Source organism: Streptomyces sp. NPDC021093, from assembly GCF_044333135.1.
In the GTDB taxonomy this organism is placed as follows: Bacteria; Actinomycetota; Actinomycetes; order Streptomycetales; family Streptomycetaceae; genus Streptomyces.
In genome coordinates this window covers 267,762-373,426 of record NZ_JBIRQJ010000002.1, presented here as the reverse complement: position 1 = coordinate 373,426, position 105,665 = coordinate 267,762, and the positions used below count along the sequence as shown (strand labels likewise).

Here is a 105,665-nt window from a genome sequence, read left to right as displayed (position 1 = left end):
GGGGCGTCGCGGGGGGGGCCCCCCCCCCCCGGGCCCCGGCCCCCGGGCCCGCCGGGGGGGGGGGGGGGGGCCCCCCACGGCGGATCCGGGCGCCCCCGGGGCCGTCACGGCCCCGGCCCGGCGCCTCCCGACTACTCGGCGCCCACCGCGTGCAGGAAGGTGCGGAACTTGGCGGCGGTCTCCGCGGTCTCCGACTCCGGCTCGGAAGCGGCGACCACGCCCGCGCCCGCGTACAGCCGCAGCGTGCGCTCCTGGGCCTCGGCGCAGCGGATGGTGACGACCCACTCGCCGTCGCCGTCCGCGTTGCCCCAGCCGATCATGCCGGTGAAGAAGCCGCGGTCGAACGGCTCGGTCTCCGCTATCACCTGACGTGCCGTCAGGGTCGGGGTGCCGCAGACGGCGGGCGTCGGGTGCAGCGCCGATGCGAGTTCGAGCGCGGAGGCCGCACTGCCCTCGGGGAGGGTGCCGGTGACCGTGGTGGAGAGGTGCCACATGGTGGCGGTACGGATCAGGGTCGGCTTGGCGGGCACGTCGAGCGTGGTGCAGTACGGCGCGAGCGCCCCGTGCACGGCGTCGACGACGACGGCGTGCTCGTGCAGGTCCTTGGCGGAGGCGAGCAGCGCGGCGGCCCTGCGGACGTCCTCGGCGAGGTCCTCGCTGCGCGGCGTGGACCCGGCGAGCGGGTTGGCGACGACCTTGTTCCCGCGCCGGGAGACGAGGAGTTCGGGGCTGGCGCCGATGAGGTTGCTGTCGGGGCCCGTGGGCAGCGCGAACGTATAGCCGGACGGGTCGCGGCGGGCGAGGCGCTGGAGCATCACCGGCAGGTCGAGCGGTGCGTCGGCGGTGAGTTCGAGGGTGCGCGCGAGGACGACCTTGCTGAACTCGCCGCGCCACATGCGCTCCACGACGGCGGCGACCCCGGCCCCGTACACCTCGGGCGAGGGCACCGGGCGCATCGCCCACTCGGTCTCGGCGGGCAGGTCGGCGGGCAGCGCGATCAGCGGGTCGTTGGCCAGCGGCGGCCCGTCCTGGACGAACTCGGGCACGGCGAGGGCCGCGGGCGCGCTCTGGTCGAACGGCACCGCGCCGATGACCACGGGGTTGCTCTGTCCGTCGCGCCTGGCAGCGGCCAGGGTCTCGGCGACGCGCTGCGCCAACGGGCTTTCACCGTGCGGGACTTCACGCGCGGGGCCGTCGGCCAGCAGGGTGCGGGTGGGCGTCGCGAGGAAGCGGGCGCCTTCGGTGTACGCGTCCAGCAGTCCGGTGGCCGCGCCGACGGCGGGGTGCGCCGCCTCGGCGGAGTGACCGCCGCGCGGGGCGGGGACGGCGGGGATTGCCGTGGGGATTGCGGGAGCCGTCGACACGGTGTCCACGGGGTCTCCAATGCTCGTGAGGGGTGTGGGGCGGAGCGAAAGAGGTGGGCAGGGCGGTCAGCGGAGGGTCGCGCCGCCGTCGACGTAGATGTCCTGCATGGTGATGTGGCGCGCGCGGTCGGACGCGAGGAAGAGGACGGCGTCCGCGATGTCCTCGGGCCTGGCGATGCGACCGAGCGGTATGCCCGTCTTGTACGAGGCCAGATCGCCCTCTATCACGCCTCGTTCGGCGTCCGGATTGCCCTCCCACATGCCGCGCTGCATGGGCGTGTCGGTGGATCCGGGGGCGACGACGTTGCAGCGGACCCCGCTGCGGGCGACCTCCAGGCCGAGGCACTTGGTGAACATGGCGGCGGCCGCCTTGGAGGCGGCGTACGCGGCCATGCCGGTGCGCGGAATCCCGGCCGCGTTGGAGCCGACGGTGACGATGCAGCCCTTGCGGCGCTCCGTCATCCGGGCGGCGGCGGCACGGGAGGTGTGGAAGACGCCGGTGGTGTTGACGGCGAAGGTGTCGGCCCAGTCCTGGTCGGTGAGCTCGGTGGCCGGGGCGGTGCGCAGGATTCCGGCGACGTTCACCAGCAGGTCCAGCGGGCCGAGTTCGGACTCGACACGGGCGATCGTCTCGTTCACGGCGGCGCCGTCGGTGACGTCGAGGGGGTACGCGGCGGCCTTGCCCGCGCCCTCCGTCCCGCCCGGTGCCCCGGCGAGGTCCTTCACGAGGGCCTCGATGCCGTCCGGCGTCCGGTCGGTCGCGGCGACGGTCGCACCCCGAACCACCAGTGCGCGTACGACCGCCTCACCGATGCCCTGGCCCGCACCGGTGACGAGTGCGACACGACCGGCGAATTCGCCTGTCGGACGGGGCTGTTCGGACGGCGTACGCGATGGTATGTGCTCAGGCATGCAGGACCCTCCCTCGACTTCTTAGGTGAGCCTAACCTAACGCATATCGAAGATCGAGAGGACCCCGGCCCCCTTGCCGTTCCGGCAACAAGCTTTGCCGCCGCGGCGGCCGCGTGCGGATGCTGTCCCCATGACAGAGACAACCGGCACACCCGGCCACGCCCACACCGCCGACCACACCGACGCCGCCCGGTCCACCCCCGCTCACACCACCCCTGCCGCCGCCACCGACGCGGAGTTCTGGGACAACCGGTACTCCGAGAGCGACCGCATCTGGAGCGGCAACCCCAACACCGTGCTGGTCCGCGAAGCCACCGGCCTCGCCCCCGGCCGGGCGCTCGACCTCGGCTGCGGCGAGGGCGCCGACACCGTCTGGCTGGCCCGGCAGGGCTGGCAGGTCACGGCCACGGACATCTCCCGGGTGGCACTCGGCCGGGCGGCGGAGCACGCCGCCGACGCGGGGGTCGCCGAGCGCGTCGACCTGCAGTGGCACCGGCTCGGCGACTCGTTCCCGGCAGGCACCTTCGACCTGGTCTCGGCCCAGTTCCTGCATTCCGAGGGCGACCTGCCGCGCCGGGAGATCCTGCGGACGGCCGCCGCCGCGGTCGCCCCCGGCGGCACGCTGCTGATCGTCGGGCACGCCGGCTGGGCGTCCTGGCAGCAGCAGGAACCGCCGCTCGCCGACGTCCACTTCGACACCCCGGACGAACTCGTGACCGCCCTCGAACTGGACGGCGGGGGATGGGAGTTGCTGATCGCGGGCGAACAGGAGCGGATCCAGAACGCCCCGGACGGCACCCCCGGAACCCGCACCGACAACACGGTCATGGCACGCCGCCTGCCGTAACGAGGCCGTCGGCGCCCGGTCCCCTCTACCCGGCCCACCGCCCCGCGTCAACCTGGAGGCGGTACCGCGCGCCCCCGGCGGCGTACATGAGCAAAGCTGGCCCCATGGAACTGCTGCCGCACGGATACACCAACCACACCACCCACCACGCCGGCGTCGTCACGAAGACGTACAGGGGCCGGGACGCCCAGCGCAGGATGTCGCGGGAGGCCGCCGCCCTGTGCGGTCTTGAGACCCTGGGGGCGATGCTCCCCGTGCCCCAGCTGATCGGCTGCACGGGCGAGAGTCTGAGCATGACCTTCCTGTCGGGCCTGCACGGCCAGGACATGATCGAGGCGGGGTGGGCCGAGGAGGTGCTGGCCGCCTGCGGCGGGGCGCTGCGGGCGGTGCACTCGGTGGACGTCACCGAGGTGTTCCCCCGGGCCAGGCGCGGTTCGGTGATCGTGCACGGGGACTTCGGGCCGAACAACATGCTGCTCACCGCCGACGCCTCCCGGGTCACCGCACTGCTCGACTGGGAGTGGTCGCACGCGGGTGACCCGATCGAGGACCTGGCGTGGTGCGAGTGGATCGTCCGTACGCACCACCCCGAACACCTCCCCGCGCTCGACGGGTTCTTCGACGCGTACGGGCACCGGCCCCACTGGCCCGCGCGGCACCGGGCGATGACCGACCGGTGCCGCGAGCTCGTCGACTTCCAGCCGCACCGGGTGGGGCTGCTGATCGCGACGGAGGGCTGGACGGAGTGAGTGGCGGAGAGCTGGAGGGAGTGAGTGACGGAGGTCTGGAGGGAGTGAGTTCCGCCGCGACGGCGAGGACGGGCGCCCGTCAGTCCCCGTCCCCCAGCGCGGCAAGCACCTTGCTCTCCACGTCCGGGTCGAGTCCCACCACGGGGCGGTCGCTGCGCTGCGGGGCGACTCCGCCCAGCGTGTTCAGCCACGCCCAGGTGTCCGCCACCGTGTCCGCCACCGGGCGGCATCTCAGGCCCGTCGCCAGGGCCTTGGAGACGTCGACGCGGTGGATCGTGTCGTGGTCCTCGCCCGGCGGGACCCACACCGGGAGGTGCAGCCAGGGCTCGATGTCGTGACGCAGGATCAACTCCGGCTCGGCCCAGCGCAGTTCGGCGGTCGTCGAACCGGTCGCCCGTACGCAGGACTCCAGCAGCTCCCCCATCGTGGCGTGCCCCTCGGGGGACACCAGGTGGTACGCACCGGACAGGCCCGCCTCCACCGCGTCGAGCATCCACACCGCCATGTCGCGCGCGTCGATGTACTGGAGGGGCAGGTCGTACGGTCCCGGGGCAAGGACGGGGCCGCCGCGGGCGATCCGGTTCAGCCACCACGGGAGACGGCCGATGTTCTCGCCGGGGCCGATGATCAGGCCCGCCCTGACCAGTACCGTGCGGTCCGCGCCGAAGGCCGCCTCGGCGGCCAGCTCACCGGCGCGCTTGACCTGCGCGTAGCCCTCGTCGCCCGGCTCGACCAGGGGGCCGTCCTCCGCCTGGTGCGGCGGGGAGGGGTAGGCGTACACCGACCGGGAGGACACGTAGACGTACCGTCCCGCGCGGTCGGCGAGCAGCTCGGCCGCCTGCCGTACGGCGCGGGGGTGGCCCGACCAGGTGTCGAGCACGGCGTCCCAGGCCGCCCCGTCGCGCACGGCGTCGGCGAGCGCGGACAGGTCGTCGAGGCGGTCGCCGTGCAGGGCGGTGACGCCGGGCGGCGGGGCGTGGTTGCCGCGGTGGAAGACGGTCACGTCCCAGCCACGGGCGAGGGCGTCCTCGGTGACCGCGCGTCCGACGAACTCGGTGCCGCCGAGTATCAGTAGCTTCATGGTGCCGATCATGCACGAGCGTGCGCCCCAAGTCCCGGGCCTCTTCTCCGCCCTGGGCGGAACACGCCCAGGGCGAAACGCACTCGGGCCGACCCGCCCGGCAGGCCCGCCCGTCCGGCAGGCCCGCCCGTCCGGCAGGCCCCAGCAGGCCCCGGCAGGCCCGCCCGTCCGGCTGGCCCCAGCAGGCCCCGGCGGGCCCACCCCGTCCGGCACGCCCGGTCCGGCACACCTCGTCCGGCACGCCCGGTCCGGCGCTCCCGGTCCGGCACACCCCGTCCGGCACACCCCGGCGGGCCCACCCCGTCCGGCACTCCCGGTCCGGCACACCCCGTCCAGCGCTCCCGGTCCGGCGCTCCCGGTCCGGCACACCCCGCCCGGCACACCCCGGCGGGCCCACCCCGCCCAGCACTCCCGGTCAGGCACACCCCGTCCGACACGACCCGTCCAGCACACCCCGTCCGGCACACCCCGTCCGACACACCCCGCCCAGCACTCCCGGTCAGGCACACCCGGTCCGGCACACCCCGTCCAGCACACCCCGCCCAGCACACCCCGCCCATCACGCCCGGTCCGGCACACCCCGCCCAGCACACCCCGCCCGGCACACCCGGTCCGGCACGCCCCGCCCAGCACACCCCGTCCAGCACACCCCGTCCAGCACACCCGGTCCGGCACACCCCGTCCAGCACACCCCGTCCGACACGACCCGCCCAGCACACCCCGTCCGACACGACCCGCCCAGCACACCCCGTCCAGCACACCCCGTCCAGCACACCCGGTCCGGCACACCCCGTCCAGCACACCCCGTCCGACACGACCCGTCCAGCACACCCCGGGAACCCGCTCCGGGAATCCGCTCCGGCGCCCGGCGCCCTGCGCCCAAGAGGTCCGTTTTCTTCAAGATCCTGGCGGGGCGGCCGGGCTACGTTTCCCCCATGACTCCTCGACCGACTCCCCGACTCGACGCCCTCAGCATCGTCACCGCCGACATGGCCGCCTCCCTCGACTTCTACCGCCGCCTCGGCGTCCCCGTGGCCGCCGACGCCGGCTCCGCACCGCACGTCGAAGCCGTCCTGCCGAGCGGGCTGCGCATCCTCTGGGACACGGAGGACGTGATCCGCTCCTTCGACCCCGACTGGCAGAAGCCGCAGGGCGGCGACCGGCTCGGCCTCGCGTTCCTCTGCGACAGTGCCGCCGAGGTGGACGCCACGTACGACGCGCTGGTCGCCGCCGGACACACCGGGCACCTCAAGCCGTGGGACGCCGTGTGGGGCCAGCGCTACGCCGTTGTGCTCGACCCCGACGGCTGCGGGGTGTCCCTCTTCGCCGCCAACGACGCGTAGGCACTCAGCGTCATCCCGGCCAGCTCCCTCGTCTCGCGGGCCAGGTGCGCCTGGTCCGCGCAGCCGGACGCGTGCGCCGCCTGCGCGAACGGGATTCCGTCCCGTACGAGCGCCAGGGCACGCTGCAGCCGCAGCACCCGGGCCAGAGTCTTGGGCCCGTACCCGAAGGCGTCGAGGGAGCGCCGGCGCAGCTGCCGCACCCCGATCCCGACGGCCTCCGCGGTCCCCGCGACCGTGCGTCCCGCGTCGAGCCCGGCGGCGACCGCGCGCATCAGCGGGTCGGGCGGCCCGGTGTCGGCGGCCCTGCGCAGCGCCAGCTCCTCCAGGGCGAGGGCCTGGTCGGGGGCCTCGGAGATCCGCCCTTCCAGTTCTCGTACGCCCGCCCACACGTCGGCCAGCGGAACCCGCCGGTCGCGCAGCTCGTACGCCGGTACGCCGAGGAGCGCGGCCCCCGTCCCGGGCGCGAACCGGACCCCGGCGAACCGGCTGCCGGGGCTGCCGCCCGCGTCGTGGGCACGGGTGTCGGGGCCCGCGACGATCAGCCGCCCGTCGATCCACAGCAGGTCCATGCAGCCGTCGGGCAGGACGGGATACGGCGGCACCGGGTCCGGGTGTGCGGGATCCGGGTGCACGGGATCCGGGTGCACGGGATCCGCCGGGGCCGGGTCCGCGTTCCGCCGCCAGACGACGGCGCCGTCCAGCCGCGAGGGCCGTTCCTGATATCCGCCGGGCATGTCTCCAGGCTACGGCGCGATTCCCCGGGCTGCTCGAACCCCACCCGTCCGTCCCTCATCGGCCGATTCGCTGGCACATGCCCCATCCCTCGTGAACAATGAGCGGTTCCACATGTGCCGGGCAAGTCGCTTGATCACGGGGGCTGTTGTGAGCGAACTGATGGAGTTCAAGACGGAGTACGGCGACCCCGTCGTGGTCGAGATCGACCATCACGCACCGGGCGCGCAGCTCGTCTCGCGCGGTGACAACCGCCTGGCCCAGGCGGGCCGCAGTTTCGACGAGGCGCTTCTGAGCATCCGCTCGGCCGCCGAGTCCGCGCTGCGGGTGTTCCGGGACGGGTCGCTGCGGCCGGACGGGGTGGAGCTGGAGTTCGGTGTGAAGCTGACCGCCGAGGCGGGGGCGGTGATCGCCAAGACCGCGGTCGAGGGGCACATCACGGTCAAGCTGTCCTGGTCCCCGGCCGGCACGTCACCTCCGGCACCTCCGACGAGCACCACAGGCACGACGGGCACGACGGGCACGACGGGCACGGCAGGCGCCACGGGCGCGGGGAGCACGGGAGCACCAGGTGCCGCAACCCCCGCCCCGTAACACCGCGAGAAGCTCCCGCCCCGGCACCGCCCCGGCGTCCCCCGTCTGGCATGCGCGCATCGATCACCAGGGCTCCGGGTTCCTCGTCTCCGACCGGCACGTGGTGACCTGCGCGCACGTGGTGCACCACGCCGAGCGCGTCACGATCGCCTTCCCCGGCAGTCCCGCCCGCCCCGTCCAGCAGGCGACGGTGGTCGAGCGCGGGTCCTGGGCGGGCGGCACCCTGGACCGCGGCGACGTCGCCGTGCTCGAACTCGACCGGCCCGTGGACCTGGCCCCCGCCGTGTTCGCCGACCTGGCGGCCCCGTACGCCAGCCCGCCGCCCAAGCTCGTCTCGTACGGCTTCCCGCGCGGCTACGACAAGGACGGCGTGCAGAGCGAACTGCGCGCCACCTCGCACCAGTTGATCGCGGGCGAGTGGACCCAGGTCGAGGCCTGGACGTCGTACGGACAGGAGCTGGCCCGCGGTTTCAGCGGTGCCGCCGCCTTCCTGGAGGGCAGCGGGGCCGTCGTCGGCATGATCTCGTCGGGCGAGTCCCCCGCCCGGAACGGCCGGATGATCCCGGCCCGTGTCCTGGCCCGCCATCTGCCCCGCCTCGCCGAGCACATCCCGACGCAGGGGTACGACGCGGAGACCAAGCGCCGGCTGTACGGGCTCGTCGTGCGCGCCACGGAATCGACCCCGTCGTGCGGCGAACCCCCGTACGACCTGGGGGAACTGCTGCGCGTCTGCACCGGTCGGCTCGGCGTCCCGGTACCGGCGGACGGGCCGCGCACGCTGTGGGAGGCGGTCTGGTACCTGCTGTCGGAGGCGCCGCCCCGGAGCGGCGCGCTGCCGCTCGCGGAACTGACCGTGCGGCTGGCGGACCGGATCGGCAGTGCGTCGGTCGGGCAGGAGCTGCGGCAGTGGGCGAGCGAGCACCGGGCGGAGTTCCAGACCCCCGTCCCTGTGGCCTCCCCCGCCCCGCCCCCGCCACCCGTCCCGCCCCCGTCCCCGCCGCCGTCACGGTCCGCGTCCCGGCGCTGGTCGCCCATCCTGGTGGAGATCGAGCGCAGCGGCGCCGGTCCGAACGCGCTGCTTGTGGAGGTGTCGGCCTACCGGGACGGCTGCCGGCGGCTGGTCGGCGAGAAGCGGCTCACGGCGCGGACCGTGCAGGACTGGGTGCTGGACCGGATCGACGAGGCGTTCGGCGAAATCGACACCGAGGGACAGGAGTTGATCGCCTTCGCGCTGCCCAGGCAGTGGCTGAACCGGCCGGTGGACCAGTGGGCGCGCCGCAAGGGCAGCCGCAAACCGCTGGGCTGCGAGTCACCGGTGGTGGTGATGGACCACGACCGGCGGAACAACAGCCGGCTCCAGTTCAAGCTGAAGAAGATCTGGGACGTCCTGGACGGACAGCAGGGCAGTGCCGTGCACCGGATCGGCTGCGGTAGCGGGAGCGCCCAGCGCCCGGACCGGCTCTCGGTGCGGTTGCAGGACGCGTACGCCCCGGTGGGGTTCGCCCGGCCGCCGCGCGCCGCCCGCGACAAGGAGCTGCACCGGGCGGCCCTGGAGGCACCGGCCCCGATCGTGCTGTGGCCCCGGGCGGCGGACTGCGCGGGCCCCGGCTGTGACGGCAGCGTCTGCTCGGGCGACGGCTTCCTGGACGCACTGGCCGCGCACCTGTCGACCCTGCCGCCCGGAGAACTCCCGCACCATGTCTTCGAGTTGCGCAAGAACGCCTTCCTGTACGAGGGTGCCGGGGCGCACTGGGCGGCCGAACTGTCCCTGCTCTGGGAGGACCCCCGCTGGTTCCCCGACGTGCGCCGCCTGAGCCACTCGCCCGTCGGATGAGCCACTCGTCCCGTCCCACCCGAAAGAAGGAGAGGCAGGACCGCATGTCCCTGTGGCCCGTATACACCGGCGCCGGTGAGCCGCACGACGGCATCGCCCGGCTGCCCCCGCCGCCACCGTGGCGCGCCTTCAACGGCGGTCCCGCGCTCGACATCCCGGCGGACGAGGAGGACAGTGCGGCGGCCTCCCCCGACCGGGTGCACCGGGCGCAGACCTACCGGGCGACCGACAAGAGCGTCCAACTGGTCAACGCCGCCCTGTACTTGAGGCGCCCGCTGCTCGTGACGGGACCGCCGGGCAGCGGCAAGTCGAGCCTCCCGTACGCGGTCGCCCGCGAGCTGCGCCTCGGCCCTGTGCTGCGCTGGAACATCACCAGCCGGGCCACGCTCGGCGACGGCCTCTACCAGTACGACCCGCTCTCCCGCCTCTACTCGGCGGGGCGCGGCCCCGAGGACGCCGATCTCCAGGACCATCTGCGGCTCGGCCCGCTGGGCAGCGCGCTGCTCCCGTACCGGCACCCCCGGGTGCTGCTCATCGACGAGATCGACAAGAGCGACCTGGACCTGCCGAACGACCTCCTCAACATCCTGGAGGAGGGCCAGTACGAGATCCCCGAGCTGGTCAGGGCCGCGCGCAAGCACCCGGACGCGGAGGTGATGGTCGCCGACTCGGACGCACGGGCCGCCGTCCGGCACGGGCGGGTGCGGTGCCGGGCGTTCCCGTTCGTCGTGCTGACCAGCAACGGCGAGCGGGAGTTCCCGCCCGCTTTCCTGCGCCGCTGCGTGACCCTCGAACTGAAGCAGCCGCTGCCCGGACATCTGGAGGACATCGTCCGCGCTCATCTGGGTGAACTCGACGACGACGCCCACGCGTTGCTGCGCGCCTTCCTCTCCCGGGGCAGCGGTGGCGAGCTGGCCACCGACCAGCTCCTCAACGCGATCTACCTGACCCGGGCATCGGGCCTGGCCGCGACGGAGCGCGACGAGCTGGCGGAGAGCCTGATGCCGTATCTGAGCCGGACGGGGGATGCGACGGGCCCGGATGACTTCTGACCGGGCGCTGGCGGCGCTGGCCGGCATCCTGGGCGAGGCCGGTGAAGTGCCGCCCACGGGCCGTGAGTTGGCCGAGCTGCTGTGGCTCGCGCGGTACGTCCGACCGGAGGGGACGGCGATTCCGGCGGACCCCGGCCCAGCACCGCCCGGCCCGGCGGGGCCCGCGCCCCGCGAGCCCCTCGCCCCGCACCCCTCGGCCGCTGCGGACAGTCCGGCCGGGCCGGCCGCGACCGTCCCGCCGAAGAAGCCGCAGAGCCGGGTGCCGCTGCGCACTCCGGCGTGCCTCCCCCACCCCGTACCGCGCCCTGCGCCCGCGCCTGCCGTACGCCTCGTCGAGCAGATGCCGTTGCTCGCCCCCGCGCCCGCGATGCTCGCTCACCCGCTGGCCGTCCAGCGGGCGCTGCGACCGCTGCGGCGGCCCGTTCCTTCGCTGTACGCACGGGAGTTGGACGAGGCGGCGACCGCCGACCGGATGGCCGCGCTGGCCGCACCGCCCGAACGCTGGCTGCCGGTGCTGCGCCCCAAGGCGGAGCGCTGGCTGCATCTGCGGCTCGTCCACGACTCCGGTCCGACGATGGCGATGTGGCGTCCGCTGCTGCGCGACCTGCGCACGGCGTTCGGCCAGACCGGTGCGTTCCGCACGGTGGACGTCGTACGGCTCGGGGCGGACGGGCGGGTGCCGTCGCGGCAGTGGGACCGGGGCCGCACCGCCGTCCTCGTCGTCAGCGATGCGATGGGGCCGCAGTGGCGGGAGGGGCAGGCGGGCCTGCGGTGGTACGGGACGCTGCGCGACTGGGCGGCGGCGATGCCGGTGGCCGTGGTCCAGCCGCTGCCGGAACGGCTGTGGCGGCACTCGGCGTTCGTACCGACGGCAGGGCTGCTGGCCGCCCCGGGACCCGGCGCGCCGAACTCCTCCCTCGCCTTCGCCCCGTACGACGCCGTGCCCGCACCCGGCATCCCGGTGCCCGTCCTCGAACCGTCGGCGGACTGGCTCGGCAACTGGGCGTCGCTCGTCGCCTCTCCCGGTGGCACGGAAGTGCCGTGTTCCGCCGCCCTGTTGGGACCGCGCCCGCCGACGACGCCGGACGACGGAGGTCCGGCGCTCGCACCCGAGGACGTACCGGCGGAGGAACTCGTCCTGCGGTTCCGGTCGTTGGCGTCGCCCGAGGCCTACCGGCTCGCCTCCTACCTGGCCGTCGGCGCCGCACACCTGCCGGTGATGCGGCTCGTGCAGGCGGCCGTCGAGGAGCGGCCCCGGCCGCAGCATCTGGCGGAGGTGGTGCTGAGCGGAATGCTGAAGGCGCTGCCGGGGGTGGCGGGCGGCTACGACTTCCGGCCGGGCGTCCGCGACGTACTCCTGCACACCCTGCCGTGCACGGCCCTGGCCCGGACGACGGGCCTGCTGCACCGGGTGAGCGCGGAGATCGAGGCGCGGGCGGGGGCGGTACCGGGAGAGTTCCGGGCGCTGGTGGCGGCGCGGGGCGGCACCGCGCGGGCGGCGGGGGACCCCTTCGCGCTGGTCAGCAGGGAGAGCGTGCGGCTGCTGCGGGGACCGGAGGCGGCGGAGGTCGCGCGGACGGCCGAGCCGTCGCGGTCGGCACGGCCGTCGCAGACAGAGAGACCGGCGGGGACGGCAGGGGGGACGGCAGGACCGTCGCAGGCGGGCGAGCCGTCGCCGCGGGAGGTGGCCGCGCGGGTACTGTCCGAGCGGTACGAACCGATCGAGCTGATGGGTCGGGGCTCGGGGGGTCACACATGGCGGGCGTACGACGCCTGGTCCCGCCGGGACGTGGCGGTCAAGCTGTACGGGCCCGCTCCCCGCACGTCCACGGCGACCGCGCTCCTGGTGGAGTCGGCCGAGCGCATCAGGCACCCCCGGGCGGACAGTGTGGTTCCCGTGCACGAAGCCTTCGTCTCCGACGGCTACTACGTCACGGTGTCGGAGTACCGGCCCGGTCCCACCCTGCGCGAGGCCGTTCCGCCGGGAGGCATCGGGACGCCCCAACTCTATTCCTGGGCCCGGACGTTGGCGCACGGACTGGCCGCCCTGCACCGGGACGGCATCATCCACGGCAACCTCAGGTCCACCAGCGTGATCGTCCAGCCCCACCACTCGGTGCCGTCGACGAGGCTCCCCGCCATGTACGACTGCGGAATCCGCTGGCCCGTCCCCGCCGAGCCCGCTCGGGCCGCCCCCTCCAAGGACGGCGACCACCTCGCGCTCGGACGTGTGCTGTACGAAGCGGCGACGGGCACCGTCTTCGGGCCCGACTGCCCGACGCCCGTCGCCCTCCGGTCCGATCTGCCACCTTCGCTGAACCGCATGATCCACGACCTGTGCTCACCGGACGCCGTACGGCGGGAGAGAGGATTCCGGGAGCTGTGCCGGATGGGCACGACCGTGGAGGAGCTGCCGTCCCGCACCCGCCGCTGGGAGTACCGGGTGCTCGGCCGCCCCCACGTGCGCGTGCACGGCCATGAACAGTCCGAAGTCGGTGTCGCGCACGACGACACCCTGCTGCTCCGCCTGCTCCTGGCCCGGGGCGCTCCGGTGTCGTACGGGGAGGTGGAGCAGGACCGACAGGGCGGGCTGGTCCAGGCACTGCAACTGAGGGACCTGGGGCACGACGTGGACCCCTTCCTCGATGCGGGGACCGCCTGCACCCTCGATCCCGACGCCGTCTGGTTCGACCTGCGGGAGGCCGAGCGGCTCGCCCACGAGGCCCGGTACGCGCGCACCCGGGGCAACTCCGCCCGCAGCCTCTCCCTCTACCGGGAGGCACTCGCCCTGTGGACCGGCGAGCCGCTGGCCGGGGTCGGCGGAAGCTGGGCTGCGGAGCAGCGCGCCGCGCTGGAGCGGCTGCGCTCCGTGCTCCAGGAGGAGTACGACCGGACGGAGAAGAGCCTTCCGCTCCGCCGCCACAACCGCGTCTTCATACAGGCGATGCCCCTGTCCCGTACCGATCCGGACGGCGCGGCGGCGGCTCTGCTCTCGGTGGCGCTGCAGCTCGTCCCCCGGTCGACCGGCGTCGTCACCACCTCGGTCCGGTCCCCTGCCGACTCCCTCTCGGCGGTGCTGGAGGCGCCGGGTTCCGACGTGACCCGGCTGACGCGCTGGCTGGCCCACACACTGCCGGGGCTGCTGGCCGAACGCTCCGTCCTGCACGCCGAGGGGAACGTGCGTCTGTGCGTCGTGGTGGACCAGGGCGAACTGGACCAGGGCGATCCGGACCGGGTCGCACCGGGCCACGGTGAACAGACCGTCGGCCTCCGTGTGCTGCGGGAAGTGGCAGCCGCGGTCACGAGCCTCGGCGTCGCCAATGTGCTCATCGCGCTGTCCCCCCGGGCGTTCACCGAGCTGCCCGCCGCCGACGCGCAGGCGTTCCGGAAGTTCAACCCGCCCGACGAGCGCTCCCCCGGCTGGTACCGGCCGGGTGCCACCGCACCGGAGGACGTTCCCGCCCCCCGCTCCACCTGGCTCGGCCGCCTCACCCGCTACTTCCGGGACCCGCCCGACACCGGCGGCATCGCCCCCAACAACCCTCCCGGCTAGCCCTTCGGCTCCCCGGGCTCCTTCTCCTTCGGCGCGTGCAGCCGCGCCTTCACGTCGTCCGGCGGCAGGAACCTCGACCACCGCTCCGGGAACTCCGACGGCATGTCCGGGTTCGCGCCCGTCCACTCCCCCTCGCCGTCGTCCTCCTCGTCGGCGTCCCACGCCGCACCCCGGTCCAGTTCCGCAGCCCTCGCGCGCGCCATCACCGCTGCCGCCTGCTCGGTCCGCAGCCGGTCGCTGTCGGCGCGGGCGGCGGCCGTCGCGACGGACGGCCAGACGCGGTCGATGGCGGCGTTCACCGCGGCGCCCACCAGTACCGCGAAGGCCGAGACGCCGATCCACAGCAGCACGGCGATGGGTGCGGCCAGGGACCCGTAGATGGTCCCGCCCTCAACCGTGCTCGTCACGTAGATGCGCAGCAGGAAGCTGCCCAGCACCCACATGCCCAGTGCGATCAGCGCGCCCGGTACGTCCTCCACCCACGGGGAGCGCACCGGCACGGACACGTGGTAGAGCGTCGTCAGGAAGACCACCGAAAGCACTATCACCACCGGCCAGTACAGGACGCTGATGACTTCCGTGCCGAACGGCACCAGCGCCACCACCCGGTCCGGGCCGACCACCATCAGCGGCAGCACCACCGCACCGATGAGGAGTGCCACCACGTACAACAGGAAGGCCAGCAGCCTGGTTTTGACGATGCCGCGGTGGCCGTCGAGTCCGTACATCACGGTGATGGTGTCGATGAAGACGTTCACGGCGCGCGAGCCGGACCACAGCGCGATGGCGAAGCCGATGGAGATGACGTCGGGGCGGCCCTCCCTGGTCACGTCCTCCAGGAGCGGCTTCGCGAATTCGTTGACGCCCCGGTCGGAGAGGACCGCCTGCGAGGCGTTGAGGATGTTCGCCTCGATGGACTTGACCGTCTCGGTCGCCGTCCAGTCGTCGATGTAGCCGAGCAGGCCGATCAGGCCCAGGAGCAGGGGCGGCAGCGACAGCAGGGTGAAGAACGCGGCCTCCGCCGCGAGACCGAGAATGCGGTACTCGACGCACGAGTTGACGGTGTCCTTGAGCAGCAGCCAGACCAGCTTGCGCTTGGATACGTTGCGATAGAGGACCCGGGCCCGGTGGAGCCGATTCTCCCGCGGTTTCTCCCTGCGGTGTTTCCGCGGCCGTCCGGGTGTTTCTTTTGCTGCCTGCACCTCCTTACCGTATCCGCATGGCAGCCACCACCCACACAGTGACCAACCAGGCCCCGCCCCTGGTGGAGTACGACGTGTTCGGCGCGGACAAGGCCCTCACCGAGGCCGTGACCCGGCACACCGACCCCGCCCTCCTGGCGGGAGTACAGGAGGAACTGACGGTGCTCGGACGGGCCGCGGGGTCCGCCCAGGCGCAGGAGTGGGGTGTGCAGGCGAACGAGAATCCGCCGAAGCTGCGCACCCACGACCGGTACGGGAACCGGATCGACGAGGTCGAATTCCATCCGTCCTGGCACCGGTTGCTCGGCCGCGCCGTCTCGTCAGGACTGACGAACGCCTGGGGCAGGCCGGCCGGGCACGTCCGCCGGGCCGCCGGTTTCCTGGTGTGGACGCAGGCGGAGGGCGGCCACGGCTGCCCGGTGTCGATGACGCACGCGGCCGTCCCGGCCCTGCGCGCCGACCCGTCGCTCGCCGCCGTCTGGGAGCCGCGGCTCACTTCGCCGGTGTACGGGCAGGAACTGCTGCCCGCGGCGCAGAAGTCCGGCGCCCTGTTCGGCATGGGCATGACGGAGAAGCAGGGCGGCAGCGACGTACGGGCCAATACGACCGAGGCCGTTCCGATCGACGGCGGCAGAGCCGGTGAGTACGCGCTCACCGGGCACAAGTGGTTCTGCTCGGCACCGATGTGCGACGGCTTCCTGGTCCTCGCGCAGGCGCCGGGCGGGCTGAGCTGCTTCCTCGTACCGCGGGTGCTTGATGACGGGACCCGCAACACCTTCCGCATCCAGCGCCTCAAGGACAAGCTCGGCAACCGGTCGAACGCCTCCAGCGAGGTCGAGTTCGAGGGCACCTGGGGCCGGCTGGTCGGCGAGGAGGGGCGCGGGGTGCGCACCATCATCGGGATGGTGGCCGCGACCCGCCTCGACTGCGTGATCGGCTCGGCCGCGCTGATGCGCCAGGCGGTCGCGCAGGCCACCCACCATGCCGCGCACCGCAGGGCGTTCGGCGGCGAGCTGATCGACAAGCCGCTGATGCGGAACGTACTGGCGGACCTGGCGCTGGAGTCGGAGGCCGCGACCACCCTCGCACTGCGCCTGGCGGCCGCGTACGACAGCGACACGGAGCAGGACCGGGCGCTGCTGCGCCTCGCGGTCCCGGCGGCCAAGTACTGGGTGACGAAGCGCTGCACGCCCGTCGCGGCGGAGGCCCTGGAGTGCCTGGGCGGCAACGGCTACGTCGAGGAGTCCGGCATGCCGCGGCTGCTGCGCGAGTCGCCGCTCAACTCGATCTGGGAGGGCTCGGGCAACGTCCAGGCCCTGGACGTACTGCGGGCGCTCCAGCGCGAGCCGATGGCGCTCAACGCGTTCCTGACGGAGGTCGGCCGGGCACGGGGCGCCGATCACCGCCTCGACGGTGCGATCAAGAACCTGCTGACCGAGCTCGCCGACCTGGACGGCATCGAGGGCCGGGCCAGGCGGCTGGTCGAGCGGATGGCCCTCGTCCTGCAGGGGTCGCTGCTGGTGCGATGGGCTCCGCCGGAGGTCGCCGACGCGTTCTGCGCCTCGCGGCTCGGCGGGGACTGGGGGTCGGCCTTCGGCACCCTGCCGAACAGTCTGGACCTGGGGGCGGTGGTGGACCGGGCACGGGTGCAGGCCTAGCCCCGCCTCAGGCGGTGGAGCGGGACAAGCGGGGGAGCGGGGCAAGCGGTGGCGCGGGGCAAGCGGGGCCCAGGTCGAGCGGAGGCCCGGCCCCCGCTTCTTCCCGGTGCCGGTCGCGTGATTCCCTGACCGGCATGAGCACCATCAACGTGACGATCTGGTCCCTCGAACAGACCTCCCCCGACGATCTCGCACCCGTCGCTCCCCCCGCGGGCGACGGACTGCGGATCGTACGGGCCGAGGTCCCGTCGCCCGAGTTCAGCCGCTTCCTCTACACCGCGGTGGGCGGCGACATCCGCTGGACGGACCGGCTGCCGTGGACGTACGAGCAGTGGCGGCAGGCGGTGGACCGGCCCGGGGTCGAGACGTGGGTGGCGTACGAGAACGGCACTCCGGCCGGGTACGTCGAGCTGGAGGCGCAGGACGGCGGCGTCGTCGAGATCGTCTATTTCGGGCTGATCCCCGCCTTCCGCGGCCGGCGCATCGGCGGTCACCTCCTCTCGTACGGAATCCAGCGCGCCTGGGACCTGGCGGAGCGGCACCCCGGCCGGGACGTGACGAAGCGGGTGTGGCTGCACACCTGCTCCAAGGACGGGCCGCACGCGATGGCCAACTACGAGCGGCGCGGCTTCCGGCTCTTCGACACCAAGGTGGAACAGGAGCCGGACGTCGCCAACCCGGGACCGTGGCCGGGAGCACACCCCGCACAGCCCTGATCCGCCGGTCCCTGAGCCGCCGAGCGCTGATCCACTGAGCGCTGGGCCGCCGACCCCTGGGCCCCCTAAAACCGGTCCCACAGCGTGACCCAGACCACATCGTCCCAGTATTCGGGACGATGTGGTCCACATTCTGGATAGTGGTGGACTGGCCCGAGACCCTCGTGCCACGCTTCCGTCATGTCTACAGCTGGAGTTGCCTTGATCAGTCGGCGTCACGTCGACCTCGGCCGCATGTCCAGCGCGATCTGTCCGGCCTGCTGACGGCCCCTGACGGCCCAGCACTGCCGCACATCTGATCTTCCTCCGCTTCGTACTGCCCGACCCGCATGTCTGCACGCCCCCGCGCCCTTTTTGCGCGAGTGTGCAGGTCAGAGCCGTCTGCCCGCAGTTCTCCGCAGTCCCGAAGGACGTACCGCCATGTCTGCCACCCCAGAGAAGCCCGCCGCGGGTGCTGCCGTCACTGCCCGCCGCAAGGCCGGACGCCACCGCGGCGAAGGCCAGTGGGCCGTAGGGCATCACACCCCCCTCAACGGCAATGAGCAGTTCAAGAAGGACGACGACGGTCTCAATGTGCGGACACGCATTGAGACGATCTACTCCAAGCGCGGTTTCGACTCGATCGACCCCAACGACCTTCGCGGGCGCATGCGTTGGTGGGGTCTCTACACCCAGCGCAAGCCCGGGATCGACGGCGGCAAGACCGCGATCCTGGAGCCGGAGGAGCTGGACGACGAGTACTTCATGCTGCGGGTACGGATCGACGGCGGGCGGCTGACCACCGAGCAGCTCCGCGTGATCGGCGAGATCTCGCAGGAGTTCGCCCGGGGCACGGCGGACCTCACCGACCGGCAGAACGTCCAGTACCACTGGATCCGCATCGAGGACGTCCCGGAGATCTGGCGCCGCCTTGAGGCCGTCGGGCTGTCCACGACCGAGGCGTGCGGCGACACCCCGCGCGTCATCCTCGGCTCACCGGTCGCCGGGATCGCCGTGGACGAGATCATCGACGGCACACCCGCCATCGAGGAGATCTACCGCCGCTTCATCGGCAACCCGGACTTCTCCAACCTGCCCCGCAAGTTCAAGTCGGCGGTCTCCGGGTCCCCGCAGCTGGACGTGGCGCACGAGATCAACGACATCGCGTTCGTCGGCGTGGAGCACCCCGAGCACGGTCCCGGCTTCGACCTGTGGGTCGGCGGCGGGCTCTCCACCAACCCCAAGCTGGGCGTACGGCTGGGCACTTGGGTCGCACTGGAGGACGTGCCGGACGTGTACGGCGGCGTCATCGGCATCTTCCGCGACTACGGCTACCGGCGGCTGCGCAACCGCGCCCGGCTGAAGTTCCTGGTCGCCGACTGGGGCCCTACGAGGTTCCGGCAGGTGCTTGAGGACGAGTACCTCAAGCGCAAGCTGACCGACGGTCCGGCGCCGCAGCAGCCGAAGGGCGTCTGGCGCGACCACCTCGGGGTGCACAAGCAGAAGGACGGGCGCTTCTACGTCGGCTTCGCGCCGCGCGTCGGCCGCGTCGACGGCTCCACCCTGACGAAGATCGCCGAGCTGGCGGACGCGCACGGCTCGGGCCGGCTGCGCACCACCGCCGAGCAGAAGATGATCGTGCTCGACGTCGCCGAGGAGCAGGTCGAGTCGCTGGTGTCCGGCCTTGAGTCGCTGGACCTGCGGGTCACGCCCTCCCCCTTCCGGCGCGGCACGATGGCCTGCACCGGCATCGAGTTCTGCAAGCTGGCGATCGTCGAGACGAAGGCCCGCGGCTCCGCCCTGATCGACGAACTGGAGCGCCGCATCCCAGAGTTCGACGAGCCGATCACCATCAACATCAACGGCTGCCCGAACGCCTGCGCCCGCATCCAGGTCGCCGACATCGGCCTCAAGGGCCAGCTGGTCCTCGACGACGAGGGCAACCAGGTGGAGGGCTTCCAGGTGCACCTGGGCGGTGCACTCGGCCTGGAGGCCGGCTTCGGCCGCAAGGTCCGCGGCCTGAAGGTCACCTCGGCGGAACTCCCCGACTACGTCGAGCGCGTACTGACCCGCTTCCAGGAGCAGCGCGAGGACGGCGAGCGCTTCGCGTCCTGGGCGACCCGCGCGGCGGACGGAGACCTGTCGTGAGCGAGCGGGCCGCCCCGTTCCACTGCCCGTACTGCGGCGACGAGGACCTGCGGCCCAACGAGACCGGGCACGGGGCCTGGGAGTGCCGCGCCTGCAACCGGGCCTTCCAGCTGAAGTACCTGGGGCTGCTGGCCCGGGGCGTCGCGAAGACCAATCCGACCGAGGAAGAGGGGATATGACAGTCGTTCAGGAAGATCTGCGGGCACTGGCCGAGCAGGCCGGGCGCGACCTCGAAGACGCGTCACCGCTCGACATCCTGAAGTGGGCGACCGCCACCTTCGGCAGCCGGTTCTGCGTCACGTCCTCCATGGAGGACGCGGTCGTCGCCCACCTCGCCTCCCGCGCCCTGCCCGGTGTCGACGTCGTCTTCCTCGACACCGGCTACCACTTCGAGGAGACCATCGGCACCCGCGACGCCGTGGACGCGGTGATGGACGTCAACGTCATCACGCTCACCCCCCGGCAGACCGTCGCCGAGCAGGACGCCGAGCACGGGCCGAAGCTGCACGACCGGAACCCGGACCTGTGCTGCGCCCTGCGCAAGGTCAAACCCCTTGAGGACGGCCTGAGTTCGTACGACGCGTGGGCCACGGGGCTGCGCCGCGACGAGTCACCGACCCGGGCGAACACCCCGGTCGTCGGCTGGGACGAGAAGCGCCGCAAGGTCAAGGTGTCGCCGATCGCCCGCTGGACGCAGGACGACGTCGAGGCGTACGTCGCCGAGCACGGCGTCCTCACCAACCCCCTCCTGACGGACGGCTACGCGTCCGTGGGCTGTGCACCCTGCACGCGCCGGGTCCTGGCGGGCGAGGACGCACGCGCCGGACGCTGGGCGGGGCGCAACAAGACCGAATGCGGGCTGCACGGATGACGAATCGTCAGAGAACTCAGCATCAGAGAGACGTGGAGGAATCAGTGACGGGCGCCACCGTCTGGCTCACCGGCCTGCCCAGCGCGGGCAAGACCACCATCGCGTACGCGCTCGCCGAGCGGCTGCGTGCCGAGGGCCGCAAGGTCCAGGTGCTCGACGGGGACGAGATCCGCGAGTTCCTCTCCGCCGGGCTCGGCTTCAGCCGCGAGGACCGGCACACCAACGTGGCGCGGATCGGTTACGTCGCCGAACTCCTCGCCCGTAACGGCGTGTTGGCCCTCGCCCCCGTCATCGCCCCGTACGCCGACAGCCGCGAGGCGGTCCGCAAGCGGCACCAGTCCGAGGGCACCGCCTACCTGGAGGTGCACGTGGCGACGCCGGTCGAGGTGTGCTCCGTACGCGATGTGAAGGGCCTGTACGCCAAGCAGGCGGCCGGGGAGCTGACCGGGCTGACCGGGGTCGACGACCCCTACGAGGCTCCGGCCGAGCCGGACCTGCGCATCGAGTCGCACACGCAGTCCGTGCAGGAGTCCGCAGCGGCGCTGCACGCGCTGCTCACCGAGAGGGGTCTGGCATGACGGCCACTGCCGCAACCACGGGCGAAGGCGTCGACAGCCCTTTCGCCCTCAGCCACCTGGACTCGCTGGAGTCCGAGGCGGTGCACATCTTCCGCGAGGTGGCGGGCGAGTTCGAGCGGCCGGTGATCCTCTTCTCCGGCGGCAAGGACTCCATCGTCATGCTGCACCTGGCGCTGAAGGCGTTCGCCCCGGCCGCAATTCCCTTCTCCCTGCTGCACGTTGACACCGGGCACAACTTCCCCGAGGTCCTGGAGTACCGGGACCGGGCCGTCGAGCGGCACGGGCTGCGGCTGCACGTCGCGTCCGTGCAGGACTACATCGACCGGGGGGTGCTGCGCGAGCGGCCCGACGGGACGCGCAACCCGCTGCAGACCCTCCCGCTGACCGAGAAGATCCAGGCCGAGCGGTTCGACGCGGTCTTCGGCGGCGGTCGCCGCGACGAGGAGAAGGCGCGCGCCAAGGAGCGGGTGTTCTCCCTGCGCGACGAGTTCTCGCAGTGGGACCCGCGCCGCCAGCGCCCCGAGCTGTGGCAGCTGTACAACGGGCGGCACGCGCCCGGCGAGCACGTCCGGGTCTTCCCGCTCTCCAACTGGACCGAGCTCGACGTGTGGCAGTACATCGCCCGCGAGAAGATCGAACTCCCGGAGATCTACTACGCGCACGAGCGCGAGGTGTTCGCCCGCAACGGCATGTGGCTGACCGCGGGCGAGTGGGGCGGGCCCAAGGAGTCCGAGACGACACAGACCCGGCTGATCCGCTACCGCACGGTCGGCGACATGTCCTGCACGGGGGCCGTCGACTCCGACGCGACGACCCTGGAGCAGGTGATCACCGAGATCGCCGCGTCCCGGCTCACCGAGCGGGGCGCCACCAGGGCCGACGACAAGATGTCCGAGGCCGCGATGGAAGACCGCAAGCGCGAGGGGTACTTCTAACCATGACCACCGTGAGCACCGCTTCCGCGGTCGATCAGTTGAGCACCACCACCCTCCTTCGCTTCGCGACCGCAGGTTCCGTCGACGACGGCAAGTCCACCCTGGTGGGGCGGCTGCTGCACGACTCCAAGTCGGTACTGACCGACCAGCTGGAGGCCGTCGAGCACGCCTCCCGCAACCGCGGCCAGGAGACCCCCGACCTGGCGCTGCTCACCGACGGCCTGCGGGCCGAGCGCGAGCAGGGCATCACCATCGACGTCGCGTACCGCTACTTCGCCACCACCCGGCGCCGGTTCATCCTGGCCGACACCCCCGGGCACGTGCAGTACACCCGCAACATGGTGACCGGCGCCTCCACCGCCGAGCTGGCCGTCGTCCTGGTCGACGCCCGCAACGGCGTCGTCGAACAGACCCGCCGGCACGCCGCCGTCGCCGCGCTGCTGCGCGTCCCGCACGTCGTGCTCGCCGTGAACAAGATGGACCTCGTCGACTACGCCGAGCCGGTCTTCGCAAAGATCGCGCGCGAATTCACCGCGTACGCAAGCGAGTTGGGCGTTCCGGAGATCACCGCGATCCCGATCTCGGCGCTCGCCGGGGACAATGTGGTCGAGCCGTCCGCGCACATGGACTGGTACGGCGGGCCGACCGTCCTGGAGCACCTGGAGACGGTCCCGGTCGCACACGACCTCACCGCCTGCCACGCCCGGTTCCCCGTCCAGTACGTGATCCGCCCGCAGTCGGCGGAACACCCCGACTACCGGGGCTACGCCGGACAGATCGCGGCCGGCGCGTTCCGGGTGGGCGAGCGGGTGACCGTACTGCCGTCGGGCCGCACCAGCACCATCGAGGCCATCGACGCACTCGGCGAGGCCGTCGACATCGCGTGGGCGCCGCAGTCGGTGACGCTGCGCCTCGCGGACGACATCGACATCTCGCGCGGCGACCTGATCGCCCCGGCCGGGGACGCCCCGGCGCCGACCCAGGACGTCGAGGCGACGGTCTGCCACGTCGCCGACCAGCCGCTCTCGGTCGGCCAGCGGGTGCTGCTCAAGCACACCACCCGTACGGTCAAGGCGATCGTGAAGGAGATTCCGTCCCGGCTCACCCTGGACGACCTCTCCCAGCACCCGGCCCCCGGGCAGCTGGTGGCCAACGACATCGGCCGGGTCGTCGTACGGACCTCGGAGCCGCTCGCGCTGGACGCGTACGCGGACTCGCGGCGCACCGGCTCGTTCCTCCTGATCGACCCGGCGGACGGTACGACGCTCGCCGCGGGCATGGCGGGCGAGTCCTTCGCGACCCACGGAAACACCAGCTCCGTCGCGGACGAAGAGGGTTGGGACTTCTGATGGTGATGGTCGACGTGTACGCGTCCTTCGCGAAGGAGGGCGGCCGGATCGGCAGCGGCACCCTCGGCAGCGGTCAGGGCGGGGTCGGGCGATGTGTGCGATGACGTACGCCTCCAGCCCCCGTACCGCCTTCCGCGCCCACAGCCGCGCCGATATGCGCGCCCACAGACGAAGACCCGAGGACTGCCTGCCATGTCTGTCTCCCGCACCACCCTGCGCCGCACCCTGGCCTCCGCCGCCGCGCTGCCCCTGCTGATCGCCGCGCTCGGCGCCTGCGGCTACGGCTCCCAGGCCAAGACCGACGACAAGGCCGTCCCCGTCGCCAAGGGCGCGAAGGTCGGCGGCCTCGACGAGGTGAAGATCGGCTACTTCGCCAACGTCACCCACGCCACCGCACTGGCGGGCCTCCAAGAGGGCCTGTTCCAGAAGGAGTTGGGCGGCACGCGGATCAAGTCACAGGTCTTCAACGCGGGCCCCTCCGAGATCGAGGCGCTCAACGCCAAGGCCATCGACATCGGCTGGATCGGCCCCTCCCCCTCCATCAACGGCTACACCAAGTCCAAGGGCCAGAACCTGCGCATCGTCGGCGGTTCGGCCTCCGGCGGAGTCTCCCTCGTCGTCAAGGCCGACAAGATCAAGTCGCTGGACGACCTCAAGGGCAAGCGCATCGCTACCCCGCAGCTCGGCAACACCCAGGACGTCGCACTCCTCAACTACCTGTCCGAGAAGGGCCACAAGGTCGACGCCGCCACCGGCAAGGGTGACGTGACGGTGGTCCGGCAGGACAACAAGGAAATCCCGAACTCCTTCAAGTCCGGTGCCATCGACGGCGCTTGGGTGCCGGAGCCGACGGCCGCACGGCTGGTCGAGGCGGGCGGCAAGGTGCTGCTCGACGAGAAGAAGCTGTGGAAGGACGAGAAGTTCGTCATCACGAACGTCATCGTCCGGCAGGACTTCCTGAAGGAGCACCCGGAGGTCGTCGAGGCGGTGCTGCGCGGCTCGTTCAAGACCAACGTCTGGATCAAGGCCAACCCGGACAAGGCCAAAGCGAGCATCAACGCGAAGCTGAAGACGGACTCCGGCAAGGAACTGCCCGCGAAGGTCCTGGACCAGGCGTTCAAGAACGTCGACGTGCTCGACGACCCGCTGGCCTCGACCCTGCGCGACGAGGCACAGCACGCGGTGAAGGCCGGTCTGCTGAAGGACCCGCTGCTGGAGGGCATCTACGACCTGCGCCCGCTGAACAAGGTCCTCAAGGCGGAGGGCAAGCCGGCCGTCGACGACGCCGGGCTCGGCGTCAAGTAGCCCTGCCGACCGCTTGGTTCGGTCACTCAGCTCAGCTCAGCCCGCACAGCCCAGCCCAGCCCCCAGGAGGTGAGACCCATGGCCACCGCACTCGCGAAGCAGGAACCGGCCACCGCGCCGGTCGCGGAGCAGGCGTCGTCGTACGCCGCGCGCATCGACCACGTCTCGAAGTCGTTCGGCCGACCCGGCTCGGGCCAGCAGCAGCTCGTACTGGACGACATCAGCATCGATGTCGCGCCGGGCGAGTTCGTGACCCTCCTGGGGGCTTCGGGCTGCGGCAAGTCGACGCTGCTCAATCTGGTCGCCGGACTCGACAGGCCGTCGGCCGGGAGCATCGACGTGCCGGGCGGGCGCCCGGCGCTGATGTTCCAGGAGCACGCGCTGTTCCCGTGGCTGACCGCGGGCAAGAACATCGAGCTGGCACTGAAGCTGCGCGGCGTCCCGAAGGCCGACCGCAGGTCCGAGGCGGAGCGCCTGCTCGAACTCGTACGCCTCAAGGGTGCGTACGGGAAGCGGGTGCACGAGCTCTCGGGGGGCATGCGCCAGCGCGTCGCGCTCGCCCGCGCGCTCGCCCAGGACAGTCAACTCCTGCTGATGGACGAGCCGTTCGCGGCACTGGACGCCATCACGAGGGACGTGCTGCACGAGGAGCTGACCCGGATCTGGGCGGAGACCTCGGTCTCGGTCCTGTTCGTCACGCACAACGTGCGCGAGGCGGTGCGGCTCGCGGAGCGCGTCGTCCTGCTGTCGTCGCGTCCGGGGCGGATCGCCCGCGAGTGGCAGGTCGGCATTCCGCAGCCGCGCCGGATCGAGGATTCCGCGGTGGCCGACCTGTCCGTAGAGATCACCGAACAGCTGCGTGGGGAGATCCGCCGACATGGCCAGCACTGACACCACTGACACCACTGACGCCACCGAGACCGCCGAGGCCACCGAAGGCGCCGAAGGCGAAGCCGTCGAAACCGCCAAGGCCGCTGGAACCGACGGCACCACTCCGGCCAGCGGCACCGCTCCGGCCACCGGCACCGGCCCGGAAGCCGGGGCCGTTCCGGAGGCCGGGGCCGTTCCGGAGGCCGGGGCCGTTCCGGAGGCCGGGGCCGACGGTGCCTCGAAGCCCGAGAAGGCCGGTGCCGTACGGGAGACCCAGCCCGCCACGAGCCTGGCCGGGCTCGAAGCGGGTCTCGACGCCCTGGAGGCGGGGCCCGTCCGCGAGCGCGTCGGCCTCGGCCGGATCCTCCTCGCCAAGGTGGTCCCGCCGCTCGTCGCCGTCGCCCTGGTCCTCACGGTCTGGCAGCTCGCCGCCGCCTCCGACCTCAAACCGGACTACGTACTGCCCGGCCCGCTCGACGTGGCGGCGTCCGTCCGGTCGATGTGGCTCGACGGAACCCTCCTCGGCTACATCTGGACGAGCATCTCGCGCGGCGCCCTCGGCTTCCTGGTCTCCGTCGCGATCGGCACTCCGCTGGGTCTGCTGGTGGCCCGGGTGAAGGTGGTCCGGGCGGCGATCGGCCCGATCCTCTCCGGCCTCCAGTCCCTGCCCTCGGTGGCCTGGGTACCGGCCGCGATCATCTGGTTCGGCCTGACCGACGCGACGATCTACGCGGTGGTGCTCCTCGGCGCCGTCCCGTCCATCGCCAACGGCCTGGTCTCCGGCGTCGACCAGATCCCGCCGCTGCACCTGCGGGCCGGCCGCACTCTCGGCGCACGCGGCCTCAACAGCGTCCGGCACATCCTGCTGCCCGCCGCGCTGCCCGGCTACCTCGCCGGTCTGAAGCAGGGCTGGGCGTTCTCGTGGCGCTCCCTCATGGCCGCCGAGCTGATCGCGAACTCCCCCGACCTCGGCACCGGGCTCGGCCAGCTGATGGAGAACTTCCGCATCAACTCCGACATGTCGGGCGTACTGGCTACGATCCTCCTGATCCTGATCGTCGGCATCGGCATCGACCTGCTGTTCTTCTCCCCCCTGGAGCGCCGCGTGCTGCGCAGCCGCGGCCTCCTCGTCAGGAGCTGATCCCCATGGCCTCCTTCGCGCCCCCCACCCTCCTGCTCGTCGCCCACGGCAGCCGCGACCCGCGCCACGCGGAAACGGTCAGGGCGCTGGCGGCGCGGGTGCGGGAGCTGCGGCCCTGGACCCGGGTAGAGGTGTCCTTCCTGGACTTCAACTCCCCGGCTGTTCCTGACCAGTTGGACCGCCTGGTGGCGGAGGGCGCCCGTGACGTGGTCGCCCTCCCCCTCCTCCTGACCCACGCCTTCCACGCCAAGGCGGACCTCCCCGCCGTACTGCACGCGGCGTCGGTGCTCCATCCCCGGCTGCGCCTCACCCAGGCGGCGGTACTGGGGCCCTCGCCGCTCCTCATCGCCGCTGTCGAGCGGCGGCTGTACGAGACCGGGCTGCGGCCCGGCGACAAGAGCTCGACCGGGGTCGTCCTGGCCTCGGCGGGCTCCTCGGACCCGGAGGCGATCGCAGTGATCGCTGAAATCGCGCGGGAGCTGCGGCACACCGGTTGGTGCGCCGTGCGGCCTGCGTTCGCCTCCGCTGCACTGCCCCGTACGGAGGACGCGGTGCGCGCCCTGCGCACGGACCCCGGCGTCACCCGGGTGGCCGTCGCCCCGTACGTCCTGGCCCCCGGCTTCCTGCCGGACAGGATCGTACGGGGGGCGGCACAAGCCGGCGCCGAAGTGGTGGCGGACGTACTGGGGGACTGCCCGGAGCTCGCGGAACTGGCAGTGGCCAGGTACGAGGAAGCGGGACGGCCCGCGCTGGTGGGAGCGGCGGCGTAACAACGCCCCCGCTCACCTCCCCATCCGCTCGAAGCTCGAAGCTGCCTGCGCGAACCTGCCTGCGCGAAGCTGCTTGGTCGAAGCTGCCTAGTCGAAGCTGAGCTTGCTCGTCCGGGTCCGCTTCAGCTCGAAGAAGTCACCGTGGCCGGCCAGTACCCGGAAGCTGTCGAAGAGCCGCCCCGCCTCCTCGCCCCGTGGGATCGAGCTCAGCACGGGCCCGAACCACACCGTCCCGTCCACGTGGATCGTCGGCGTGCCGACATACCCGCCCGCCTCCGGGTCCTGCCCCGCCGCATGGCTCCTTCGCACCGCCTCGTCGTACTCCGCCGAGTGCGCGGCCCCTGCCAGTTCGGCGGGCAGCCCCAGTTCGGCGAGGGCCTGGGTGATCACCTCGTCGAAGTCCTTGTTCCGCTCCTGATGGATCCGGGTACCGAGCGCGGTGTAGAGGTCGCGCAGCACCCGGTCCTCGTCCCCGCCCCCGTCGCGGTCGGCCTCCCGCTCGGCCGCCGCGACGACCACCCGTACCGGGCCGATCGACTTGTCGACCAGCTCCCGGTACCAAGCGGGCAGTTCGTTGCCCTCGTTGTGGAGGTACAGGCTCATCGGGCGGAACCGCAGCACGATGTCGCGCTGCTGCTCCACCTCCAGCATCCAGCGGGACGTGATCCAGGCGAAGGGGCAGGCGGGGTCGAAGTAGTAGTCCACGGTGGCGGGCGGTGTCGTCGTCATGAAGGAGACAGTAGCCAGCGAATGACCCTGATCCCTGGGTCATTCAGCCCGTTTCTCGGCGGGCCACTTCTCCTCCTCGCATGCCGCCTCCCATGCCTCCCCCTGCACCTCCTGCTACTCCTCGTCGCCCGTGCTCACCTGCGCGTCCAGTTCCGCCAGCGGCATCGACCCGGCGGCCCGCCGCTCCCGTGCGAAGGTGTTCGCCAGCCGCTGGAGCGTGTCGTTCACCGGCGTCGGCACGCCGTGCAGCCTGCCCAGGAGGGCGATCTCGCCGTTGAGGTAGTCCGCCTCGATACTGCCGGTGCCCCGGACCAGGCTCTGCCAGGACGAGCCGCCTTCGGGCTCCTTGCCGTCGAGTTCGGCCATGGTGATCCGGCCGTCCCTGGCCTCGGCCTGTTCCGCGTCGCCGGCGGCCGATATGCCTGCCGCTGCCAGGACCGCCCGGCCTTCCGCGACCGTACGCTCGGAGAGTGCGCGGCGCGCCGGGGAGCCGACGCCGTCCTTGCCGCAGAGCGCCATGACGGAGTTGGTGAGGTTGCCGAGCAGCTTGCCGTACTTCCACCGCATGGCGTCCGGCACGACCGGTACCAGGAAGTACGACTTCTCCAGGTCGGCGGCGATCGTCCGGGCCGTCTCGTCCACGCCCTCGGGGTAGCGGCCGAGGTGCAGGATGCCGGTGACGGGTTCGCCGGCCGCCGAGACCACGCCGGGCTCGACGAAGGTCGCGGGGAGGAAGACGCACATCGCGTACACGCGGTGGAAGCGGCGCAGCGCGAGGCGCTCGTTCTCCACGCCGTTCTGGGCGCAGACGAGGGGCAGCACCTCCCCCGCCGTACCGCCGCCCTGGACGGGGCGTCCGCTCCAGGCGTCGAGCGCGGCGACGCTGTCCTGCGTCTTCACGGCCAGGACGAGCACGTCGTCGGGGCGCAGGTCCACCTCCTCCGGGCCCTGTGCACAAGGGAGTCGGAGGGTGCGGGTGCCCTCGGGGGTGGTGAGCGTGAGTCCGGTCTCCCGCAGGGCCGCCGCGTGCGTGCCCCGCGCGACGAGCACCACCTCGTGCCCCGCCTCGGCCAGCCGGCCGCCGATCACTCCGCCGACCGCACCCGCTCCGATGATGACGTACCGCATGAGGCTCTCCCCGCTCTTGGCTTGCTGCCCGCTTCCTGGGTGTGCTGTCCGTCCCCGATCATGCCCCGGCCTCTCCGGGCACGGGCTGGCGGGTCGCTGACGTACGCCGCTTCGGCGGGGGGTGTCACGCGGTGAGTTCGACCAGTTTCACCACCGTGTTCCAGTTGCGGCTCGTGACGGTCAGGCCCTTGGTGAGGGCGGGCCTGGCCAGCGCCTCGCCCAGTCTGGAGCGGCCAAGGCCTTCGGGGGCGTAGAGGTAGAGCACCCGGTCGCCGAGCCGGAATTCCTCCGGGAGGTACGAAGCCCGGTCGAGCCCCTCGAACCGGGCTTCGTCGAGGGGTTCCGAGCAGAAGGTGGCGTGCAGCTGCTTGCCTTCCAGTGCGGCGGCCGGGAAGGGGCAGGCTGCGGCGACGGCCCGCAGATAGGCGCCGTCCCGGACCAGGCAGTCGACGGTGAAGCCGAAGTGCTGGGAGATCGCGGCTTCCAGGTCGCGGGCGAGCGCGTCATCGGAGTCGGCCGATTCGGTGCTGAAGACGGCGTTCCCGCTGTTGAGGTGGGTGCGGACCGCGTCGTGGCCCAACCCCTCGACCAGCGTGCGCAGTTCCGCCATGGGGACCTTCTTGTGGCCGCTCACGTTGATGCCCCGCAGGAGTGCGGCGTACGTCTTCGTCGTCATGATCCCGACGATAGGCGGCGGCACTGACAATCGGCCGGAACATCGGCCGGAGCAACGAGAATCGGCCGCCGTGCCCCGTGGGGGGAGAGCACGGCGGCCGACTGTTCGGGCGAAGGTCACGGTGTTGCCGGACGACCTTCGGGTGACTGCTCCGGATGGTTGCTCGACGTGGTTACTCGACGACCTTCAGGAGCTTGTTCGGGGTCCCCGCGGACGGGTTGGTGATCTTGTCCGGGGTGGCTCCGCCGGTCAGTGCCTCCGCGACCTGGGCCGGGGTGGCGTCCTGGTGTCCCGCCAGGTAGACCGCTGCCGCGCCGGCCACGTGCGGGGCCGCCATCGACGTGCCGGAGATGGTCTTCGTACCGTCGTCGCTGTCGTTCCAGGACGAGGTGATGTCCGAGCCGGGGGCGTAGACGTCCACGAGCGAACCGAAGTTGGAGAAGTCGGACTGGGCGTCCTCGTTCGTGGAGGAGGCGACCGTGATGGCCTCCTTGACGCGGGCCGGGGAGGAGTCCTTGGCGTCGCTGGCGTCGTTTCCGGCGGCGATCGCGAAGGTGACGCCGGAGGCGATGGCCTTCTGGACGGCCTCGTCGAGGGCCGGGTCGACGCCGCCGCCGAGGCTCATGTTGGCGACGGACGGGCCCTTGTGGTTCTTGGTGACCCAGTCGATGCCCGCGACGACCTGCTCGGTGGTGCCGGAGCCCGAGTCGTCCAGGACGCGGACGGCGACGATCTTCGCCTTCTTGGCGACGCCGTGCGCGGTGCCCGCGATGGTTCCGGCGACGTGCGTGCCGTGGCCGTTGCCGTCGTCCGCGTTGTCGTCGTTGTCGATGGCGTCGAAGCCGGAGACCGCGCGGCCGCCGAAGTCCTTGTGGGTGATGCGGACCCCGGTGTCGACGACGTAAGCGGTGACGCCCTCGCCCGCGTTGTCCGGGTAGGTGTACTTCTTGTCGCCTGCCGTGTCGGCCTGGTCGATGCGGTCGATGCCCCAGGACGGCGGGTTGTCCTGGGTGGCGTCGGCGTGGAACTTCTTGTTCTGCACGACCTTGGAGACCGCCGGGTCGGCGGCCAGCTGCTTGGCCTCGGTCTCGGTGAGACCACTGGCGGAGAACCCGTTGACGGCCGAGCTGTAGTTGCGCCCCAGCTTGCCGCCGTAGTTCTCGGCGAGAGCCTTCTTGTCGGCCTTCTGGTCGAGCAGCACGATGTAGCTGCCCGCCACCGCGCCTTGCGCGTTCGCACCGTAGATGGTGCCTTCGGCGGGAGCCGCGCCCGCCGTGGGGGCGGCGAGAGCGGTCAGGCCTGCCACGGCGGCCACGGTCGTTATCGCCGCGATCAGCTTGGTCTTGTGTATGGCCATGAAGAGGGGTCTCCTCGCCATTCTTATGTGGGGGGAATGTGGGGGTAGCCCCCAGCGACCGGAAGTCCTCCGGGGGTTGGGTCGAAACACTGACCGATTGACGGCGACAGATCAAGACCTCCATACGGCCGTAATCCATTAAACAAAAATCCGTAATCAAAAATAGGGACAGGGCAGGCCGAGTCGGGCACTTCGTCAACTGGACTTACTTATAAGTCAGTTCGCCCCTTCACAAAAAACCCGGCCCTTGCGAATATCGCAAGGGCCGGGCTCCTTCACTTCTTCTCTTCATCTCCCCAATTGCGGAGCAGTGAAGACCACGGGGATTCAGGCCCCCTTGGGGAGTTCGGCCTCGATCAGGTCGGCCGCCCGCCGGGTGCCGCCCTCCGCCGCCATCTCGCGCGCGATCCCGCCCAGCAGGTCCGCCACTTCGGGGTCCGTGGTGAGCAGCCGGGCGGTCTCCCTGAGGAGTTCGGCGGTGGCGTCCTCCGTGTCGATGCGCCGGGCCACTCCGAGCCCCTGGAGCATGTCGGCATTGCCGAACTGGTCGACGGCCTGCGGGACGGCGATCATCGGGGTGCCGGTGGCGAGCCCCTCCTGACTGCCGCCCGCACCCGCGTGCGTGATGAACAGGTCGGCCTGCTTGAGGACGCTCAACTGCGGTACCCAGCGCGTGACTTCGACATTGGCCGGGATCTCGCCGAGCTCCGACTCCTCGACGAACTTGCCGATCTGGAGCACCAGGTGCCAGCCGGGCAGATCACCGAAGGCCTTCAGGCACTCGCGGTAGAAGGCGGGCTGCTTGGTGAAGGACGAGCCGAGCGAGACCAGCACGACCTTCTCCGCGCCGGCCGGGCGGTGCCACTCCCCCTGGTCGGCGCGCTCGCCCTGGCAGGCGCCGACGAAGGTGTGGACGGACTCGTCGACGCGGTCGGCGTTCGGCTGGAGCGCCTTGGGAATGAGGACGAGGGAGCGGCTGGGCGCGATGAACTGGAAGAAGTCGTCGGCCGGCATGTCGTTCTCCCGCAGCCAGTCGCTGAAGCGGGTCATGTACGCCTGCCCCCGCTCGGTCTTCAGGAGTTCGGCGTACATCGGCCGGGTGACCTCCTCGTCGTACCCCTCCCAGGCGACCATGTTGGGCGACAGGGAGATGGCGGGGACGCCCCAGCGGTGGGCCAGGATCGGGGCCGGGTAGCCGGTGATGTCGTGGATGACGAGGTCGGGCTCGTCGCCCTCGAAGGCCTTGATCAGCTGCGGCAGCGCATGGATGCCGTTGTGCAGGAACGGCTCGATGTTGTCGATGAGTTCGGTGCCCCAGACCTCCGGGTCGGCGTTCTCGTCCGGCAGGGTCGAGGTGTAGATCACCGGCTGCGCGCCGGTCACGGCGACCTTGTCGGCGTACGACTCCGGGATCGCGTAACTCACCCGGTGGCCCCGGGCGACCAGCTCGCGGACGACTTCGAGGCTCGGGTTGACGTGGCCGGGAAAGGCGATGGAGAACATGGCGATGTGCGCGGGGGCGACGCGCCCGGAGGAGGCGTGCGCGGAGGCGGCGGTGTGCGCGGAGGCGGCGGACGTGGCGGCGCTGGGCGTGACGTTCATGCCCGTACCGTAAGCGAGACGAGACGTCTCGTGCAAGTCTTTTCCCGACGTGTGCACCCGACGCGTGCGCCCCGTCCTTCCGGTCAGCGCTGATAGCGGGCGAGCACCAAGTTGCCGTCCCTCTCCAGGCGTTGGCGCAGCTGCCCCTCGTCGATCGCACCGCTGTAGTACTCCTGGTACGCGGGCGTGGCGACCTTGTCCTTCCACTCCTGGTAGCCGCGCACCGACTGCGCGGGGGCCGGCCGCAGCTGCCCGGCGACGGCGGTGCCGGTGGCCCAGCCGTCCTTGGCGGTGCGCAGCGAGGGGTCCTTGAGGGCCTCGGTGCCGGTGGGCAGCATCCAGTCGCCCTTGGCGAGGCGCACCATGTTGTCCGGCCGGAGGAAGAAGTCGATGAACTCGACCGCCTCCTTCTTGTACGGGCTGTCCTCGGCCACCGACAGAGTCTGCGGACTGACGCCCTGGGTGAGCCCGTCCTTGCCCGCCGGGGCGGGCAGCACCGTCCACGGAAAGCCCTCGGGAGCCTGCTGCGAGATCTGCTGGCGGTACGAGAAGCCCAGCGGGACCATCGCGTACTTGCCGCCGAAGAAGCCCGGCAGGGTGTCCGCACCCCCCATGCCGAGGGTGGCGGCGGACGCGGAACCGTCGGTGTTGACCTGGTCGTGGACGGTGCCGGGGACCACCTCGTCGGAGTCGGTGAAGCGCACGGTGACCTTGCCGTCGCCGCCCTGGTGGAACAGCTCGCCGCCCGCCGACAGGCCGAGGTTGAGGGTGGCGGAGACCGGCTCCTTCAGGGGCCAGGCCACGCCGTACCTCTTGTCGCCGGTCTTCGTCATGTCCGCCGTCAGCTTCTTCGTCACCTGCCTGAACTCGTCCCAGGTCCACGGCTTCGCGGGGGTGGGGATGCGCACGCCCGAGGTCTTGAGCAGCTTCTCGTTGGCGATCAGGACGCGCGGCTCCTGGAGGAAGGGGACGCCGTAGACCTTCTTGTCGAAGGTGGCGGCGTCCCAGCTCCGCTGCGGGATCTCGGACTTGAGACGGGCCGGCAGGAGCTTCGTCAGGTCGGCGAGGTAGCCGCCGTACGAGAAGTCGGCGAGGTCGTCGGACGCGTCGTGGATGATGTCCGGTGCCTCACCGCCCTCGAAGGAGGTGAGGAGCTGGTCGTGGATGCTGTCCCAGCTGCCCTGGACGTACTGGATCCGGACCTTGGGGTGGGTCGCGTTCCACTCCTTCACGAGCTGTTTGTTGATGTCGACGGACTCCTTCTGCCAGGCCAGCGACTGGAAGCGGAGGGTGATCACGCCGTTCTCGTCAGGACCGCGCCCGGCGGCCGAACAGCCGGTGAGGAGCAGGGCCGTCGCGGCGGCCGCGGCCAGGAACCGGGACGTCCGCATCAGCTCTTCACCGCCCCGGCCAGCATGCCGCCCGTGATCCGCTTCTGGATGATCGCGAAGATCACCAGGGAGGGCAGGGTGGCGAGGAACGCGGCGGCGGCGAGCGGCCCGAGGTCGGCCGCGCCCTCGTCGCCGATGAAGTGGGTGAGGACGACCGGCAAGGTCTGCTTCTCCGGGGACTTGAGCAGGACGAGCGCGAAGAAGAACTCGTTCCATGCGGTGATGAAGGCGAACAGCGCGGTGGCGACGAGACCGGGCGCGAGCAGCGGTGCGGTGACCGAGACGAGGGTACGGAGCTTGCTCGCGCCGTCCACCGCCGCAGCCTCCTCCAGCTCGGGCGGGACCGCGCGCACGTACCCGACGAGCATCCAGAGCGCGAAGGGCAGCGACCAGACGACGTACACCATGATCAGGCCGGGCAGCGAGTTGATCAGATGCAGGTTCTTGAGGATCAGGAACAGCGGGATGATCACCAGGACGAACGGGAACGCCTGGCTGACCACGACCCAGCCGGTCGCCATGGTGGTGAGCCTGGAGCGGTGGCGGGCCATCACGAAGGCCATCGGGGTCGCGATGACGACGGCGATCAGGGCGGCGGCGACTGCGGCGACCAGGCTGTTCCCGGCGGCTTCCAGGAGCGGCTGCTCGTCGAAGGCCTGCCGGAAGTTGCCGAGGGTGGCGTCCTTGGGGATCCAGGACGGATGCAGGTCGCCCAGCTCGCGCGGGGACTTGAAGGCCGTGGAGATCAGCCAGAGGAACGGGAACGCGAGGAACACCAGGTACGCGAGCAGCGCGAGGTACTGACCGGCCCTGGCGGGCTTGCTGGTGCGCATGGGTCCCGACGTGAGGCTCACTTGTCGTCGCCTCCCTTGAGACGGCCCACCAGGAACAGGGCGAGGAGTACGGAGATGACCGCGACCATGACGCAGCCCATCGCCGCGGCGTAGCCGAACTGCCCGTAGCGGAAGGCCTCTTCGTACGCGAAGAGCATCGGGAGCCGGGTGCGGCCGCCGGGGCCGCCGTTGGTCAGGACGTAGACCAGGGCGAAGGAGTTGAAGTTCCAGATGAAGTTGAGCGCGGTGATCGACAGGGCGATCGGCTTGAGCGCCGGCCAGGTCACGGCGCGGAAGCGGCGCCAGGCTCCGGCGCCGTCCAGGGCGGCGGCCTCGTGCAGTTCGTGCGGGGTGTTCTGGAGGCCGGCGAGCAGGGCGACGGTGGTCTGTGGCATGCCCGCCCAGATGCCGACCAGGATCACGGCGGGCAGGGCGGTGGCGAGGCCGGTGAGCCAGTCGCGGCCGTCACCGAGGCCCAGGTTGCGAATCGTCTCGTTGAGGATGCCCGCGTCGGGGTTGTAGACGAGGCGCCACATGATGCCGACGACGACCTCGGGCATCGCCCACGGGACGATCGCCAGGGCTCTGGCCAGCCAGCGGAACCGGAGGTTCTGGTTGAGCAGCAGGGCCAGGCCCATGGCCAGCAGGAACTGCGGGACGGTGACGCCGACCGCCCAGAGCAGACCGATCCGGAACGAGTCCCAGAAGAGGGTGTCGTGCAGCAGGTCCCGGAAGTTGAGGGCGCCGACCCACTGGGTGGGGTCGGTACGGCCCGACTGGGAGTCGGTGAACGCGAGGGCGACGCCGTAGAGCAACGGGCCGACGCTGAGGATCAGGATCGGGATCAGGGCGGGGAGGACCAGGAACCAGGTCCCGAAATCCGTCTTCCTCCTCGGCTCCGGTCTGCCCGTGCGGACCGGTTCCGGTTTCCCGGGCCGCCCCTTTTCGGTGGCCAATGACACGGATGGGGCTCCTTCGGGCAGTTCGGGCGACTTATACCGGTCTGGCCGCCCCGGTGACCCCCGTCATCGTGCTGACGGTCCGTGAGTTCGTCAAGCCAACCTGCACGGATGCGAGACTTTGTCGGATTCACTGCGGGAAGAACACCCACCGGCCACACGGGAGAGCACGACGATGGACGAGACGCGCGCACGCGAGGTACTGGAGGCGACCGGCCTCGCGGCCGGGGCCGAGCTGGTGTCCCTGGGCGAGAACGCGGTTTTCGCGGTGGAGAGCGCGGACGGTTCGTTCGTGGCCAAGGTCGGCCGCAGCTCCCCGGACCTGGCCGCCCGCGCCGAGCGCGAGCTGGCCGTCGGCGAGTGGCTGGCGACCGCGGGAGTCCCTGCCGTACGTCCCGCCACCGACAAGCCGTGGCTGGTGGACGGGCACCCGGTGACGCTCTGGCACCGGCTGCCCGATGCCGTACGCCCCTCACAGCCGCGGGACGTCGCCGAGCTGCTGAACCTGGTGCATGCACTGCCCGCCCCGCCGTTCGCCCTGCCGCCGCGGGACCTGCTGGCCGGGGTCGAGCGGTGGCTGCGGCTGGCGGGCGACGCGATCGACGCCGAGGACGCGGTCTATCTGCGGGGCCGCCGTGACGGCTTCGCCACCGCCGCTGCCGCGCTGAACCCGCGTCTGACGCCCGGCCCGATCCACGGGGACGCGCTGCCCCGCAATGTCATGGTCGGTCCGGACGGGCCGGTCCTGGTCGACCTGGAGACCTTCGCAGACGACTTCCGCGAGCACGACCTCGTCGTCATGGCCCTGTCCCGGGACCGGTACGGCCTGCCGGACGACGCCTACGACGCTTTCGTCACCACCTACGGGTGGGACGTCCGCGAGTGGGACGGCTGCACGGTGCTGCGCGGCGCCCGGGAGACGGCGAGCTGTGCCTGGGTGGCCCAGCACGCGCCGACGAACCCGAAGGCCCTGGCGGAATTCCGGCGGCGGGTGGCCTCGCTGCGGGACAACGACCCCGAGGTGCGCTGGTACCCCTTCTGACACCCGCTCCGAGGAGTACGCCGGCGGCTGGTAGCCGTACCGAGGCACGCGTCGATTGCCGGTAGCCGTACCGACGCACGAGCCGGTGGCCGTGCGGTGGCTGTGCCGATGGCCGCCCCGTCAGCCCGACGCCGTCCTGCCCGACGCCGTCCTGCCCGCCCCCGTCAGCCCGTCGTGGTCGCCGGGCTCGGGGCGCGCAGCGGCCAGGCCGGGTCGATGACCGCGTCCGGAGTGCCCTTCTTGCGGAGGAACTCCTGGAAGCCGCCCGCCCAGTCCGCGTACCACCGCACCTGCTCCTGGTGCAGCTCGGGCAGGCCGAGGCTCGCGATCGTGGGGTGCCGCTCCGCTATCGCGATCGCGACCCGGACCGCTGCCAGTGCGTCCGCCGACGCCTCGTGCGCCCCGTCGAGCACCACCCCGTACTCGACGCAGACCGCTTCGAGGGTGCGCTTGCCGCGCCGGTAGCGGTCGACCGCCCGGTCGATGGTGAGCGGGTCGACGACGGGGCCGATGCCCGGCTCCCCCGTGAGCTCCGCGAGCCGGTCGCCGAGTGCGGGCAGTCCGTGTCTCGCGAGCTCGGCGGAGAGCAGCGTGAGATCGAACGCCGCGTTGTAGGCGACCACCGGAACCCCCCGTGCCCAGTGCTCGACGAGGACCTGTGCGACCTCGTCGGCCACCTCGCTCACCGGCCGCCCCTCCGCCGCCGCACGCTCATTGGTGATGCCGTGTATCGCCGAGGCCTGCTCCGGAATCCTGATTCCCGGGTCGGCCAGCCACAGCCGCTGTCCGGCCACCGCCCCGCCCCGCACCTCGACGACCGCCGCCGTCACGATGCGCGACTCCAACGGCTCCGTGCCCGTGGTCTCCAGGTCGAAGCCGATCAGCGATTCCCCGTGCCATCCCATTCCTGGGCCTCCTTGATTCTTCTCCCCCAACGGAGAACCACCCTCGCACGCAGCACTGACAATCGGCCTCGAAGATCTTCCGCGCAGGGCTACGAGACCGGCCGGGAGTCCGTCCACACCGATTCGAATTCCTCCCGGTACGTCTCGAAGAGGCCGTTCTCGGTGTCCTCGCCGTGCCGCACCACCCCGTCGCGCCCGCCCCGTCCGCCGCCGCGCAGCACCAGCACCGGTGCCTCCATGCCGCGCGCCCTGCGCAGGTACGACTGGACGACGGCGAGCCCGCCGGGGCCGTCGCCGTCGACGAGGTACGCGGTGAAGCGCGGCGTCTCGTCGAAGACCTGGATCTGGAAGGCGCCCGGGTCCCGGAGGCTGGCCCGCACCCGGCGCATGTGCAGGATGTTCATCTCCACGGAACGGCTCAACTCACCCTTGCGCAGGCCCAGTTCGCGTTCGCGCCGCTTCACGGAACTGCTGGCCGGATTGAGGAAGAGCAGCCGGACCCGGCAGCCGGCCTCGGCGAGGCGGACCAGTCGCCGGCCGGAGAAGTTCTGCACGAGGAGGTTCAGTCCTATCCCGATGGCGTCGACGCGGCGGGCGCCGCCGAAGAGGTCCTCGGCGGGCAGCTGCCGCTGCAGGCGCACCCGGTCCGGATGGACGGACACGACGTCCGCGTAGCGGTCGCCGACGAGGTCCTCGACGGCGTCGACCGGCAGCCGGTCGGCGGACGGCGCGCCCGAGCCCGCGCCGAGAATCTCCAGGAGGCGGGCGGACGCCCGCTCCGCCTGGGCCAGGACGGTCACGGACAGGGCGCGGTTGCGGGAGACGACGTTGCGGGTGACCTCCAGCTCGTCCAGCGCCAGCTCGACGTCGCGCCGGTCGTCGTAGTACGGCTCGAAGCACGGCCAGTGCTGCACCATCAGCTCGCGCAGCTGGGGCAGCGTCAGGAAGCTCAGCACGTTGTCGTCGGCGGGGTCGAGGAGGTACCCCTTGCGGCGGCTCACCTCGCGCACGGCGACGGCGCGCTGCACCCACTCCTGTCCGGCGGGCCCGGCTGCGGCCACCACCCATTCCTCGCCGTGCACCGGCTCGTAGACGGGGCGCAGCACCGCGGCGACGACGGCGCGCATCCGCTGCTCGACCAGGTTGAGCCAGATGTAGGCGCGGCCGGCCCGCTGGGCGCGCGTACGCACCTCGCTCCAGGCGTCCGTGTCCCAGTCCAGTTCCGCACCGATCTCCATCGGCCGTGCGAGGGAGACCGCACCGGGCGGGACGTCTCCCGGGCCGCCCCCGTGCCCCGTGTCTCCCGGGGGTAGCTCCAGCCCTCCCGAGCTCACCCACGCACCGCCTTCTGAACTCTTGTCCGCCCACCGCCAACGATCAAGGAAGGGTACTCCGCCCGGGGCGGCCGGTGCAGCCGTTCCCCGAGACGGCCGGAACCGCTGGGTCGTCGGCCCGCATTGGGGGATGATTCGGGGGAAGATCTGACGCTACGGCACCGTGTGGGTCCCCCGTTGTTCCGCACCACCCGGATCAGAAGTGGAAGAGTCGATTCGATGCAGGTCTGGCCGGGAGAGGCATATCCCCTGGGCGCCACGTACGACGGCGCCGGCACCAATTTCGCGGTCTTCTCGGAGGCCGCCGAGCGGGTCGAGCTGTGCCTGCTGCACGAGGACGGTTCGGAGACCGCCGTCGAGCTGCGGGAGAGCGACGCGTTCGTACGGCACGCCTACCTGCCCGGCATCATGCCGGGCCAGCGGTACGGCTACCGCGTCCACGGCCCGTACGAGCCCGCCCGGGGGCTGCGGTCCAATTCGGCGAAGCTGCTGCTCGACCCGTACGCGAAGGCGATCAGCGGGCAGATCGACTGGGGCGAGTCGGTGTACGGCTACCACTTCGGGAAGCCGGACTCGCGCAACGACCAGGACTCGGCGCCGCACACGATGACGTCCGTGGTGGTCAATCCGTACTTCGACTGGGGCGACGACCGCCCGCCCCGTACGGCGTACCACCGCACCATCCTCTATGAGGCGCACGTCAAGGGCCTCACGATGCTGCACCCGGACCTCCCCGACGAGCTGCGCGGTTCGTACGCGGCGCTGGCGCATCCGGCGATCATCGACCATCTGGTGGAACTGGGCGTCACGGCGCTGGAGTTGATGCCGGTGCACCAGTTCGTGAACGACCACCGGCTGGTCGACGCGGGGATGAGCAACTACTGGGGCTACAACACCATCGGCTTCTTCGCCCCGCACAACACCTTCGCCTCGTGGGGCGACCGGGGCGAGCAGGTGCTGGAGTTCAAGACGGCGGTGAAGGCGCTGCACGAGGCGGGCATCGAGGTCATCCTCGACGTGGTCTACAACCACACGGCGGAGGGCAACCACCTGGGGCCCACGCTGTCGTTCCGGGGCCTCGACAACCCCTCGTACTACCGCCTGGCGGACGACCCGAAGTACTACACGGACACGACCGGAACCGGCAATTCCCTGCTGATGCGGTCCCCGCACGTGCTCCAGCTGATCATGGACTCGCTGCGGTACTGGGTGACCGAGATGCGGGTGGACGGGTTCCGCTTCGACCTCGCGGCCACGCTCGCGCGGCAGTTCCACGAGGTGGACCGGCTGTCGTCGTTCTTCGACCTGGTGCAGCAGGACCCCGTCGTCAGCCAGGTGAAGCTGATCGCCGAGCCGTGGGACGTCGGCGAGGGCGGCTACCAGGTGGGCAACTTCCCACCGCTGTGGACGGAGTGGAACGGCAAGTACCGGGACACCGTGCGCGACATGTGGCGCGGTGAGCCGCAGACGATCGCGGAGTTCGCGGGGCGGCTGACGGGGTCGTCGGACCTCTACCAGGACGACGGACGGCGGCCACTCGCCTCGATCAACTTCGCCACCTGCCACGACGGTTTCACGCTGCACGACCTGGTCGCGTACAACGACAAGCACAACACCGCCAACGGCGAGGGCAACCGGGACGGCGAGAGCCACAACCGGTCGTGGAACTGCGGTACGGAGGGCCCCACCGACGACCCCGAGATCCTGGCCCTGCGGCAGCGGCAGATGCGCAACTTCGTGGCGACGCTGATGCTGTCGCAAGGAGTGCCGATGCTGAGCCACGGCGACGAGTTCGCCCGCACCCAGGGCGGGAACAACAACGCCTATTGTCAGGACAATGAGCTGGCCTGGGTCCCCTGGCCGGGACCGGACTCCGACGGCAACAAGGCGGAGGACGGCACGCTCCTGCTGTTCACGCGCGCGATGGTGGCGCTGCGCCGCGACCATCCGGTGTTCCGGCGGCGGCGCTTCTTCCACGGCCGGCCGGTGCGGGGCACGCAGGACGAGCTCTCGGACATCGCGTGGTTCACGCCGGAGGGCGAGCCGATGGCCCAGGAGGACTGGGAGGCCGCGCACGCCAAGGCGCTGACGGTGTTCCTCAACGGGGAGGCGATCTCGGAGCCGGGCACGCGCGGCGAGCGCATCGCGGACGACTCGTTCCTGCTGATGTTCAACGCGAGCGCCAGGACGCTGGAGTTCATGGTTCCGGAGGACCACGGGGAGCAGTGGGAGGTGGTCGTGGACACCGCCCGCGAGGACGGGGTCCCGCCGGGCACGGGAGGCAAGCACGACGCGGGCGAGCACCTCACGCTGATCGGCCGGAGCCTGACGGTCCTTCAGCGGCCCGCGTGAGCGGCTCAGCCGGCTCGGCCGCCGCCTCTTTCGCCTCTTTCTCCGCCGCCGCAGTACCTACTGCGGCGGTACGGGTCCTGCCCGCGCCGGGGCGCACCGCCCAGGACAGCCCGGCGCACAGCACCGCGGCGCCGGTCGCGACGGCGAAGGCGGCGGGCGGGCCGCTGCTCTCCGCGAGGCGGCCCGCGAGGGCGAGGGCGACGGCCTGGCCGCCGACGATGCCGCTCATCAGGAAGGCCATCGACTCGGCCAGCCTGCTCGCGGGGGCGATGCGTTCGGTGAGCCCGAAGAGCGTGATCATGTGCGGGGCGCAGGCGACACCGAGGACGATCACCACCACGTACAGCAGCCACAGTTGCGAGACGAACACCAGCGGCACCGACAGCACCACCAGGGCTGCGGTGGCCGCCCGCCAGCGGGTGCCCAGGCCGATGCGGGCGGGGACGGCGGCCATCGAAAACCCGGCGACGGCGCTCATCACGCCCATGGTGGCGTAGACGAGACCGGCCTGCTCCGGGCGGCCGAGGTGCTCGGTGAGGGCGGTGATGCCCGCCTGGGACGCCCCGAACACGGCGCCCTGGAGGGCCATCGCCACGCGCAGCCCGTACACCGCACCGGCCGGCCTCGTACGTTCGGCGGATGCGGTGCGCGCGGCCGGGCGTAGCAGGGCCGCCGTCGGATGCAGGGCGAACCAGGTACCGCACACGGCGAGGAGGCCGGCGGCGGCGAGCAGTGCGGCGGCCGGGTGCGCGACGGCGACGGCGAGGCCGACGAGGGCGGGGCCGAGGACGAACGTGACCTCATCCAGGGTGCCTTCGAAGGACAGCACAGTGCCGATGAGGCGTTCGTCGGCGTCCTTTCGGCGGGCCAGCGCCAGGGTGCGGGTGCGGGACATCGGGCCGATCTGCGGCACGGATCCACCGGCGACGACGGCGATCAGCGCGAGCGGCAGGGTGTCGGTGCGGGCGAGCGCGGCGAGGACCAGGGCGGTCACCGCGACGGCGTTGACGAGCGTGGCGCACAGCACCACGAGGCGTTGTCCGCGCCTGTCGGCGGCGCGGCCCAACAGCGGCCCGCCGACGGTCTGTCCGGCCGCCAGGGCGCCGCCCACGAGCCCTGCGGTGCCGAGGCTGCCGCTGGTCTCGGCGACCAGCAGCAGGGTGCCGAGCTGGCACATCGCGAGGGGGAGCCTGCCGAGGAAGGAGACGAGGGGCAGGACCGGTCCTGTCAGCGCGATCGCCTCTTGATAGCTCTGCCGGTACGCGCGCAGGGCGCCCTTTCCGTTCCCGTTGTCTCCGGTCATCAGGCGAAATTAACGCCACGCGCGCGAGACGGTGCATGGGCTGATGACACAGAAGCCCCGAATGCGGGTACGTACGTTCGCATGACGCCGACCTCCACCTACCGCCTCCAGCTGCAGCCCGACTTCCCGTTCTCGGCCGCCGAGGAAGCGGTGCCGTACCTGGCCGCTCTCGGGATCTCGCACCTGCATCTGTCGCCCGTGCTGGAAGCAGTGCCGGGCTCGACGCACGGGTACGACGTCGTGGACCACGCGCGCGTACGTGCGGAACTGGGCGGCGAGGAAGGGCTGCGGGCGCTCTCCCGCCGGGCCCGGGCGCACGGTCTGGGCCTGGTCCTGGACATCGTCCCCAACCACATGGCGGTCCCCGCGCCCGAGCACCTCAACCCGCCGCTGTGGGAGGTTCTGCGGGAGGGCCCCGCCTCGCCGTACGCCGGCTGGTTCGACCTGGACTGGGAGGCGGGCGGCGGCAGGGTGCTGCTGCCGGTGCTCGGCGGCCGGATCGGCGACGAGCTGGCGCACCTCTCCGTGGAGGACGGGGTGCTGCGCTACTTCGACCACGCCTTCCCGCTGCGCGAGGGCACCGAGAAGCTGCCGCTGCCGGAGCTGCTCGACGCGCAGTGGTACCGGCTCGGCTGGTGGCGGCTGGCCCGCACCGAGCTCAACTACCGCCGGTTCTTCACCATTTCGGAGCTGATCGGGGTGCGGGTGGAGGATCCGGAGGTGTTCGCCGCCTCGCACGCGAAGATCCTCCAGCTGGTGCGGGACGGGGTCGTCGAGGGGCTGCGGGTCGACCACCCGGACGGGCTGGCCGCGCCGGGCGACTACCTGCGGCAGCTGGCCGACGCCGCCACTGAGGCGGTGGACGGTTCGGGCCGCACGGTGTGGACCGTCGTGGAGAAGGTCCTCACCGGCGAGGAGCGGCTGCCCGCCGACTGGCCGGTCGCGGGCACGACGGGCTACGACGCGCTGCACCGGATCGACGGACTGTTCAACGACCCCACGGGGGCCGATGAACTCACCGAGCTGTACCGGACGTTCGCCGACCCGCCCGGCGACCGCGGCGGCTACTGGGCGGCGACCACGCGCCGGGCCGCGTACCGCGTCCTCACCCACGAGCTGGCCGCCGAGACGGGCTTCCTGGTGCGCACCGCCGAGCGGATCTGCGCCGCCGATCCGGCCCTGCGCGACCACGCCCCGTGGGCGCTGCGCACCGCGCTGCACGAGCTGCTCGTACGGATGCCGGTGTACCGGCCGTACGTGGCCGCCGGCGGCCCCACGCCGGAGGAGGCGGAGGCGACGCTGCCGCCGGAGGCCGTACGGGAGGCGAAGGCGGCGTTCTCCGTACCGGAGGAGGCCGCGGCGGTGGACGTGGTGCGGGATCTGGCGCTCGGGCGGCTGGGGGCGGGGCCCGACCGGGCGGCGTTCTGCACCCGGTTCGCGCAGACCTCGTCCGCGCTGCGGGCCAAGTCGGTGGAGGACACCGCGTTCTACCGGTACGTGCCGCTGCTGTCGGCGGCGGAGGTCGGCGGGGATCCGGGGCGGCCTGCCGTGTCGCCCGACGAGTTCCACGCGTTCTGCGCGCGCCTCGCCCGCGACTGGCCCGCCACCGGGACCGTGCTGTCCACGCACGACACCAAGCGCAGTGCGGACGTACGGGCGCGGCTGTCGGTGCTGACGGAGTGCCCGCAGCGGTGGGCGGGGCTGCTGCGGCGGTGGGCCCAGGCGGCGCCGGCCCCCGACCCGCACGCGGCGTGGACGGCGTGGCAGACCGCGGTCTCCCTCCCGGAGGCGGGGGCCGGACGGCTGGCCCCCGTGCTCCTCAAGACGGCGCGGGAGGCGGGGCTGTACACGAGCTGGACGGAGCAGGACGCGGCCTACGAGCAGGCCCTGGAGGACTTCGTACGGTCGGGTCCCGGCGGGCCCGCGCACTACGAGGTCTCGCTCTTCTCCCGGGAGTTGGCGCCGTACGTCCGGGCGAACACCCTGGGGGCCGCGCTGGTGCACCTGACGATGCCGGGGGTGCCGGAGCTGTACCAGGGGACGGAGCGCGAGTACCTGGCGCTGGTCGATCCGGACAACCGGCGGCCCGTCGCGTACGAGCGGGCCGCTCTCGTGCGCGTGCACGGCAGGACCGACCGGAGCTGTCTGTCGGACGAGAAGCTGGCCCTGACGACGACGGCCCTGCGGCTGCGCCGCGACCGCCCGGAGCTCTTCGGCGAGAGCGCGACGTACGCCCCGCTGGCCGCGCGCGGCCCGGCGGCGCGGCACTGCCTGGCGTTCAGCAGGGCCGGGGAGACGGTCACTGCGGTCACCCGGCTGTCGATGCGGCTGGCGGAGTCGGGCGGCTGGCAGGGGACGGAGCTGCAGCTGCCCGAGGGACTGTGGGCGGATCAGCTGGCGACGGGACGGGAGTTCACGGGAGCGGTGTCCCTGGCGGCACTCTTCGCGGACCGGCCGGTGGCACTGCTGGTGAGGGTGCACACGTCGGCCTCTTGAGGTGTGCTGTCCCCGGTTCCGGTTCCGTACGGTGAGGACCGGCGGAGCAGTTCCGCGAACCGGGCCGCCGCGCCGGTCAGTTCGACCCGCGAGTACACGGTGAGGGCGCGCCGCCACGGCGGGTCGACCGTCAGCACCACGCAGTCCTCGCCGACCGCCCCGCGCACCACATGGGCGGGTGACGTCGCCACGCCGACACCGGCGGCGGCCATCCGTACGGCCGTGGAGGTGTGCTCGGTACGGACCGCCGTGCGCGGTGCGAAACCGGCCCGGGCGCAGGCCCAGTCGAGGAAGGCCTGCCCCTCGATCACCACCTCCATCGCGCACCGCACCCACAGGTGCTCCGAAAGCTCCTCCAGCCTGACCGTGGTGCGGCCCGCGAGGGGGTCGTCGAAGGGGACGACGAGCACGATGTCCTCCTGTCCGAAGTGGACGACGGGGCCCGGCCAGTGCGCGGGCTCCGGGCCCACGGCCAGGTCGGCGACGCCGCGTTCGACGTGGTCCTCCAGGGCGTCGGTGGTGGCGTACTCGTGGAGGTGGAGCGCGACGCCGGGGTGTTCGCGGCGCCACTGGGCGAAGACGTCGGGGAGGATGCCGACGGCGACCGAGTGCAGGGCGGCGATGTGCAGTTCGCCGCCTTCGGCACCGGCTGCCGCACGGGCGGCCCGCTGGGCCTGTACGGCGCTGCGCACGGCCCGTTCGGCGTGCGGGAGGTAGGCGCGGCCCATGACGGTGAGGCCGACGCCGCGCGCTCTGCGCTCCAGGAGGGCGCCGCCCACCGACTTCTCCAGGGCCTTGATCTGGTGCGAGAGGGCGGGCTGGGTGACGTGCAGCAGCTCGGCGGCCCGGGTGAAGGACTCCTCCTCGACGACCGTGAGGAAGTACTCCATCTGCCGAAGACTCATAACTGTCCGCTCCCCCATGAACGTCGTGCATCGCTCCGACAAGATTATTGCCTTGGACGCATCACCGCTGGTGGGCGGAGGGTTGGCCCATGACGAACGAGACAGCGGATGCGGTTGATGTGGCAGATGTGATCGTGATCGGCGGTGGCACCGGCGGCTACAGCACCGCGCTGCGGGCCGCCGCCCTGGGCCTGACGGTGGTGCTCGCCGAGCGCGACAAGGTGGGCGGGACCTGCCTGCACCGGGGCTGCATCCCCTCCAAGGCGATGCTGCACGCGGCCGAGCTCATCGACGGCATCGCGGAGGCGCGGGAGCGCTGGGGAGTGAAGGCGACCCTCGACTCGGTGGACTGGCCGGCGCTGGTGGCGACGCGGGACGACATCGTGTCGCGCAACCACAGGGGCGTGGAGGGGCACCTGTCCCACGCGGGGGTGCGAGTGGTGCGTGGCAGCGCGGAGCTGACCGGGGCCCGTACGGTACGGGTCGACGGGCACGGGGAGTTCACCGCACGCCGTGGCATCGTCCTGGCCACCGGATCCCGCCCCCGTACGCTGCCGGGGCTCGACCCGGACGGACGGCGGGTCGTCACCAGTGACGACGCGCTCTTCGCACCCGGACTGCCCGCTTCCGTCCTCGTGCTCGGCGGGGGCGCGATCGGGGTCGAGTACGCCTCCTTCCACCGTTCCATGGGTGCCGACGTCACCCTCATAGAGGCGGCGGACCGGCTCGTGCCGCTCGAAGACGCCGAGGTGGGACGGCACTTGACGCGCGGACTGAAGAAGCGCGGCATCGACGTGCAGACCGGGGCGCGGCTGCTCGACGCGGAGGTCCTGCCGGACGGGGTGCGGGCGACGGTGCGCACCTCGCGCGGCGAGACCCGCACCGTGGCGGCGGACCGGCTCCTCGTGGCGGTCGGGCGGGTGCCGGTGACCGATGGGCTCGGCCTCGCCGCGGCCGGTCTTGCCACCGACGAGCGGGGGTTCGTGGCTCCGGCGGACTGGTCCCGGCTGGAGACCGCGGTGCCGGGCATCCATGTGGTCGGCGACCTGCTGCCGCCACCGTCGCTCGGCCTGGCGCACGCCTCGTTCGCTGAGGGACTGCTGGTCGCCGAGACCCTGGCCGGGGTCCCTTCGTCGCCCGTCGACTACGCGGCGGTGCCGAGGGTCACGTACTCCTCGCCGCAGACGGCCGCCGTCGGCCTGAGCGAGGGCGAGGCGCGCGCCCGCGATCTGGACGTGGTGGTGAACACGATGCCGCTGACCGCCGTGGCCAAGGGCATGGTGCACGGGCAGGGCGGCATGGTGAAGGTGGTCGCCGAGCGCACCGGCCGGGTGCTGGGCGTCCACCTGGTCGGGCCGAACGTCTCGGAGATGATCGCCGAGAGCCAGCTGATCGTCGGCTGGGACGCGGAACCCTCCGACGTCGCCCGGCACATCCACGCCCACCCGACGCTCTCGGAGGCGGTCGGCGAGACCTTCCTGACCCTCGCCGGGCGGGGGCTGCACCAGCAGTAGCCGCCGCAAGTCGGCACACCTCGAAAGAGGAGGCGGCGGGGCCGGGGGCACGCTCACCCCGACCCCGCCGCCCGTCCGTGGAGGGCCTGCGGTCAGCGCGGCCCTGCCCCCTCGTGCCCGGTGTGTTCGGCGTATCCGGCGTATCCGGCGGGAGCCGTGCTCGCGTACGGCGAACCCGCCTTGGAATCGAGCCGCTCGGCGGCCGCCCCCGGCATCCGCACCGGCCACCAGGTCCGCTCCCCCAGCAGCGCCAGCGCCGACGGCAGGATCAGGGCCCGCAGGACCACCGCGTCGAACAGCACGGCCACCGTGAGTCCGACGGCTATCTGCTTCATCTCGATACGGTCGATGAACAGGAAGCTGACGAACACCGACACCATGATCACGGCAGCGCTCGTGACCACTCCGGCGGAGCCCGCGATGCCGTCCACCACCGCCTGCCGGGTCGGCACCCCGCGCAGTACGGCCTCGCGGATCCGGCTGACCACAAAGATCTGGTAGTCCGTGGAGAGCCCCACCAGGATGGCGAAGACCATCAGCGGGGTGCGCGACCCGACGAACCCGAGCGACTCGAAGTCGAGCGGCCCCTGCGCCCAGGTGCCCTGGAAGACGAGCGTCAGCACGCCCCAGGAGACCATCACCGCCGCCAGGTTGAGGAGCACGCCCAGGACAGCGAGGACGACCGAGCGGAACGCGGCGTACATGACTGCCAGGCAGGCCAGCGAGACGAAGACGACCACCCAGGGGAGTCGGTCCGACTGGTGCGCGGCGTAGTCGAATCCGCCGGCGATCTCTCCGCTGACGGCGACCTCGGCCCCCGGCACCGCACCGACGGTCGCCGGTATCAGCCCGGCGCGCAGCCGCTCCAGCGAGCGGGTCGCCTCCGGAGAGTTCTGGGTGTGCGGAACGGGCAGTTCCAGCAGGGTGGTCCGGCCGTCCGCCGAGGTCCGCAGGGACGGAGCACCGTCGTTCGCCGCGAACAGGGGGTCGCCCTTCGTACGCTCGGAGAGCCTGTTCAGGGCGTCCGCCACCGCCCCGGTGTGTGCCGCGTCGGAGCGTACGAGGACGAGGTGCGAGGCGCCCTGGTCCGGGAAGGCGGCCGTCAGCCTGTCGTAGGCGGCGACGGCGGGCACGCTGTCGGGGAAGGTCTCCGTGCCCTCGGTGCCGAGCTTCATGTTCAGGGCGGGCAGGGCGAGTGCGGCGGTCGCCGCGAGGCCGACGAGCAGGGTGGCGAGGGGACGCCGCATCACGGGACGCAGCAGGGCGGTCCAGACCTTGCTGTTGCCGGAGCCGCTGCCGGAGCCCTTCTTGCCGAAGCCGCCACTGCCGGAACTCCCCCTGCCTGAACGGCGGTTCGCCTCGGTGCTGTTGCCGGAACGACTGCGGTTCGCGCGGCCCCGGCGGCCGTCCACCCTGGGGCCGAGCTTCGCGAGCAGCGCGGGCAGGATGGTCAGCGAGCCGCCGACGGCGACCAGCGTGACGAGGATGGCGCCGGTGGCGATGGACGAGAAGATCACGTCGTCCATCAGGTAGAGCCCTCCCAGTGAGAGGGCGACGGCGAGTCCGGACTCGACGATCGCGCGGCCCGAGGTAGCGGCGGCCAGTTCGACCGCGGCCGCGTGGCTGAGGGTGCCGCCCGAGCGCTCCCGCTCCTCCCGCACCCTCTTGAGGTAGAAGAGCGAGTAGTCGACACCGACGGCCATGCCCAGCATGAAGATCACGCTGAGGGCGGCACCGCCCGCGTCGGGGAAGAGCCAGGAGGCGGGGCCGTAGAGGCCGACCGCTCCCGCGAAGGCCAGCAGGGCGAGCAGTACGGGGATTCCGGCGGCGACGACCGCGCCGAAGACGACGAGCAGGATGAGGAAGGTGACCGGGAGACTGATCATCTCCGTCCGCTGGAGGTCCTTGCCCTGCTGGTCGTTGACGGCGTTGGAGATGGAGGCGCTGCCCGTTTCCTCGATGCGCAGCTCCGGGTGCGCCCGCTGGGTCTCCGCGGTTCTGGCGAGCAGCGCGTCGACGTCCTTCTTGGCGGTCTCCTTGTCGCCGCGCAGGGTGACGGTGACCAGGAGGGCGCCGCCGTCCCCGGACCGTATCGGTCCGTCGACGTCGGTGACGGACGGCAGGGTCCGCATCCGGCGTTCCAGATCGGCGGCGGCCGAGCGGGCCGCGGCCGGGTCGAACTTGCCCTTGCCGCCGGTGATCAGGAGCTTCTCGACCGGGGCCGGGGTCAGGTGCCCCTCGTCGGCGAGTGCTTCGGCGCGGCCGGCCTCGCCGACCCAGAAGTCGGCGAACGTGCCCTTGTTGGTGCCTGTTGCGACTCCGGCTCCTAGGCACAGCACGACCAGGAGGACCCAACCGACGATGGCGCGCCACGGGTGGGTGGCGCACCACCGTGCCGTCCTGACCGTGACCGGCTGTCTGCTGCTGCCCTTGCTGCCCCGCATGAGGGCTCCTCCCGTGGAAGCGTGCTGTCTGGGTGATCAGCTTCCTTCGGGGGGTGTACCTGCGTCACTGACACCAGCCGTACAGTCGCCCTGGGGTTTTCCCCAGGGCCGCACTGCGGTCAACCGCAGTCCGCAGTGCGGTCAACAGGCGTTCCGTCAGGCCGACTTGAAGACAGAGCCCGTCGACGCGTGCATCACACAGGCGTTGGGGTAGTTCTTCGCGAACACCATCCGGCGGCCGTCCCACATGCCGTACGACATGGCGGTGACCGGCTGGTAGATCATCGGGCAGGCGACGTCCGCACGCTTGATCTTCGCGATGTCGCCGTCGACCGCCTTGAGCTGCTTGCAGGCGACGGCGGCCGCCGGGTGGCCGCTGCCCTTGGGCGGCGGGCAGCGCAGCAGGTTGCCCTTCATGTCTCCGACGGCGTCGTCGCCCTCGATGACCACGGTGTACAGCCAGTTGCCCGGACGGGGCGCCTGGTCCGTGGCCGCTGCGGTCGCGCTGCCCGCCCCGGCGAAGAGTGCCGCCGCGGCGGCTGCCGCGACGAGTGCCTGACGTCCCGCTGTCCGTACTGCCGTCCGTACTGCCGACATGACTGTCACCGTTCCTTGCACGGGTGTGCGCGGGCGGGCGCCCGCGCCGGTGCGTGCATCGGCACGGAGTGGACCCGTGTTGACCGGTGTGGGGCCGAACGGCCCAACGATCCAAGCCCGGGGGCCCGCGGTCCAACCCCGGGGCCCGCCGGACCGGTCTCAGTTCGCCGACAGCCGGAAGGACATCCGGCCGAAGCTGACCTGGTCCCCGTCGTTGACCACGGCCACCCCGGTGACCCGGCGCCCGTTCACACAGGTGCCGTTGGTGGAGCCGAGGTCGCGGAGGATCCAGATGCCGCCCTGCAGGGCCAGTTCCGCGTGCCGGCGCGAGACGGTCTCGTGGCTGAGCCGCAGTCCGTTGCCGGAGTCGCGGCCGATGCGCAGCGGCGCGGGTCCAGGCTCGGGGAACAGCAGCTTGGGCAGCCGCTCGGCCGTCCACGCCCTGCGCAGCCGCACGGTGAACGCGGAGGCGCGGCTGACCGCGCCGAACATCCTGCGGGACCAGCGGCCGTCGGTGTCCAGGTCCGAGGTGAGGACGGCAAGGTCGGCGGACTGACGTGCGGCGAGGGCGAGTTCCATGCGGTGCAGGAAGGTTTCGTGCGACAGCTTGCCCTGGGCCGCGCCTTCCCGCAGTACGGCGAGCGCACGGTCCCGCTCGGCGTCGGAGAGCCGCGCCGGGTAGGTGTGGGGCTCGTAAGGGGGCGTCACAGGAAGATTGTCGGGCCGAGATGGCGGAGGTGTCCAGCAGACCGGGTGTTCTCGCCCGAGCTGACCAGCGCGGGAACACGGATTGCGGCGCCTTCGAACGGGCACTCCGGACGACTCGGGCCAACAGGACGGCCCGGAACGGCACAATGATCCGGAACACCGGAACAACAGAACGACTTGGGCAAGCAGAGCTCTCCGACGAAGAGGGGCCGCCAGTGCTGTTCGACGTGTGGGCACCACAAGCCGAGGAGCGGGTCACGCTCCACCTGCCGGGCGCGGCCGTCGCCACGTACGGCATGGAGCGCGATCCGGACCGGGACGGCTGGTGGACGGTACGGGCCGAGGCGGCGGACGGCAGCCGCTACGGGTTCTCGCTCGACGGCGGCCCGGTCCGCCCCGATCCGCGCTCCCGCCGCCAGCCGGACGGGCCCGACGGGCTCAGTGCCGTCGTGGACCACGACGCGTTCGCATGGCGGGACGGCTGGGCGGGCCGGCCGCTGACGGGGGCGGTGCTGTACGAGCTGCACATCGGCACGTACACCCGTGAGGGCACCTTCGACGCCGCCTCAAAGAGGCTCGGACACCTGGTGGAGCTGGGCGTCACCCATGTCCAGCTGATGCCGGTGTGCCCGTTCCCCGGGACGCACGGCTGGGGGTACGAGGGGGTGTCCCTGTGGGCGGTGCACGAGCCGTACGGCGGACCCGACGGGCTCAAGCGGTTCGTCGACGCGGCGCACGCCGTCGGGCTCGGCGTGGTCCTGGACGTGGTGCACAACCACCTCGGCCCGTCCGGCAACCACCTGCCCCTGTTCGGCCCGTACTTCACGGAGACGCACCACACCCCCTGGGGCGCGGCGGTCAACCTGGACGCGCCCGGCTCGGACGAGGTACGGGCGTACCTGTCCGAGAGCGCACGGTCCTGGCTGCGGGACTACCGGCTCGACGGGCTGCGCCTGGACGCCGTGCACGCCCTCGCGGACACGCGGGCGCTGCACTTCCTGGAGGAGCTGTCGGCCGGCGTCGACGCCCTGGCCGCCGAACTGGGCAGGCCGCTGTTCCTGATCGCCGAGTCCGATCTCGCCGATCCGCGCACCACCACCGCGCGCGAGGCGGGCGGCCTCGGTCTGCACGCCCAGTGGAACGACGACTTCCATCACGCCCTGCACACCGCGCTGACCGGCGAGTCCCAGGGCTACTACGCCGACTTCGCCCGTGCACCTCTTGAGGCGCTGGCGAAGACCCTCACGCGCGCCTTCTTCCACGACGGTACGTACTCGTCGTTCCGGGGCCGGATCCACGGCAGGCCCCTCGACCGCACGGCGACCTCCGCGCACCGCTTCCTCGGGTACGCGCAGACGCACGACCAGGTCGGCAACCGTGCGCTCGGGGACCGGCTGTCCGCGTCGCTCTCCCCCGGGCTGCTGGCCTGCGCGGCGGCCGTCGTCCTGACGAGTCCGTTCACGCCGATGCTGTTCATGGGCGAGGAGTGGGGGGCGCGCACGCCGTGGCAGTTCTTCACCGACCACACCGATCCGGCGCTGGCCGAAGCGGTACGCAGCGGGCGCAGGCGGGAGTTCGCGGCCCACGGCTGGGCGGCGGACGACATCCCGGACCCCCAGGACCCGCGCACCCGGGACCGGTCCTGTCTCGACTGGTCGGAGCCGGACCGCGAACCGCACGCCCGTCTGCTGGCCTGGCACCGCGAGCTGATCGCTCTGCGCCGCACGCACCCGGACCTGTCCGACCCGGACCTGGCGTCGGTACGGGCCGCCCACGCGGCGAACGGGGCGGGCCGCTGGATCGCCTACCGCAGGGGTGACATCAGGGTCGCGGTGAACCTCTCCGACGCCCCGGCGACCATCGGTCTCGGCCGCAACGGGCGCAGCCGCGTGCTGGCGGCGTGGGAGCCGGTGGAGGCGCCGGGGGCGGACGGGGTGCTGGTGCTGCCGCCGGAGTCGTGCGTGGTGCTGGGGAGTTGACGGATCCGAGCTGCACCGGGCGCCCTCCTCATAGAGGCCGAGGACGGCCCGCCCTGAGACCGAGGAGGGCTCGCGCCCTCAGCGGTACCCGGTCCGCCACGGGTAGAGCGCGAGCAGCAGGACGGCGGCCAGCACCGACAGGACGACCACGGTCGCCACCCAGTCCCGCTGCCGGCGCTGGCGTCCTCCGGTCGGCCAGGCGCGCCAGCCGTCGGGCTGCGCCCTGACCGTCTTCTTCCGGCGACGGCGGCCCAGCCCCCGCCTCTGCTGCCTGGCTGCCGCCTCGTCCTCACGGCGCAGCCGCTCGGCGACCATGCGGGCGCGGGCGGAGGGCTCCTTGGGTGCGGAGGCTCTGATGCGGGTCTCGTTGTCCCGCTCGAACTGCTCCCACACGTCGTCGGGAAGGGACGGCTCCCCGTCGGCCAGGGGTCTGTCGGTCACTGCCAGGAGTCCTCTCGGGCGGAAAACGATCACGTCGGGACACCTGTGTCCGAACGTGCGCGCGAGAGCATATAGCGAGGTACCGACAGTCGAACACCGACCGGACAGACGCGACAAACAGCCCCTCCCACCCATCGCCTCACCCTCTTCTCACCCTCTTTGAGGCGGCGGCCCGGTGCTCTCCCTCGGTTCCAGGTGCGGGAGTTCGCCCTGCAGACTGCGCACCGGAGCGCCGTCGACGACCGCGAGGAGTTCCTGCGCCGCCAGTCGGCCGAAGGCCGGGGTGTCACGCACCAGGGCGGTCAGCCGGGGGTGGGTGACCCGGCAGAGGGCCGAGTCGTCCCAGGCGACGATCGACAGGTCGCGGGGTACGGAGACGCCGCACCCCGCGGCCACCGAGGCGCCCGCGACCGCCATCACGTCGTTGTCGTAGACGATCGCCGTCGGGCGGCTGTGCGACGGCTCGCCAAGGATGCGGCGGGTGGCTTCGGCCCCCTCCGCGTCGGAGTAGTCGGTGGCCACCGAACGAACCTCGTCCTCCGTCAGGCCGCGGCGGGCCGCCTCCGCACGCAGGGAGAGGATGCGCCGCTCGGTGTGGGCCAGGCCGCGCATCCCGGCGACGTGCACGATGCGGCGGTGGCCGAGGGCGTGCAGATGGTCCAGTACGGAGGCCATCGCGCCCGCGTCGTCGGCCCACACGTTGGAGACGGGCAGCGGGATCTCGGCGTGGTGCGCGTCGGCCTCCAGGCCGCCGATGACGACGGCGGGCAGGCCCAGCGAGGCGAGCAGGGCGGGGCGCGGATCGGCCACCCTGGGGTCCACGACCAGGACGCCGTCCACGCGGCGCTCCGCCCACCAGCGGCGGAGCACGGCCAGTTCGGTGTCGAGGTCCTCCACCACCTGGAAGAGCAGCGCCACTTGGCGTACGGAGAGCGCTTCCTGGATGCCGGAGACGAGCTGGAGGAAGAAGGACTCGACGCCCAGGGTACGGGCGGGGCGCGCGAGCACCAGGCCCGCGCAGCCCGCACGTTCGCCGGAGAGGGCACGGGCGGCGCTGTTGGCCTGCCAGCCGAGCTCCTCGGCGACCCGGCGCACGCGCGCGCGTGTGCCGGACGAGACCCCGGGGCGGTCGTTGAGCGCGAAGGAGACCGCGCTCTCGGAGACACCGGCGCGGCGTGCGATGTCCTTCATGGTGGGCCTGCGCGCCGGCCGGGGCCGGATGCCGTCGCCTGACGCGGCAGCAGCGGTCATGGGGCGGGGTTCCTCTCGGGTGCGGGTGCGGGTGCGGGTGGTGGTGATGGTGATGGTGATGGTGATGGTGGTGCAAATGGTGGTGCAGGTGGTTGTACGCATGGTGGTACGGGTTCCTGTGCCGCCGATGCCCGGGCGGCGCTAACACCCGCACGTCGACGGCGGGGCCGTAGGCGATGCGGCCCGGACCGTCCACCCCCCAACCCCGTCCCCGACTCCGGCCGGAACATGCCGAGTAGCGAGCTGAACCGCATGAGCGCTTCCTGCGGAGAGCCCCGAAGAAGGCGCGGGCTAAACCGCATTAGCGCGAAGAAGCATTACCGCGACCCACACCCGGTGTCAACTCCCCACTCAACCGCATTAGTCCAGCTCACAGAAGCACAAAAACCAACGCGTGCAGACCTGTTGACGCCACGCGCACCACCCGTCCATCGTGTGTTCCGCAATCCGGCAGCGCGGCCGGTGCGAAGAGGAGGAACGACGATGTCCCGTGGGCGCCTGTCCCGTATCTCCATCGCCACCGCCATGGCGGCAACCCTGCTGTCGACCGCCGCCTGCGGCATGGGCGGCAGCGGCAGTGACAACGATGTCAAGCAGCCCGAGAAGTCGGGCAAGGTGTCCGGCGAGATCAGCTTCCGCACGCTGCAGCTCAAGCCGACGTTCACCACGTACGTCCAGGGCGTGATCGACGCGTTCGAGAAGAAGTACCCGGACACCAAGGTGAAGTGGGAGGACGTGCCGGGCGACGGCTACAACGAGAAGCTCGTCGCGGACGCCCAGGCCGGCGCCCTGCCGGACGTCGTCAACCTCAACACCGACTCCTTCCGGCTGCTCGCCGACCGGGGCATGCTGGCGGACATCGCCAAGCTGGACCCGGCGGTCCGGAAGGACTTCGTGCCCGGCGCCTGGGACCAGTACAAACTCCCCGCCGAACAGGGCGTGTTCGCCTATCCCTGGTACGTGACGCCGGAGATCCTCACGTACAACAAGGACCTCTTCGCCAAGTCGGGCCTGGACGTCGACAAGCCCCCGACGACGATCGAGCAGTTCTTCGACTACGCGGAGAAGATCACCGAGAAGTCCGGCGGCAAGTACACGGCGTTCATGGCCGATCCGAAGTCGCGGCTGCCCGGTGACTGGCAGAAGATGGGCATCCCGCTCCTCAACGCCAAGAAGGACGCGTTCAGCTTCCACACGCCGAAGGCCGTCGAGTGGGTCGAGCGGATGAAGAAGCTGTACGCCATGGGCGCCATGCCCAAGGAGTCGCTCACCAAGTCCGACGACACCAGCCAGCTGTACGGCGCGGACAAGCTGGTCTTCGGGCCAGGATCCCCCGGCTTCATCCGGGACGTGAAGGCGAACGCACCGAAGGTGTACGCCAAGACGCAGGTGGCGAAGGCGGTCACCGGGGTCCTCGGCCACATCGGCATCTACACGCAGTCGCTCGGCGTCCGGAAGGACACCAAGTCACCCGACGCGGCAGCCGAGTTCGCGAAGTGGGTGACGAACGGTCCGAACCAGGTCGCCTTCTCCAAGGAGGTCGCGATCTACCCGTCGAACGCGAAGGGCCTTGCCGACCCGTACTTCTCCGACAAGGGCGACGGCAAGGACCCGGAAACCCTTGCGCGGGCGCTCGGCGCGGAGGAGCTGAAGGAGGCACAGCTCGACGCGAACACGCCCGTGGAGTGGACCAGTCAGATCGGCGACGCGGTGGTCCGCGAGATGCAGAAGGCGATCAAGGGCGAGGTCGACGCGAAGACCGCGCTGACCAAGGCGCAGGACGAGGCGAACAAGATCCTGGCCCAGCAGGCCAAGCTGAAGAAGAAGTAGGCGGCGGGTTCGTGTCACAGACCACCGACACCGGACCACGCGCCGATCCGTCCGCACCGGGCGGCGGGCACGCCTCCACCGGGGGCGGGCGCGAGGCCCGCCGCCTCAAGAAGGCCAAGAGCGCCATGGGTACGGAGACGGGCCTGGTGCAGCGCCGCTGGTGGACGCCGTACCTGTTCCTGCTGCCGGGGCTCGCCCTGGTGGCGACGTTCAGCCTCTGGCCGTTCGTCAACACCGTGCTCCTCTCTCTGACGGATGCTCAGATCCTGCGCGGCGGGGGCTTCGTGGGGTTCGACAACTACGCGCGGGCGCTGGGTGACGACACCTTCTGGCTCGCCCTGTTCAACAGCGTGCTGTACACGGTCGTGGTCGTGCCGTGCCTGGTGTTCCTGCCGCTGGCGCTGGCCGTGCTCGTACAGAAGAAGATCCCCGGCATCGGCTTCTTCCGGTCCGCCTTCTATACGCCGGTCATCGCGTCGGCGGTCGTCGTCGGCCTGATGTGGCAGTGGATACTGCGCAGCGACGGACTGGTCAACACCGTCTTCGAGAAGCTGCGTCTGATCAGCGAGCCGATCCCGTTCCTCACCGACTCCACGATGCTGCTGGTCTCGGCGATGATCGTGACCGTGTGGAAGGGCCTCGGCTACTACATGGTCTTCTACCTGGCCGCACTGGGGAACGTACCGACGTCGCTGTACGAGGCCGCGGCCATCGACGGCGCGGGGACGCTGCGGCGCTTCTTCAGCATCACCGTGCCGAGCGTGAAGCCGATGATGCTGCTGGTCGGGACGTTGTCGGCGATCTCGGCGCTGCGCGTCTTCACCGAGATCTACATCCTGGGCGGCGAGAGCGGCGGTCCTGGCGGCGACTCCCGGACGCTGCCGTTCCTGATCCGTCAGGTGGGTCTCGGGTTCGCCGGCGAGACGGGTTACGCGGCGGCCATCTCCATCCTGCTGTTCCTGCTCACGCTGGTGTTCAGCCTGCTGGGGCACCGCCTCTCGAAGGGGGACGAGAGTTGAGCACGACGTCTGCTCCCGCGAAAGCCGCCGCGAAGCCGCCGAGGCGGTACAGCCGGCGGGCGCTGGCCGGTCTTTCCGGACGGTATCTGACGCTCTGTCTGATGCTGGTCGTACTGGTCGGCCCGATCGCGTGGCAGTTCCTGACCTCGCTGAAGGGCCGTGGCGAGAACGTCTACGAGGGCGTCCTGCCCAGCGATCCGACGCTCGACAACTACGCCCGGGTGTCCGAGGCCTTCCCGCTCTTCCAGTACGTCGGCAACACGCTGATCGTGGCGGTGCTCGCGATCGTCTCGAACTGCCTGTTCGCGGCGATGGGCGGATACGCGCTGTCGCGGGCCGGGTGGCGGGGCCGCAAGACGGTCTTCACGGTGCTGGTCGCGACGCTGATGTTCCCGTTCGAGTCCGTGATGATCTCGATGTTCCTGACGGTACGTGAGATGGGTCTGGTCGACACCCTGGCCGGGGTGTGGCTGCCGGGGGCCGTCTCGGTCATCAACCTGATGATCATGCGCGCGGCGTTCCTCGCCGTACCGAAGGAGGTCGAGGAGGCGGCGGTCCTCGACGGGGCGAACGAGTGGCAGCGGTTCCGGCGCGTCTTCCTGCCAAGTGCCAAGGGAGCGCTGGCAGTTGTCTGCATCACCAGCTTCATGGGGGCCTGGGACGACTTCCTGTGGCCACTGATCGTGCTGACCAACAGTGAGAACTACACGCTGCAGCTGGGGCTGAAGACCCTGGCGGGCGCGACGACCGTCAACGACCAGCGGCTGATCGCGGCCGGGGCGATGGCGGCGCTGCTGCCGATGATGCTGCTGTTCTTCGCGTTGCAGCGGTACTTCTTCAAGGGCGTCGGTGAGGGCGCCATCAAAACCTGACCTGCCGACCTGCCGACCTGCCGACCTAGGGATGCCGATGTCTGTACGACGCGTAAACCCCGTCCGTCCGCAACCGCGCTTCGGGGCCAATTACACGCCGTCCGTGGGGTGGTTCCACCACTGGCTGGACTTCGAACTCGACGAAGTACGACGGGACTTCGAGTCACTGGCCGCCCTCGGCCTCGACCATGTGCGGGTGTTTCCGCTGTGGCCCCTCTTCCAGCCCAACCGGACGATGATCCGGGGCCGGGCGGTGGAACAGCTCGGGCAGCTGGTCGACGCGGCGGACGAGCACGGGCTCGACGTGACGGTGGACGCGCTGCAGGGGCACCTGTCGAGCTTCGACTTCGTCCCGGCGTGGCTGACGACGTGGCACAGGCGGAACATGTTCACGGACCCGGACGTGGTGGAGGCGGAGGCGCGGTACGTGGAGACGCTGGCCGCCTCGCTCGCCGAGCGGCCCAACTTCATCGGGATGACCCTCGGGAACGAGGTCAACCAGTTCTCCGACCGGCCGCACCCGGACCCCGATCCGTGTACGTACGACCAGGCGGGGCGGTGGCTGGAACGGCTGCTGGCGGCGTGCGAGCGGGGTGCGCCGGGGAAGCTGCACGTGCACTCGGAGTACGACGCGGTGTGGTTCCAGCCGGGGCACCCCTTCACCCCGGCGCACGCGTCGCAACTGGGTGGTGCGACGACCGTCCACGCATGGGTGTTCAACGGGACGGCGCAGCGGCACGGCCGGGCCGGCCCGGCGACGGTCCACCACGCGGAGTACCTGATGGAGCTGTCGCGGGCGTGGGCCGATGTGCCGGGGCGGCCGGTGTGGCTGCAGGAGGTGGGCGCTCCCGCGCCACTCGTCCCGGCGGAGCACGCGGCGGAGTTCGTGACGGCGACGGTGGAGAACGCGCTCACCTGCGAGGACCTGTACGGGGTGACGTGGTGGTGCTCGCACGACGTGTCACGTCGGTTGGCGGACTTCCCCGAGCTGGAGTACAGCCTCGGACTGCTCACCTCCGAACGGGAATTGAAGCCGCAGGGGAAGGCCGTGGCCGAGATGGTCGCGCGGGTACGGGCGGGAACGGCGCCGGGGCCTGTGCGGCGGCGTACGGCGCTCGTCCTCGACGCCGGGGACGCCATGACCGCGCCGGGGCGGGCGACTTGCGCCCCGGGCGGGGAGTTCTACGAGGCGTGGGCGGGGCTGGCGGGGGACGGGGTACGAGCGGCGGTTGTTCTGGCCGAACGGGCTGCGGATACGGAGTACCTGGCGGGACGGGGGATCGAGGAGGTGGTGGGGGTGGGGGGCCAATGATTCACACCCCAGTGCGGGTGCGTGTCCCGCTTCGCGGATTCGGCCCCTCCCCGCCCCTTCCCGAAACCGCTGCCGCGGGGCTGGTCGCAACGTGCGGGTGCATCGTGGCTGATCGCGCAGTTCCCCGCGCCCCTAAATACCGCCGTCTCCTTGGGCAGCGGGGCCGCCCCCCGGGGGCGGAACGGGTGGGCAAGGGGGCGGCCCCCACTGCGGCACGCCCCCACCACGACCGCGCTCCCCCGACACCGCCCCGCAACACCGACCGCACACCCCATCACACCCCGGAGACCCCCATGCCCCTCTCCCGCCGCACCCTCCTCACCGCCACCACCGCCCTCGGCGCCACCCCACTCCTCTCTACCGCCCCGGCAGCAGCGGCTGCCAAGCAAGAAGAGCCCACCCACCCCCTCCAGCCCTACGCCAGTTACTGGTTCCCCGACACCTTCCCGCAGGGAAGAGAGCCCGACCCCGGCGCCACCTGGCGCAGCCTCAAAGCCTGGCGCGCCGCCGACGACCCCGACCTCCCCTTCAACGCCTCCACCGTCCCCCTCGCCACGAAGCAACGCTTCACCCCACCCCCCGCCAACCCCACCGCCCGCCCCGACCAGGCCAGAATCTCCGCCCTCGTCTCCTTCGGCACGACCGCCCGCAACCCCTCCCAGGGGTCACCGACCGCCGATTTCTACGCCCTCACCCACTGGGCGTACCTCGAAGAGCTCGTCTTCTGGGGCGGGTCGTCCGGCGAGGGCATCGTCCTGGCCCCGAACGCCCCCGTCGTCGACGCCGCCCACCGCAACGGCGTCCGCGTCCTCGGCAACGTCTTCCTGCCGCCCGTCGCCTACGGCGGCAGCCTCCAGTGGACCCGCGACCTCGTCCAGCGCGACGCGTTCGGCCGGTTCCCGCTCGTCGACCGGCTGATCGAGGTCGCCCGGAGCCACGGCTTCGACGGCTGGTTCATCAACGGGGAGACCGACGCGGGCGGCGACACCCAACTCGCCGCCGAATTCGTGGAGTTTGTCAAGGAGCTGCGCCGCTCCGCCCCCGACCTCTCCCTCACCTGGTACGACGCCTTCAACACCGAGGGCCGCGTCGGCTGGCAGGGCGCGCTCAACGACAAGAACGCCGCCTTCTTCCGCCACTCCCGCACCATGTTCGTCGACTTCCGCTGGTCCCCGGCCAAGCTCGCCGAATCCGCCGCGTACGCGAAGAGCATGGGCCGCTCCCCGTACGACCTCATGACCGGTGTCGACGTCGAGGCGAACGGCTGGAGCACCCGCACCGACTGGGACGCCATCGTCCCCGCCACCCGCGACCACGTCACCGGCCTCGGCCTGTACCGGCCGGAGTGGACGCTGCACTCACTCCCCTCCGCGACCCGCACCCCGGCCCAGTTCCACGCCCGCGACGACCAGTTCTGGACCGGCGAGCGCTCCGACCCCACCGCCCCGAACGGCCCCGGCACCTGGCGGCCCGCCGCCCAGTACGTCGCCGACCGCTCCACCGTCTCCGCCCTCCCCTTCGCCACCTCCTTCAACACCGGCCACGGCGTCGGCTGGTACGAGAACGGCCGCCGCACCGGCAGCGCCGCGTGGAACCACCTCGGGCTCCAGGACCTGCTCCCGTCCCGCCGCTGGACCGTCCGCACCGCCGGCAGGCGCCCGCAGGTCGGCTTCGCCTTCGACGCCGCCTGGCGCGGCGGCAGCAGCCTCCTCGTCGAGGGGCCGGGTGAGTTCGCGGCAGCCCCTGTCGAGCTGGACCTCTACCGTACGAAGCTGCAAGTGCGCGGCGGCACGATCGACTTGGTCCACCAGACCGCCGCAGGCGGCGCCGCCACCGTCGAAGTGACCCTCACCGGCCCGGACGGCCGTGTCCACCGGCTCGCGACCACCCGCGTCCGTACCGTCAACGGATGGACCGTCTCCACCGCCCGCCTTCCCCGAGCGGTGGGCCGTGTCGACGCGATCGGCGTCCGGCTCACCGGCACCGCCTCGGCCTGGCGACTCGGCGCACTCTCCGTGCACGAGGGTTACGAGGGAGACAAGGGGCACGAGGGGTACGAGCGCGAAGCCCGCACCCCGGACCGCCCCCGCTCCGTACGCATCACCGACCACCGGGTCACCTCCCCCACCACCGCCGAGCTCCGCCTGCGGTGGCAGCCGGTGCGCGGGGCCCGGCACTACGAGGTGCACCAGGTGCTTCCGGACGGTGCGCGGCGTTTCCTCGGCGGCACGGCGGGCAGCGCCTACTACGTCCCGTCCCTGCACCGCACCTCGGACACCGAGCAGCGATCCGTTCTCGAAGTCCGCGCGGTGGGGCCGCTGTTGAGCTCCTCGCGCCCCGCCACCACCTCCCTCGCCTGGTAACACCACACAGACTCGGAGCCACCCTCATGCACGACGACCGCAGCATCGTGGAACACCGCCTCCGGCGAGTGCTCCAGGAACGCGTCCAGCCCGCCGTCCGTTCCCACTCCGTCCCCCTCACCATCGAACGCTGGGAAGCGCCCGGCGAGCCGGTTCCGGTCGCCGAGGGGCTGGCCGCCGGGTACGAGCCGGCGGCCGCCGGTGACCTGTGGGGACCGGCCTGGGGCACCACCTGGTTCCGCATCACGGGGCGGGTGCCCGCCGAGTGGGCGGGCCGGACCGTCGAGGCCGTCCTCGACCTCGGCTTCGACCGGAACATGCCGGGCTTCCAGTGCGAAGGCCTGGTCTACCGGCCCGACGGCGAGGCGGTGAAGGCCCTCAATCCGCGCAACGACTGGGTGCGGATCGGCGGTGACCGCGTACAGGGCGGCGAAGAGGTGCTGCTGTACGTCGAGGCGTCCTCGAACCCGATCCTGGTCGACCACGCCCCCACGTACGAGGGCGACCGGCTGACCGCACGACAGGACCCGCTCTACCGCATCGAGCGCATGGACCTGGCCGTCTTCGAGACCGAAGTCTGGGAGCTGGTGCAGGACTTGGAGGTGCTCGACTCGCTGATGCACCAGCTGTCCAAGGCGGACGCGCGCCGCTGGGAGGTCCTGCGGGCGATCGAGCGCTGCCTGGACGCGGTCGACCTGACCGATGTCGCGGGGACCGCCGCACGCGCCCGTACCGAACTCGCCGAGGTCCTCGCGGCCCCCGCCAACCGCTCCGCGCACCGGATCAGCGCGGTCGGGCACGCGCACATCGACTCGGCGTGGCTGTGGCCGCTGCGCGAGACGGTGCGGAAGGTGGCCAGGACCTCGTCCAACATGGTCAGCCTGATGGACGACCACCCCGAGTTCGTCTTCGCGATGTCGCAGGCGCAGCAGCTCGCGTGGATCAAGGAGCACCGGCCCGAGGTGTTCGGAGCGGTCAAGAAGAAGATCGCGGACGGGCAGTTCGTACCGGTCGGCGGCATGTGGGTGGAGTCGGACACCAACATGGTGGGCGGGGAGGCGATGGCCCGTCAGTTCCTGTACGGGAAGAAGTTCTTCCTGGACGAGTTCGGGGTGGAGACCCATGAGGTCTGGCTGCCGGACTCCTTCGGCTACACGGCGGCGATGCCGCAGCTGGTGAAGCTGTCCGGGTCGAAGTGGTTCCTGACGCAGAAGATCTCGTGGTCACAGGTGAACAAGTTCCCGCACCACACCTTCTGGTGGGAGGGCATCGACGGCACCCGCGTCTTCACGCACTTCCCGCCGGTCGACACGTACAACTCGGACCTGGGCGGCGAGCAGATGGCGCACGCGGCCCGCAACTACCGCGAGAAGGGCCGGGGTTCGCGCTCACTTGCCCCCTTCGGGTGGGGCGACGGCGGTGGCGGTCCCACCCGCGAGATGCTGGCGCGGGCGGAGCGGCTGCGCGATCTGGAGGGTTCGCCGAAGGTGACGGTCGAGAAGCCGTCCGCCTTCTTCGCGAAGGCGGAGGCCGAGTACCCGGACGCCCCGGTGTGGGCGGGCGAGCTGTATCTGGAGCTGCACCGGGGCACGTACACCTCTCAGGCCAAGACCAAGCAGGGCAACCGGCACAGCGAGTCGCTGCTGCGCGAGGCGGAGCTGTGGGCGTCGACGGCGGCCGTCCGCGTGCCCGGATACGCCTACCCGCAGGCGGAGTTGGAGCGGATCTGGAAGACGGTGCTGCTGCACCAGTTCCACGACATCCTGCCGGGTTCGTCGATCGCCTGGGTGCACCGCGAGGCGCGCGAGACGTACGCCCGGATCCGCGCCGAACTGGAGTCGATCACGGTGGGCGCGCAGACCGCGCTCGCCGGGCGGGGCGAGGAGCCTCTCGTCTTCAACTCGGCTCCGCACGACCGCCGTTCGGTCCCGGCGGGCGGCGCGTCGGCCGTTCCCGTACGTACGACGGAAGCGGTCACCGTATCGGCGCGCGACGGCGGCTTCGAGCTCGCCAACGGCCTGCTGCGCATCACGGTCGACAGCCGCGGCCTGGTCGTCTCGGCGTACGACGTCGGGGCCCGCCGGGAGGCCGTCGCCCCGGGCCTGGCGGCGAACCTGCTCCAGATCCACCCGGACTTCCCCAATATGTGGGACGCCTGGGACATCGACGAGTTCTACCGGCACAACGTGACGGATCTGGACGGGGTCGACTCCCTCGAACTGGCCGTCTCCACCGAGGAGTTGGCGACGATCGCCGTCACTCGTTCCTTCGGGGAGTCGACCGTCACGCAGCGTCTCACCCTCCGTTCCGGTGCGAAGGTCCTCGACATCGAGACGGACGTCGACTGGCGCGAGACGGAGAAGTTCCTCAAGGCGGCCTTCCCGCTGGACGTGAAGGCGGAGCGGTCGGCGGCCGAGACGCAGTTCGGGCACGTCTTCCGGGCGACGCACACCAACACCTCCTGGGAGGCCGCCAAGTTCGAGATCTGTGCGCACCGCTGGATCCAGGTGGAGGAGCCCGGCTGGGGCACGGCCGTCGTCAACGACTCGACGTACGGCCACGACGTCACCCGTGACATGCGCGAGGACGGCGGCCAGACCACCACGGTCCGGCTCTCCCTGCTGCGCGCCCCGCGCTACCCGGACCCGGAGACCGACCAGGGCACCCACCGGCTGCGCTTCGCGCTCGCGCCCGGCGCCACGGTCACGGACGCGGTCCGCGAGGGCCACTGGATCAACCTCCCGGAGCGTACGGTCCCGGGCGCGCCGGGCACGGTGGTCGAGCCGCTGTTCCGCGTGGACGACGACCGCGTCGTCGTCGAGGCGGTCAAGCTCGCGGAGGACGGCAGCGGCGACGTGGTCGTCCGGCTGTACGAGGCGGCGGGCGGCCGGGCGACGGGCACGCTGACGGCCGGCTTCCCGGCGGCGTCGGTCACGGAGACGGACCTCCTTGAGCGTCCGCTCGCCGGTTCACCCTCGTACGCGCCGGGTGCGGACGGCGGTGTGGAGCTGGAGCTGCGCCCGTTCCAGATTCTGACGCTGCGGGTGGCGCGGGCCTGACACTGCGACGCGCAGGCCGGGTGGGCCCCTCGTCCAGGGCGCCCACCCGGCGGTGTCTCACTTCGCCCGCCCCAGCTCCTTCCGGAACAGCTCCAGCACGTTCCCGCCGAGGATCTTGCGCAGCACGTCCTCCTCCACGCCCCGCCCCAGCAGCGCCTCCGTCACCAGCGGCAGCCCGCGCGGCCCGGACAGGCCGGGCAGCGACAGCCGGAAGCCTTCCGGTATCTCCTCCTCGCAGCAGCGCGGCAGCGTGTCGCGGTCGACCTCCTCGATGAAGTCGGCACCGACTGACGGAGCCGGGCGAAACGAACGTGCATCCAGCGCATCACCGGTTCGCGCAAACGGAGACGGAGGGGCGCAGTGCTTCCGCTAATGTGGCCGAATCGCTCTGTGAGTCCTTTGAAGGCACGAACCCGGCCTGCCCGGGGGAAACGGTTGCATGTGGCATCGATCGGAGCGATGCCGTCAGGGCCTTCCTGACGTGGGGCCCTGTCACCGGTCCCGCATCGCGGATCGGACGTACCAGTTCTGCGGTGGATGCGACCCGTGACCGCCCTGCCGTAGGGGGCAGTCGGGAGCGCGACAAAGCGTGAACGTGAGCGAGCACGCAAGCTCGGGCACCGTTCACGGCCGAGAAGGTGACGCAGACCGTGCCGCCGGTGGCGGCAACGTTGCACAGCTGGCCGTCGACGAGGTTGCGGTGGTGATCGCGCAGGATACGTGCGCGATCCTGCCCGCCGCGTGCGCGGCGTCGATGTCGTCGCCGTCGAGACACAGGCGTACGGAGTCCTGGTTGCCCTCGGCGAGGGTGTGCGCGCACTCGATCATGCGGAGGGTCTCGCGGAGGGCGCCCTCGGGGCGGTAGGCGTCGCCGATGAAGACCGGGAGGACCTGGAGGTCGACCCCGCCCTCCTGGAGCTGCGGCAGCCAGCGTTCGCGGAAGAAGCTCGCCCAGCGCCGGGGAGGCCGGGCGGCGACGGCGATGAGGAGGTCGTTGTGGGCGTCTGCTACGACGGCGTGGTGGTGCAGTTCAAGAGACACAGGGCCTCACCCTAGGGTCCGTCCGGCGGATCCTGCCGCGGTCGCGTGCCCTGGCACGCACGCCCCCAAGGTCTTAAGGACCAGGGGGGACCCCCACGGCGTTGTCGTCAATCGACGACGCTCCGCGTCGCCTCAATCCTCCGCCTTGCATCTGCACGCTTCCCCAAGCTCTCAACTCCGTTCGAGCAGGGGAGGCCCCATTGCCCCGTTCCGCCGTAGCGAGAAGGGGAGGTCACCCCTGTGCGGCCTGATCCGCCGGACAGACCCTAGGCGCGCCGATCATCGGGATCCACAGGTATTTCTCACATCTCTCTGACCTCGTCTTCTTCCCGGAATAGCACCCCTGACCTGCGGAAACACCGGCTCGGGCAGTACTGTGAGCGGCCTTGATCAACCCCTTGGGAGAGGTAGGCTCGGGGGTCTCCGACACCTCGTACGCCTCCCCGGGCAGCTCCGTGCCCCGGGCCGCTTCGGCGTGCCGTACCCCAGCCGCCCCTCCACCGGAAGGCACCTACCCGTGGCCGATCAGCCGTTCACGCACCTGCACGTTCACACCCAGTACTCGCTCCTGGACGGCGCGGCCCGGCTCAAGGACATGTTCAAGGCGTGCGGCGAGATGGACATGACGCACATCGCCATGACCGACCACGGCAATCTGCACGGGGCGTACGACTTCTTCCACCAGGCGAAGAAGGCGGAGATCACGCCGATCATCGGCATCGAGGCGTATCTCGCCCCGGAGTCGCGCCGTCACAACAAGCCGGTGAAGTGGGGTGCCCCGCACCAGAAGGGCGACGACGTCGCGGGTGCGGGCGCGTACACGCACATGACGATGTGGGCGCGGAACAACACCGGCCTGCACAACCTCTTCCGCGCCCAGTCCCGCGCCAGCCTGGAGGGCTTCTTCCGCAAGCCGCGCATGGACCGCGAGCTGCTGCAGGAGTACGGCGACGGGCTGATGGCCACCACCGGCTGTCCGTCGGGCGAGATCTCCACCAAGATCCGCCTCGGCCAGCTCGACGAGGCGATCAAGGCGGCCGGCGAGTTCCAGGACATCTTCGGCAAGGAGAACTTCTTCGTCGAGCTGATGGACCACGACATCGACATCGACCGGCGGGCCCGCTCGGGCCTCCTTGAGGTCGCGAAGAAGATCCAGGCGCCGTTCGTCGTCACCAACGACTCGCACTACACGTACGCGTCCGAGGCCGCCGCCCACGACACGCTGCTCTGCATCCAGACCGGCTCGAACATCTCCGACACGGACCGCTTCCGCTTCGACGGCTCGGGCTACCACCTGAAGACGGCCGCCGAGATGTACGCGATCGACTCGTCGGACGCATGGCTGGAGGGCTGCCGGAACACCCAGCTCCTCATCGCCGACCGGGTGGACACCTCCGGCATGTTCGAGCCGAAGAACCTGATGCCGAAGTTCGACGTGCCCGAGGGGTACGACGAGGTGTCGTGGTTCCGCGAGGAAGTGCGCATCGGCATGAACCGGCGCTTCAACGGCCAGGTCCCGCAGGACCGCCAGGAGCTCGCCGACTACGAGATGGGCATCATCATCGAGATGGGCTTCCCGGGGTACTTCCTCGTGGTCGCCGACTTCATCATGTGGGCCAAGAACAACGGCATCGCGGTGGGCCCCGGCCGTGGTTCGGCGGCCGGTTCGATCGTCGCGTACGCCATGGGCATCACCGACCTCGACCCCGTCCCGCACGGCCTGATCTTCGAGCGGTTCCTCAACCCCGAGCGCGTCTCCATGCCCGACGTCGACATCGACTTCGACGAGCGCAGGCGCGGTGAGGTGATCCGGTACGTCACCGAGAAGTACGGCGCCGACAAGGTCGCCATGATCGGCACGTACGGCACCATCAAGGCCAAGAACGCGATCAAGGACTCGGCCCGCGTCCTCGGCTACCCGTACGCGATGGGCGACCGCATCACGAAGGCCATGCCCGCCGACGTCATGGGCAAGGGCATCGACCTCAACGGCATCACCGACCCCAAGCACCCCCGCTACAGCGAGGCGGGCGAGGTGCGCGGGATGTACGAGAACGAGCCCGACGTCAAGAAGGTCATCGACACGGCACGCGGCATCGAGGGCCTGGTCCGCCAGATGGGCGTGCACGCGGCCGGCGTCATCATGTCCAGCGAGCCGGTCATCGACCACGCCCCGGTCTTCTCGCCGAAGAACGACGGCGTGGTCGTCACCCAGTGGGACTACCCGAGCTGCGAGTCGCTCGGCCTCCTCAAGATGGACTTCCTGGGTCTGCGCAACCTGACGATCATGCAGGACGCCCAGAAGGCCATCAAGGCGAACAAGGGCATCGACCTGGAGCTGCTCTCGCTGCCGCTCGACGACGGTCCGACGTACGAACTCCTGGCGCGCGGCGATACGTTGGGCGTCTTCCAGTTCGACGGCGGTCCCATGCGCTCGCTGCTGCGGCTGATGAAGCCCGACAACTTCGAAGACATTTCCGCCGTGTCGGCCCTCTACCGGCCGGGCCCGATGGGAATGAACTCCCACACGAACTACGCCCTGCGCAAGAACAAGCAGCAGGAAATCACCCCGATCCACCCGGAGTTGGAGGAGCCGCTCTCCGAAGTCCTGGGCATCACCTACGGCCTGGTGGTGTATCAGGAGCAGGTGCAGAAGGCGGCGCAGGTCCTGGCGGGCTACTCGCTCGGCCAGGCCGACCTGCTCCGCCGCGCCATGGGCAAGAAGAAGAAGGAAGTCCTCGACAAGGAGTTCGTCCCCTTCCAGAAGGGCTGCCGGGAGCGCGGCTACTCCGACGAGGCGATCCAGGCGGTGTGGGACGTCCTGGTCCCCTTCGCCGGCTACGCGTTCAACAAGGCGCACTCGGCGGCGTACGGCCTGGTCTCGTACTGGACCGCCTACCTCAAGGCGAACTACCCCGCCGAATACATGGCCGGTCTCCTCACCTCGGTGAAGGACGACAAGGACAAGATGGCCCTGTACCTCAACGAGTGCCGCCGCATGGGCATCAAGGTGCTGCCGCCGGACGTGAACGAGTCGGCGGGCAACTTCACCCCGCAGGGCGACGACGTGATCGTCTTCGGCCTGACCGCCGTCCGCAACGTCGGCCAGAACGTCGTCGACTCGATCGTCAAGTGCCGCAAGGCGAAGGGGAAGTACTCCTCCTTCCCCGACTACCTCGACAAGGTCGAATCGGTCGTCTGCAACAAGCGCACGACGGAATCCCTCATCAAGGCGGGCGCGTTCGACGCCATGGGCCACACCCGCAAGGGCCTGTCCGCCGTCTTCGAGAACATGGTCGACGCGGTCGTCCAGGTGAAGCGCAAGGAGGCCGAGGGCCAGTTCGACCTCTTCGGCGACCTGGGTTCGGACGGCCCCGACGACTCCCCCGGCTTCGGCCTGGACACCCCGATCGGCGACATCGAGTGGGACAAGTCGTTCCTCCTCGCGCAGGAGCGCGAGATGCTCGGCCTGTACGTCTCCGACCACCCGCTCTTCGGCCTGGAGCACGTCCTGTCGGACAAGGCGGACGCGGCCATCGCGTCACTCACCAGCGGCGAGTACTCGGACGGCGCGATCACCACCATCGGCGGCCTGATCACCGGCCTGCAGCGCAAGATGACCAAGCAGGGCAACGCGTGGGCGATCGCGACGGTCGAGGACCTGGCCGGCTCCATCGAGTGCATGTTCTTCCCCGCCACGTACCAGCTGATCTCGACCCAACTCACCGAAGACACCGTCGTGTTCGTCAAGGGCCGCCTCGACAAGCGCGAGGACATCCCGCGGCTGGTCGCGATGGAACTCCAGGTCCCGGACATCTCCGACGCGGGGACGAACGCGCCGGTGGTGCTGACGATTCCGACCGTGAAGGTCACCCCGCCGATGGTCGGCAAGCTGGGCGAGATCCTCTCCCACCACCGGGGCGACACGGAGGTCCGCATCAAGCTCCAGGGCCCGCGCAAGACGACGGTGCTGCGCCTGGACCGGCACCGGGTGAAGGCGGACCCGGCACTGTACGGCGACCTGAAGGTGCTGCTGGGCCCGTCCTGCTTGCAGTAGTCGCGCGCCGAGGGGCCCTGCACGCCGCTGGGCCCCTCCCCTGTCTCCCTCACTCCGCCCGTTCGGCGATCAGCCGCGCACACTCCCGAGGCCCGCTGCGCGCGGTGTCCACCTCGAAGTCGTACGACACCCCGTCGTGCACCAACTCGGCCTGGGCGGCGGCCATTCCACCGATCCGGTCCCCCCGGTCTGCCTCCCGCGCCGCCGCCACCCCCGCCTCGCACCGCACCCCCACCCACAGCACCTCGACGTCACCGCCGATCGCCTTGAGCCACCGCGCCTGCGACTCGGCTCCCCCGAGGAACACCTCGTCGACGACGACCCTGGCTCCGGCCCGCACCATCGCGACGACCCCCGCGATCCAGGCCTCCTCCAGCCGCCGGAACTCGCCCCCGACGGCGACTCCACCGTCCGGGGCGAACTCGATACCGGCGTCCCCCTCCTGCAGGGAAGCGGGCAGCGCGTCGACGAAGGTGTCCACGCTGAGGGACAGCCACGAATCCGGCAGCACGGCCTGCAGGCACCGGACGATGCTGGACTTCCCGGAGCTGGAGCCGCCGTTGAGAACGATCAGTTGGGTCTTCACGGGGACACGGTAGGGGCAGCCCTCCGCCGGCGCCGGACATTTTTCTCCTCCGGGTTCCTCCTCCGGGTTCCTCCTCCGGGCCGCTCGCCCCGCCTCACCTCACCTCACCTCAGCGTGACCTCCACCGGCAGCCTCTTGATCCCGTTCACGAAGTTGCTTCGTACCCGCGGGACTTCGCCCGTCAGGCGGATCGAGGACAGGCGTGGGAGGAGTTCCTCGAAGAGGATCTGGATTTCGAGGCGGGCGAGGGCGTTGCCGAGGCAGAAGTGGGGGCCGCCCTTGCCGAAGGTGACGTGGTCGATGCGGGAGCGGGTGACGTCGAAGGAGTAGGGGTCGGTGAAGACCTCGTCGTCGCGGTTGCCCGAGGCGAACCACAGGACGACCTTGTCGCCCTCCTTGATGTGCTTTCCGCCCAGCTCCGTGTCGCGCGTGGCGGTGCGGCGGAAGTGGTAGACGGGGGACGCCCAGCGCAGGAACTCCTCCACGGCGGCGGGGATCAGCGCGGGGTCGGCCTGGAGCTTGGCCAGTTCCGCGGGGTGCTGGATGAGGGCCAGCATGGAGTGGGAGATGGCGTGACGGGTGGTTTCGTTGCCCGCGACGACCAGGAGGAGGAAGTAGTTGTCGAAGTCGGTGGGGGTGAGGGGGACGCCGTCCTTGGGGGTCTGGTTGACGAGGAGGCTGACCAGGTCGGTGCCGTCGCCGCCCTTGCGCTCGGCGGCCAACTTGCGTCCGTACGCGAAGACTTCGACGGCGGCGGGACTACGGAAGGGCAGATTGCGGAAGCTGTCGCTCTCCTCGGAGTGGAGGAGTACGTCGGCGTAGTCGGGGTCCGTGTTGCCGATGATGCGGTTTCCCCAGTCGATGAGCTGCTGGGTGTCGTCCTCGGGGACGTCGAGCATCCGGGCGAGGACGTTGATGGGGAAGTCGGCGGAGATCTCGTTGACGAAGTCGAAGCTGCCCTTGGCCAGTGCGGCGTCCAGGGTCCGGCGGGTGAGGACGCGGAGGAAGTCGCCGTAGGCCGCGACCGACTTGGACGTGAAGGGTTTCTGGAGGATGCGGCGCATGGCCTGGTGGCGGAGGCCGTCCGTTTCGAGGAGGGAGCGGCGGATCGCGATCTGGTCGTCGTCCACCTCCTCCAGGTTGGTGAAGCGGGTGGAGGTGTACGTCTCCGGGTCGCGGTCGACGGCGACGATGTCGGCGTGCTTCGTGACCGCCCAGAAGCCGCTGTTGGGGGCGGGTTCGGGCTGCCAGTGGACGGGGTCCTCGCGGCGCAGGGTGTCCAGCATCCTCCAGGGGGTCTCGCCGTCGAGGAACTTGTCCGGGTCGGCGAGGTCCACGGCCGAGAGGGGGAGGGGGGAGGTCATGGGGCGGCTCCGATACGGCTCAGATGTGGTAGGCGTACTCGCTGAACTCCCAGTCGGTGACGTGCTGTTGGAAGCGCTCGATCTCGTTGCGCTTGTACGCGAGGAAGGAGGCGGCGAACTCCTTGCCGAGCAGTTCCGTCAGCGGTCCGTCGGCGACCAGGGCGTCCAGGGCGACGGGCAGGGAGGAGGGCAACAGGGGGGCCTTGGTGGCGTCGTAGCCGTAGCCCTGCACCGGCGCGGGAGGCTCCTCGCCCGCCAGGATGCCGAGGAGGGCGGCAGCCAGTGTGCTCGCGATCACCAGGTACGGGTTGGCGCTGGCGTCGCCGAGGCGCAGCTCCAGACGGGAGGACGCACCGCGCTCCGGCGGGATGCGGAGCATGGCGCTGCGGTTGTCCAGGCCCCAGTCGATCAGCCAGGGGGCGAGGGTGTCCGGGCCGAAGCGCTTGTAGGAGTTGACTGTGGGGTTCTGGAGGGCGGCCAGTGCGGGGGCGTGCGCCAGGATTCCGGCGAGGGCGTGCCGGGCGGGGGCCGCGAGGCCGTGCGGGGCCTCCGGGTCGTCGAAGACGTTGCTGCCTGAGGTGTCCGAGACCGCCGAGAAGTGGAGGTGGAAGCCCGAACCGCCCTCGTCGTTGAAGGGTTTGGCCATGAAGGTGGCCAACTTCCCTTCCGCACGGGCGAGTTCCTTGACGGCCGCCTTGAAGCGGAAGGCGCGGTCGGCGGCGTCGAGGGCCTCGGAGTGGTTGAGGTTGATCTCGAACTGACCGCTGCTGTACTCGTGGTTGCCCGCCGTGACGCCGAGGCCGAGGTCGCGCAGATGGCGGAGCGTACGGAGGAGGTGACGCTCGGGGTCGCCGCGCAGACCTGCGGTGTAGATGTTGCCGGGCGCTTCGGCGTAGCGCCGCCAGCCGGTGGGGGTGCCGGGGGCCTCCTCGCAGAGGAAGTATTCGAGTTCGGGTCCTACGACGGGCACGAGGCCGTGCTCGGCCCACGCGCCGAGGACCTGCTGGAGCACGCCCCGCGGTGACTCGGCAGCGCGCTCCCCGGTGTCCGGGTCGGTCGCCTCGCCCAGGCACCAGGCGACGCCGGGTTCCCAGGGCAGCGGGAGGAGGGTCGACAGGTCGGGGCGTACGAGGATGTCGGGCAGCCCGGCGTCGAGCCCGCCCGCGACGTCGACCGTGTCGCCCTGCGGCGACGTGTGGTAGACGGCGCGGCAGAAGGCCAGGCCGTGCCCGAGCGCCGAGGGCAGGTGCTCGACGAGGACGTCGCGGGCCCGGTCGGTGCCGAGGAGGTCGGGGAAGGTCACCCGTACGACGTCGATCTCCCGGCCCTGTGCGGCGAGCCGTTCCAGGGGCTCGCGGGCCTGCTGCGGGAGCGCGGCGTAGCGGGATTCGGGGGCCGCGGCGGCGACCGGGGCATCAGCTGAAGCAGTGGGCGGAACGGCGGGAGCAGCCGGGGCGGCACCGGCCGCCGGAGCGGACCGGGGAGCCGGAGCGGACTGGGCCGCCGGAGCGGACTGGGCCGCCGAATGCGAGGGCGACGGGTACTGCTGAGCGCTCACCGGTGGATCCCTCCATGTCGTTTGACTCCAAAAGGTATGCAGGCTCCCGACATGACACAAGGGGGCGGGCGGCAACTCCCCTCACCTTCACACGACAACCGCCCTGCTCCGCTTCACACGACAACTGCCCGGTCCCGCCCGACGGTTGACCGGCCGCACCGCGGGGGATTAACTTGTTTGAACTCAAACGAGTTAATGGAAGGGTTCGCTGCCACGGCGAGCCCGCTCCCGCTCGGACCGCATCCCCACTTCTCCCGGGAGGGCCGCCCCATGAAGGTCGTCGTGGACACGGACGTCTGCAAGGACCACGGACAGTGCGTCTTCGCATCCCCCGAGGTCTTCCAGCTCGACGCCGACGGAAAGCTCGTGTACGTCGCCGAGCCCGACGAGTCGCTGCGCGAGGACGTCGAGGACGCGGCGGACGTCTGCCCCCTCCAGGCCATCACCATCGAGGGCTGACCCGCCCATGAGCACCGACCGCATCGTCGTCGCCGGGGCCTCCCTCGGCGGACTGCGCACCGCAGAACAGCTGCGCCGGGCCGGATTCACGGGCGAACTCGTCGTCGTCGGCGCCGAGACGCACATGCCCTACAACCGTCCGCCCCTCTCCAAGGAGGTCCTCGCGGGGAAGGCGGACTTCGACTCGCTGACCTTCCGGCCGAAGCCCGCCGCGTCCGACGTGGTGTGGCGGACGGGTACGACCGTGCTCTCCGCGGACCTCGCGGGACGGACGGTCACCCTGGACGGCGGAGAGGTGCTCCCGTACGGCGCTCTGGTCGTCGCGACCGGGCTGCGCTCGCGACGCCTCGCGGCACCGGGACCGGCCGGGGGCCGGCACGCTGTCCGTACCCTCGACGACGCCCGCGCCCTTCAGCCCGCGCTGCGGCCGGGCGCGCGGGTGGTCGTCGTCGGCGCGGGCTTCATCGGCTGCGAGATCGCCGCGACCGCGCGCGGTCTGGGCGCCGAAGTGACGGTCGTCGACCCGGTACCGCTGCCGATGCTGGGCGCGCTGGGCGAACTGCTCGCCGGTGTGCTGATGGAGCGGCACCGGGCGCAGGGCGTGCGTCTGGCCCTCGGCCGTACGGTGGCCCGGTTCACCGGCAGCGGCACTGGCACTGGCACTGGCACTGGCACCGACGAACGGGTGACCGGCGTCGTGCTCGACGACGGGTCGCGGGTGGAGGCGGACGTCGTCGTCGAAGCGGTCGGTTCGCTCCCCAACGTGGAGTGGCTGGCGGGAAACGGGCTCGACCTGAGCGACGGGGTGCTGTGCGACGGGCAGCTGAGGGTGGCGGAGGGCGTTGTCGCGGTCGGCGACGTGGCCCGCTTCCCCAATGCGCGGTTCGACGGTACGGCGCGACGCGTCGAGCACTGGTCCATGCCGGGCGACGCCGCCAAGCACGCGGCGAAGGTGCTGGTCGGGAAGGTGGACGAGGCGGCGCCCTTCGCGCCGCTGCCGTGCTTCTGGAGCGACCAGTACGACTTCCGGCTCCAGTCCTTCGGCGCGCCCGGACTGGGCACGGGGGACGTGCGGGTACTGGCGGGCGACCTCGACGGCGAGTTGCTGGTCGGGTACCACGACCGGACTGGGCGGCTCGTGGGCGTCATGGGGCTCGGGGGGCCGATGGCGCTGGGGTGGGCGGCGGTACGGCGTGCCGAGCTGGCTGTTTCGACCGGCGCCGCTCTTCGGTCTCCCGCTCCCGCTCCGGCTCCCACTCCCGCTCCCACTCCGGCTCCAGCTCCCACTCCTGCCTCTTCCCCTACTCCCCAAGGAGCACTGAAGTGAGCACCGTTCGCGGCTACTTCCACCCCAAGACGGCGACCGGCTCTTCGTCACTGATTCCGGCGCCGCCGTGGCAGTACTCCGGCGACCTGCTGACCGTCGAGTACCGGACCGATCCGGAGCGGGTACGTGAACTCCTGCCCGCACCACTGGAGTTGGCGGCCGAGGACCCGGGAGCGGTGGCCCTTGTCTGGGCGGACTGGCAGTCCTGCTCGTCGTCGCGCGAGGAACTGCTCGACCCGGTACGGGCGCAGTACAGGGAGGCGTTCGCGGTGGTGCGCTGCACGTACCGGGGCCGGACGTACTCGCGGTGCGTCTACATCTGGGTGGACAAGGACTTCGCGATCGCGCGGGGGCTGCACCAGGGGTACCCGAAGAAGCTCGGGTCGATCCACCAGACGCGGCCGCATCCGTACGGTCCTTCGCCCCGGATCGAGGCGGGAGCGCGCTTCGGGGCGACCTTGGCGGCAGCGGACCGAAGGCTGGCGGAGGCGGTGTTCACCCTGCGCGAGGAGAGCGCGACGAACGGGTTCGTCAACGGGCACCCGATGATCCACAACCGGTGGCTCCCCTCCGTGGAGAAGGGAAAGGGGCTGGCCCTGGACGAGCTGGTCGAGGCGGGCGCGGCGTCGTTCGAGGCGGGCCCGGCGTGGGCCGCGGACGCGGAACTCTCCCTCTTCGAGTCGCCGACGGAGGAACTGGCCCGACTGGAGATCCGAGAACCGATCGGGGCGTACTTCCGGCAGGTGGGGGTGGTGTGGGACGGGGGTCGGCTGTTGGAGTCGGGGACGTCCGGAGCGGAATAGGGGCGGGGGTGGGGGTGGGGCGGGGCGCGATCCCCGCCCCTGCCCGGCCGGGTCCGGGCTCCGGGCACGTGCGGGGCGGTGGGTGGCTGGCCTTGCCTGCGGCGCTTGCCCCTCCCCGCCCCTTCCCTAAACCGCTGGCCGCGGGGCAAAGACGGGTCACGGCTCGCGCCGGTGGGGGCTGATGTCCCGGGCTGCGCCCGGTGCACGGCTCCGCCGCGCGTCCTCAAACGCCGGACAGGCTGAAGTTCGCTGCGCGGGCTGAAGTTCCCCGCGCGGGCCATGCATTTAGGGGCGCGGGGAACTGCGCGACCAGCCCCCACGCACCCGCACAAGCACACCCACCCGGGGGCCCGGGGGCTCGCCCCCTCACGCGGCGGAGCCGCAAATGTCACAGTCGGGAAGGGGCGGGTAGGGGACCAGCCCGCGCAGCGCCCCCACCCGCACCACCCGCCCCACTCGCACCCGCCGAACACCGACCCACCAACCCCCAGGAACCCACATGCCTCCTCACCCCACCCCAACCCCCACCCCCACCATCGCCGGCGTCCACATCGACACCCGCCACTGGATCAACGGCCGACGCAGCGAATCGGCTTCCGGCGAGACCTTCCCCGACCTCTCCCCCATCGACAACACCGAACTCGCCCAGATCTCCCGCGGCGGCAAGCCCGAAGCCCACGCCGCCGTCGCCGCCGCGAAAGCCGCCTTCCCCGCCTGGGCGGCCACCCCGCCGCCCGCCCGCGCCCGCATCCTCCACGCCATCGCCGACGGCGTCGAAAAGCGGCTGGAAGAGCTGGCCCAGGTCGAGACCGCCGACAACGGCGCTCTCGTCCGCTCCCACCGCCGCGGCGTCATGCCCCGCGTCGCCCACAACTTCCGCTTCTTCGCCGACTGGCTGACCAACAACCTCTCCCACCCCGACTTCGACACCAAAACGCACACCGAAGTGCACTCCAACACCCGCCGCAACCACGTGAGTTGGGACCCCGCCGGACCCTGCGTCCTCATCACCCCGTGGAACGCGCCCCTCATGATGGAGAGCTGGAAGGTAGCCCCCGCCCTCGCCGCCGGGAACACCGTCGTCCTCAAGCCCGCCGAGTGGTCGCCCCTCACCGCCTCCCTCCTCGCCGACATCGCCGCCGAGGCCGGTCTGCCCGCCGGCGTGCTGAACGTCGTCCAGGGGTACGGGGCCGAGGCCGGTCAGGCCCTCGTCGAGCACCCGGACGTACGCCGCATCAGCTTCACCGGGTCGGTGCCGACCGCCCAGCACATCGCGACGGCCGCCGCCGCGAACCTCACCCCCACCTCCCTCGAACTCGGCGGCAAGTCCCCCCTCCTCGTCCTCGACGACGCGGACCTGGACCTCGCCGTGGAGCTCGCCGTCGAGCAGTACGACAACGCAGGTCAGGTCTGCCTCGCGGGCACGCGTCTGCTCGTGCACGAGTCGATCGAAGCGGAATTCACTCAACGGTTCATCGGCAGAGCAAGCAATCTGACCCAGGGCGACCCCCGCGACACCGCCACCGACATCGGGCCCAACATCCACGCCCGGCAGCTCGAAAAGATCGACGGCTTCGTGCAGCGAGCAGTCGCCGCCGGAGCCACGGCCGTCATCGGCGGCGGGCCGAACACCGACCTCAACGAGCGCCTCGGCGGCCTCTACTACCGCCCCACCCTCCTCACCGGGCTCGGCCAGGACGCCGAAGCCGTCCAGGAGGAGATCTTCGGCCCGGTGCTCACGCTCCAGACCTTCAGCAGCGACGACGAAGCGATCGCCCTCGCCAACGGCACCCGCTTCGGTCTCGCCGCGACCGTCGTCAGCGGCGACCGCGCGCACGCCGACCGGATCGCCGCACGCCTCGTCGCGGGCACCGTCTGGGTCAACTGCTTCTACGTGCGCGACCTCCGCGCCCCCTTCGGCGGCTCCCGCCGGTCCGGGGTCGGCCGCGAGGGCGGCACCTGGAGCTTCGACTTCTACTGCGACCTCAAGAACACCGTCACCGCACAGCAGACCTTCACCGCACAGCAGACCTTCACTACACAGCAGACCTCCACTACACAGGAATCAGGTTCGGATCATGGGTGAAATCGTCGGTGCGGGGCTGCTCTCGCACGTACCCACCATCGTTCTGCCCGAGGAGACCCGCAAGGAGCTCAACGAGGGCCGTGAGATCAGCCTCGTCCCCGGACTGCGCAGGCTCCGCGCGGACGTCTTCGAGAAGCTCGACTACGACACCGTGGTCGTCCTCGACTCGCACTGGGCGACCACCGTCGAGTACGTCGTCGCCGCCCAGCACCGCCGCGCCGGGCTCTTCACCTCCGAGGAGCTGCCGCGCGGCATGTGCCGCGTGCCGTACGACTACCCCGGAGACCCCGAACTGGCCGCGAGCATCGCCGGGTTCGCGGACACGCACGGGACGTGGATCACCCCGATCGACGACCCGTACCTGCCCGTGTACTACGCCACGATCAATCTGTGGAAGTACCTCGGCGAAGGCCTCACCGACAAGAAGTGGGTGTCCATCGGGGTCTGCCAGACCGCCGACACCGAGGACAACCTGCGGCTCGGCCGCGCCCTCGCCGACGGCATCGCCGCCACCGACCGCAAGGTGATCGTCATCGCGTCGGGCGCCCTGTCGCACACCTTCTGGTCGCTGCGCGAGCTGCGCGACCACGAGTCCAGCGACCCCAGCCACATCTTCAGCGCCGGCGCCCGTGCGGCCGACCACGAGCGCATCGCCTGGTTCGAGCAGGGCCGGCACGACGAAGTCCTGCGCACCATGCCGGAGTTCTACACGTACAAGCCGGAGGCCCGCTTCGGGCACTACCTGATGATGGCCGGGGCCCTCGGCGAGGAGCGCTGCACCGCTCCCGGCCGTCTGTACAGCGCGTACGAGAACTCCGTCGGCACCGGCCAGGTGCACCTCTGGTTCGACCGCCCCGACGGCGGCTGGACCGCACCCCCTCGGCACAGCGAAATCAACCGGCAGGAGACCTCCCATGCCTGAGTACCGCCGCGTCCTTCTCGACGGCGCCGTCACCCAAGTGGTCCGTGAGGGCGAGGAGTTGGTGTCGGCGGACGGGCGGCGCATCAAGGCCGCCGAAGCCCGGCACCTGCCTCCGGTGGTGCCGTCCAAGGTGATCGCCGTGCACCTCAACCACCGCAGCCGGGTGGAGGAGTTCCGGATCGGGCTGGCCCAGGCCCCGACGTACTTCCACAAGCCGACCTCCTCCCTCAACTCGCACGGCGGCGCGGTCGTCCGCCCCGAGGGCTGCAAGTACCTCAACTACGAGGGCGAGGTGGCGATCGTCATCGGGAGGACCGCGCGCAACATCTCGCCGGGGGATGCCGGGGAGTACATCGCCGGTTACACCGTCGGCAACGACTACGGCCTGCACGACTTCCGCGACACCGACGCCGGTTCGATGCTCCGTGTGAAGGGCTCCGACACCCTCTGCCCGCTCGGCCCCGGTCTCGTCACCGACTGGGACTTCCACGACAAGTACCTGCGTACGTACGTCAACGGCAAGGTCGTGCAGGACGGTTCCACCTCCGAGATGGAGTGGGACATGCACTACCTGGTCGCCGACATCGCCCGCACCATCACCCTCCACCCGGGCGACGTCCTCCTCTCCGGTACGCCGGCCAACTCGCGCCCCGTACAGCCCGGTGACGTCGTCGAGGTCGAGGTGGAGGGGCTCGGGAGGCTGACGAACCACATCGTGTCGGGTCCCGTTCCCGTCCGCGACGACTGCGGCGCGCAGCCCACCGAGTCCGAGGAGGTCGTCTCGACGGCCTTCGGCGGCGACTGGGAGTTCCGCGGCGTCCGCGCGCCCCGGCGAGGCTGACCGGCCGTGGCCGTACGACGGACGGGAGCCCGGCAGGCTCCGCCAGTACCCGAAGGTGACGCGCCCCGCACCCTCAAGCGGGGCGCCCTGGGCGCCCTCGGCATCCTCTTCCTGGTCCTCTCCGCGCAGGCCCCGCTGACCGGCATGGCCGGGGCCGCCCCGATCGCGATCGCCCTCGGCAACGGCCCCGGCACCCCGGCGGCGTACGCCGTCGCCGGGGGCATCGTGCTGCTCTTCTCCGTCGGCTTCGTGGCGATGAGCCGGTACGTGGTCGACGCGGGCGCCTTCTACACGTACATCGGCAAGGGGCTCGGCCGCAGCACCGGCATCGGCAGCGCGGGGGTGGCCGTCCTCGCGTACAACACCGTCCAGGCGGCGATGTACGGGCTGTTCGGCGCCACGGTCAGCGGGCTGTTCGACGTCCACGCGGGCATCGAAGTGCCGTGGTGGGCCTGCGCGTTCGTGACCATGGCGCTCGTCGAACTGCTCGGCGTGCTGGGCATCGAGGTGGGTGCGAAGGTCGTCGCGGTGTTCGTGCTCGCCGAGTTCAGCATCCTGCTGGCCTTCGGCATCGTGACACTGCTCCAGGGCGGCGGTCCCGAGGGGCTGAACGCGGGCGCGTCGTTCTCGCCCTCCGCCATGCTCGACGGCGCACCCGGCGTGGCCCTCGTCTTCGCCCTCGCCTCCATGCTGGGCTTCGAGGCCACGGCGATCTACGGGGAGGAGGCGCGCGATCCGGCGAAGACCGTGCCGCGCGCCACGTACCTGTCGGTCGCGGTCGTGACCTCCTTCTTCGCGTTCACCACGTGGATGGTGGTCGCGTCGTACGGGGCGTCGAAGAGCGCGGCGGCGGCCGGGGCCGCGCTGGAGGGCGGTGACGGGGCGGCCTTCGTGTTCGCGCCGGTGGCCGCGCGGTTCGGGGCCTGGACCAACGACGTCCTGCCGTTCCTCCTCGCCACCTCCCTCTTCGCGGGCATCGTCGCCTTCCACAACTCGGCCAACCGGTACCTCTTCTCGCTGAGCCGCGACGGTCTGCTCCCGCGCGGGCTGTCGGCACTCAACAAGCGGCAGTCACCGTGGGCGGCCGGTGTGGTCCAGACGCTGACGGCGGCGGCGCTCGCGCTGCCGTTCGCGCTGCTGGGCAAGGATCCGGTGCTGACGATGTTCTCCTGGTTCAGCGGCATCGCGGCGCTGGCGATCACGGTGCTGTACTTCCTGACGTCGGTGTCGGTGATCGTCTTCTTCCGCCGCACCCGGCAGGACGACCGGGTCTGGAACACGCTGATCGCCCCGCTGCTCGGGGCGCTCGGCATCGCGGGCGCCATCTTCCTCGTGGTGACCAACTTCCCCACCCTCATCGGCGGGAACGCGACCACCGCGACCTGGCTGGCGCTGACCGTTCCTGCGGCACTGCTGCTGTGCGCCGGACTGTCCCGGCTGCCGTACGCCCGACGGGCGGCCCGGACCGTGGACTGATGCGTTCCGGCTGCCCGCGGGCCCGCTTCCGGGCCTCTGACCAGGGATTCGGCCGCACGTACACTTTGGTACCGAACGACCGAACCGCTAGGTGTGTGTCCGAAGGAGAGCCTGTGCCCGGCCAGCGTTCCATCATCGAGACCGAGAAGCTGGTCGAGAACAAGCTCGGCGGCATCCCCATCCAGCACGAGCAGATGGCGGTCATCGCCAACATCCACCGCGCCGCGGCGGCCGTCCGCAGCCACTTCGAGAACTCGGTGCTGCGCGGCTCTGACCTCACCTGGACGGCGTTCGTGGTGCTGTGGGTGGTGTGGATCTGGGGCGAGCGCGAGACCCGGTTCGTCGCCGAGGAGGCCGGCATCTCCAAGGGCACGCTGACCGGTGTGGCCCGCACGCTCGAAGGGCGCGGGCTGGTGCGGCGCACCGACCACCCCTCGGACGGGCGGCGGGTGCTGCTCAGCCTGACCGAGGAGGGCGAGAAGCTGATGCGCCGGGTCTTCCCCGAACTGAACGCCGAAGAGGCCTTCGTGGCACAGCAGTTGAACGAGGACGAGTGCAAGTCGACTGCGGACGCCCTGCGTCGCATCGTCGTACAGGTGGAGGAGCACGGCGAGGAGCGGCGGCGCGAACTGCTGAACGGCGCGGAGCCCCCGCCGCGCCGCAGCGGTCGGCGCGCGAAGGGCTGATCAAGTCCCCTGCGAAGAAGGGGACTTGACCGCTTCACTGACTCACTCACTCACTTCTCGTCGAAGCTCGCGAAGTATCCGGCCGCCATGTCCTCGCCGCCGTGCCCCTGCGCGGAGGCGCGGCGGAAGCGGTCCCGGCCGGCCTCGGTGCCGTCCAGGCGCAGGCCCGCGCGCCCGGCCGCCTCCACCACCAGGCGGGCGTCCTTCTCCGCGTTGTCCACGGTGAAGCTGGGGGTGAGGTCGCCGCTCAGGATCGCCGCCGACTTGCCCTGGAGATAGCCGCTGTCCGTCGGGCCGCCGGAGACGACGTCGAGGAAGTGGCGCGGGTCGACGCCCAACCCCTTCGCCAGGGAGAGGACTTCGCCGACGCCGTTGGTGAGGGCGATCACCCAGGTGTTGAGGACGAGCTTGAGGCGGCTGGCCGCACCGGTCGTACCGTCGTCGCCGACCCAGACGGTGCGCGAGCCGATGACGTCGAAGAGCGGCTGGACCGTGTCCCGCGCCGACTGCGGCCCTGCCGCGAGGACGACGAGTTTCCCCTCCTCGGCGGGCTGTCGGGTGCCCTGCACGGGGGCGTCCACGAAGACCAGCCCGGCCCCGGTCGCGTACGCGGCGAGCTTGTCGACCTCCTCGCCGACGGTGCTGACCTGCACCCAGACGGTGCCGGGAGCGGGCTTCGCCGCCTGGACCGCATCGAGGACGCGGGGGCCGTCGGTGAGGACGGTCAGGACGACCCCGGCGCCGTCGACCGCGTCGGCCGGGGTGTCGGCGACGCGCACGCCGTCGGCCGCGAGGGCCTCCGCCTTGGCCCTCGTACGGTTCCATGCGCGGACGGTGAATCCGGCCCTGGCGAGGTTGCGGGCGACGGGGGCGCCGATGGTTCCGGTGCCGAGGACCGCGACGACGGGTCGGGGTGTGGTCATGTCTGAGCTCCGATCAGTTTTCCGGGCGTGCTGCTGCGCCGGCGTTCAGGGTTGAAGTTCAACACGGGGGTGGGATCCGGTCCACGATTCGGGTCCGCCCCGGGCCCGTACGCCCCGCCCCGTACGCAGCGTGGACTTGCCGCTGCCGGAAGGCCCCGTCACGGCAAGGGCCTCCCCCTGGGCGACGCTGAGCGTGAGCGGTCCGAGCCGCGGAACCCACAACAGACCCTCCCCGCGGAGGATCCGGCCGCGAGTCATCCCTGCGAACTAGGCCTCGGGGAGCGCACCTTGATCACACAGGCGGACGCGGGCCTGGTGGAGGGCGCAGCACAATGTGCGGATGGAGACGGAAGACCGGCGCGGCCGGAGCCGGAGCTGGAACTGGAGCCGGAACTGGCATCAGCAGCTCCTCGACGCGCTGCGCCCGGAGGCGAAGGCGGCCCCGCTGTCCCGGCGGGCGGTGCGCGCCGATGTGGTGCTGGCGGTCGTACTGACCGTCGTCGCCCTGTTCGTGGCGGTGCACTATCCCGGCGAAGGGCCGGTGAACATCAACCCTCCGCATGCCGATGTCGGGGCCGGGCTCCCGGCTCAGCCTCCCCCGCCCGACCCCCGGACCGGACACCCTGCTCCGCCCCCGCTGCCCACCCCCGGTCAGGTGCCCGTGGAGGACGAGCCCTCCTCCGTGCCCTGGCTGCTGGTCGTCCTGTCGACGCTGCCGCTGGCGGCCCGGCGCCGGTATCCGCTGTCGCTGTTCGTGGTGGTGCTGAGCGCGGCACTGGCCATCGGCGGCTCCGCCTCCTGGATCACCGTCCTGGCCTGTGTCGTCGGCGCCTACAGCGCCGTCGTGCACAGCCGTTACCGGACGACGGCGTTCGCCGTCCTGGTGATCGCCGCCGTGCTGTCCGGGGTCGCTCTCCGCGATGCGGAACCCGTGCTCCCCAGCTGGTCGAGCCCGGGATTCGTCCTGCTGGTGGCCGGGATGCTGGCCAGCCTCGTCCGCTTCCTGCAGCTGAAACTGGCGGGCAGCCGGGCCCGGGTCACGGAACTCCAGGAGGCCCAGGAGGAGGCCACGCGCCGGGCCGTCGAGGAGGAGCGCGCACGGATCGCCGCCGAACTCCACGACGTGGTGACCCACAATGTGAGCGTGATGGTGATCCAGGCGGGCGCGGCCCGCAAAGTGATGGACGTGGTGCCCGAGCAGTCGAAGGAAGCACTGCTCGCCGTCGAGGCGGGTGGTCGGGCCGCGATGGCCGAACTGCGCCACGTGATGGGCCTGTTGGCTGCTCCGGACCACGAGAGGCCCGACGGCCTGGAACCCCAGCCCGGCCTCGCGCAGCTCGACGCACTGGTCGCACGGGTGCGCGCCGCCGGTACGCCCGTGAGCGTCGAGGTGTCGCTGCCGCCGGACCCGCTCCCACCGGGCGTGGACCTCGCGGCGTACCGCGTCGTGCAGGAGGCGCTGACCAACACCATCAAGCACGCGCGCGGCGCGGAGGCGTCCGTGACCATCGACCACACCGACGGCTCCCTGGAGATCGAGGTCACGGACACCGGCGGCGGCAGTGACGCCCCGCCGGTGGAGAGCAACGGCCGTGGCCACCTGGGACTGCGCGAGCGATTGGCCGTCTACCGGGGCGAGTTGACCGCCGGGCCGACGATGACCGGCGGCTACCAGGTCACGGCCCGTATCCCGCGGAGCAGCATATGAACCACCACGCGGAGCACCGCACGAACGACAACATGAACCACCCCGTGCACCACCGCACGAGCACGGACCAGCCGCCCCTGCGCGCCGTCATCGCCGACGACCAGGCCCTCGTACGCACCGGTTTCAAGATGATCCTGGCGGCGGACGGCATCGAGGTCACGGCCGAGGCGGCCGACGGGGCCGAGGCCGTCGCAGCGGTCCGCCGTACGCGGCCCGACGTCGTCCTCATGGACATCCGGATGCCGGGGATGGACGGCATCGAGGCCACCCGGCGCATCATCGGCGACGCGGGCCTGACCGGAACGCGGGTCATCATCCTCACCACGTACGACCTCGACCACTACGTCTACGCCGCGCTCACGGCCGGCGCCAGCGGCTTCCTCCTCAAGGACGCCTCCCCCGAACACCTCGTGTCCGCCCTGCACCTGGTGCGGACCGGCGACGCCCTCCTCGCCCCCGCGATCACCCGTCGGCTGATCGAGCGCTTCGCCCCGCACGAGGAACCGCGGACCGCCGCCCCGCACCGCGACCCGTCCGGCCTGACCCCGCGCGAGCTTGAGGTGCTCCGCCTGCTCGCGACGGGCCTCAGCAACGCCGAACTCGCCTCCCGGCTGTTCCTCAGCCCGGCCACGGTCAAGAGCCACGTCGGCCGTATCCTGGCGAAGCTGGACCTGCGCGACCGCATCCAGGCCGTCGTCTTCGCCTACGAGACGGGGCTGATCGCTCCGGGAGGGGGCTGATCGCCCAGGGCGGGGCGAACCCGGCTGACTGAGCGTCAGTTGCGGGCGGCCGCCGCGCGCACCAGTGCGTCGAACAGCCCCTGCTGCGTGCGGTCGCGCGCCGCGGTGTCCTCCGGGTGCCACTGGACGGCGACGAACCAGCCCTGGGCCGGGGCGAGTTCGATGGCCTCGACCGTGCCGTCGGCGGCGAAGGCGGTGGGGTGCAGCCCCTTGCCGAGTGCGTCGACGCGCTGGTGGTGGTAGCAGGAGGCGTTCACCTTGTCGGCCCCCGCGGCGACCGCGACGGCCGAGCCCGGCTTGAGCGTGACCGGGTGGACCAGGTGCCGGTGCGCGCACTCGGGGCCGCCCATGTCCTGCTGGAGGGTGCCGCCGAGGGCGACGTTGACGACCTGGAGGCCGCGGCAGATCGCGAACAGGGGCAGGCCCGCGCCGAGGGCGGCGTGCGCCACGGCCAGGTCGAAGGCGTCCTGCTCGGCGTCGACGTCGTACACGCTCTCGTGGGCGTCGGCCGCGCCGTAGCGGTACGGGGCCAAGTCGCCGCCTCCGGGCAGCAGTACGCCGTCGCAGCGGGCGAGGCGGGCGCCGACCCCGGCCGGGTCGGCCGCTCCCCCGGGTGCGTACGGGTGCAGCATGAACGGTTCGCCGCCCGCCCGCCACACGGCGTCGACGACCGCGCGGGCGGTGACCTCCGCGGTGTACCGCAGGGCGGAGGTGGAGGCGGCGAACCGGTTCGGGACCGCGATCAGCGGCCGCAGGTGAGGGGTGCGAGGGGTGCTCACAGCTGGATCCAGGTGGTCTTCAGCTCGGTGTACTTCTCCAGCGCGTGCGCGGACTTGTCGCGGCCGTTGCCGGACTGCTTCATTCCGCCGAAGGGGACGGTGAGGTCGCCCTCCTCGTAGCAGTTGACCCAGACGGTTCCGGCCCGCAGTCGGCGGGAGACCTGGTGGGCGGTGGAGAGGTTCGAGGTCCAGAGCCCGGCGGCGAGGCCGTACTCGGTGTCGTTGGCCAGCTCCACCGCCTCGTCGACGGTGTCGAAGGTGAAGACGGAGAGCACGGGACCGAAGATCTCCTCCCGGGCGAGCCGCGCGTCCCGGCCGACCCGGTCGAAGACGGTCGGCGCCAGGTAGGTGCCGCCGGTCTCCTCGTGCAGCCGTACGCCGCCGGTGCGCAGCCGGGCGCCCTGGGCGAGGCCCGTGCCGATGTGGCCGAGGACCTTCGCCAGGTGCGCCTCGCCCGCCAGCGCGCCCATCTCGGTCGCCGGGTCGAGCGGGTCGCCGACCTTGAGCGCCTGCGCCCTCTGGACCACGGCGTCGACCACCCGGTCGGCGACCGAGGAGTGCACGAGCAGCCGGGAGGGCGCGGTGCACATCTCGCCCTGGTTGAAGAAGATGCCCCAGGCGGCGGTGGCGGCGGCCTGCTCCAGGTCGGGGGCGTCGGGCAGCACGATGTGGGGGGACTTGCCGCCCAGTTCCAGCCACACCCTCTTGAGGTTGGAGTCGGCGGCGTAGCGCAGGAAGTGGCGGCCGACGGCGGTGGATCCGGTGAAGGCGAGGACGTCGACGCCGGGGTGCAGGCCGAGGGCGCGTCCGGCGGTCGGCCCGTCGCCCGCGACGACGTTGAGAACGCCGTCCGGCAGCCCGGCTTCCGTACCGAGCCGGCCGAGCAGCAGCGCGGAGAGCGGCGACAGTTCGGAGGGTTTCAGTACGACGGTGCAGCCGGCGGCCAGCGCGGGGGCGATCTTCCAGCCGGCGAGGGTGAGCGGGAAGTTCCACGGCACGACCGCGCCGACGACTCCGGCGGGTTCGCGGGTGACGAGGGCGAGGGCGTCGGGGGCGGTGTGCGGGGCCTCGTCGGTGAGCTTGTCGGCGAGACCGCCGTAGTAGCGGAAGGTGTGGACGAGGGCGCGCAGTTCGATGCCGTACGCGTCCGAGATCGGCTTGCCCACCTCCAGGGTGACGGTGAGCGCGAGGTCGGCGCGCCGCTCCTCGATCAGGTCGGCGAACCCGAGCAGGATCCTGCCGCGCTCGGCGGGGGCGAGGCGGGGCCACGGGCCGTGGTCGAAGGCGCGGCGGGCGGCGGCGACGGCGAGGTCCACCTCGGCCTCGCCCGCGTCGGCGACACGTGTCAGCTCCTTCCCGTCGCGGGGCGAGACGACAGCGAAGTCCGCCTTGCCCTGAGTGCCGCCGGGCACCTCCTCGCGGCCGTCGATGTGATGACCGGTCGGATGCCGGAGCGCGTGGGCCCGCAGCAGCCAGTCTTCGTACGAAATGTCCACGGTGGGGCACCTCCGGGGTTCGCGGCCCGATCACCGGGCCGGGCGCGCGGGCTGTCCGAGCGGACAGGGCGGCACCATCGCGTTTCCATTTGACCCCAAACGATAAGCGGATGCGGGGAGTGGTCACAAGAGCCGCAGCGAGTCGTTTCCCGCCTTCTCACGAGCATGAAAATCCCGCAAAGCGCAGCAAGTAGCGCCGGGATCTGCTGGTATAGGTCCGTCGCAGGGAAAAGTGATCTTGGAGGTACGCCAGCAAGGCGCCGGGTACAACATCCCTGTCGTCCCACCCACCGCACCAAGGGAGCGAGCGACTGATGAGCCTGGCCCAGCTTCACTACACTTCGGCCGCCGGGTTCACGGCGGTCAGCCCCGAAGTCCCGCGCACGCTCCTCGACGAGGCCGAGGAGGTGCTGGCCGCATTCCCCGCCTCGGCGTTCTCCTTGACCCAACTCTCTGACGGCAGCCGCCTGTTGAGCCGTACGACCACCGACCCGGAGACCGGCGCCGCGCACACCCACGCCGTGCACCTGCCCGCCGGGGAGCGGCTGCCGGGCGGCGCGCTGCCCGTCACCGCGTGGGACTCGCCGCGCTGGGCGCCGGTCGCACCCGCCCCGGGCGGCTCTCCCGCACCGCTGGAACTGCTCACCCCCGCCGCGGGCTTCTTCGACCGGGACGGCCTGGCGGACTTCGCGACCGCGCGCGGGCCGCGCCTGGCGGGCGTGCTGGCGGACGTACGGCGCCTCTGCGAGGACCCTGGCGCGGAACCGGTGGTGCTGGTCGAGGAGGAACCGGCGGACGTCGCGCGCTGGGTGGCGGTGCTGGGCGCGGCACTGCCGCGCGAGCACGCGCACGGGCTGACGTTCACGACGTACGCGGAACGCCCGGAGCACGCGCTCCAGCAGATCGTCGGGACGTCACCGGACGTGGTGTTCCCGGCGGCGGGATTCCGGGTGCACGGGGAGGGGCGCGACGGGACGACGGATCCGCACACCGACGCCTGGACGCACACCTCGACGGAGGCCCGCACCGGGACGGCACCGGACGACGCACCGGAACCGCCGCCGTGGGCCTGGCCCGGCGAGAACCCGGAGGCCGGGACAGGACTCGGCGCCGCCGGGGCGGGAGCGCGCTCCCATGGTTCCCCGCAGACCTCGGCCGCCGCGCGCACCGCCCAGGGCGGCGATCCCTGGGCCGCCGTCGCCGCGCAGGTCTGGCTGGCCGGGCGGCCCGAGCTCTTCAAGCGGGCAGCCGCCCAACCCTCCCTCTACGACGGCGAGTTCGAGGCGGGTCCGCTGGCGGCCACCGCGCTCAGCGCCGGGGTTCCGCTCGACTCCCTGGGGCGTACGGCAGCCGCCGTCTGGGCCCGGGAGCACGCCGACGCACTGTCCGCCGGTGACTGGCCCGCCCTCCTCGGCGCGCTCTGCGCGCCCGTTCCCGGCTCTCGCCCCGGCGGCGAACTGGACGCTCTGGAGCAGCTCGCCGAGCGCATCGACGGCAAGGTGCCCGCCGAGGCGACGGCCCAGCTGGCCGCGCTCCTCGCCGCCGAGGACGACAATCCGGCCGCCGTCCCCGAGCTGGCCCGCCGGCTGGCGCACGAACTCCTCGCCGACCCCGACCGGGCACGCGGCGCGGCCGTCCAGGAAGCCCTCACCCGGCACTCGGCACTGCATGCCCAACTCCTCGTACATCTGGATGAGTTGGCACCGGACAATCCGTTCTCGCTGGTACGCCTCCTGCATTCGGCGGACCTGATGCGCGGGACCCCGGAGGGCCTGCCGCATCTGCGGATGTGCGCCGCGTACCCGGAGCCGGGGGCCGAGCCGGGGGCGGGCACGGGGGACCGCGACTCCACCCTGCAGACCGTGCTGCGCGCCGCCGGGGTCTCCCCCATGATCGAGCCGCTCGTCCTGCGCACCGGCTTCCGGCTGGTCTGGCCGGGCGAGCTCCTGCCCACCCCGCAGGAGGCCCGCTGGATCCTGGGCGAGACGGGTTCGGACGCGCACCGTACGGCGGGCACGTATCCGGAGCTGATCCGGGCCGCCCTCGAAGGCCCGGCCGACGACCCGGACGTCACCCCGCTCGCCACCGACCTGATCCGCTGCTTCCCGCACGAGATCGACACCCGGCAGCTGGGCGCCCTGCGACTGCTGGAGTTCGCCGAGTCGCTGGCCGAAGGGCGTGCGGGGGCGGGCCCGGTGGCCACCGCGCTCACGCTGCGCTCGGCGGCCCACCCCGTCGAACTCCCCGTGCTGCAGCGGGTGTTCGGCCTCCTCGCCCGCGACCTGCTCTCCGAGCAGCGCCCGCTGGGCGAGCTCTCCGCCCTGGCCCGCTCCGGCGACCCGGACCTGCTCGGCGCGTACGCGGCGACGGCCCGCTCGGCCCCGCTCCAGGACCGGCTGCGCACCACGCCCTCGTACGCCGCCGACTGCTTCACCGCCTGGAGCGCGCACCCCGGTGCGAGTCCACTGTGGGACGAGACCCGCAGCGCCCTCCTGGAGGAGGTCCTGCGTCCCGCACTGCAACATCTGACGAGCCGTGAAGTCTCGGCCGTCACCGATCAGTTGGGGCGCTCCGGCGGCAGCCAGGCGGCCGACTTCCGCGCCTGGCACCGCTCGTCGGGCGGCGCACTGGGACGACTGGCGAGGCGCTTCGGGCGACGGTGACCGAACGTAACCATCTCGGGGTGACCGCGACCGATTGCTAGGTCCATTCAGGCATAAAACATACTTCCACCCCCGCATGTGGATAACTTATTCGACACGGAGTGTGACTCTGAGGCGCAATGGCACAGAGAGCCAAAGCGGCCAAGGAGTGGATCGTGCGGGAACGGATCATGCGGAGCGGCCTGGCCACGGCCGTGCTGCTGTCATCGGTGGCGGGCACCCTCGCCGCGGCGCCCGGCGCCGCCGCGCGAGCCGCGGAGGCCGAGGTGGGCATCACCAAGCGGGTCACAGGCGCGACGATGCCCGTCGAACCCGGGGGCGTGTTCTCGTACGTCCTCACCTCCTCCTGCTCGTCATTGACGACGGCGTGCCTCAACCCGGTGGTCGAGGACGTGCTGCCGGCCGGATTCGACATCACTTCGCTGCCGAAGTCGACCGACGCCCGCACGGTGACCTACGACCCGGCCACCCGGAAGCTGACGATCCGGTTCGCCGAGCCGCTCCCGAGTCCGCCGGCCCCCGCCGGATCGGCAGGACTGCCCGCGGGTGTCAGCCGTGACATCTCCATCGGGATGCGGGTGCCCGCCGAGACCGCGCTGACCGACGGCGCGAAGATCCCGAACACGGCGACCATCGACGCCGACAACGCCGATCCGGAGTCCTCCACGGCGGAAGTGACGGTCCGCATCCCGCGTGTCGTGCGCCCCGCGACCACCAAGAAGTGGTCGTCCGCCTCGGCCGTCGCCCAGTCCGGGGACACCTCCACCATCACCCTCGGCGTGCGGAACGGCTCGTCCACCTCCGCCGACGTGACCGCGCTGACGGTCGGCGACACGACCCCGGCCACGTACGAGAACTTCGACGTGACGGGCGTCGGCCCGGTGTCCCGTTTCCCCGCCGGGGCGGACCGGGTACGCGTGCTGGTGTGCACGAAGCCGACCAGCACCCCCTGTGCGCCGGGTGAGTTCACGGCAGGCCCCGTCGGAGCCGGGCCCGGGGTGACCCTGCCGCCGGGGATCTCGCCCGACCGGATCACGGGCGTGAAGTTCGAGTTCACCGCCGCTTCCGGGGCGAAGCTGCCGTACGACGCGACCGGCGGCCAGGTCGCCCTCAACGTGAAGCTGCGCGACACCGTCCGCGCGACCGGCCAGCCCCTGAACCCGACGACCCGTCAGCAGGTGCGCAACTGCTCCTCGGTGAGCGCCCGCGACACCACGGCGGGGACGGTCAACGGGCCCGATGCCTGCGCCACGTACGACATCCTTCCGAACATCGCCACGGTGCAGGGCACCAAGTCCTTCTTCTCCGACACGGACGGGAACTACCGGGAGGACGGCACGGCGATCATCGGCACGAAGCCGCCCGTCAGCATGGTCGTCGGCGCCCGCAACACGGCGTCGTTCCCGGTCGCGACCCTGACCATCACCGAGCCCTCGGCGACGGCGGTCAGCGAGTTCGACAAGTTCGACGCGTCGAAGATGGCGGTGGAGTTCCCCGCGGGAGCCACCTCGGCCACCCTCACCGTGGTGTGCCGCGACGGCTCCAGGCCGGCCCCGCTCCAGCTCTCCCCGACCACCGCCCGGCAGGAGCTGCCGAACACCGGGTGCCCGGCGGGCAGCCCGCCGAAGCAGGTCTCGATCACCTTCAGGGGCACCGACGCGAAGGGCAGCGGCAGCATCGCGCCCAACGCCCTCGGACGGCTCTCCCTGCACGGCACCCTCAACGACAAGGCCGTCGCCCAGGACGCCGTCGACGGGATCGCCAACTGCGCGGACGTGTCCGCCACCAACCCGGTGGACGGCTCGGGTTCGGGTTCCGGCACCGCCTGCCAGAGCCTGCGCCCGCAGAACCCGCGCGACGACATCCGCGCCTCCAAGTCGGCGGACAAGACGGAGATCCCGCCCGGCACCCCGGTGACGTTCACCCTGGACCTGGCCAACGCGGGCACCACGCCCCTCGACCGGCCCGCGATCACCGACCCGCCCGACCCGACCGCCGCCGGGAACCCGTTCGACGTCGTACGCCTCACCGAACTCAAGTTGCTCTACCGCGAACCGTCCGGTCTTCCCGTACTCCTTGAGGTGTACGACCCGACGGCCGCGCGGTGGGTGGCGTACGACGAGGCGGACACCGCGCTGCTGACCCGCGCGAAGGGGGTCAGGGCCCGGCTCGCCGACGGCAGCCTGCCGCCGAACGGGCGGATCATGGTCAATGTGGTGGTGCAGCGCCGGGACGGCATCGCCGACGACGTCAGCTTCCGCAACTGCGCGCAGATGACCTCCAACGGCCGGCCGATCGGCGGCAACGCCTGCACGGGCGAGTCCAGCATCACCAAGCCCGCCCGCAGCGGCGGCTCCGTACAGAAGTCGATCTCACCGTCCACGGTCGCCAGGACCCTGCCCGGTGTCCGCCGCCAGGAGCCCGACGTACGCATCGAGGCCCGCAACACCGGCAACATCAACCTCAAGGAAATCGTCGTCACGGACGCCGACGCGGACTTCTTCGACGCCGCCGACTTCGTCCGCATCACCGGCGTCACCTTCCCGCCCGGCGCCAACCGGGTGCGCGTCGACGCGTGCACCACCGGCTGCACGGCCAACCCGCCGGTGTACGTCAACGGCTCGGCCGTCTCCTCCACCACCCCGGGCCTGCCGGCCGGTGTCGACGCGGCCGACGTACGCGGGCTGCGGTTCACCTTCTCGCACTCCAGCGGCGGTTACGTCCTGACGCCCGGCGCCCCCGACCGGCGCGGTGCCTGCCCGAACATCGTCTGCTTCAAGGTCGCGGCCCGGCAGAACCTCCGCTCCGACCCCGGCACCCCGATCCCCGAGACGCTCTCCGACACGGCGAGCGCGGCGGGCGAGAGCGCCCTCCAGCAGCCCGGCCAGAAGTTCCCGTTCGGGGACAGTACGGCGACCCTGAAGGTGCAGGAGGGGCGCGGCAGGCTGGCCGTCGCGAAGGGCCCCGACTCGCGCATCGGGCCCGGCGAGAGCGCCCCGTTCACGCTGACCGTCCGCAACACCGGCACCGGCCAGATCGGCGGGCTCGTGCTGGCCGACCCGATCCCGGAGCTGCTTCGCTTCGACGAGACGTACGCGGGTGACGGCGGACTGCCGTTCCGGATGACGTTCAAGGTGCCCGCGGGCACGCCCAACCCGCCGCAGCCGGTGTACGAGCCGACCCGCGGACCCGACGGCCGGGTCACGCACGTCAGGTGGCGCTTCCCGGACTGGTCGATGCTGCCCGGCGCCGAAATCAAGATCACCTTCCAGGTGAAGCTCGCACCCGGCGTGCCCGGCGACTCCGTCGTGCAGAACGTGTTCGGCGCGGGCTCGGACAGGGACAAGGACATGGAGTGCCAGAAGGACTCCGTGCGCGACGGCGAGAGCGTGGACGACACCAAGAACTTCGGCCCTGGGCGCTTCTGCACCTCCCGCGCCGAGATCACCACGCTGCCCGGTACCGCGTTCGAAGCCAGCAAGTGGGTCGCGGGGAACGACTCGCTCGGCTTCTACAACACGGTGACCAAGAGCTACGTGGGCCTGGACTCGCCCGCCTGCCCGATGCTCAAGCAGGGCGGCAGGACCTACACCCAGTACCCGTGCATCGCGCTCCTGCAGCCCGGGGAGAACTTCGAGTACCTGCTGCGGGCCGTCAACTCCGGTACCGACGAGACCACCGAGGTACGCCTCCTCGACGTCTTCCCCTACCTCGGTGACACCGGGGTCCTGCTCGGCAACCAGCAGCGCGGCACCGAGTGGAACCCCCGCCCCCGGCTGACCGGCGCCCCCGAACTGATCGGCCCCGGCACCCTGGAGACCAGGTACGCGACCGTCGCGAACCCCTGCTCCGACCTGATCGCCACCCCGCGCCGCGACTGCGCCAAGGGCGACTGGAAGCCCGGCCACACCACGGAGGCCACCGGCGTCGAGATGCGCGTCACCTTCAACCAGACGCTGCCGCCCGGCGGCGAGGTGTACGTACGGATGCCGATGTCCTCCCCCGTCGACCTGGACAAGCCCGGCGACCCGGCCGTGGCCTGGAACTCCTTCGCCCACTCCGAGACCGTCATCCAGAACGGCCGCAAGCAGGACCTGCCGACCACCGAGCCGCCCAAGGTGGGCATCGGGATGCGGTTCGGCAACCTGCGCGTGGACAAGATCGAGGTGAACAGGCCCGACGGCGTCGTGGTCGGCTCGTACAAGGCCGGTTACCGCTGCACGGTCACTCCGGAGGGCGGCGCCCCGCAGGTCGTCCGCGAGGGCGTCTTCGAGCTCACCCCGTACACCCCGATGGCGCTGGTGGGCGTGCCCGCAGGAGCGCGCTGCGAGGTCTGGGAGATCGATTCGAACGGTCTGCAGAGCGAACACCTCGGCGAAGCGAACGCACAGGTCGTCGTCATCACCCCGGCCACCCCCGACGAGCGCGGTGAGCACATCGAGCTCACCAACACCTATGTGGACGCGGCGCTGAAGGTTCGCAAGAAGACGACCGGTCCGGCTGCCGAGGAGTTCGGCAAGGGGCCGTTCACGGTACGGGTCTCCTGCCTCTTCCGGGGCAGCCCGCTGCCCGGCTTCCCCAAGGACCTCACCTTCCACGGCGACGGCGAGATCCCGCTCGACGGACTGCTGGAGGGCACCCGCTGCACGGCGACCGAGCCGGACCAGGGCGGTGCCGCTTCGGTGGACGTGACGGCGACGGACTCGTCCGAGGCCGAGGTCGCCGTCATCGGCTCCGTACCGGACAAGACCGCAGGTCTGACCATCACCAACGACTTCCCGACCGGTTCGCTGCGCGTGCTCAAGCAGGTACGCGGCCAGGGCATCGACTTCGCCGACCGGACCTTCCGGTTCCGGGTGCTGTGCTCGTTCAACGGCCGCAAGGACGCTGTCGTCCGTACGGTAACGGTGCGCGCACCTCGTCTCGTCGGCCAGGTCGACGACATTCCGGTCGGCGCCGAGTGCACCGTGGAGGAGATCGACCCGGCGGGCGCCGACGAGACTCCGCCGCCGGTCGGCCCGGTGACCATCACCAAGGGCGGCGGGACTTCGACCGTCGCGGTGGACTTCACCAACACCTTCTCCCTCGGCAGCCTCACCCTCCGCAAGGAGATCGAGGGCGCCCCGGCGGACGCTCCGTACGCCCAGGGCTACGTCTTCCGCGTCACCTGCATCCGCGAGGCGGAGAGCCCCGACGGTGACCCCGTCGTCGCCTTCGTCATCCGCAAGCGGTTCACGCTGAAGGCGGGCGAGACGCTGAACGTGCCGGGCGACCTGCCGATCGGCGCCCGCTGCTGGGCCGAGGAGATGAGCGACGGCGGCGCGACCCACACGGACATCGACCACGGCAGCCACGGCAGCGCGGTCGTCGTCACGAAGGACGCGCCGGAGGTGTCGATCACCGCGAAGAACTCGTACGAGACCGGCACGCTCCGCCTCGCCAAGAAGGTCGTCGGCCAGGCTTCCGGCCGCCCCTTCGTCCTGGCCCTCTCCTGCACCCTGCGCACCAAGGACGGCAAGGAGCTGACACTGGTGGACCGCCGCCGCTACACCTTCACGGGCGCCGGTTCCCGCACCGTCGACGACCTCGGCTTCCCGCTCCCCCGGGGCACCAAGTGCTGGGCGACGGAGCCGGACAACGGCGGGGCGACCAGCAGCACGGTCGACCACGGCACTCCGGAGAAGGCGGTCACGATCGGTGGCAAGGACTCGGAGCCGCTCACGATCACGGCGACGAACACCTTCGTTCCGAAGCCGCCGCCCGCCAAGGTCCGGTTCACGGTCGCCAAGCAGGTGGTGGGCCACGGCCCCGGCCCGTTCGCGTTCCGTGCGACGTGCACGGCGCCGGGTGCCGGGCGTCCGTTCCTCAACGAGCAGTTCACCCTCCAGGCCGGCCGCAGCCGGACCTTCGCCGTCCCGGTGGGCTCGGTCTGCTCGGCGAAGGAGACGAGCGTGCCGCGCGGCGCGAAGGTGACGGTCCGCGACTCGGACCCGGGCACCGCGGGCGGCGCGACGGACGGTGTGGTGCGGGCCAAGGGCGACGTGTGGGTGCGGGTCACCAACACGTTCCCGACGAAGCCGGTCAAGCCGACGAAGCCCGGCGGTCACTGACAGGCTGCCAGGACCCTCGTCACGTGGCCGGGCTCCCGGGTGCCTGAAGGGTCCGGCGGACGGCGCCGCGGAGCCAGTGGTGGCCGCCGTCCGCCGCGTGGCGAGGGTGCCACGCCATGCCGAGGACCACCGGCGGCAGCGGCAGCGGGATGTCGAGGAGGCGCAGCCCGAGGGCGGTCGCGGAGTCGGTGAGGGAGGAGGGAGCGGCGCCGGAGGGAGCGACGGGGACGAGGCACACCACATCGCTGCGGGCGGCGAGGGCCATCGCCGCGATGTGGCTGGGGAGTACGACGGCGACCCGCCGCTGGAGATTCCGCTCGGCCAGCGCGGTGTCCAGGGGGCCGGTGATCCGGCCGCGACGGCTCACCGCGACGTGTTCGGCGGCGGCGAGCCGCTCCGGGGTCAGGGGCCCTTCGGCAAGGGGGTGGCCCGGCCTGACGGCCGCCGCCATCCGCAGGGTGACCAGCTCTTCGACCCGGGTCTCGGGGTCGACGTGATCGATGGCCCCGACCTCCAGGGCGACCCGGCCCTCGCGCAGCGCAGGGCCGCCCTCCCACTCCTCCGCCAGAAACCGGAGCGATACGCCCGGCGCTTCCTCCCGGGCCAGCCGCAACAGCCCGGGAACGAGCGCCGCGCCCACCAAATCAGCCGTCTGCAGAGTGAAGACGGCGCGCAGCGCTGCGAGGTCCACACCGGCTCCGGGAGTGAGCAGCGCACCGATGTCGCGCACCACCGCAGCGGCCTGTTCGCGCAGGGCCACGGCGCGCGGGGTGGGGACCATGGTCTGGCCGGCCCGGACCAGGAGGGGGTCCTGGAGGACGCGCCGGAGGCGGGCGAGGGTGCGGCTCATCGCGGCGGGGGACGTGTGCAGGCGGGCGGCGGCCCGGGTGACGCTCTGCTCGGCCAGCAGGGCGTCCAGCGCGAGGGCGAGATTGGCGTCGACGACAGGCTCTTGACTGCTACTCATGGGCATAATTCCATTTCGGGCAATGATTCCGTGCTGAAGTTCCCATTGTGGCAACACGGCGGCGCTCCGCAGGATGAGGGACGTACCGATCCGGCGCGACCCACGAGGTTTTCCATGATCGTCATCACTGCTCCCACCGGGAACATCGGCCGCCAACTGCTGCCCCTTCTCCTGGAGTTGGCCCCCTCCCACGGCGAGGCACTGCGCGTGGTCGTGCGCGACCCGGCCCGTCTTCCCGACGGGGTGCGCGAACGCGTCGAGGTGATCACCGGTTCACACGGTGACGCCGAGGTCGTCGACCGCGCCTTCGAGGGGGCGGACGCCGTGTTCTGGCTCGCCCCTCCGGACGCCTCCCTGACCCCGGAGGACGCTTTCCCCGGCTTCACCCGCCCTGCCGCGAAGGCTCTCGCCGCTCATGGCGTCGGCCACGTCGTCGGCGTCTCCGCGCTCGGTCGCGGCACCGCGGTCGCCGGCCGCGCGGGGCTGGTCACCGCGTCCCTGGCCGCGGACGACGTCATCGCGGAATCCGGGGTGGCGTACCGGGCACTGGCCAACCCGTCCTTCTTCGAGAACCTGCTGGAGGAGGCCGAATCGATCCGCGAGAAGGGCGTCTTCACCGACACTGCTGACGCCGACCTCAAGGCGCCCCGCGTCGCCGTCGCCGACATCGCAGCCGTCGCCGCGGGCCTGCTGCTCGACCGCTCGTGGACCGGCAACGACAGTGTCCCGATCCTCGGGCCGCAGGACCTGTCCCCCCACGACCTGGCGCGCATCATGACCGAGCAGTTCGGCCGCCCCGTCCGTTACGAACGCCAGTCGCTCGCCGCGCTCCACACCGACCTGATCGGCTACGGCGTCAACGAGGAGTTCGCCCAGGGCCTCGTCGACATGAAGCGGGCCAAGGACGAGGGACTCGACGCGGGCGTCACCCGCACCCCGGACACCGCATCGCCCACCACGTTCGAGGAGTGGTGCGCGCGGGTCCTCAAGCCCGCCGTTCTCTCCTGAACATCCTTTTCCAGCAAGCCCGTTCACCACTTTGGAGACACCGTCATGTCCACCGTCACGCCCAGCGTCACGCCCACCGCCGAAACCACGCCGCCGGTCACCGCGTTCATGCTCGTCAAGACCACGCCCGAATGGCTGGCCATGACACCGCCGGAGCGCATGGACGCCTTCGCCACCCAGGTCATCCCCGCGATCAAGGCCAAGACCACCGGCGTCCGATCGCGCTTCTACGACACGGAGTTCTACTCCACCCGCGTCACCGACGTCTGGGTCTGGGAGGCCGACGACCACGGCGCCTACCAGCTGCTCATCGACGCGCTGCGCGAAACCCCGTTCTGGGACCGCTACTTCGAGGTGGTGGACCTGCTCGTCGGCACCGAGAACGGCTACGCCCGCACGTACGGCTTCGACCCCATCACCACGATCAGCACCTGATACGTCATCCGTCCCGCGACGCGGCCGCTCCCGTTCCTCCGGGGGCGGCCGCGATGCTTCAAAGCCTCCGCCTCAGTGGCAGTTCACGTTCTCGGCCTTGGTGCGCTGACCCTTGCCCTTCCAAGAGCAGGAGTCGACGCTCCTGCCCTTGGAGTTGAGCAGGGTGGCGGTCTCCTTGCCGCTGTTGTTCCAGACGTACGCGGCGCGCCCCCGGTACCGGTGGTCCCAGTACACGTTCGCCGCCGTGTTCCGCCCGCTGCCCGTCCGCAGGGTCACCGTCTTGCCCGCGCCGAGCTTCAGCGCGCGGAAGGTGTACGTCCAGCCGTTCTTGTCCCGCACCTTGTAGCCCTTGAGCTGCACGGCGGACCGGTTGGCATTGTGGATCTGGACGTACTCGGAGTTCCGGCTGGCGTTCGAGCCGTTGTCCGCGCCCGGTCCGTTGTACTGGATCCAGCCGAAGTGGACGCCCCCCTGGTGCTTCGGCGCGGCCTGCGCCGGAGCCACCGCGCACGCGAGCAGCCCGACCAGTCCGGCCGCGACCGGCACGGCCACCCGTATGCCGTTCCCACGAAGCATGTAAACCCCCCATTCACAGAATCCACATGGATGTGGACTTCAGGAGCACATGGCACCACAACTCGGCTCCTCCGGCGGCCTGTTCACCGAATGTCGATTTCAGCCCGTACCGTTTTCCCTCCGGGCTCCCGGTCCTGCACTGCCCACCGGTCGGCCAGCGCTTCGACCAGGAACAGCCCGCGCCCGGAATCCGCGCCGGTGGCGGGCGTGCGGAGGGTTCCCGGCTCCGGCGGCCGGCGCTCGCCGCATGCGTCGGAAACCTCGATTCGCAGGAGAGCGTCCGTGTCGTGATCGAGGTGTACGAGACGGATTTCGAAGCCTCTCCCTCTCACTTGGCCATGGGTCACGGCGTTCGCGGCCAGTTCCGCGACGATGTGGGCGACGGCGTCGGAGGTCTCGCTGCCGTACGGGATGCCCCACTCGTGGCACTGGTGGACCGCGAGCTGCCGGGCGAGGCGGGCGCCGCGTTCGGTCGCGCTGAGGAGTTGGGAGAACGTACGTACGGTGACCGCGCTTTGCTGGGGCGGGGGTGGCGTCATGTGCCCAATGTGGCGACGGGCAGGGGAAGTTCACCAGATCAGCGACCCGTACGCTGCGGCAGCGTACGGGTGCGCACCGTAGACACGACTAGTAACAGGCCGTAACGATGGGCGTGTTGGTGGTGCGCGGGGTGCGGATCGGTGCGAGAGGTGACCGGGATGACGTACGACACGGACGGTGCGGCGGGCAATGGGAACGAGCCGGAGACCACGGACAGCCTCAAGGCGTTCGGCGAGGTCGTCAAGGCCTTCCGGAAACGGGCCAACCTGACGCAGGAGGAGTTCGCCCACCGGATCGGGTACTCGCTGCCGACGGTCGCTTCGATCGAGCAGGGGCGGCGGTTCCCGTCGGCGTCGTTCGTGGAGCGGGCGGAGGAGGTGCTGGATGCGTTCGGGGTGATCAGGGGAGCGGCGAAGCACCTTTCGCGGAGGCCGGGGCTGGCGAAGTGGTTCAGGCAGTGGGCCAAGCTGGAGGCCGAGGCAGTCAGCCTCGATACGTACGAGTGCCGACTCGTACCGGGCTTGTTGCAGTCGGAAGCGTACGCACGCGCGGTGTTCACGGAGAGCGTGCCCCCGTTGGCAGACGGCCAGCTCGAAGATCAGCTCACTGCGCGTATGGACCGCCAACACCTTCTCCGGGCGCGTCCCAACGTGCCGTTCAGCTTCATCCTCGAAGAGTCGATCCTCCTGCGGAACCTCGGTGGCGACGCAGTCACCCGGGACCTGGTCGACCACATGCTCTCTGCCGCCCAGCTCCGGAACGTAGAGCTACAGATCATGACCCTGGAACGGGCCAACCATGCGGGCCTGGACGGCCCGATGAGGTTGCTGGAGACACCCGATCACAGGTGGCTCGGCTACTCCGAAGGCCAGCAGTCGGGACAGCTAATCACCGACCCGAAACACGTCAGCATCATGCTCCAACGGTATGCAAAACTGCGTTCACAGGCTCTCACTCACGCAGACTCCGTGGGCCTGCTGGAGCGAATGCGAGGAGCGCTATGAGTACAACCCCCGAGTTGTCCTGGTTCAAGAGCAGTTACAGCGGCACGCAGGGCGACGACTGCGTCGAAGTCGCCCTCTCCTGGCACAAGTCCACCTACAGCAGCGGTGGCGACGGCGACTGCGTCGAAGTAGCCACCTGCCCCACCACCGTCCACGTCCGCGACTCCAAGCTCGCCGACAGCCCCGAGCTCGCCCTCTCACCTGCCGCCTGGACCGACTTCCTCACGCACGCCACACACGTCTGAGCCGCACGGCAGCTATTTCTCCACGAACGGAACCTCACTGAGGGACTCGCGAATCGACTGCCTCAGCGCTTCCAGGTCGAACCCCAGGTCGGCCAGGCAGTCGATCACCTCGGCGGGTTCGGCACCCGAGCGATCAACGAGTTCCAGGTAGGTCTGGACAGGGGTTCCGACGAGACGCCGGAGCACGCACGTCCTGTACTCCGGCCCCTGCACCCGGATCGCGAGCAGACTCCTGGCCAGGGCGCCGGTTTCGACCGGAAACTCGGCCGATGTCGACATGCCCCACTTCGCGAGGCGCGTCACCAGTTGCTCGGGCGGCAGGCCGACCTCGTCTGCCACCTCGATCAGGTGGAGCTTGGAAACGGGCTCCTCGCCGTCCAGCCAGGGGGACGATCCGTCGATGTTCTTGCTGAGCAGCCGCAGGTCCACTTCGTCGGCCTGTTCCTCATCAGGGCAGAAGCCCTCGGGAATCCGGTATCCGCAACGCCGCAGAATCTCGACCACGTCAGCAGGCGAGACACCAAAGGCCCCCGCCGCGTGCAACACATGCCCCGGTGACGCAGGACCTTCCTGGGAACTCCAGGGAGAGTATCCGTCAAGGCACGCACCGACGATCCGAATGTCGTCCTCACTGGCCCGCCCCTCACCAAAGACGACTCCCCTGGGCGGGCAGAGATCGCAACGCTCCAGAACCTCAGCCACTTGCCGGAGCGGGAGACCGAACTGCGCGGAGGCATGCATCACGCTGATGGGCGACACGGATCCCTCGGACGACATCCACCCATAATCACCGTCGAAGTGTGCACTGGCCACCTCCAGGTCCTCCGCGCCAATTCGCCGTGTGTCTCCGGCAATGCGCATCCCGTACGCGAGAACACGGGACTCCACCTGCGCCAGGGGAAGGCAGGCGTCTGCTGCGGCTCTCACCACGGAGAAGGCCGAAACCGTCGAACCAGGCAGGAGACGCTCCCAATGGGAGAAGGCGCCCAGAATCCGATGGTCGTCCTCCTCGATGCTCTCGGGCACCTGCGGCAGTACCCGCACACCCAGAGAATCCAGCTGATCCCTTGCCTCACGGGACCCCAGACCGAACCTGGCAGAAAATTTCCCGATCTCCCTGGGGCCCAGCATTCCTCCGAAATTCCACATCACCGCCAATTCTCTGTACAGATCTCCGGCGAATTCCAGGGCCTCCCACTGCTCTTCCGAAGGACTCTGCTTACCATCCAATTCCAGGCCGTACTCACGGAGCTCCGCGACGACCTGGGAGGCCGAGAGGGACGCTTCACCGGCAGCCGTAAATACATAGGAAAGAGGAACCGGGCGATCCGCTGCCAACCAGTCGGAATCGAATCCGCTTGAGTTGCCGAGAAGACTCAACGCCTGCTCACTGGGATACGCAGGGAATCGTTCGACATCCGGAACGTCGAAGCCGAACGCGTCGAGGCGCCGGATGATCTCCCGGACGCTGATGTTGAAAGTGAAGTACGCCTTCACCACAAACCCTGGTGGCACCGCCTCACTCACCTGGAGCCCTCGGGTATAGGGGTACTCAAGGCCTGACTCCATCCTCATCAACGCGAGATCCAGCTCGTCACCCATCACTCCGCACCGAACAGCAGGGAGGTCAGAAATTCCGAGTACCCTCGCACGAGCAACGGTGTCCGCATATGACGTGCCGCGTTTCAGTGCCGCTTCGAGAAGCCTGTCCGGTTCACCGAGAGAACGGTACCAGCCCTTAATACTCCCAATTTCGTTCTCCTCGGAAAGAATGACCCTGTCCGAGGGAAGCGCCGGAACGACCTCCCCGAGGTTCAGGGTCTCGGGAACCAATTCCCCCAAGGCGTCCAGTTTCCAACTGGGCCCGTGGGAAATCAATCGCCACAACAATACGTCTTCGGGGATACCGACGCCGTGGCGACCGTCCATGTCCTCCATGCCTCCGGACAGGATGCGCCGGTCCACCAAGAAGAAACCTGATCGCGCGATACGTGCAATGACCGGGCAATCTGAATTTCGATATTCGGCCACCGCTCTCTCGGTGATGAGATCGCCCACGCGCAGACTTGTGCGGGAAACATACGTGAGCCATTTATCGCTGACCCGGGACTCCCCGGCGTCGTCCCGCCATTCCAGGAGCGTCGGCAACGCTCCACGGATCAGCTCTTCCACCCGCTCACAGATGTCCTCGTCGAGGATCTCCGTACGGTCCACGGAGAGCCGTTCCGGTCGGTGTCCTCCGACCAGGTTGACCACCACACCACACAGCGTGCCCCCACTCTCCAGGCTCGCCAGCACCCCGCGCCGCACCCGAGGCCGGGTCGGGATGCCGTCCACCAGCAGCCCTCCCCCGCGCTCGCACCACACCACCTGGGCCCCCGTCCCTCCGGCGTCGCCCTCCCAGGGGATCTGCCATCCCTGGGCATCGAGGCCGAGCGAGTCGGAGACCAGGTCCCGCCGCTCCTCCAGCACTCCGGGCCGCCAAGTCCGCTTCTGCGTACCGTGTCTGGCCACCGTCTCGAACTCCGCGATGCCCAGCAGCCGCCGCAACTCCGCCACGCAGGACGGCGCGTCGGCCCCCTCGCGCAAGTACAGCCGCACGGTCGTACCGATCTTGCCGGGAGCGCCGGTGTCCCGGATGCGGAAGAAGGTGTTCGGGCCGCTGATGAAGGCGACGAGTTCGTTTCCGGGCACGGAGCCGTGGCCCATCCGGCAGGTGGTGACCCGGATCGCGTCCGCCAGCATGAAGTAGCTCAGGACGCCGATCCCGAACCGGCTGTTCGGATAGAAGGCGATCCCGTGCCGCTTCCACTCGGCGAACTCTTGGTGGAAGTTGGCCCCGTCGGTGAACCGCACGCCGGCCTGCGCGAAGATTCCGGAGAGTTCGGCCTCGCCCATGCCGATGCCGTCGTCCGTGCACTCCAGGTACGAGCGGCCGTTCCCGTCCACCCCCTGGTCGAACTCGATGCGGCCCCGATAGCCCGAAGTCCGGTCGGTGGCGCCCCGGTTGAACTCCTGAACGTGCAGCTCCTCGCGCGCCCTGCGGTAGCGGCACGCGTCGAGGGCGTTCTGGTACATCTCCCGGACGGCCAGGGCGCGGTCCTGGTAGAGGCTCTCTCCCATGAGGAGTTCCTGGACCCGTTCCTCGTCGAGCCGGAACCGGACGGTCGCCCCTGCGGAGACACGTCGGCCGTTCTCGTCCACCTCCCAGACCCCGTCCGCCGTCGCGTAGGGAGGGAGGGGAGTCAGCCCCTCGGTCCGGCGGGCCAGACGCAGCAACA

80 protein-coding genes and 2 pseudogenes (1 of these 82 only partly in view) are annotated in these 105,665 nt (G+C 71.1%); 48 read left to right on the top strand and 34 right to left on the bottom strand.

Features of this window, described 5'->3' with window-relative positions; translation table 11 throughout:
• Nucleotides 1-131: 131 nt before the first annotated feature.
• Together dhbC and ACH4SP_RS06700 are read right to left on the bottom strand one after the other, a co-directional pair.
• Nucleotides 132-1,334 carry an isochorismate synthase DhbC gene (gene dhbC / locus ACH4SP_RS06705; RefSeq protein ID WP_398411795.1) on the bottom strand — a complete coding sequence of 401 codons (1,203 nt, stop codon included), beginning with the start codon at nucleotides 1,332-1,334 and terminating at the stop codon, nucleotides 132-134.
• A 96-nt stretch (nucleotides 1,335-1,430) separates the two neighbouring features.
• Nucleotides 1,431-2,276 (bottom strand): 2,3-dihydro-2,3-dihydroxybenzoate dehydrogenase, encoded by an 846-nt coding sequence (locus ACH4SP_RS06700; RefSeq protein WP_398410446.1) that lies wholly within the window; start codon nucleotides 2,274-2,276, stop codon nucleotides 1,431-1,433.
• A 130-nt stretch (nucleotides 2,277-2,406) separates the two neighbouring features.
• Here ACH4SP_RS06700 and ACH4SP_RS06695 point away from each other — a divergent pair, with 130 nt between their 5' ends.
• Entirely contained in the window at nucleotides 2,407-3,123 is a 717-nt protein-coding gene (locus tag ACH4SP_RS06695) for an SAM-dependent methyltransferase (protein WP_398410443.1), read from the top strand.
• A gap of 104 nt (nucleotides 3,124-3,227) precedes the next feature.
• On the top strand, nucleotides 3,228-3,872 hold the full coding sequence (locus ACH4SP_RS06690) for a phosphotransferase family protein (protein ID WP_398410438.1): 645 nt from the start codon (nucleotides 3,228-3,230) through the stop codon (nucleotides 3,870-3,872).
• 79 nt (nucleotides 3,873-3,951) lie between these two features.
• Here the strand turns inward: ACH4SP_RS06690 and ACH4SP_RS06685 are convergent, their stop codons facing one another.
• Nucleotides 3,952-4,953: an NAD-dependent epimerase/dehydratase family protein gene (locus ACH4SP_RS06685; protein WP_398410434.1), complete on the bottom strand. Its 1,002-nt coding sequence runs from the start codon at nucleotides 4,951-4,953 to the stop codon at nucleotides 3,952-3,954.
• A gap of 935 nt (nucleotides 4,954-5,888) precedes the next feature.
• Between ACH4SP_RS06685 and ACH4SP_RS06680 the strand changes: the two genes are divergently transcribed.
• Nucleotides 5,889-6,296 (top strand): VOC family protein, encoded by a 408-nt coding sequence (locus ACH4SP_RS06680; protein ID WP_398410430.1) that lies wholly within the window; start codon nucleotides 5,889-5,891, stop codon nucleotides 6,294-6,296.
• Here the strand turns inward: ACH4SP_RS06680 and ACH4SP_RS06675 are convergent.
• Entirely contained in the window at nucleotides 6,233-7,030 is a 798-nt protein-coding gene (locus ACH4SP_RS06675) for a helix-turn-helix domain-containing protein (RefSeq protein WP_398410427.1), read from the bottom strand. The genes ACH4SP_RS06680 and ACH4SP_RS06675 overlap by 64 nt on opposite strands.
• A 148-nt stretch (nucleotides 7,031-7,178) precedes the next feature.
• Here ACH4SP_RS06675 and ACH4SP_RS06670 point away from each other — a divergent pair, with 148 nt between their 5' ends.
• The 4 genes from ACH4SP_RS06670 to ACH4SP_RS06655 are packed head-to-tail and all read left to right on the top strand — an operon-like array spanning nucleotide 7,179 to nucleotide 14,061.
• Nucleotides 7,179-7,622 carry a CU044_2847 family protein gene (locus ACH4SP_RS06670; RefSeq protein ID WP_398410424.1) on the top strand — a complete coding sequence of 148 codons (444 nt, stop codon included), beginning with the start codon at nucleotides 7,179-7,181 and terminating at the stop codon, nucleotides 7,620-7,622.
• Nucleotides 7,600-9,456: a trypsin-like peptidase domain-containing protein gene (locus ACH4SP_RS06665; RefSeq protein ID WP_398410420.1), complete on the top strand. Its 1,857-nt coding sequence runs from the start codon at nucleotides 7,600-7,602 to the stop codon at nucleotides 9,454-9,456. Before ACH4SP_RS06670 ends, ACH4SP_RS06665 begins: the two co-directional genes overlap by 23 nt.
• Before the next feature lie 44 nt (nucleotides 9,457-9,500).
• Nucleotides 9,501-10,508, top strand: coding sequence for an AAA family ATPase (locus ACH4SP_RS06660; RefSeq protein ID WP_398410418.1), 1,008 nt, complete (start codon nucleotides 9,501-9,503; stop codon nucleotides 10,506-10,508).
• Nucleotides 10,498-14,061, top strand: coding sequence for an SAV_2336 N-terminal domain-related protein (locus ACH4SP_RS06655; RefSeq protein WP_398410415.1), 3,564 nt, complete (start codon nucleotides 10,498-10,500; stop codon nucleotides 14,059-14,061). The genes ACH4SP_RS06660 and ACH4SP_RS06655 overlap by 11 nt, the downstream gene beginning before the upstream one ends.
• Here ACH4SP_RS06655 and ACH4SP_RS06650 read toward each other — a convergent pair.
• Complete coding sequence (locus ACH4SP_RS06650) at nucleotides 14,058-15,263, bottom strand: YihY/virulence factor BrkB family protein (protein ID WP_398410411.1); 1,206 nt, start codon at nucleotides 15,261-15,263, stop codon at nucleotides 14,058-14,060. The genes ACH4SP_RS06655 and ACH4SP_RS06650 overlap by 4 nt on opposite strands.
• A gap of 17 nt (nucleotides 15,264-15,280) precedes the next feature.
• Here ACH4SP_RS06650 and ACH4SP_RS06645 point away from each other — a divergent pair, with 17 nt between their 5' ends.
• The 13 genes from ACH4SP_RS06645 (at nucleotide 15,281) to ACH4SP_RS06585 (ending at nucleotide 27,583) form a co-directional block, all read left to right on the top strand.
• Nucleotides 15,281-16,921, top strand: a complete 1,641-nt coding sequence (locus tag ACH4SP_RS06645) for an acyl-CoA dehydrogenase family protein (protein ID WP_398410408.1) — start codon at nucleotides 15,281-15,283, stop codon at nucleotides 16,919-16,921.
• Nucleotides 16,922-17,055: 134 nt separating this feature from the next.
• Complete coding sequence (locus ACH4SP_RS06640; RefSeq protein WP_398410404.1) at nucleotides 17,056-17,637, top strand: GNAT family N-acetyltransferase; 582 nt, start codon at nucleotides 17,056-17,058, stop codon at nucleotides 17,635-17,637.
• A 180-nt stretch (nucleotides 17,638-17,817) separates the two neighbouring features.
• Nucleotides 17,818-17,901 (top strand): putative leader peptide, encoded by an 84-nt coding sequence (locus ACH4SP_RS06635; protein ID WP_318299652.1) that lies wholly within the window; start codon nucleotides 17,818-17,820, stop codon nucleotides 17,899-17,901.
• 156 nt (nucleotides 17,902-18,057) lie between these two features.
• Nucleotides 18,058-19,764: a nitrite/sulfite reductase gene (locus ACH4SP_RS06630; RefSeq protein WP_398410399.1), complete on the top strand. Its 1,707-nt coding sequence runs from the start codon at nucleotides 18,058-18,060 to the stop codon at nucleotides 19,762-19,764.
• The gene (locus ACH4SP_RS06625) at nucleotides 19,761-19,943 is read left to right on the top strand and encodes a hypothetical protein (RefSeq protein ID WP_398410395.1); all 183 of its coding nucleotides are present in this window, start codon (nucleotides 19,761-19,763) and stop codon (nucleotides 19,941-19,943) included. The genes ACH4SP_RS06630 and ACH4SP_RS06625 overlap by 4 nt, the downstream gene beginning before the upstream one ends.
• Nucleotides 19,940-20,635 (top strand): phosphoadenylyl-sulfate reductase, encoded by a 696-nt coding sequence (locus tag ACH4SP_RS06620; RefSeq protein ID WP_398410393.1) that lies wholly within the window; start codon nucleotides 19,940-19,942, stop codon nucleotides 20,633-20,635. The genes ACH4SP_RS06625 and ACH4SP_RS06620 overlap by 4 nt, the downstream gene beginning before the upstream one ends.
• A complete protein-coding gene (cysC, locus tag ACH4SP_RS06615) occupies nucleotides 20,632-21,213 on the top strand; it encodes an adenylyl-sulfate kinase (RefSeq protein ID WP_398410390.1) in 582 nt (193 codons plus the stop codon). The genes ACH4SP_RS06620 and cysC overlap by 4 nt, the downstream gene beginning before the upstream one ends.
• A complete protein-coding gene (gene cysD, locus ACH4SP_RS06610) occupies nucleotides 21,210-22,148 on the top strand; it encodes a sulfate adenylyltransferase subunit CysD (RefSeq protein ID WP_398410386.1) in 939 nt (312 codons plus the stop codon). The genes cysC and cysD overlap by 4 nt, the downstream gene beginning before the upstream one ends.
• Nucleotides 22,149-22,150: 2 nt before the next feature.
• Nucleotides 22,151-23,497 (top strand): sulfate adenylyltransferase subunit 1, encoded by a 1,347-nt coding sequence (locus ACH4SP_RS06605; protein ID WP_398410382.1) that lies wholly within the window; start codon nucleotides 22,151-22,153, stop codon nucleotides 23,495-23,497.
• 192 nt (nucleotides 23,498-23,689) lie between these two features.
• Complete coding sequence (locus ACH4SP_RS06600; RefSeq protein ID WP_398410379.1) at nucleotides 23,690-24,802, top strand: aliphatic sulfonate ABC transporter substrate-binding protein; 1,113 nt, start codon at nucleotides 23,690-23,692, stop codon at nucleotides 24,800-24,802.
• Between the two features lie 78 nt (nucleotides 24,803-24,880).
• Nucleotides 24,881-25,693 (top strand): ABC transporter ATP-binding protein, encoded by an 813-nt coding sequence (locus ACH4SP_RS06595; RefSeq protein WP_398410375.1) that lies wholly within the window; start codon nucleotides 24,881-24,883, stop codon nucleotides 25,691-25,693.
• A 268-nt stretch (nucleotides 25,694-25,961) separates the two neighbouring features.
• Nucleotides 25,962-26,813, top strand: a complete 852-nt coding sequence (locus tag ACH4SP_RS06590) for an ABC transporter permease (RefSeq protein WP_398411791.1) — start codon at nucleotides 25,962-25,964, stop codon at nucleotides 26,811-26,813.
• A 5-nt stretch (nucleotides 26,814-26,818) separates the two neighbouring features.
• On the top strand, nucleotides 26,819-27,583 hold the full coding sequence (locus tag ACH4SP_RS06585; RefSeq protein WP_398410372.1) for a sirohydrochlorin chelatase: 765 nt from the start codon (nucleotides 26,819-26,821) through the stop codon (nucleotides 27,581-27,583).
• Between the two features lie 87 nt (nucleotides 27,584-27,670).
• Here the strand turns inward: ACH4SP_RS06585 and ACH4SP_RS06580 are convergent, their stop codons facing one another.
• The 8 genes from ACH4SP_RS06580 to ACH4SP_RS06545 form a co-directional block, all read right to left on the bottom strand.
• On the bottom strand, nucleotides 27,671-28,312 hold the full coding sequence (locus ACH4SP_RS06580; RefSeq protein ID WP_398410368.1) for a DsbA family protein: 642 nt from the start codon (nucleotides 28,310-28,312) through the stop codon (nucleotides 27,671-27,673).
• A 114-nt stretch (nucleotides 28,313-28,426) separates the two neighbouring features.
• Nucleotides 28,427-29,440 (bottom strand): ketopantoate reductase family protein, encoded by a 1,014-nt coding sequence (locus ACH4SP_RS06575; RefSeq protein WP_398410363.1) that lies wholly within the window; start codon nucleotides 29,438-29,440, stop codon nucleotides 28,427-28,429.
• Between the two features lie 124 nt (nucleotides 29,441-29,564).
• Nucleotides 29,565-30,116: a DUF1697 domain-containing protein gene (locus ACH4SP_RS06570; RefSeq protein ID WP_398410361.1), complete on the bottom strand. Its 552-nt coding sequence runs from the start codon at nucleotides 30,114-30,116 to the stop codon at nucleotides 29,565-29,567.
• A gap of 172 nt (nucleotides 30,117-30,288) precedes the next feature.
• Entirely contained in the window at nucleotides 30,289-31,473 is a 1,185-nt protein-coding gene (locus ACH4SP_RS06565; protein WP_398410358.1) for a S8 family serine peptidase, read from the bottom strand.
• Nucleotides 31,474-31,800: 327 nt separating this feature from the next.
• Entirely contained in the window at nucleotides 31,801-33,075 is a 1,275-nt protein-coding gene (mgt, locus tag ACH4SP_RS06560) for a macrolide-inactivating glycosyltransferase (protein WP_398410355.1), read from the bottom strand.
• Between the two features lie 83 nt (nucleotides 33,076-33,158).
• A complete protein-coding gene (locus ACH4SP_RS06555; RefSeq protein WP_398410352.1) occupies nucleotides 33,159-34,466 on the bottom strand; it encodes an ABC transporter substrate-binding protein in 1,308 nt (435 codons plus the stop codon).
• The gene (locus ACH4SP_RS06550; protein ID WP_398411784.1) at nucleotides 34,466-35,299 is read right to left on the bottom strand and encodes a carbohydrate ABC transporter permease; all 834 of its coding nucleotides are present in this window, start codon (nucleotides 35,297-35,299) and stop codon (nucleotides 34,466-34,468) included. The genes ACH4SP_RS06555 and ACH4SP_RS06550 overlap by 1 nt, the downstream gene beginning before the upstream one ends.
• Nucleotides 35,300-35,316: 17 nt before the next feature.
• Nucleotides 35,317-36,261 (bottom strand): carbohydrate ABC transporter permease, encoded by a 945-nt coding sequence (locus ACH4SP_RS06545; protein WP_398410348.1) that lies wholly within the window; start codon nucleotides 36,259-36,261, stop codon nucleotides 35,317-35,319.
• Between the two features lie 172 nt (nucleotides 36,262-36,433).
• Here ACH4SP_RS06545 and ACH4SP_RS06540 point away from each other — a divergent pair, with 172 nt between their 5' ends.
• A complete protein-coding gene (locus tag ACH4SP_RS06540; protein ID WP_398410345.1) occupies nucleotides 36,434-37,300 on the top strand; it encodes a phosphotransferase enzyme family protein in 867 nt (288 codons plus the stop codon).
• 164 nt (nucleotides 37,301-37,464) lie between these two features.
• Here the strand turns inward: ACH4SP_RS06540 and ACH4SP_RS06535 are convergent, their stop codons facing one another.
• Both ACH4SP_RS06535 and ACH4SP_RS06530 read right to left on the bottom strand, forming a co-directional pair.
• Nucleotides 37,465-38,205: a 3'-5' exonuclease gene (locus ACH4SP_RS06535; protein WP_398410341.1), complete on the bottom strand. Its 741-nt coding sequence runs from the start codon at nucleotides 38,203-38,205 to the stop codon at nucleotides 37,465-37,467.
• Nucleotides 38,206-38,294: 89 nt separating this feature from the next.
• Nucleotides 38,295-39,539, bottom strand: coding sequence for an SAV2148 family HEPN domain-containing protein (locus tag ACH4SP_RS06530; RefSeq protein WP_398410338.1), 1,245 nt, complete (start codon nucleotides 39,537-39,539; stop codon nucleotides 38,295-38,297).
• A gap of 219 nt (nucleotides 39,540-39,758) precedes the next feature.
• Here ACH4SP_RS06530 and glgX point away from each other — a divergent pair, with 219 nt between their 5' ends.
• A complete protein-coding gene (gene glgX / locus ACH4SP_RS06525) occupies nucleotides 39,759-41,891 on the top strand; it encodes a glycogen debranching protein GlgX (protein WP_398410335.1) in 2,133 nt (710 codons plus the stop codon).
• On the opposite strand, the gene ACH4SP_RS06520 is transcribed toward glgX, so the two are convergent.
• Complete coding sequence (locus ACH4SP_RS06520) at nucleotides 41,845-43,194, bottom strand: MFS transporter (RefSeq protein ID WP_398410331.1); 1,350 nt, start codon at nucleotides 43,192-43,194, stop codon at nucleotides 41,845-41,847. The genes glgX and ACH4SP_RS06520 overlap by 47 nt on opposite strands.
• Nucleotides 43,195-43,275: 81 nt before the next feature.
• On the opposite strand from ACH4SP_RS06520, the gene treY reads away from it, so the two are divergent.
• Nucleotides 43,276-45,690, top strand: coding sequence for a malto-oligosyltrehalose synthase (treY, locus tag ACH4SP_RS06515; protein WP_398410328.1), 2,415 nt, complete (start codon nucleotides 43,276-43,278; stop codon nucleotides 45,688-45,690).
• Here the strand turns inward: treY and ACH4SP_RS06510 are convergent.
• Complete coding sequence (locus ACH4SP_RS06510) at nucleotides 45,585-46,595, bottom strand: LysR family transcriptional regulator (protein ID WP_398410325.1); 1,011 nt, start codon at nucleotides 46,593-46,595, stop codon at nucleotides 45,585-45,587. The genes treY and ACH4SP_RS06510 overlap by 106 nt on opposite strands.
• 89 nt (nucleotides 46,596-46,684) lie before the next feature.
• Between ACH4SP_RS06510 and lpdA the strand changes: the two genes are divergently transcribed.
• Nucleotides 46,685-48,109 carry a dihydrolipoyl dehydrogenase gene (lpdA, locus tag ACH4SP_RS06505; protein ID WP_398410321.1) on the top strand — a complete coding sequence of 475 codons (1,425 nt, stop codon included), beginning with the start codon at nucleotides 46,685-46,687 and terminating at the stop codon, nucleotides 48,107-48,109.
• Between the two features lie 92 nt (nucleotides 48,110-48,201).
• Here lpdA and ACH4SP_RS06500 read toward each other — a convergent pair whose 3' ends face one another.
• From ACH4SP_RS06500 to ACH4SP_RS06490, 3 genes are all read right to left on the bottom strand, one after another.
• Entirely contained in the window at nucleotides 48,202-50,553 is a 2,352-nt protein-coding gene (locus ACH4SP_RS06500) for an MMPL family transporter (RefSeq protein WP_398410318.1), read from the bottom strand.
• Nucleotides 50,554-50,709: 156 nt separating this feature from the next.
• Complete coding sequence (locus tag ACH4SP_RS06495) at nucleotides 50,710-51,150, bottom strand: SSI family serine proteinase inhibitor (RefSeq protein ID WP_398410313.1); 441 nt, start codon at nucleotides 51,148-51,150, stop codon at nucleotides 50,710-50,712.
• Nucleotides 51,151-51,309: 159 nt separating this feature from the next.
• Nucleotides 51,310-51,858, bottom strand: coding sequence for an FHA domain-containing protein (locus ACH4SP_RS06490; RefSeq protein WP_398410310.1), 549 nt, complete (start codon nucleotides 51,856-51,858; stop codon nucleotides 51,310-51,312).
• A 215-nt stretch (nucleotides 51,859-52,073) separates the two neighbouring features.
• On the opposite strand from ACH4SP_RS06490, the gene treZ reads away from it, so the two are divergent.
• Nucleotides 52,074-53,837: a malto-oligosyltrehalose trehalohydrolase gene (gene treZ, locus ACH4SP_RS06485; protein WP_398410305.1), complete on the top strand. Its 1,764-nt coding sequence runs from the start codon at nucleotides 52,074-52,076 to the stop codon at nucleotides 53,835-53,837.
• Nucleotides 53,838-53,915: 78 nt separating this feature from the next.
• On the opposite strand, the gene ACH4SP_RS06480 is transcribed toward treZ, so the two are convergent.
• Both ACH4SP_RS06480 and ACH4SP_RS06475 read right to left on the bottom strand, forming a co-directional pair.
• On the bottom strand, nucleotides 53,916-54,278 hold the full coding sequence (locus tag ACH4SP_RS06480; protein WP_398410300.1) for a hypothetical protein: 363 nt from the start codon (nucleotides 54,276-54,278) through the stop codon (nucleotides 53,916-53,918).
• Nucleotides 54,279-54,428: 150 nt separating this feature from the next.
• Nucleotides 54,429-55,529: a LacI family DNA-binding transcriptional regulator gene (locus tag ACH4SP_RS06475; RefSeq protein WP_398411781.1), complete on the bottom strand. Its 1,101-nt coding sequence runs from the start codon at nucleotides 55,527-55,529 to the stop codon at nucleotides 54,429-54,431.
• A 483-nt stretch (nucleotides 55,530-56,012) separates the two neighbouring features.
• Between ACH4SP_RS06475 and ACH4SP_RS06470 the strand changes: the two genes are divergently transcribed.
• The 6 genes from ACH4SP_RS06470 (at nucleotide 56,013) to ACH4SP_RS06445 (ending at nucleotide 65,984) form a co-directional block, all read left to right on the top strand.
• Complete coding sequence (locus ACH4SP_RS06470; RefSeq protein WP_398410296.1) at nucleotides 56,013-57,359, top strand: ABC transporter substrate-binding protein; 1,347 nt, start codon at nucleotides 56,013-56,015, stop codon at nucleotides 57,357-57,359.
• Nucleotides 57,360-57,484: 125 nt separating this feature from the next.
• Nucleotides 57,485-58,378 (top strand): carbohydrate ABC transporter permease, encoded by an 894-nt coding sequence (locus ACH4SP_RS06465; RefSeq protein WP_398411777.1) that lies wholly within the window; start codon nucleotides 57,485-57,487, stop codon nucleotides 58,376-58,378.
• The gene (locus ACH4SP_RS06460) at nucleotides 58,375-59,250 is read left to right on the top strand and encodes a carbohydrate ABC transporter permease (protein WP_398410291.1); all 876 of its coding nucleotides are present in this window, start codon (nucleotides 58,375-58,377) and stop codon (nucleotides 59,248-59,250) included. The genes ACH4SP_RS06465 and ACH4SP_RS06460 overlap by 4 nt, the downstream gene beginning before the upstream one ends.
• Nucleotides 59,251-59,287: 37 nt before the next feature.
• Nucleotides 59,288-60,562 (top strand): glycosyl hydrolase, encoded by a 1,275-nt coding sequence (locus ACH4SP_RS06455; RefSeq protein WP_398410287.1) that lies wholly within the window; start codon nucleotides 59,288-59,290, stop codon nucleotides 60,560-60,562.
• Nucleotides 60,563-60,855: 293 nt separating this feature from the next.
• On the top strand, nucleotides 60,856-62,925 hold the full coding sequence (locus tag ACH4SP_RS06450) for an endo-beta-N-acetylglucosaminidase (protein ID WP_398410284.1): 2,070 nt from the start codon (nucleotides 60,856-60,858) through the stop codon (nucleotides 62,923-62,925).
• A gap of 26 nt (nucleotides 62,926-62,951) precedes the next feature.
• Nucleotides 62,952-65,984 (top strand): alpha-mannosidase, encoded by a 3,033-nt coding sequence (locus ACH4SP_RS06445; protein WP_398410282.1) that lies wholly within the window; start codon nucleotides 62,952-62,954, stop codon nucleotides 65,982-65,984.
• Between the two features lie 713 nt (nucleotides 65,985-66,697).
• On the opposite strand, the pseudogene ACH4SP_RS06440 reads toward ACH4SP_RS06445, so the two are convergent.
• Nucleotides 66,698-67,025, bottom strand: a pseudogene (locus ACH4SP_RS06440) (membrane dipeptidase); the annotation flags it as partial.
• A gap of 517 nt (nucleotides 67,026-67,542) precedes the next feature.
• Here ACH4SP_RS06440 and dnaE point away from each other — a divergent pair.
• Nucleotides 67,543-71,082 (top strand): DNA polymerase III subunit alpha, encoded by a 3,540-nt coding sequence (gene dnaE, locus ACH4SP_RS06435; protein ID WP_398410278.1) that lies wholly within the window; start codon nucleotides 67,543-67,545, stop codon nucleotides 71,080-71,082.
• Nucleotides 71,083-71,131: 49 nt separating this feature from the next.
• On the opposite strand, the gene cpt is transcribed toward dnaE, so the two are convergent.
• From cpt to ACH4SP_RS06420, 3 genes are all read right to left on the bottom strand, one after another.
• A complete protein-coding gene (gene cpt, locus ACH4SP_RS06430; RefSeq protein WP_398410272.1) occupies nucleotides 71,132-71,668 on the bottom strand; it encodes a chloramphenicol phosphotransferase CPT in 537 nt (178 codons plus the stop codon).
• A gap of 104 nt (nucleotides 71,669-71,772) precedes the next feature.
• A complete protein-coding gene (locus tag ACH4SP_RS06425; RefSeq protein ID WP_398410269.1) occupies nucleotides 71,773-73,032 on the bottom strand; it encodes a cytochrome P450 in 1,260 nt (419 codons plus the stop codon).
• Between the two features lie 19 nt (nucleotides 73,033-73,051).
• Nucleotides 73,052-74,380 carry a glutamine synthetase family protein gene (locus ACH4SP_RS06420; protein ID WP_398411773.1) on the bottom strand — a complete coding sequence of 443 codons (1,329 nt, stop codon included), beginning with the start codon at nucleotides 74,378-74,380 and terminating at the stop codon, nucleotides 73,052-73,054.
• A gap of 480 nt (nucleotides 74,381-74,860) precedes the next feature.
• On the opposite strand from ACH4SP_RS06420, the gene ACH4SP_RS06415 reads away from it, so the two are divergent.
• The 8 genes from ACH4SP_RS06415 to ACH4SP_RS06380 all read left to right on the top strand — a co-directional run bounded on the left by ACH4SP_RS06415 (nucleotide 74,861) and on the right by ACH4SP_RS06380 (nucleotide 83,190).
• Nucleotides 74,861-75,049, top strand: a complete 189-nt coding sequence (locus ACH4SP_RS06415; protein ID WP_398410264.1) for a ferredoxin — start codon at nucleotides 74,861-74,863, stop codon at nucleotides 75,047-75,049.
• A gap of 7 nt (nucleotides 75,050-75,056) precedes the next feature.
• Nucleotides 75,057-76,376, top strand: a complete 1,320-nt coding sequence (locus tag ACH4SP_RS06410) for an NAD(P)/FAD-dependent oxidoreductase (protein ID WP_398410262.1) — start codon at nucleotides 75,057-75,059, stop codon at nucleotides 76,374-76,376.
• Nucleotides 76,373-77,179, top strand: a complete 807-nt coding sequence (locus ACH4SP_RS06405; protein WP_398410260.1) for an acetoacetate decarboxylase family protein — start codon at nucleotides 76,373-76,375, stop codon at nucleotides 77,177-77,179. Before ACH4SP_RS06410 ends, ACH4SP_RS06405 begins: the two co-directional genes overlap by 4 nt.
• 499 nt (nucleotides 77,180-77,678) lie before the next feature.
• Nucleotides 77,679-79,265, top strand: a complete 1,587-nt coding sequence (locus ACH4SP_RS06400; protein WP_398410257.1) for an aldehyde dehydrogenase family protein — start codon at nucleotides 77,679-77,681, stop codon at nucleotides 79,263-79,265.
• Entirely contained in the window at nucleotides 79,258-80,187 is a 930-nt protein-coding gene (locus tag ACH4SP_RS06395) for a 3,4-dihydroxyphenylacetate 2,3-dioxygenase (RefSeq protein WP_398410253.1), read from the top strand. Before ACH4SP_RS06400 ends, ACH4SP_RS06395 begins: the two co-directional genes overlap by 8 nt.
• Nucleotides 80,180-81,028 carry a fumarylacetoacetate hydrolase family protein gene (locus ACH4SP_RS06390; RefSeq protein WP_398410249.1) on the top strand — a complete coding sequence of 283 codons (849 nt, stop codon included), beginning with the start codon at nucleotides 80,180-80,182 and terminating at the stop codon, nucleotides 81,026-81,028. The genes ACH4SP_RS06395 and ACH4SP_RS06390 overlap by 8 nt, the downstream gene beginning before the upstream one ends.
• Nucleotides 81,029-81,115: 87 nt before the next feature.
• Nucleotides 81,116-82,504 carry an APC family permease gene (locus ACH4SP_RS06385; RefSeq protein ID WP_398411769.1) on the top strand — a complete coding sequence of 463 codons (1,389 nt, stop codon included), beginning with the start codon at nucleotides 81,116-81,118 and terminating at the stop codon, nucleotides 82,502-82,504.
• Nucleotides 82,505-82,617: 113 nt separating this feature from the next.
• Complete coding sequence (locus tag ACH4SP_RS06380) at nucleotides 82,618-83,190, top strand: MarR family winged helix-turn-helix transcriptional regulator (RefSeq protein ID WP_398410246.1); 573 nt, start codon at nucleotides 82,618-82,620, stop codon at nucleotides 83,188-83,190.
• 50 nt (nucleotides 83,191-83,240) lie between these two features.
• On the opposite strand, the gene ACH4SP_RS06375 is transcribed toward ACH4SP_RS06380, so the two are convergent.
• The gene (locus tag ACH4SP_RS06375) at nucleotides 83,241-84,113 is read right to left on the bottom strand and encodes an NAD(P)-dependent oxidoreductase (protein ID WP_398410241.1); all 873 of its coding nucleotides are present in this window, start codon (nucleotides 84,111-84,113) and stop codon (nucleotides 83,241-83,243) included.
• Between the two features lie 126 nt (nucleotides 84,114-84,239).
• A pseudogene (locus tag ACH4SP_RS06370) lies at nucleotides 84,240-84,371 on the bottom strand (ATP-binding cassette domain-containing protein); the annotation flags it as partial.
• 82 nt (nucleotides 84,372-84,453) lie between these two features.
• On the opposite strand from ACH4SP_RS06370, the gene ACH4SP_RS06365 reads away from it, so the two are divergent.
• Together ACH4SP_RS06365 and ACH4SP_RS06360 are read left to right on the top strand one after the other, a co-directional pair.
• Complete coding sequence (locus ACH4SP_RS06365; protein WP_398410238.1) at nucleotides 84,454-85,821, top strand: sensor histidine kinase; 1,368 nt, start codon at nucleotides 84,454-84,456, stop codon at nucleotides 85,819-85,821.
• Nucleotides 85,822-85,853: 32 nt separating this feature from the next.
• Entirely contained in the window at nucleotides 85,854-86,561 is a 708-nt protein-coding gene (locus ACH4SP_RS06360) for a response regulator (RefSeq protein WP_398411768.1), read from the top strand.
• A 35-nt stretch (nucleotides 86,562-86,596) separates the two neighbouring features.
• Here the strand turns inward: ACH4SP_RS06360 and ACH4SP_RS06355 are convergent, their stop codons facing one another.
• Entirely contained in the window at nucleotides 86,597-87,340 is a 744-nt protein-coding gene (locus tag ACH4SP_RS06355; protein WP_398410232.1) for a gamma-glutamyl-gamma-aminobutyrate hydrolase family protein, read from the bottom strand.
• Nucleotides 87,337-88,836, bottom strand: a complete 1,500-nt coding sequence (locus ACH4SP_RS06350) for an aldehyde dehydrogenase (protein WP_398410228.1) — start codon at nucleotides 88,834-88,836, stop codon at nucleotides 87,337-87,339. The genes ACH4SP_RS06355 and ACH4SP_RS06350 overlap by 4 nt, the downstream gene beginning before the upstream one ends.
• Nucleotides 88,837-89,150: 314 nt before the next feature.
• On the opposite strand from ACH4SP_RS06350, the gene ACH4SP_RS06345 reads away from it, so the two are divergent.
• Nucleotides 89,151-91,499 (top strand): GTPase-associated protein 1-related protein, encoded by a 2,349-nt coding sequence (locus tag ACH4SP_RS06345; RefSeq protein WP_398410225.1) that lies wholly within the window; start codon nucleotides 89,151-89,153, stop codon nucleotides 91,497-91,499.
• A 119-nt stretch (nucleotides 91,500-91,618) separates the two neighbouring features.
• Nucleotides 91,619-97,609, top strand: coding sequence for a DUF5979 domain-containing protein (locus ACH4SP_RS06340; protein ID WP_398410220.1), 5,991 nt, complete (start codon nucleotides 91,619-91,621; stop codon nucleotides 97,607-97,609).
• A 19-nt stretch (nucleotides 97,610-97,628) separates the two neighbouring features.
• On the opposite strand, the gene ACH4SP_RS06335 is transcribed toward ACH4SP_RS06340, so the two are convergent.
• Nucleotides 97,629-98,576: a LysR substrate-binding domain-containing protein gene (locus ACH4SP_RS06335; RefSeq protein WP_398410217.1), complete on the bottom strand. Its 948-nt coding sequence runs from the start codon at nucleotides 98,574-98,576 to the stop codon at nucleotides 97,629-97,631.
• Between the two features lie 114 nt (nucleotides 98,577-98,690).
• Between ACH4SP_RS06335 and ACH4SP_RS06330 the strand changes: the two genes are divergently transcribed.
• Both ACH4SP_RS06330 and ACH4SP_RS06325 read left to right on the top strand, forming a co-directional pair.
• Nucleotides 98,691-99,584 (top strand): NAD(P)H-binding protein, encoded by an 894-nt coding sequence (locus ACH4SP_RS06330; protein ID WP_398410214.1) that lies wholly within the window; start codon nucleotides 98,691-98,693, stop codon nucleotides 99,582-99,584.
• 45 nt (nucleotides 99,585-99,629) lie between these two features.
• Nucleotides 99,630-100,019 carry a darcynin family protein gene (locus ACH4SP_RS06325; protein ID WP_398410212.1) on the top strand — a complete coding sequence of 130 codons (390 nt, stop codon included), beginning with the start codon at nucleotides 99,630-99,632 and terminating at the stop codon, nucleotides 100,017-100,019.
• Nucleotides 100,020-100,091: 72 nt separating this feature from the next.
• On the opposite strand, the gene ACH4SP_RS06320 is transcribed toward ACH4SP_RS06325, so the two are convergent.
• Together ACH4SP_RS06320 and ACH4SP_RS06315 are read right to left on the bottom strand one after the other, a co-directional pair.
• Nucleotides 100,092-100,595, bottom strand: coding sequence for a lamin tail domain-containing protein (locus ACH4SP_RS06320; RefSeq protein ID WP_398410210.1), 504 nt, complete (start codon nucleotides 100,593-100,595; stop codon nucleotides 100,092-100,094).
• An 83-nt stretch (nucleotides 100,596-100,678) separates the two neighbouring features.
• On the bottom strand, nucleotides 100,679-101,134 hold the full coding sequence (locus tag ACH4SP_RS06315; RefSeq protein ID WP_398410207.1) for an ATP-binding protein: 456 nt from the start codon (nucleotides 101,132-101,134) through the stop codon (nucleotides 100,679-100,681).
• A 159-nt stretch (nucleotides 101,135-101,293) separates the two neighbouring features.
• Here ACH4SP_RS06315 and ACH4SP_RS06310 point away from each other — a divergent pair, with 159 nt between their 5' ends.
• Both ACH4SP_RS06310 and ACH4SP_RS06305 read left to right on the top strand, forming a co-directional pair.
• Nucleotides 101,294-102,139, top strand: a complete 846-nt coding sequence (locus ACH4SP_RS06310) for a Scr1 family TA system antitoxin-like transcriptional regulator (RefSeq protein ID WP_398410202.1) — start codon at nucleotides 101,294-101,296, stop codon at nucleotides 102,137-102,139.
• Nucleotides 102,136-102,384 (top strand): DUF397 domain-containing protein, encoded by a 249-nt coding sequence (locus ACH4SP_RS06305; RefSeq protein ID WP_398410199.1) that lies wholly within the window; start codon nucleotides 102,136-102,138, stop codon nucleotides 102,382-102,384. Before ACH4SP_RS06310 ends, ACH4SP_RS06305 begins: the two co-directional genes overlap by 4 nt.
• Nucleotides 102,385-102,396: 12 nt before the next feature.
• Here the strand turns inward: ACH4SP_RS06305 and ACH4SP_RS06300 are convergent, their stop codons facing one another.
• A protein-coding gene (locus ACH4SP_RS06300; RefSeq protein ID WP_398410197.1) for a hypothetical protein crosses the window boundary here: on the bottom strand, nucleotides 102,397-105,665 show its 3' portion. It continues 1,360 nt past the right edge of the window; 3,269 of the gene's 4,629 nt are visible here — the last part of the coding sequence; the start codon falls outside the window, past its right edge; its stop codon occupies nucleotides 102,397-102,399.

Bases quoted from the DNA above. Each gene is read 5' to 3' on its own strand.
- ACH4SP_RS06700 (WP_398410446.1), bottom strand. From the start codon at position 2,276: ATGCCTGAGCACATACCATCGCGTACGCCGTCCGAACAGCCCCGTCCG.
- ACH4SP_RS06695 (WP_398410443.1), top strand. From the start codon at position 2,407: ATGACAGAGACAACCGGCACACCCGGCCACGCCCACACCGCCGACCAC.
- ACH4SP_RS06690 (WP_398410438.1), top strand. From the start codon at position 3,228: ATGGAACTGCTGCCGCACGGATACACCAACCACACCACCCACCACGCC.
- ACH4SP_RS06685 (WP_398410434.1), bottom strand. From the start codon at position 4,953: ATGAAGCTACTGATACTCGGCGGCACCGAGTTCGTCGGACGCGCGGTC.
- ACH4SP_RS06680 (WP_398410430.1), top strand. From the start codon at position 5,889: ATGACTCCTCGACCGACTCCCCGACTCGACGCCCTCAGCATCGTCACC.
- ACH4SP_RS06675 (WP_398410427.1), bottom strand. From the start codon at position 7,030: ATGCCCGGCGGATATCAGGAACGGCCCTCGCGGCTGGACGGCGCCGTC.
- ACH4SP_RS06660 (WP_398410418.1), top strand. From the start codon at position 9,501: ATGTCCCTGTGGCCCGTATACACCGGCGCCGGTGAGCCGCACGACGGC.
- ACH4SP_RS06655 (WP_398410415.1), top strand. From the start codon at position 10,498: ATGACTTCTGACCGGGCGCTGGCGGCGCTGGCCGGCATCCTGGGCGAG.
- ACH4SP_RS06645 (WP_398410408.1), top strand. From the start codon at position 15,281: ATGGCAGCCACCACCCACACAGTGACCAACCAGGCCCCGCCCCTGGTG.
- ACH4SP_RS06640 (WP_398410404.1), top strand. From the start codon at position 17,056: ATGAGCACCATCAACGTGACGATCTGGTCCCTCGAACAGACCTCCCCC.
- ACH4SP_RS06635 (WP_318299652.1), top strand. From the start codon at position 17,818: ATGTCTACAGCTGGAGTTGCCTTGATCAGTCGGCGTCACGTCGACCTC.
- ACH4SP_RS06630 (WP_398410399.1), top strand. From the start codon at position 18,058: ATGTCTGCCACCCCAGAGAAGCCCGCCGCGGGTGCTGCCGTCACTGCC.
- ACH4SP_RS06620 (WP_398410393.1), top strand. From the start codon at position 19,940: ATGACAGTCGTTCAGGAAGATCTGCGGGCACTGGCCGAGCAGGCCGGG.
- cysC (WP_398410390.1), top strand. From the start codon at position 20,632: ATGACGAATCGTCAGAGAACTCAGCATCAGAGAGACGTGGAGGAATCA.
- cysD (WP_398410386.1), top strand. From the start codon at position 21,210: ATGACGGCCACTGCCGCAACCACGGGCGAAGGCGTCGACAGCCCTTTC.
- ACH4SP_RS06605 (WP_398410382.1), top strand. From the start codon at position 22,151: ATGACCACCGTGAGCACCGCTTCCGCGGTCGATCAGTTGAGCACCACC.
- ACH4SP_RS06600 (WP_398410379.1), top strand. From the start codon at position 23,690: ATGTCTGTCTCCCGCACCACCCTGCGCCGCACCCTGGCCTCCGCCGCC.
- ACH4SP_RS06595 (WP_398410375.1), top strand. From the start codon at position 24,881: ATGGCCACCGCACTCGCGAAGCAGGAACCGGCCACCGCGCCGGTCGCG.
- ACH4SP_RS06585 (WP_398410372.1), top strand. From the start codon at position 26,819: ATGGCCTCCTTCGCGCCCCCCACCCTCCTGCTCGTCGCCCACGGCAGC.
- ACH4SP_RS06580 (WP_398410368.1), bottom strand. From the start codon at position 28,312: ATGACGACGACACCGCCCGCCACCGTGGACTACTACTTCGACCCCGCC.
- ACH4SP_RS06575 (WP_398410363.1), bottom strand. From the start codon at position 29,440: ATGCGGTACGTCATCATCGGAGCGGGTGCGGTCGGCGGAGTGATCGGC.
- ACH4SP_RS06570 (WP_398410361.1), bottom strand. From the start codon at position 30,116: ATGACGACGAAGACGTACGCCGCACTCCTGCGGGGCATCAACGTGAGC.
- ACH4SP_RS06565 (WP_398410358.1), bottom strand. From the start codon at position 31,473: ATGGCCATACACAAGACCAAGCTGATCGCGGCGATAACGACCGTGGCC.
- mgt (WP_398410355.1), bottom strand. From the start codon at position 33,075: ATGAACGTCACGCCCAGCGCCGCCACGTCCGCCGCCTCCGCGCACACC.
- ACH4SP_RS06555 (WP_398410352.1), bottom strand. From the start codon at position 34,466: ATGCGGACGTCCCGGTTCCTGGCCGCGGCCGCCGCGACGGCCCTGCTC.
- ACH4SP_RS06550 (WP_398411784.1), bottom strand. From the start codon at position 35,299: ATGCGCACCAGCAAGCCCGCCAGGGCCGGTCAGTACCTCGCGCTGCTC.
- ACH4SP_RS06540 (WP_398410345.1), top strand. From the start codon at position 36,434: ATGGACGAGACGCGCGCACGCGAGGTACTGGAGGCGACCGGCCTCGCG.
- ACH4SP_RS06535 (WP_398410341.1), bottom strand. From the start codon at position 38,205: ATGGGATGGCACGGGGAATCGCTGATCGGCTTCGACCTGGAGACCACG.
- glgX (WP_398410335.1), top strand. From the start codon at position 39,759: ATGCAGGTCTGGCCGGGAGAGGCATATCCCCTGGGCGCCACGTACGAC.
- ACH4SP_RS06520 (WP_398410331.1), bottom strand. From the start codon at position 43,194: ATGACCGGAGACAACGGGAACGGAAAGGGCGCCCTGCGCGCGTACCGG.
- treY (WP_398410328.1), top strand. From the start codon at position 43,276: ATGACGCCGACCTCCACCTACCGCCTCCAGCTGCAGCCCGACTTCCCG.
- ACH4SP_RS06510 (WP_398410325.1), bottom strand. From the start codon at position 46,595: ATGAGTCTTCGGCAGATGGAGTACTTCCTCACGGTCGTCGAGGAGGAG.
- lpdA (WP_398410321.1), top strand. From the start codon at position 46,685: ATGACGAACGAGACAGCGGATGCGGTTGATGTGGCAGATGTGATCGTG.
- ACH4SP_RS06500 (WP_398410318.1), bottom strand. From the start codon at position 50,553: ATGCGGGGCAGCAAGGGCAGCAGCAGACAGCCGGTCACGGTCAGGACG.
- ACH4SP_RS06495 (WP_398410313.1), bottom strand. From the start codon at position 51,150: ATGTCGGCAGTACGGACGGCAGTACGGACAGCGGGACGTCAGGCACTC.
- ACH4SP_RS06475 (WP_398411781.1), bottom strand. From the start codon at position 55,529: ATGACCGCTGCTGCCGCGTCAGGCGACGGCATCCGGCCCCGGCCGGCG.
- ACH4SP_RS06470 (WP_398410296.1), top strand. From the start codon at position 56,013: ATGTCCCGTGGGCGCCTGTCCCGTATCTCCATCGCCACCGCCATGGCG.
- ACH4SP_RS06465 (WP_398411777.1), top strand. From the start codon at position 57,485: ATGGGTACGGAGACGGGCCTGGTGCAGCGCCGCTGGTGGACGCCGTAC.
- ACH4SP_RS06455 (WP_398410287.1), top strand. From the start codon at position 59,288: ATGTCTGTACGACGCGTAAACCCCGTCCGTCCGCAACCGCGCTTCGGG.
- ACH4SP_RS06450 (WP_398410284.1), top strand. From the start codon at position 60,856: ATGCCCCTCTCCCGCCGCACCCTCCTCACCGCCACCACCGCCCTCGGC.
- ACH4SP_RS06445 (WP_398410282.1), top strand. From the start codon at position 62,952: ATGCACGACGACCGCAGCATCGTGGAACACCGCCTCCGGCGAGTGCTC.
- ACH4SP_RS06425 (WP_398410269.1), bottom strand. From the start codon at position 73,032: ATGACCTCCCCCCTCCCCCTCTCGGCCGTGGACCTCGCCGACCCGGAC.
- ACH4SP_RS06415 (WP_398410264.1), top strand. From the start codon at position 74,861: ATGAAGGTCGTCGTGGACACGGACGTCTGCAAGGACCACGGACAGTGC.
- ACH4SP_RS06410 (WP_398410262.1), top strand. From the start codon at position 75,057: ATGAGCACCGACCGCATCGTCGTCGCCGGGGCCTCCCTCGGCGGACTG.
- ACH4SP_RS06400 (WP_398410257.1), top strand. From the start codon at position 77,679: ATGCCTCCTCACCCCACCCCAACCCCCACCCCCACCATCGCCGGCGTC.
- ACH4SP_RS06395 (WP_398410253.1), top strand. From the start codon at position 79,258: ATGGGTGAAATCGTCGGTGCGGGGCTGCTCTCGCACGTACCCACCATC.
- ACH4SP_RS06390 (WP_398410249.1), top strand. From the start codon at position 80,180: ATGCCTGAGTACCGCCGCGTCCTTCTCGACGGCGCCGTCACCCAAGTG.
- ACH4SP_RS06375 (WP_398410241.1), bottom strand. From the start codon at position 84,113: ATGACCACACCCCGACCCGTCGTCGCGGTCCTCGGCACCGGAACCATC.
- ACH4SP_RS06365 (WP_398410238.1), top strand. From the start codon at position 84,454: ATGGAGACGGAAGACCGGCGCGGCCGGAGCCGGAGCTGGAACTGGAGC.
- ACH4SP_RS06360 (WP_398411768.1), top strand. From the start codon at position 85,854: ATGAACCACCCCGTGCACCACCGCACGAGCACGGACCAGCCGCCCCTG.
- ACH4SP_RS06345 (WP_398410225.1), top strand. From the start codon at position 89,151: ATGAGCCTGGCCCAGCTTCACTACACTTCGGCCGCCGGGTTCACGGCG.
- ACH4SP_RS06340 (WP_398410220.1), top strand. From the start codon at position 91,619: ATGGCACAGAGAGCCAAAGCGGCCAAGGAGTGGATCGTGCGGGAACGG.
- ACH4SP_RS06335 (WP_398410217.1), bottom strand. From the start codon at position 98,576: ATGAGTAGCAGTCAAGAGCCTGTCGTCGACGCCAATCTCGCCCTCGCG.
- ACH4SP_RS06330 (WP_398410214.1), top strand. From the start codon at position 98,691: ATGATCGTCATCACTGCTCCCACCGGGAACATCGGCCGCCAACTGCTG.
- ACH4SP_RS06325 (WP_398410212.1), top strand. From the start codon at position 99,630: ATGTCCACCGTCACGCCCAGCGTCACGCCCACCGCCGAAACCACGCCG.
- ACH4SP_RS06320 (WP_398410210.1), bottom strand. From the start codon at position 100,595: ATGCTTCGTGGGAACGGCATACGGGTGGCCGTGCCGGTCGCGGCCGGA.
- ACH4SP_RS06315 (WP_398410207.1), bottom strand. From the start codon at position 101,134: ATGACGCCACCCCCGCCCCAGCAAAGCGCGGTCACCGTACGTACGTTC.
- ACH4SP_RS06310 (WP_398410202.1), top strand. From the start codon at position 101,294: ATGACGTACGACACGGACGGTGCGGCGGGCAATGGGAACGAGCCGGAG.
- ACH4SP_RS06305 (WP_398410199.1), top strand. From the start codon at position 102,136: ATGAGTACAACCCCCGAGTTGTCCTGGTTCAAGAGCAGTTACAGCGGC.